The organism is Chitinophaga sp. CF418, assembly GCF_900142925.1.
Classification (GTDB): Bacteria; Bacteroidota; Bacteroidia; order Chitinophagales; family Chitinophagaceae; genus Chitinophaga.
In genome coordinates, this window is record NZ_FRCN01000008.1 from 173,015 (window position 1) to 288,357 (window position 115,343).

85 protein-coding genes and 2 pseudogenes (2 of these 87 running past the window's edge) are annotated in these 115,343 nt (G+C 45.1%); 25 read left to right on the top strand and 62 right to left on the bottom strand.

The window, feature by feature from the left end:
- The 3 genes in view from F3I09_RS18650 to F3I09_RS18660 are tightly spaced (at most 4 nt apart) and all read right to left on the bottom strand, a layout consistent with a single transcriptional unit that may run on beyond the window.
- Positions 1–396: the 5' end (the start) of an asparagine synthase-related protein gene (locus tag F3I09_RS18650; protein ID WP_149696551.1), read on the bottom strand. Its footprint begins 1,443 nt before the window's first position; only the first 396 of its 1,839 coding nucleotides appear in the window; its start codon is at positions 394–396; the stop codon falls past the left edge of the window.
- 4 nt (positions 397–400) lie between these two features.
- Complete coding sequence (locus F3I09_RS18655; protein WP_149696552.1) at positions 401–811, bottom strand: lasso peptide biosynthesis B2 protein; 411 nt, start codon at positions 809–811, stop codon at positions 401–403.
- The gene (locus tag F3I09_RS18660) at positions 811–1,707 is read right to left on the bottom strand and encodes a hypothetical protein (RefSeq protein WP_149696553.1); all 897 of its coding nucleotides are present in this window, start codon (positions 1,705–1,707) and stop codon (positions 811–813) included. The genes F3I09_RS18655 and F3I09_RS18660 overlap by 1 nt, the downstream gene beginning before the upstream one ends.
- A gap of 79 nt (positions 1,708–1,786) precedes the next feature.
- Here F3I09_RS18660 and F3I09_RS18665 point away from each other — a divergent pair, with 79 nt between their 5' ends.
- From F3I09_RS18665 to F3I09_RS18700, 8 genes are all read left to right on the top strand, one after another.
- Positions 1,787–2,086 carry a PqqD family peptide modification chaperone gene (locus tag F3I09_RS18665; RefSeq protein ID WP_149696554.1) on the top strand — a complete coding sequence of 100 codons (300 nt, stop codon included), beginning with the start codon at positions 1,787–1,789 and terminating at the stop codon, positions 2,084–2,086.
- Between the two features lie 3 nt (positions 2,087–2,089).
- Positions 2,090–3,202, top strand: a complete 1,113-nt coding sequence (locus F3I09_RS18670; RefSeq protein WP_149696555.1) for a nucleotidyltransferase family protein — start codon at positions 2,090–2,092, stop codon at positions 3,200–3,202.
- Positions 3,203–3,936: 734 nt separating this feature from the next.
- Positions 3,937–4,419, top strand: a complete 483-nt coding sequence (locus F3I09_RS18675; RefSeq protein ID WP_149696556.1) for a dual specificity protein phosphatase — start codon at positions 3,937–3,939, stop codon at positions 4,417–4,419.
- Between the two features lie 825 nt (positions 4,420–5,244).
- Positions 5,245–5,757, top strand: a complete 513-nt coding sequence (locus F3I09_RS18680) for a DUF4402 domain-containing protein (RefSeq protein ID WP_149696557.1) — start codon at positions 5,245–5,247, stop codon at positions 5,755–5,757.
- Between the two features lie 85 nt (positions 5,758–5,842).
- Positions 5,843–6,670, top strand: coding sequence for a molecular chaperone (locus F3I09_RS18685; RefSeq protein WP_149696558.1), 828 nt, complete (start codon positions 5,843–5,845; stop codon positions 6,668–6,670).
- 57 nt (positions 6,671–6,727) lie between these two features.
- Entirely contained in the window at positions 6,728–14,683 is a 7,956-nt protein-coding gene (locus tag F3I09_RS18690; protein ID WP_149696559.1) for a hypothetical protein, read from the top strand.
- A gap of 7 nt (positions 14,684–14,690) precedes the next feature.
- A complete protein-coding gene (locus F3I09_RS18695) occupies positions 14,691–15,206 on the top strand; it encodes a DUF4402 domain-containing protein (RefSeq protein WP_149696560.1) in 516 nt (171 codons plus the stop codon).
- Positions 15,207–15,212: 6 nt separating this feature from the next.
- Positions 15,213–17,858 carry a hypothetical protein gene (locus tag F3I09_RS18700; protein WP_149696561.1) on the top strand — a complete coding sequence of 882 codons (2,646 nt, stop codon included), beginning with the start codon at positions 15,213–15,215 and terminating at the stop codon, positions 17,856–17,858.
- A gap of 3 nt (positions 17,859–17,861) precedes the next feature.
- Here the strand turns inward: F3I09_RS18700 and rhaM are convergent, their stop codons facing one another.
- From rhaM to F3I09_RS18760, 12 genes are all read right to left on the bottom strand, one after another.
- On the bottom strand, positions 17,862–18,173 hold the full coding sequence (gene rhaM / locus F3I09_RS18705; protein ID WP_149696562.1) for an L-rhamnose mutarotase: 312 nt from the start codon (positions 18,171–18,173) through the stop codon (positions 17,862–17,864).
- A gap of 25 nt (positions 18,174–18,198) precedes the next feature.
- Positions 18,199–18,792 carry an LUD domain-containing protein gene (locus F3I09_RS18710; RefSeq protein WP_149696563.1) on the bottom strand — a complete coding sequence of 198 codons (594 nt, stop codon included), beginning with the start codon at positions 18,790–18,792 and terminating at the stop codon, positions 18,199–18,201.
- A gap of 143 nt (positions 18,793–18,935) precedes the next feature.
- Positions 18,936–20,312, bottom strand: a complete 1,377-nt coding sequence (locus F3I09_RS18715) for a lactate utilization protein B (protein WP_149696564.1) — start codon at positions 20,310–20,312, stop codon at positions 18,936–18,938.
- A gap of 77 nt (positions 20,313–20,389) precedes the next feature.
- Entirely contained in the window at positions 20,390–21,124 is a 735-nt protein-coding gene (locus tag F3I09_RS18720; protein WP_149696565.1) for a (Fe-S)-binding protein, read from the bottom strand.
- Between the two features lie 5 nt (positions 21,125–21,129).
- Positions 21,130–22,512 (bottom strand): FGGY-family carbohydrate kinase, encoded by a 1,383-nt coding sequence (locus F3I09_RS18725; protein ID WP_149696566.1) that lies wholly within the window; start codon positions 22,510–22,512, stop codon positions 21,130–21,132.
- 18 nt (positions 22,513–22,530) lie between these two features.
- A complete protein-coding gene (locus F3I09_RS18730) occupies positions 22,531–23,805 on the bottom strand; it encodes a TIM barrel protein (RefSeq protein ID WP_149696567.1) in 1,275 nt (424 codons plus the stop codon).
- A 202-nt stretch (positions 23,806–24,007) separates the two neighbouring features.
- On the bottom strand, positions 24,008–26,131 hold the full coding sequence (locus tag F3I09_RS18735) for a bifunctional aldolase/short-chain dehydrogenase (RefSeq protein ID WP_149696568.1): 2,124 nt from the start codon (positions 26,129–26,131) through the stop codon (positions 24,008–24,010).
- Positions 26,132–26,196: 65 nt separating this feature from the next.
- Positions 26,197–27,249, bottom strand: coding sequence for an L-rhamnose/proton symporter RhaT (gene rhaT / locus F3I09_RS18740; protein ID WP_149696569.1), 1,053 nt, complete (start codon positions 27,247–27,249; stop codon positions 26,197–26,199).
- A gap of 153 nt (positions 27,250–27,402) precedes the next feature.
- Entirely contained in the window at positions 27,403–28,005 is a 603-nt protein-coding gene (locus tag F3I09_RS18745) for a hypothetical protein (protein ID WP_149696570.1), read from the bottom strand.
- Between the two features lie 406 nt (positions 28,006–28,411).
- Positions 28,412–29,440, bottom strand: a complete 1,029-nt coding sequence (locus tag F3I09_RS18750; RefSeq protein WP_149696571.1) for an LLM class flavin-dependent oxidoreductase — start codon at positions 29,438–29,440, stop codon at positions 28,412–28,414.
- A 225-nt stretch (positions 29,441–29,665) separates the two neighbouring features.
- Positions 29,666–31,873, bottom strand: a complete 2,208-nt coding sequence (locus F3I09_RS18755; protein WP_149696572.1) for a helix-turn-helix domain-containing protein — start codon at positions 31,871–31,873, stop codon at positions 29,666–29,668.
- A gap of 54 nt (positions 31,874–31,927) precedes the next feature.
- On the bottom strand, positions 31,928–32,821 hold the full coding sequence (locus tag F3I09_RS18760; protein ID WP_149696573.1) for an S-adenosyl-l-methionine hydroxide adenosyltransferase family protein: 894 nt from the start codon (positions 32,819–32,821) through the stop codon (positions 31,928–31,930).
- 296 nt (positions 32,822–33,117) lie between these two features.
- Here F3I09_RS18760 and F3I09_RS34445 point away from each other — a divergent pair, with 296 nt between their 5' ends.
- Together F3I09_RS34445 and F3I09_RS18770 are read left to right on the top strand one after the other, a co-directional pair.
- Positions 33,118–33,279 (top strand): four-helix bundle copper-binding protein, encoded by a 162-nt coding sequence (locus F3I09_RS34445; RefSeq protein WP_223233300.1) that lies wholly within the window; start codon positions 33,118–33,120, stop codon positions 33,277–33,279.
- Entirely contained in the window at positions 33,279–33,821 is a 543-nt protein-coding gene (locus F3I09_RS18770) for an HD domain-containing protein (protein ID WP_149696575.1), read from the top strand. Before F3I09_RS34445 ends, F3I09_RS18770 begins: the two co-directional genes overlap by 1 nt.
- A gap of 90 nt (positions 33,822–33,911) precedes the next feature.
- On the opposite strand, the gene F3I09_RS18775 is transcribed toward F3I09_RS18770, so the two are convergent.
- The 8 genes from F3I09_RS18775 to F3I09_RS18810 form a co-directional block, all read right to left on the bottom strand.
- Positions 33,912–35,132: an ABC transporter permease gene (locus F3I09_RS18775; protein ID WP_149696576.1), complete on the bottom strand. Its 1,221-nt coding sequence runs from the start codon at positions 35,130–35,132 to the stop codon at positions 33,912–33,914.
- 2 nt (positions 35,133–35,134) lie between these two features.
- Positions 35,135–35,884 (bottom strand): ABC transporter ATP-binding protein, encoded by a 750-nt coding sequence (locus F3I09_RS18780; RefSeq protein WP_149696577.1) that lies wholly within the window; start codon positions 35,882–35,884, stop codon positions 35,135–35,137.
- Positions 35,881–37,134, bottom strand: a complete 1,254-nt coding sequence (locus tag F3I09_RS18785) for an efflux RND transporter periplasmic adaptor subunit (RefSeq protein WP_149696578.1) — start codon at positions 37,132–37,134, stop codon at positions 35,881–35,883. Before F3I09_RS18785 ends, F3I09_RS18780 begins: the two co-directional genes overlap by 4 nt.
- A gap of 17 nt (positions 37,135–37,151) precedes the next feature.
- Positions 37,152–38,459 (bottom strand): TolC family protein, encoded by a 1,308-nt coding sequence (locus F3I09_RS18790; protein WP_223233292.1) that lies wholly within the window; start codon positions 38,457–38,459, stop codon positions 37,152–37,154.
- A 302-nt stretch (positions 38,460–38,761) separates the two neighbouring features.
- Positions 38,762–39,214, bottom strand: a complete 453-nt coding sequence (locus tag F3I09_RS18795) for a hypothetical protein (protein ID WP_149696580.1) — start codon at positions 39,212–39,214, stop codon at positions 38,762–38,764.
- 12 nt (positions 39,215–39,226) lie between these two features.
- The gene (locus tag F3I09_RS18800) at positions 39,227–39,658 is read right to left on the bottom strand and encodes a helix-turn-helix transcriptional regulator (RefSeq protein ID WP_223233293.1); all 432 of its coding nucleotides are present in this window, start codon (positions 39,656–39,658) and stop codon (positions 39,227–39,229) included.
- Positions 39,651–40,100, bottom strand: a complete 450-nt coding sequence (locus F3I09_RS18805) for a hypothetical protein (protein WP_149696581.1) — start codon at positions 40,098–40,100, stop codon at positions 39,651–39,653. Before F3I09_RS18805 ends, F3I09_RS18800 begins: the two co-directional genes overlap by 8 nt.
- 358 nt (positions 40,101–40,458) lie before the next feature.
- Positions 40,459–42,438, bottom strand: a complete 1,980-nt coding sequence (locus F3I09_RS18810) for an alpha-L-arabinofuranosidase C-terminal domain-containing protein (protein WP_149696582.1) — start codon at positions 42,436–42,438, stop codon at positions 40,459–40,461.
- 517 nt (positions 42,439–42,955) lie between these two features.
- Between F3I09_RS18810 and F3I09_RS18815 the strand changes: the two genes are divergently transcribed.
- Positions 42,956–43,582 (top strand): hypothetical protein, encoded by a 627-nt coding sequence (locus F3I09_RS18815; protein WP_149696583.1) that lies wholly within the window; start codon positions 42,956–42,958, stop codon positions 43,580–43,582.
- A gap of 553 nt (positions 43,583–44,135) precedes the next feature.
- On the opposite strand, the gene F3I09_RS18820 is transcribed toward F3I09_RS18815, so the two are convergent.
- The 5 genes from F3I09_RS18820 to F3I09_RS18840 all read right to left on the bottom strand — a co-directional run bounded on the left by F3I09_RS18820 (position 44,136) and on the right by F3I09_RS18840 (position 48,399).
- Positions 44,136–44,678, bottom strand: coding sequence for a hypothetical protein (locus tag F3I09_RS18820; RefSeq protein WP_223233294.1), 543 nt, complete (start codon positions 44,676–44,678; stop codon positions 44,136–44,138).
- A gap of 69 nt (positions 44,679–44,747) precedes the next feature.
- On the bottom strand, positions 44,748–45,128 hold the full coding sequence (locus F3I09_RS18825) for a hypothetical protein (protein WP_149696584.1): 381 nt from the start codon (positions 45,126–45,128) through the stop codon (positions 44,748–44,750).
- Between the two features lie 145 nt (positions 45,129–45,273).
- Positions 45,274–45,483 carry a heavy-metal-associated domain-containing protein gene (locus F3I09_RS18830; RefSeq protein ID WP_149696585.1) on the bottom strand — a complete coding sequence of 70 codons (210 nt, stop codon included), beginning with the start codon at positions 45,481–45,483 and terminating at the stop codon, positions 45,274–45,276.
- Positions 45,484–45,495: 12 nt separating this feature from the next.
- Positions 45,496–47,742, bottom strand: a complete 2,247-nt coding sequence (locus tag F3I09_RS18835; RefSeq protein ID WP_149696586.1) for a heavy metal translocating P-type ATPase — start codon at positions 47,740–47,742, stop codon at positions 45,496–45,498.
- Positions 47,743–47,835: 93 nt separating this feature from the next.
- Entirely contained in the window at positions 47,836–48,399 is a 564-nt protein-coding gene (locus F3I09_RS18840; RefSeq protein ID WP_149696587.1) for an AraC family transcriptional regulator, read from the bottom strand.
- 109 nt (positions 48,400–48,508) lie between these two features.
- Between F3I09_RS18840 and F3I09_RS18845 the strand changes: the two genes are divergently transcribed.
- Both F3I09_RS18845 and F3I09_RS18850 read left to right on the top strand, forming a co-directional pair.
- The gene (locus tag F3I09_RS18845; RefSeq protein WP_149696588.1) at positions 48,509–54,190 is read left to right on the top strand and encodes an alpha-2-macroglobulin family protein; all 5,682 of its coding nucleotides are present in this window, start codon (positions 48,509–48,511) and stop codon (positions 54,188–54,190) included.
- An 11-nt stretch (positions 54,191–54,201) separates the two neighbouring features.
- On the top strand, positions 54,202–55,047 hold the full coding sequence (locus F3I09_RS18850) for a hypothetical protein (RefSeq protein ID WP_149696589.1): 846 nt from the start codon (positions 54,202–54,204) through the stop codon (positions 55,045–55,047).
- Here the strand turns inward: F3I09_RS18850 and F3I09_RS18855 are convergent.
- The 5 genes from F3I09_RS18855 to F3I09_RS18875 all read right to left on the bottom strand — a co-directional run bounded on the left by F3I09_RS18855 (position 55,044) and on the right by F3I09_RS18875 (position 63,104).
- Positions 55,044–57,776 carry a response regulator gene (locus tag F3I09_RS18855; RefSeq protein ID WP_149696590.1) on the bottom strand — a complete coding sequence of 911 codons (2,733 nt, stop codon included), beginning with the start codon at positions 57,774–57,776 and terminating at the stop codon, positions 55,044–55,046. The genes F3I09_RS18850 and F3I09_RS18855 overlap by 4 nt on opposite strands.
- Positions 57,777–58,075: 299 nt before the next feature.
- Complete coding sequence (locus F3I09_RS18860; protein ID WP_149696591.1) at positions 58,076–58,504, bottom strand: SRPBCC domain-containing protein; 429 nt, start codon at positions 58,502–58,504, stop codon at positions 58,076–58,078.
- A 157-nt stretch (positions 58,505–58,661) separates the two neighbouring features.
- Entirely contained in the window at positions 58,662–59,102 is a 441-nt protein-coding gene (locus F3I09_RS18865; RefSeq protein WP_149696592.1) for a GNAT family N-acetyltransferase, read from the bottom strand.
- 130 nt (positions 59,103–59,232) lie between these two features.
- Positions 59,233–60,594, bottom strand: coding sequence for an exosortase N (xrtN, locus tag F3I09_RS18870; RefSeq protein ID WP_149696593.1), 1,362 nt, complete (start codon positions 60,592–60,594; stop codon positions 59,233–59,235).
- On the bottom strand, positions 60,591–63,104 hold the full coding sequence (locus F3I09_RS18875) for an XrtN system VIT domain-containing protein (protein ID WP_188133866.1): 2,514 nt from the start codon (positions 63,102–63,104) through the stop codon (positions 60,591–60,593). The genes xrtN and F3I09_RS18875 overlap by 4 nt, the downstream gene beginning before the upstream one ends.
- 238 nt (positions 63,105–63,342) lie before the next feature.
- Between F3I09_RS18875 and F3I09_RS18880 the strand changes: the two genes are divergently transcribed.
- Genes F3I09_RS18880 through egtD form a run of 6 tightly spaced genes read left to right on the top strand, consistent with a single transcriptional unit; the run spans position 63,343 to position 69,788 of the window.
- Positions 63,343–63,624 (top strand): DUF427 domain-containing protein, encoded by a 282-nt coding sequence (locus tag F3I09_RS18880; protein WP_149696595.1) that lies wholly within the window; start codon positions 63,343–63,345, stop codon positions 63,622–63,624.
- 21 nt (positions 63,625–63,645) lie between these two features.
- Positions 63,646–65,025, top strand: coding sequence for a mercuric reductase (locus F3I09_RS18885; RefSeq protein ID WP_149696596.1), 1,380 nt, complete (start codon positions 63,646–63,648; stop codon positions 65,023–65,025).
- 48 nt (positions 65,026–65,073) lie between these two features.
- On the top strand, positions 65,074–66,060 hold the full coding sequence (locus F3I09_RS18890) for an ABC transporter ATP-binding protein (RefSeq protein WP_149696597.1): 987 nt from the start codon (positions 65,074–65,076) through the stop codon (positions 66,058–66,060).
- Positions 66,035–67,603, top strand: a complete 1,569-nt coding sequence (locus tag F3I09_RS18895) for an ABC transporter permease/substrate-binding protein (RefSeq protein WP_149696598.1) — start codon at positions 66,035–66,037, stop codon at positions 67,601–67,603. Before F3I09_RS18890 ends, F3I09_RS18895 begins: the two co-directional genes overlap by 26 nt.
- Before the next feature lie 10 nt (positions 67,604–67,613).
- Positions 67,614–68,765 (top strand): ergothioneine biosynthesis protein EgtB, encoded by a 1,152-nt coding sequence (gene egtB / locus F3I09_RS18900; protein ID WP_149696599.1) that lies wholly within the window; start codon positions 67,614–67,616, stop codon positions 68,763–68,765.
- 30 nt (positions 68,766–68,795) lie between these two features.
- Positions 68,796–69,788: an L-histidine N(alpha)-methyltransferase gene (egtD, locus tag F3I09_RS18905; RefSeq protein ID WP_149696600.1), complete on the top strand. Its 993-nt coding sequence runs from the start codon at positions 68,796–68,798 to the stop codon at positions 69,786–69,788.
- Between the two features lie 59 nt (positions 69,789–69,847).
- Here egtD and F3I09_RS18910 read toward each other — a convergent pair whose 3' ends face one another.
- The gene (locus F3I09_RS18910; protein ID WP_149696601.1) at positions 69,848–70,330 is read right to left on the bottom strand and encodes a DinB family protein; all 483 of its coding nucleotides are present in this window, start codon (positions 70,328–70,330) and stop codon (positions 69,848–69,850) included.
- Between the two features lie 84 nt (positions 70,331–70,414).
- On the opposite strand from F3I09_RS18910, the gene F3I09_RS18915 reads away from it, so the two are divergent.
- Together F3I09_RS18915 and fabF are read left to right on the top strand one after the other, a co-directional pair.
- On the top strand, positions 70,415–70,975 hold the full coding sequence (locus F3I09_RS18915; RefSeq protein ID WP_149696602.1) for a TetR/AcrR family transcriptional regulator: 561 nt from the start codon (positions 70,415–70,417) through the stop codon (positions 70,973–70,975).
- 113 nt (positions 70,976–71,088) lie between these two features.
- Complete coding sequence (gene fabF, locus F3I09_RS18920) at positions 71,089–72,342, top strand: beta-ketoacyl-ACP synthase II (protein WP_149696603.1); 1,254 nt, start codon at positions 71,089–71,091, stop codon at positions 72,340–72,342.
- Positions 72,343–72,398: 56 nt separating this feature from the next.
- Here the strand turns inward: fabF and F3I09_RS18925 are convergent, their stop codons facing one another.
- From F3I09_RS18925 to F3I09_RS18955, 7 genes are all read right to left on the bottom strand, one after another.
- Positions 72,399–72,626 (bottom strand): DUF3820 family protein, encoded by a 228-nt coding sequence (locus F3I09_RS18925; RefSeq protein WP_149696604.1) that lies wholly within the window; start codon positions 72,624–72,626, stop codon positions 72,399–72,401.
- 425 nt (positions 72,627–73,051) lie between these two features.
- Positions 73,052–74,275 (bottom strand): hypothetical protein, encoded by a 1,224-nt coding sequence (locus F3I09_RS18930; protein ID WP_149696605.1) that lies wholly within the window; start codon positions 74,273–74,275, stop codon positions 73,052–73,054.
- A gap of 142 nt (positions 74,276–74,417) precedes the next feature.
- Positions 74,418–75,095 (bottom strand): DUF3823 domain-containing protein, encoded by a 678-nt coding sequence (locus tag F3I09_RS18935; RefSeq protein ID WP_149696606.1) that lies wholly within the window; start codon positions 75,093–75,095, stop codon positions 74,418–74,420.
- Between the two features lie 18 nt (positions 75,096–75,113).
- Complete coding sequence (locus F3I09_RS18940; RefSeq protein ID WP_149696607.1) at positions 75,114–76,991, bottom strand: RagB/SusD family nutrient uptake outer membrane protein; 1,878 nt, start codon at positions 76,989–76,991, stop codon at positions 75,114–75,116.
- Between the two features lie 21 nt (positions 76,992–77,012).
- Positions 77,013–80,180 (bottom strand): TonB-dependent receptor, encoded by a 3,168-nt coding sequence (locus tag F3I09_RS18945; protein WP_149696608.1) that lies wholly within the window; start codon positions 80,178–80,180, stop codon positions 77,013–77,015.
- A gap of 358 nt (positions 80,181–80,538) precedes the next feature.
- Positions 80,539–80,961 carry a hypothetical protein gene (locus F3I09_RS18950; RefSeq protein WP_149696609.1) on the bottom strand — a complete coding sequence of 141 codons (423 nt, stop codon included), beginning with the start codon at positions 80,959–80,961 and terminating at the stop codon, positions 80,539–80,541.
- A gap of 16 nt (positions 80,962–80,977) precedes the next feature.
- Positions 80,978–81,391, bottom strand: coding sequence for a hypothetical protein (locus tag F3I09_RS18955; protein ID WP_149696610.1), 414 nt, complete (start codon positions 81,389–81,391; stop codon positions 80,978–80,980).
- Positions 81,392–81,724: 333 nt separating this feature from the next.
- Here F3I09_RS18955 and F3I09_RS18960 point away from each other — a divergent pair, with 333 nt between their 5' ends.
- On the top strand, positions 81,725–85,981 hold the full coding sequence (locus F3I09_RS18960) for a sugar-binding protein (protein WP_149696611.1): 4,257 nt from the start codon (positions 81,725–81,727) through the stop codon (positions 85,979–85,981).
- A gap of 163 nt (positions 85,982–86,144) precedes the next feature.
- Here F3I09_RS18960 and F3I09_RS18965 read toward each other — a convergent pair whose 3' ends face one another.
- Both F3I09_RS18965 and F3I09_RS18970 read right to left on the bottom strand, forming a co-directional pair.
- Entirely contained in the window at positions 86,145–86,537 is a 393-nt protein-coding gene (locus F3I09_RS18965; RefSeq protein ID WP_149696612.1) for a hypothetical protein, read from the bottom strand.
- A gap of 11 nt (positions 86,538–86,548) precedes the next feature.
- The gene (locus F3I09_RS18970; protein ID WP_149696613.1) at positions 86,549–86,902 is read right to left on the bottom strand and encodes a hypothetical protein; all 354 of its coding nucleotides are present in this window, start codon (positions 86,900–86,902) and stop codon (positions 86,549–86,551) included.
- 203 nt (positions 86,903–87,105) lie between these two features.
- On the opposite strand from F3I09_RS18970, the gene F3I09_RS18975 reads away from it, so the two are divergent.
- Complete coding sequence (locus tag F3I09_RS18975) at positions 87,106–88,002, top strand: LysR family transcriptional regulator (protein WP_149696614.1); 897 nt, start codon at positions 87,106–87,108, stop codon at positions 88,000–88,002.
- Positions 88,003–88,079: 77 nt separating this feature from the next.
- Positions 88,080–88,349, top strand: coding sequence for a hypothetical protein (locus tag F3I09_RS18980; RefSeq protein WP_149696615.1), 270 nt, complete (start codon positions 88,080–88,082; stop codon positions 88,347–88,349).
- Position 88,350: 1 nt separating this feature from the next.
- On the opposite strand, the gene F3I09_RS18985 is transcribed toward F3I09_RS18980, so the two are convergent.
- The 3 genes from F3I09_RS18985 to F3I09_RS18995 form a co-directional block, all read right to left on the bottom strand.
- A complete protein-coding gene (locus F3I09_RS18985) occupies positions 88,351–88,821 on the bottom strand; it encodes a hypothetical protein (RefSeq protein ID WP_149696616.1) in 471 nt (156 codons plus the stop codon).
- Between the two features lie 2 nt (positions 88,822–88,823).
- Positions 88,824–89,204 carry an SRPBCC domain-containing protein gene (locus F3I09_RS18990; RefSeq protein WP_149696617.1) on the bottom strand — a complete coding sequence of 127 codons (381 nt, stop codon included), beginning with the start codon at positions 89,202–89,204 and terminating at the stop codon, positions 88,824–88,826.
- A 311-nt stretch (positions 89,205–89,515) separates the two neighbouring features.
- Complete coding sequence (locus tag F3I09_RS18995; RefSeq protein WP_149696618.1) at positions 89,516–89,728, bottom strand: SymE family type I addiction module toxin; 213 nt, start codon at positions 89,726–89,728, stop codon at positions 89,516–89,518.
- A gap of 151 nt (positions 89,729–89,879) precedes the next feature.
- Here F3I09_RS18995 and F3I09_RS19000 point away from each other — a divergent pair, with 151 nt between their 5' ends.
- Complete coding sequence (locus tag F3I09_RS19000; RefSeq protein WP_149696619.1) at positions 89,880–90,227, top strand: helix-turn-helix domain-containing protein; 348 nt, start codon at positions 89,880–89,882, stop codon at positions 90,225–90,227.
- A 301-nt stretch (positions 90,228–90,528) separates the two neighbouring features.
- Here F3I09_RS19000 and F3I09_RS19005 read toward each other — a convergent pair whose 3' ends face one another.
- From F3I09_RS19005 to F3I09_RS19080, 16 genes and pseudogenes are all read right to left on the bottom strand, one after another.
- A complete protein-coding gene (locus F3I09_RS19005; protein ID WP_149696620.1) occupies positions 90,529–90,921 on the bottom strand; it encodes a hypothetical protein in 393 nt (130 codons plus the stop codon).
- A gap of 133 nt (positions 90,922–91,054) precedes the next feature.
- A pseudogene (locus F3I09_RS34450) lies at positions 91,055–91,921 on the bottom strand (hypothetical protein).
- 329 nt (positions 91,922–92,250) lie between these two features.
- Entirely contained in the window at positions 92,251–92,715 is a 465-nt protein-coding gene (locus tag F3I09_RS19020) for a hypothetical protein (protein WP_149696623.1), read from the bottom strand.
- Between the two features lie 78 nt (positions 92,716–92,793).
- On the bottom strand, positions 92,794–93,108 hold the full coding sequence (locus F3I09_RS19025; protein ID WP_149696624.1) for a hypothetical protein: 315 nt from the start codon (positions 93,106–93,108) through the stop codon (positions 92,794–92,796).
- Positions 93,109–93,111: 3 nt separating this feature from the next.
- Complete coding sequence (locus F3I09_RS19030) at positions 93,112–93,630, bottom strand: RHS repeat-associated core domain-containing protein (RefSeq protein WP_188133868.1); 519 nt, start codon at positions 93,628–93,630, stop codon at positions 93,112–93,114.
- Positions 93,631–94,487: 857 nt separating this feature from the next.
- Positions 94,488–95,105 (bottom strand): hypothetical protein, encoded by a 618-nt coding sequence (locus F3I09_RS19035; protein ID WP_223233295.1) that lies wholly within the window; start codon positions 95,103–95,105, stop codon positions 94,488–94,490.
- 108 nt (positions 95,106–95,213) lie between these two features.
- A pseudogene (locus F3I09_RS34795) lies at positions 95,214–95,426 on the bottom strand (RHS repeat-associated core domain-containing protein); the annotation flags it as partial.
- Positions 95,427–95,773: 347 nt separating this feature from the next.
- Entirely contained in the window at positions 95,774–95,980 is a 207-nt protein-coding gene (locus F3I09_RS19040; protein WP_149696626.1) for a hypothetical protein, read from the bottom strand.
- Positions 95,981–96,527: 547 nt separating this feature from the next.
- Positions 96,528–96,914: a hypothetical protein gene (locus F3I09_RS19045; protein ID WP_149696627.1), complete on the bottom strand. Its 387-nt coding sequence runs from the start codon at positions 96,912–96,914 to the stop codon at positions 96,528–96,530.
- A gap of 115 nt (positions 96,915–97,029) precedes the next feature.
- Positions 97,030–97,965, bottom strand: coding sequence for a hypothetical protein (locus tag F3I09_RS19050; RefSeq protein WP_149696628.1), 936 nt, complete (start codon positions 97,963–97,965; stop codon positions 97,030–97,032).
- A gap of 527 nt (positions 97,966–98,492) precedes the next feature.
- Complete coding sequence (locus F3I09_RS19055) at positions 98,493–99,014, bottom strand: hypothetical protein (RefSeq protein ID WP_149696629.1); 522 nt, start codon at positions 99,012–99,014, stop codon at positions 98,493–98,495.
- On the bottom strand, positions 98,986–99,885 hold the full coding sequence (locus tag F3I09_RS19060; protein ID WP_149696630.1) for a hypothetical protein: 900 nt from the start codon (positions 99,883–99,885) through the stop codon (positions 98,986–98,988). The genes F3I09_RS19055 and F3I09_RS19060 overlap by 29 nt, the downstream gene beginning before the upstream one ends.
- Before the next feature lie 554 nt (positions 99,886–100,439).
- Positions 100,440–100,985, bottom strand: coding sequence for a hypothetical protein (locus F3I09_RS19065; RefSeq protein WP_149696631.1), 546 nt, complete (start codon positions 100,983–100,985; stop codon positions 100,440–100,442).
- Positions 100,960–109,452 (bottom strand): RHS repeat-associated core domain-containing protein, encoded by an 8,493-nt coding sequence (locus tag F3I09_RS19070; RefSeq protein ID WP_149696632.1) that lies wholly within the window; start codon positions 109,450–109,452, stop codon positions 100,960–100,962. Before F3I09_RS19070 ends, F3I09_RS19065 begins: the two co-directional genes overlap by 26 nt.
- A gap of 28 nt (positions 109,453–109,480) precedes the next feature.
- Complete coding sequence (locus tag F3I09_RS19075; protein WP_149696633.1) at positions 109,481–110,266, bottom strand: hypothetical protein; 786 nt, start codon at positions 110,264–110,266, stop codon at positions 109,481–109,483.
- Positions 110,267–110,284: 18 nt separating this feature from the next.
- Positions 110,285–115,343, bottom strand: the 3' portion of a protein-coding gene (locus F3I09_RS19080; RefSeq protein WP_149696634.1) for a hypothetical protein. 2,366 nt of this gene lie beyond the right edge of the window; only the last 5,059 of its 7,425 coding nucleotides appear in the window; its start codon lies off the right edge, out of view; its stop codon occupies positions 110,285–110,287.

Below are 115,343 nucleotides of genomic sequence, written 5' to 3' on the forward strand. Positions count from 1 at the left end.
GGCAATCAACAGTTGCTGCCGTTGTTTATGCCAGATACAAAATACGAACTCACCTTCCAGGTGCTGTATACAATCATTCCCCCACTTGCGATAAGCATGCAATAACAACAGTTCGTCTGAGGTATCACTACTGACCCCGGTCTGTTCCAGCAGGTAAGCGCTGTTATCGAGCAGGACATCTGCAGCAATAATAACATCTTCCGAAATAAGTGGCATCATGCCAGTGTCAGGGGTTGCCAACATTTGCAAGCTGCTCTGGCCTATCAGTACATTGTTCTCATGCCATACATGCTGACCATCTATAGCCCTGTGTTGCATCGCCTGGCAAATCATTGCCCCGGTCGCATGGCTCACCGGCTGGCCCTTCTTATTTATTATACCAAATATGGCGCTCATCAGATCAGCTTTTAAAACGTGCTATAACAATGAATTGATCGGCCTCCTTTGCCCCCGTGATAATCACACCTTCGCTTTCCAGCCATGCATGGGCCTGCAGGTCGTCACCAACCTTATTGATGCCAAAGAAAACAATACCGGACATCTTCCTGTAAGTAAGCATGATCTTGCCAGCCAGTGCCTGCTCAAAACATCTCGCCCTCCAGGGAGAACAGGCGGCTGCTCTCCTGATGGCAGCTCTGATCCTTTCAGGACGGGGCGTTGTCCTGACATCTGCAGTACTACCGTCGGTAACGCTCTTACCCAGTAAGGGCGCTATTTTTCTGAAGGGCATAAAAATCAGCATACAGCGGGCGATAGCGATGCAGATCCAGGCTTCTATAAAGAGCAGCAGCGCTGAAAATTTTCTTCTCATTACAATATTGACGTTACTACATCTAATAATGAATCGGGCTCACACAACACCGGGCGTGACACCTGATGTACAGTGGCGCATTTTACCATTTTACTGATCACATCGAAACAAAGCGCACGCATAGCTGGCTGCCTGAACAATGTAGATTTATAGACATGTTGCACTACACCGGTAAACGCTTCGCTTCCATGCAACTGTTTATGACGTATCACATCAGTCTGCCCTGCATCCAGCAGGATGATCCTCTCAACAGGATAATGCTGTGTATCAAATGCGCCATGAAAGAAAAAACCATACTTCTCATACCCTGGCACGACAGGAAAGGAGCGGTCGTCCAGTTGTAAGGTTTGCAAAGAATGTTCCCATAATTTAATCATAGGATAAGAGGCAACTCCACTGATACGGTCATCGTCGGGCAATTCCTTTAAAACAGTAATATCGTCGCTGAAGATCCTGTACTGCCGCTTCTTCAGTCCTGCCAGTGTAGTGGATTTACCGGCGCCCGACTGTCCGGCAATAAGTGTCAGCCTGTCATTGACAACAACTGCCGATGTATGCAACGGCACCTGTCTCCTTTGTTGCAGGATGCCCGCAATAGCTGCGCCTAGTAAAAACAGGCGCACTACCCTGTCTTCCGTATTGGCCGGATGAGGACGAATGATAATCTGCTTGCCATCGGCAACATAATAAGCAGCAACATCCTCAACAGAAAAGATCAGCTCATGGTCGTTCACACGATAGGAAATACGGCCTATATCAAAGGCCGTATCCTCATCAATGACAGGTATTTCACCAAGGGCAATATTTACATCAGCATACTTAAAATCAAACGGCAACAACTCCGGGAATTCTATTACGGAAGTAATATGCAGGCCGAAGCCCCAATATTTATACATGGATAGCGAACTATTTCTGGTTGAATAATGTTACAATAGTTATAGTTATACACTCAAGTTATCACTAATGTTCAAACATATGTCAGAAAGTGTACAAATTTCCCTGTGCAGAGAGACAATCGTTCGCAGGAACGAACGGAATTTCCTGGTCAGTCGCATCGGAGAAGAAGTTGTGCTGATGGATATACATAATGGCCAGTACATAGGTCTCAATGCTATAGGCAGCGCCATTTGGGAGAAGCTGGAACAGCCCGTGCCTATTCATGAAGTTGTCAATGCCCTGACAGAAGAATATGCTGTCAGCATGCAATTATGCGAACATGAAACCCTTCTTTTTCTTGAAAAAATGATGCAGCATCAAATGCTCATCGTTCAATGATATATGCGCCAACCCGAGGTTACTATTCTGTTATTATGTTGCCGGGCATACCTGCAAACCAGCTCTATCTCCACGCTATGCACTTTTATATCCAGCCATTCCATCAACTGGCAAAGGGTATACAAGTTAAGTGCGCGTCACCGGATAAGACCGGTGACCTTTCACGTATTAAACAGGTTGAAGGGTATTGTACCACCGGAAGCTTTACAGCTGTTCAGAGCTTATTGCCATGAATTTTCCGTATTTGCTTTTGACAGAAAGAGGGTAACAGAATACATTGTCTCCCGCCTGCGACAGCATGGTATAACAGCACGGTTCTACAAAGGAATGGACTTTGCCCAGCTGGTATACGGCGATATCGGCATGCGGGAATTTACTGACATGGATATTATCATTCCGGAAGAACAGGTCTCGACAGTCGTGTCTGTTATGCAGGCTGAAGGATATGAGATGCACCAGGAAAAATATTTCAGCAGTTATCCTGATCATTTCAAATACCACATCAAAGAGGTGGTCTTCGGCAAACCTTGTGCGCGTGGCAAATGGTTAAGCTTTGAGTTTCATTACCGGCCTCCGGAAACGCTCACATCCGTTCAGTACCAGTTTAACGAGCTGCTGGGAAATGACTATCTATCAGGTATCCCATTTACGCAGGAAGATTATTACCGGCTGATGCTCGTAAACAATGGGGCAAGTGATTTCTATCCACATCTGCGTTCTTTACTGGATATGGCATTATTGTACCGCCGGGGCCCCTATAAAACGCCACCGGAGCTACAGGGATTTGAAGACCTGTGGATGCAATTAGCCGCTGACCTGCTGGGCATTCCGGCAGCCGCACCCCGCTCTGTACCCGGGAAGACTTATCAACTGCTGATGAAGCGGTTACTGGAAGAACCTCCCCCGGCGGAAAACAAGTTCCTGCAACTGGCGTTTATCAGGCTTACTTTCGTTAGCAGCCTGAAAGCCAAATATGCTATTTTCATACAATATCTGCGATTCCTGCTCAGGCCCAACGGGGAAGATGTAATGAGAATCAGGTTACCCTACTTCTTTCTCTATTACTTCACCAAGCCTTTCCGGCTCACCCTTGGTCTCTTCAGGAGATCAAGGTAAACCCCGCGTAACGGGTACGCAAGGTTGTACCGGACTTGCTATTATACCTGATTTGCATGATTTTCTTGTTGCCTTCCTATAGTTCACACTCGCTGAGGAGATGATACAGGTATGGTGCCAGGACAAATTCCCGGTTAAGTCTCGTCTTGATAACGCTTAGACAAGGTCTTAACAATGTTTCTCCTATGTCCAACTTACGTTCATCCTAGGTTCATGAACGTAAGATGAACGTAAGTTAGACATAGCAGAAACGAGGTTAAAGCGAAGCTTGTACGGAGAATAACCGAAGAATTGCCAAGAAAAAGTCAGACTGTCTTTATCCGGTCCTTAATATCAGATCATAAACTTAATTCATTTTAAATCAATTTATTGAACAGCATTATAAGAAGCCCAAAATGCGTATTCCCCGTATAGGTTTTCGTTGAGTTTCTGTTTAGCTTTGTGATGTGATCAGAAAGATACGGGCCGGTAAATATTCTTACCACACTCGTTGTGTTGTCCGGCATCCTTTGGAAAATCCGCGCCATCGGCGCGTCTGAATAAACATTGTATTTCGTTACTGAGGCAGGTATTTCCCCCTGTACCACTAAGCGGAATTACTCAAACAGATCTGTTACGGTATAGTATACACTCATGTATGGTAAGTGTAAGCAATGATGGCAGATATGGCAGGTAGCCTGAATTCGACCTGACGTCAGCCGGTTATTCTCAGGACTGTTAATTTGCAAAAAAACATGATACAGATTCATCCTAATCTCTTTGTTGGTAATACTGCTGATTGTGAATTGAATACTCCGGATGTGGCCGTCGTACATGCCTGTAAGGATCCTTGTCACAGGAGGGCAGTCGGTTATAAAGGAAATCTGCCGTCTACCCATCCCCATTACCTGGTGCATCAGGACAACAATCACCTATATCTGAATATGGTAGATATGGAAGATGAATTTGCCGCCCATTTTACCGATCCCATTATGCAGCAGGCCATGGCCTTTATTGAAAGGAATATAACTGAGAGACCCGTACTCGTCCATTGTAATCTGGGAATGTCGCGATCGCCTTCGATTGCCTTGCTATATATGGCACGTAGAGGCTTCATCGGGAATATGTCCTATAGCATAGCCAGAAACGATTTTAAGACGATCTATGCGCCCTATAACCCCGGAAATGGCATTGCCACCTACCTGAATAGAAATTGGGAGAAACTACTTACTTTCTGATTCTATTTTTCTTCAGAATGTCAAAAAATATTACCTTCGTTGTCAATAGCTATTAACGATCCCCAATTAACCATATTATTTCTTTTTTTGAATTTGCTATCATAGTCAATCGTAAGATCGGAATACACCTTTATCGCTCAATAACCAAACTGTTTCTATGTAATAAAAGCTGAGTCTTATTGTTCAAGTGATTTTTCAGTTAATTACTGTTTCCATATCCATGAATGAACTTTTCATGCGGTGAGAGTTATGCATTTTCCTTATCACAGGAAAGGAATCACAACAAATATCGAAGTACTATTACAGATCACCGGCATACCAATACCATGGCCATTATGGAGAACTGATCATCACGTTTTTTCCCTACACATGAACATTTAATCTTATTATCCGGCACCCTCCGGATAACAACTACCACTTATGATAAAAAATACGTGTGCTGTATTGCTACTGCTATTGGCAGGATGCTCAGCTTGTAAAAAAGAGAATATCCTTATCCGATATTCACAATGGGAAAACTTTAATAAGTGGAATTTGTTACTACTACATATAGCCCAATGCAGCGACACCCGGCTCCTATGATTCGGAAGTGCAGTATATGAAAGAATGGCTCACTAAAAGGATCAAATGGATGTACACTGAGATTAATAAGCTATAATAGCGTGCATAAGAACATATCCTACGAAGGACAACCTCCTTCCCAATAAGAATGCAATAAGTAGCCTGTACCCAGGAAGCATAGGTACATGGATCGACCGGACCTGCTCCAGACGGCATTCCCCGCTCTGTAAGGCTTTTTACCCTGACAATCTTAAAAAAAATAACATGAAAAAAACACCACTCTTATTCCTTGCCTCACTTACACTGGCTTGCTTTGCAACTGCTGCGAGTGCGCAGGAAACGGCAACTGCTACGGCAACAGCCACTATTGTAACCCCCATTAGCATTACCAAAGATGTTGACATGAACTTTGGGAATGTGGCCGTACGATCTTCTGCCGGAGGAACGGTAGTGCTGACACCAGCCGGCAACCGTTCAGCTACTGGTGGAGTGACTTTGCCTACTACTGCAACGGGAACCGTGACCGCCGCGTCCTTTACGGTAAACGGAACTTCCGGTTATACGTATGCCATTACGCTGCCGAGCTCAGTAACGATCACCAGTGGATCCAACACCATGACTGTTAATACCTTCACCAGCGACCCAAATGGCGCAGGTACATTGACAGGCGGTTCTGAAACATTGAACGTTGGTGCTACGCTGAATGTAACCGCCGCACAACCGGCAGGAACGTACGTATCAGCCACACCGTTTAATGTAACGGTCAACTACAACTAACGTACGCCCATTTTCCCAAAGGCCCTCCCGGTATTCAATACATAGCCGGGCTGGGGCTTGTTGGGCCCAATCATTAAGCTTGTTTATGCGCCATATCCATTATCTGATATTTATTACTATTTTATCTCCCCTCCTTTCATCCGCACAGGGCAATCTCCTGATCACCCCTATGAGGGTTGTTTTCGAGGGACAAAAGAAAGTACAGGAACTTAATCTTGCCAATACGGGCCATGATACGGCCCGGTATCTGATCTCTCTTATTGAAATCCGCATGAACAGCAATGGCACTTTCGAAAGGATTAGTGAACCGGATTCGGGACAATTTTTTGCAAGCAAATATCTGCGTTTCTTTCCCAGAAGCGTTACACTTGCCCCCGGCGAAGCGCAGCTGGTAAAAGTGCAGCTTACGAAAACAGGACAGTTGCAGGAAGGAGAATACCGCTCGCATATTTATTTCAGAGCAGTACCTGATATCAAGGCACAGGGAGACCCTCCCAAAAGCAGGGATTCTACCACCATTTCGGTAATCCTGACTCCCGTTTTTGGAATAAGCATCCCTGTCATCATCAGGATTGGCCCACCGGCATTAAAAGTAAGCCTGACGGATGTTACACTCGATACAAAGGAAAATGTCCCACCCCGTCTGAGCATGATATTACGCCGTACCGGCAATCAGTCAACATACGGCGATATCAACATCGACCACGTATCTGAGAAAGGCAAAATAACCACCGTAGGTACTGTAAAAGGGCTCGCCGTTTATACCCCGAATCCGTATAGGCAATTCAACATGGAACTCGAAAAGAAACCAGGCATTAATTACCACCATGGCAAACTAAGGATCACTTATACCGCACAGTCAAAAGGGACTGTGACCGATCCGCTGGCGCAGGCTGAGTTACAACTACATTGATCAGTCGCGGGTGTTTATACGGCATGAGATGCATGCCGTCAGATAATATTCAAACACATGAATACCAATAAACAATTTATACGTGTTTGTTTTGCGCTTCTTATCTTATTGTCATGCCTGCCTGTTGTCCTCTGGGCACAGACAAGTTGGAAAGGTACTGTCAGCATAGCATGGGACAATGCGGCTAACTGGACGGCCGGTATACCTACTGCTACTGTTGATGCTGTGATCGGAGACGCCTCGTTCACAGGCTCCTTTCAGCCGACCATCAGCGCCAGTGCCAGCTGTAATTCATTGACACTTGTAACGAGCGCCCAAAACCCGGTATTAACTCTTTCCAAAGGCCTGACGGTAGACGGTAACCTGACCATCAACTCCGGGTGTACGATTTCGCATAAAGGCGTTACCCTCACTGTAAAAGGCAACTGGACCAATAATGGCACTTATACCACTACCAACAATAACTCAAAAGTCATCATGGGGGGCACCACGCAAACAATCGGGGGCAGTGCTACCACTGCTTTCAGGCGGCTCACCATCGCAGCCGGCTCCACAGTGACCCAGAACGTTAACTTTTCCGTAGCGGGTATTTTTACGGTAACAGGCACTTTTATACCATCAGAAAGCACTACCCCGATAGTATCAGGGGCCGGTACAACCACTGTCAGCGCTACCGGTACACTGCGCGTAAATGCCAGCACTTTTGCTGGTAACTATACCATATCAGGTGCCTTCACATTCACCGCGGGCAGTACAGTTGATTACAGCGCGACGCTCATCAATCAGACCGTCCGTAATGACCTCACTTATTCCACCCTCAGGATCAGCGGGGCATTGGTGAAAACGCTGGGAGGTAACCTCAATGCACTCAACTCCAGTACCAGTGCAGCAGGAAGGATTAACGTAGCTGCAGGTACGCTGGACCTGTCCACTTTTACGGCCAATCGTGGTACGACGGTGGCCGGTGGAACATTTACAGTAGCTAATGGGGCTACCCTCAGGATAGGAGGAACGAATACATTCCCTGCCAACTATGCCACACATTCACTTTCTCTGACAAGCATCGTGGAATACAATGGTGCTGCCCAGACAGTGTTAGCAGAGACATATGGTAATCTTACCCTGTCCGGATCCAGTGGGGCCGTGGTGAAGACCATGCCTGGTACTGCGTTTACAGTGGCGGGTACCCTCACAAGTACAGTGGGGGCAGCTACCAGTGTGAGTTATACAGCAGCTTCCAATATACTGATCAGTGGTGGTGTTAATATCGGCGCCTCCACTACATTTAATGGCGGCAGTTTTACGCATGAGGTAGATGGTAACTGGGTGAACAATGGCACCTTCACCGGCGCCACCAGCACGGTCAATTTTGGAGGTCCCGGTTCATCTATCAGTGGTACGGGTACACACAATTTCAATAATATTGGATTTCTTGTTACCAATATCACGGCTGCCGCTACCAGTGCCCTTACAGTGTCAGGCAACCTTTCCACTTCCGGTCCGGGAACATTTACCCACCTGACTGGCGGTACGCTTACAATGACAGGAACATCCAAGACTATTACCGGAACAAACTTCATTTTTGATAATCTCACCATTTCCGGCAGTGTCAGCGTCAGTACCAGTATCATAGTAACGGGCAATTTTGCTGCTAGCGGCACCTTTAATGGTCTCGGAGGTACTGTTACCATGCAGGGAACCTCCAAGACCATTTCCGGCGCCGGAACGATCAGTTTCGGTACACTGATCATTGCCGGCACGGTAACCACAGCAGTGTCCTTCTCTGCTATCAATACGTCGCTTGACGTCAGTGGTTCCCTTACCGCTACCGCCGGTACTGTTACCTTTACAGGTACCAGTACATTAAACGGAACGGCGAACCTGTTCAATGTCACACTGAATGGAACATCCTTGCAACTGTCGGCTAACTCGGTACTGGGTATAGCCGGTACATTTACCGTTACCGCCGGTACATTGAATGTGACTTCCACGCCTCCCAATACGGTCAACTTCAACGGTACAGGTGCGCAGACCATCAATGCACTGACCTACGATAGACTACTATTATCGGGTGGAGGCACCAAAACGGCCGCAGGCGCCATTACTACCAACTATTTCACCATTTCCAGTGGTACTACATTTGCCGCGGGTTCCTCCACCCACACGGTACAGCAAGATTTTGTCAACAACGGCACTTTCACCGCCGGTAGCAGTACCGTATCATTTACCGGAACCAATGCATCCAGCATAACAGGTGCTACTACCTTCAATAATCTTACCCTGAATAAGAGCGTAATGACGACACACGTCGACATCAATAATGACGTTCAGGTGGGCACCATTAACATGACCAGTGGCACCATGAATACCGGTAGCAACACACTGACTATGACTGTGGACAGGAGCGGGAATGGTACCATATTGGGTAACGTTCGCAGATCACACACTTTCAGCCTGGGTGTTACCTATGCATTTGAAAGTCCTAACACTTCAATACTTTTTTCGGTGGCGGTACCACTTACCAGTTCTATCACTATTTCCGCTGTTGTGGCACCTGTCAGCGATTTCCCCCAGGGTGGTGCTATCAACCGGGGGTATACCGTCAGTGGCGTATCGTCTTTAGGACTTATCACCATACGATTACATTATGAGGATGCAGAACTGAATGGTAACAATGAATCCACCATGGGGCTATGGCTCAATAGCGGCAGCAGTTGGGGAGCTGTAGGAAAAACAACTAACAGCACCACTTCAAATTATGTAGAACTGGGTGGACAGGTTGCTGTCAATGGACGATGGACGATCTCAGACAATGCCAACGTTGTACGCTGGAACGGGTCTGCCAGCAGCGACTGGTCTACTGCCGCCAACTGGACATCTGTCCAGGGTACTCCTTCCCTTCCTCCTGGCGTCAATGACATCGTGGAGATCGGCACTGCCGCATTTACTAATCAACCTACCATCAATAATACCGCATCTGTGAAGGCCATACGATTCGGCAGCACACAGGCAGCCACCCTGACGCTTACAACAGGCGGCAGCCTCACTACACAAGGTAATATTAGCGGTGACTGGTCTGCCAATGCAACCCATACCATCAATACAGGTAGCCAGACACTGACAGTAAATGGCGACCTTGTACTGAGTGATGGGACTAGTGGTCATGTCATTAATCTGAATGCAGTTGCAAGCACCATAACTGTAGGAGGCTCACTGACAGAATCAGGAGGCGCCAACCTAACCTTCACCGGGGCAGGCACACTCAATATAGGCAGCAACTTTTCTTACACCAGTGGAACCTTTACAGCCGGCAGCAGCACCGTCACATACAACGGTACCGGTACACAAACAGTAGCAGGATTGACCTATAATCATCTCCAGATAAATAAGTCAGCCGGAGCCGCATCAATGAGTAACACAGGTACTGTAGCCGGCAATCTGAGTATTGCAGCAGGATCCTTTTCACTAAATGCTGCTATGACCGTAACCGGAAATGTCAATATATCCTCTGGTACTATATTAAACAGCGATGCTGTTACGTTGACGGCAGGCGGTAACTGGAGCAACAGCGGTACATTCAATGCGTCCGGCGGAACAGTCGTGCTCAATGGCTCTGGCGCCCAGACTATTTCAGCTACCACCTTCAATAACCTGACTATTTCCAAAACAGCCGGTACTGCCACACTTAGCGGCAACTGCCCCATCAACAGTAATCTTACAATCAGCAGTGGAACTGTCGATCTTTCCACATTCAGCGCCAGCAGATCATCAGGAGGTGGTACCTTTACACTCTCAGGTAGTGCTGCTTTACTCGTTGGCGGAGCAAATAATTTTCCTTCCGGATTTACTACATATACTGTCAGCAGTACCAGTACCGTCAATTACAATGGCACTGTAGCCCAGACAGTAGCTGGTATCCCTTATGGCCACCTCAGCTGCAGTAATGGCAGTACCAAGACACTGGCCGCCACCTGTACCGTAAATGGCGACCTCACCATAGGCAGTGGCGCTACATTCGATGGTGCTTCCTATACCATTAACCTTTACGGCAACTGGAGCAACAGTGGCACTTTCACTCCTACCAGCGGCACTGTAACACTGAATGGAACCAGTAAAACTATCAGCGGTACAACCACATTCAACAGGCTCACTGTATATGGCAGCTATGCTGTAAGTGGCAGCGATGTTACCTACAATGGCCTGCTTACTGTTGCCACCGGTGGCTCTTACGATGGTGGCAGTGGTAATGCCACAGTGAACGGCGATCTTACTAATAACGGCTCTTTAATCAGTAATGGAGTAACCACCTTTACGGGCACTTCAGTGCAGACTATACGTTTCATAAATGCTGTTGTTTCAAATTCAAGCGGTGTTATTAATTTCAACGGCACCATCCCGCCTATATTGAATTCAACCAGTACCCCAACTTATGCTACACTGAACATCAACAATACCGGAGGCGTCAGCGCCAGTGTGGGATGGAGGGTCATCATCGCATTCAACATCAGTAGCGGCGCCACTTTCAATGGTGGCGTCTCTACCCACAATATATTCGGATCATTTACCAATAATGGTACCGTGACCAGCAGCGGCAGCATGAACTTCACGCCAACAACAGCACAGACCATCCAGCTCACCGGAACGGGTTTTACAAGTACAGGTACTGTTACCTTCGGCGGCAGTGGCGCCATTACAGTAACAGGTACCCCAACTGCACTGAACAATGTCATTATCAGCAATACTGTCGGTGTAACACCATCTTCTAACTGGACAGTGAACGGTGATTTTGCCATATCAAACAGTGCAATATTCAATGCAGGCAGTTTTACCTACACAGCAGCGAAGAACGTCGAAAGTAATGGTACATTAAATGGAGGAACATCAACGTTCACTATGACAACAGCTGATGGAACGCTCACAGGTACCCCGAATACAACTTTCTATGACCTCACTATTACCGGAACAGTCGCTTCATTATCAGATTATCGTGTCAGTCATAACTTCACCAACAACGGCACCTATGACGGGACCATCGGTACGCTGATCATGACAGGCAGCCTGCCTTCACTCATTACAAGTTCAGCGTCATCATTCGCACTTTCCCAGGTAACCAACCAGAAAGATGCAGGCGTTACCACTTCTCTTGCCAAGGCGATCACTGCGGTGGATGATATTACCATTACCACCGGTATATTTGATGCGGCAGGTTTTGCTATTACTCCTTCCGGAGCCAGTTCATTAACCATTGAGGATAATGCAAAACTCGTTCTAAAGGGCACTCAGACACTACCTACATTCACTACTTACGCATTCGATACTTTAAGTACTGTTGAATACGCGGGTGGTACACAGGCTGTCTCCTCCGCTACATCATACGGCAACCTTGTCATATCCGCCTCAGGCAGTAAAACAGCTTCCGCCGTAGTGAAAATATTGAACGACTTTACATTGACCAATGGCACCTATGTACAAGGCAGTTTCACCGACACGATTGGCGGAAACTGGACCATGTCCAGTGGCACGTATACGAATACCGGCGCTACCGTTTACTTCAATGGTACCGGCACACAAACCATCTCTTCGACCGGAGCCTTTAATAATCTGACCGTGAATAAAACCGCCGGCATCGTTTCTCTGGGCACGGATATCACCGTGAGTGCCGTGCTGAATTTCGTGCTGAATAAAATTCACACTGGTACAGCTTTCGCCGTTATTCTACCATCTACAGGCTCTCTTACCGGCGCATCCCAGAGTACGGGATGGGTATCCGGAAGACTGCAGAAAGCAGTGGCTACCGGCAGTAACGTAACGAGAACCTACGAGGTAGGCGACGATCAGTATTATACACCAGCTACCGTCACCATGCCTGGTGTCACCACTGGTGGTAATCTGCTGACCAGCGTCACCGCAGCAGATCATCCGAATATCAGTAGTTCAGCCATAAGCTCTGCCAAAAGTGTGAATCGCTACTGGTCATTTACCAATACCGGTACCGTATTTACTACTTCATCCGTTACCCTCAACTGGAATGCAGCTGATGTAGATGCAGGATCTACTACCGCCAATTTCAAGGTCGGTAGTTATGATGGCAGTACCTGGACAACGCCCACTACCGCCAATCCGCTGGCCACTTCCATACAAACCACAGGCCTGACGAACATGAACGTTGCTTTAATAGCGGGTGAACTGGTCTCCAACAACACCTGGACAGGCGCTGTGAGCACTAACTGGTTTGCAACTGGCAACTGGTCTACCAACACTGTGCCCACCAACACGATGAATGTTACCATACCAACAGGCCTTGGCAATTACCCATCTATTGGTTCCGGCACTGCTACTACCTCCAATATCACCATACAAACAGGCGCATCTGTTACAGTAAGCGCTGCAACCCTGCAGATCTACGGTACTATCAGCAACAGCGGTACATTTACCGCCACTAACGGCACCGTAGAATTGGCCGGCGGTGCCGCGCAAACTATACCTGCAGGTACATTTGCCAGCAATACCATACTTAATCTTACTACCAATAATACCAGCGGCGTTACACTGTCAGGTACATTAAATGTGTCCGGCGTACTGAAAGCTACAACGGGAACCTTTGCGGCAGGCAATAATCTGACCCTGCTTTCTACAGCAACACGCACGGCCTTAATCGATGGTAGCGGCAGCGGTACAGTAACCGGCAATGTGACGATACAGCGTTACCGGTCTACAAGTTTTGGTTATGTCTATTTCAGCTCACCGTTCCAGGCAGCAACCGTGAACGAATTCTCCGATGACATCAATCTCAGCGCTACCTTCCCTACCTTCTACTATTATGTGGAGAACCGTACGTCTTCAGGATGGACATCATATACCGCTACTTCAGGCGTGCTCACACCCATGGTTGGATATGCGGGTAATCTTGGTACCGCTACATCTCCTGTAACAATAGACATGACAGGAGTTGTAAATAACGGGACTATCGTCTCTCCTACCCTGACAAATAACAATCGCACATATACGCTTGGCTTCAACCTGGTGGGCAATCCTTATCCGTCTCCGGTAGACTGGGATGCCAGCGGTGGATGGACACGTAATAACGTCGATAATGCTGTCTATTACTTCAATGCTGGCAGTACCAATCAATATACCGGCACTTACAGTTCCTACATCAACGGTGTATCCAGCGATGGCGTTGCCAGCAACATCATACCGGCAATGCAGGGCTTCTTTGTGCATGTTACCAATGGCAGCTTCCCGGTATCAGGTTCCCTCACGGCCAACAATACCGCGAGGGTAAATAACCTGACGCCCAACTTCCACAGGGAAAGGCCGCTGACGGAACCTTTATTGCGCCTCAGCGCCGGATTTACAGATGATGGATACAGTTCAGATATGGCGGTTCTCTACTTTGGCAGTAATAGCTCCAGGGATTTTGAGACAGAAACGGATGCCCTCAAACTCATGAATACAGATCTGACTGTCCCGAACCTGTATGTGCTGGCAGGCAGTCAGCGACTCTCTATAGCCGCCTGGCCGGATAATATAGACAGTACTGAAACCATCCCCCTGGGACTGACCACAGAACGGGATGGATATATCAGCTTCACCATGCCGGTAATGGAGCGCATCCCGGCAGGATGGCATTTTTATCTGTATGATAAGGAAGCCGATATCACCCACGATCTGCATAAGACAACACCTTACCGCCTGATGTTGCGGAAAGGCGCTTATGATAAGCGATTCTTCCTGGTATTCAAAGCTGATAAGGATGTTGTTCCAGGCAACACAGCTTTCTATCATGCATTCTATACAGGTAATAATCTCTATGGGCAGTTTGATAAGGTACCCGGTGAAAAATGTACTATCGCCGTCAGCAATATGGCAGGGCAGGTCATCTTCCGGAAAGATTTCAAAGGCAATGGACGCTACCTGCTGGGATCAAACTACAGTGGTGGCGTGTATCTCGTCACATTCCAGTCAGATAAAGACCTGATATCGAAGAAAGTGTTTATAAGCAATCAATGATCATTACATGCGATCAGCTCTCTCAAAATATTACTTCCTTTATATGGGCCTGCTGGCCTTGCTGCTCCATGTCACGACATCAGTGAAAGCTCAGGAGCCGCCGCCCCGGCCTATATCAGTATATGTGAATCCCGCACAGGGACTCATCTTTGGCGCCTTTTTCCAGGGAGCAACGGGTGGTACGGTAACAGTTTTTTCCGATGGCTCCCGCTCTGTGACAGGCAGTGTTGTACAGGCAAACCTTGGCTTTCCTTTCTCTCCGGCTATTTTCGAAGTAGATGCAAATCCGGGTACCCTGATTCAAATCCTGAACGGGCCGGACGTAACACTGACGGGTAGTAACGGCGGAACCATATCACTGCACATAGGTTCATCAAGCACAGGAAGCCCCTTCGTTGCAACCGCCACCTCTCCCGCCCGTACGCTGGTGCGCATCGGGGGTACACTCACCGTAGGACCGCCATTGGCGAATCCCTCCGGGAGCTACAGTGGTTTATTCTCAGTCACATTTATACAGGAATAACAATTGATGACAGGCTGTATCATACATATCACTCCTTTCCTCCGGTATTGCTGCAAAGCAGTCTGTATTTTACTGCTGGCCTGCTGCGTCAGTCCTGTTTTTGCAAAAGACGGGGACAAAGATGGTGATAATGATGAAGAGCCGAAATTTGATGAGACCTCTATCCTTGTCATACTACAGGGTGTAGGCGGTACGGAGATACCTGCGGTGGTGAAGGATGAAATAGCCTATCTGTCCATCACAGATGTATTTAATTTCCTGAAGATCCGCAACAACCTGTCTGAAAGCATGGATACCCTTTCAGGCTTCTATATCAGCCAGGATGCCACCTTCCTGATCGACAAAAAGAATAACAGGATACGTTTCCGGGACAAAGTATTTAACCTCGGGCCGGAAGATCTTGTGAAGATGGAAACAGGATTATACCTGCGTACAGACTATTTCAATAAAGTATTTGATCTGAGCTGCAAGTTCAATTTCCGTAGCCTTTCAGTGAACGTAATATCCAAAGCAGAGCTGCCTGCCATCAGGGAAATGCGGCAACAGGTCATTTATCGGAACCTAAATAAACTAAAAGGAAATATCGAAGCAGATACTACCATCGGCAGGAGCAAACAGTTGTTCAAATTCGGGATGGCCAATTGGTCAGTGGTATCTAACCAACGCCTGCAGAATGTCAGCGACTCCTGGTTCAACCTCACCATGGGCGGAACGCTGGCCGGCGGAGAGGCCACGGTATCATTGAACTATAATAACTTCGCAAAGCAGCAGTCAACTACTCATCCGGATAGTAATGTTGTCCGGCCATTCGATCAACGGCAGCAATATTACCGTTTACGATTCGTAAACAATGACAGGCCCTGGTTACGACAGATCATTGCAGGAAAAATATTTACCCCTACTATTGCGTCCCTGTTCGCTCCAATAGTAGGCGTACAGGTAAGCAATACACCTACTACACATCGCCGTGCCTATGGCTCTTATACCCTGAGTAATTTCACTGATCCCGGCTGGACGGTGGAACTCTATATCAACAATGCCCTGGTGGACTATACAGTAGCAGATGCTGCCGGCTTTTATACTTTCCAGGTACCGTTGATGTATGGCAATTCCCAGATAAGGCTCCGGTTCTATGGCCCCTGGGGAGAGGAACGTTTCCAGGAAGAAAATATCAATATTCCTTTTAACTTCCTGCCAACGGGCGAGCTTGAATATACTGCCAGCGCAGGTGTAGCGGAAGATACTATACATAGTAAACTGGGAAGGGTCCAGGTCAACTATGGCGTTTTGGGCATTCTTACTGTCGGTGCAGGTGTGGAATATCTTTCTTCAATCCGGGGGGCCAATACATTACCGTTTGTAAACGCTTCCATGCGTCTTCCGGCAAACTTATTATTCTCCGGAGAGTATGCACATGGTGTCAGGGCGAGAGGCATCCTTAGTTACCGGACACGTACAAACTTTCAGGCAGAGCTCAATTACACGAAATACAGCAGGGATCAGAAAGCCATTGTCTATAACTGGTTGGAAGAACGTAAAGCTGTTGTCTCCAAACCGTTCTTCAGAAAGAATTTTTCGCTATTCACAAGGCTTACAGTAGACCAGATCATATTACCTGGTTCCTACTATACAACCACAGAATGGATGCTGTCAGGCGCCCTCTATAAAGTGGGCACCAACCTTTCTACTTATGCAATTTTCATAAAGGATGAAAAACCTTTCGTATACAGTAATCTGGCGCTGACATTTCCGCTACCGGGCAAGATTATGCTGACGCCGCAGGCCCAGTATGACTACAACAGTAATCGCCTGATAGCGATGCGTTGTGAGGCAGGTAAGTATCTGTTCAAAAATGGTTATCTGAATGTCTCTTATGAGAAGAATTACCGGACTGGTATTACAAACTATGGTATCGGATTGCGGTATGACTTTTCATTTGCGCAGATCGGCTTTTCCGTTTGGAGGAATAACAATCTCACCACGCTTGTGGAATCCGCCCGCGGCAGTGTGATCTATGATGGAAAGGCAGGTTATACCGGTGTTAACAGCCGCAGCAGCGTTGGCTCCGGAGGCGTTGTATTTGTACCATTCCTCGATACTAACAACAATGAACGCTATGATGCGGGAGAGCCCCGGGTAGACGGACTACAACTGAAATATAATGGCGGAAGACTGATCCGTAGCCTGCGGGACACAAGCATAGCCATCCTTGACATGGAGCCCTATGCCCCCTATCTGTTTGAACTCGAGCCAACGGGCTTTGAAAGCGTTTCCTGGCGGATCAGGAAACCCATCATCCGGGTGCTCATTGAGCCTAACCAGCTGCGTAGAATTGACGTCCCTGTTAGCGTTCTGGGTGAGGTATCAGGCGTCGTGTACCTAAGAGAAGATTCTTTGCTGAAAGAACAAACCGGTATCAAGATCTGTATCTACAAGTCAGACAGCACCCTGGTAAAATGCCTCCTCACAGAAACTGACGGGTACTTCAATTATATGGGGCTGCCTCCGGGCGACTATGTCATCCAACCCGACCCGGCCCAGCTGAAGAAACTAAAATTAACAACCCTGCGCCCGGCCTATAACCTGCATATTAGCAGCCGGAGAGAAGGTGATGTGATCGATGATATCGAGTTTATACTGGAGAAGAAGTAATTATCAATCCATATGGAAAACCTTCGTTAGCGGCATTGTGATGGGAGAATGATCTTCATTCGTATCCATGATATCAGCCATATAGGCCCACCAGCGCTGTACAATCGGCAATTTTCCCAGATCCTGGGATGACTGTTCACCGTCCTGTTGCTGAACCGCAAACAGGATATTTGTCTCCTCATCCAGGAAGATGGTATAGTCGCTCACACCATTATCCTTCAACAGCTGTTTCAGCTCAGGCCAGATCTCATCATGGCGCTTACGGTACTCTTCTTTACAGCCCGGTTTCAGGCGCATTTTAAAGGCGATCTTCATAACGGGAATAGTGGGTTAAGATAGATTAAGACTTAGGTGTATAGAGAAAGACTGTCAGGCTTTTAGCGCCATGAGCGCCCAGTACCAGCGACTGTTCAATATCCGCCGTCTTGGAAGGGCCGGCAATAAAAACACCGAATCCGCCTTCCGGGCGGGCAATACGCTCCTCATACGCATCATGCATAGTCGGTAATATATCCTGTGAGGAAACAACAATAGCAAGGTGCTGGGTAATGAAAGGCAGCACTCTTTCCTTTATTTCAATATCAGTGATCCATATAGCGCCGTTCTCCGCCACACCAAATTGTCCCGGGATAATAGCCAGGTCAACATCCTCAAACTGGCGGCCATCGCCGGCTTCCCATTCAGTTAATGCACCAGGCCAATACTGCTCCTGTATAGCGACGATCTTCCGCGCATCCGGAAGATGTTCCGCCATGAGTGGCTGTATTTCTGTATATGAACTGATCCCGAAAACCTGTCCGCCGAGCGTTTCTACTACTTTTCTAAAGGCTGCAGGATCACCGGGACCCGTACGTCTGAATGCGTTCAGGTCAGGTAATGCCTGCTGTTCCGGTTGATTGTTTTTTATAGCGGCGAGAATGCTTTCGCGGGACATATGCGTTGTTTGATATTGTTGAAGCAACATGGTTGAGCATGTTGCTGGAAATATTTATATGATAGAATTGTTGTTATAAACACCGTTACCATCCCGCGCTACAAACACACAGCCCAGCGCGGCGGGCTGACCAAAAGTTGTTGCTATTGCTTCCTGTTCTTCTTGTACCAATCGGCAAATGACGCCTTCGGAGCTTCCGGCATTTCACGTTGTTTGAACCACGGGTTAAGACCATTGTTCACAACAGCAGGGAATGTTCTCATCACCCAACGGCCAACACCTCCGGCGGTTTTATATAACCCGGGTTTGGACAATACGATGTTCATGGCATGCATGCCCGCGGCTTTTGTCTTCTTTGTATATCCCTCCTGTGTAATGACCTGCCTCCATTTGTAGAGCTGCTGATGGATATCGATCTTCACCGGACATACATTGGAGCAGGAACCACACAAGGTAGACGCAAAGGGTAGGTCCGCATATTCTTTCATATCCAGGTTAGGAGCCAATATAGCGCCTATCGGTCCGGCAATAGCATTATGATAACTATGTCCACCACTACGGCGATATACAGGACAGGTATTCATACAAGCCCCGCAGCGGATACATTTCAATGAATTACGGAAGTCTTCACGCCCCAGCTGACGGCTGCGGCCATTATCTACCAGTACAATATGCAGCTGTTGTCCCTTTTTAGGAGCGCGGAAATGGCTGCTGTAAGTAGTAATAGGCTGACCGGTAGCACTTCTGGCCAGTAAGCGCAGGAAAACACCCAGATGTTTCCTTTGAGGAATGATCTTTTCAATACCCATACAGGCAATATGTACATCTGCCAGGTGAGCGCCCATATCAGCGTTCCCCTCATTTGTACAAACCACCATCTCCCCTGTCTCTGCCACAGCGAAGTTCACACCCGTAATGGCCACCCGCGACTGGATAAATTCAGCCCTCAGGTGCTGACGGGCAGCGGCAGTCAGGAACTTGGGATCTGCATTACCTGCAGGCGTACCGAGGTGTTCATGAAACAGGTCGCCTATCTCCTCTTTCTTTTTATGGATACAAGGCAATACAATATGACTTGGCGGTTCTTTCGCCAGCTGCACAATACGCTCACCCAGATCAGTATCGATCACTTCAATGCCATGTTCAGCGAGGTATGGATTCAAATGGCATTCTTCCGTGAGCATGGATTTACTCTTCACCATCCGTTTTACCCCCTGCTCCTGCAACAGCTGCAGCACGATCTTATTATGCTCCGCCGCATCAGCTGCCCAGTGTACAACCGCGCCATTGGCCTGTGCATTCCTTTCAAATTCCAGCAGGTAGTCATGCAGGTTGCCCAGCACGTTATGTTTGATACGTGAAGCGGCCTCTCTCAGATCTTCCCATTCCGGAATACTCCAGGCCATTTTATCCCTCTTCTGACGAACCCACCAGAGCGTCTCGTCATGCCAGTTCACTCGGGCCTCATCGGCGTTAAATTCTTCCGCGAGAACTGAATGTTCTTTATGTTGATGTTCCATACCTTAAAAATTGGAAGCCGGAATTGAGACGTAAAACGTCTTCCAGCTGCATAAGTAAACTCCCTGTTCCTGGTACCTTAAATTGAATTCAATATCTCAGCAATATGCAGCACCTTCACATTACTTTTCTGGCGACGCAGAATACCTTCCAGATGCATAAGGCAGCTGACATCATTTCCGGTAATATATTCAGCACCGTTATTGACGTGATCAGCAATACGATCTTTACCCATTTTCACAGAAACTGCTTCTTCAAAAACACAGAAAGTTCCCCCAAAACCACAGCATTCATCTGTCCGTTTCAATTCCACCAGTTCGAGCCCTTCCACCATCTGCAACAGCTGCTGAGGTTTGGAGAATGGAGCCGCTACCAGTTCACTCATCTGGGCAAGACCCAATCCACGCTGACCGTGGCAGCTCTGGTGTATACCTACTTTATGCGGGAATCTCGCTTTCAGATTATCTACTTTCAATACATCTGTCAGGAATTCCGCCAGCTCGTATATATGCTGACGGATGTGGGTGGCAGCCTGCTCTTTTCCGTCTACATGCAGATGGTCCTTGATATGCAGCACGCAACTGCCTGAAGGCCCTACGATATAGTCCAGATCCGCAAAATGATCTACAAAAAGTTCATTGCAACCATGGGTCAGGTGTTCAAATCCGGAGTTGGCCATGGGCTGGCCGCAACAGGTCTGTCCCTGTGGATATACCACATCACAACCCAGTTTCTCCAGTAGTGATAACGTGGCTATGCCTACCTGCGGATAAAACTGATCTATGTAACAGGGTATGAAGAGTCCTACTTTCATCTTTTTTAAATATAAATCGAGCCGTGGCTATAATGTCTCATCTCTACGAGATCGGCCGGTAAAGGCTGTGTATTCCAGTGGCGATGAATAGCGAGGGCAGCTCCTATGGCCGTAGCCTGTGCTACCGACGCAGCATAAACCTCCATCTGCGGGAAAGCTGCTGCCAGCAGGTGCATATATACGGTATTCCTGCTGAATCCACCATCCACGAAAATACGTTTTACCGGTGTACCATCTATTACCAGCGATGAAGAAAACTGCTGTTGTTCCATAATGTCCATCAGCAAACGGTGATAGGCAATTTCATAGCTGGTAAAGTCGTTCAATGACCTCTCTGCAAAACGGGACGCCTGCAACAAACTTTTCCCGGATACCGGTCCTTCCTGTTGCGGAGATGCCGCGAGCAACCTGGCAAATATAGCGGGGTCAAAGGCTACTTGCTGGTAGTAATTTACCGGTGTCTGATAATATTCTGCCAGCCTTTTCACCTGCTGCTCATGCTCATTGCCCGCAAAGAGCCTTGCGGCCTTCACAGGACGGTTTTCATAGGTCAGATAGCAAAGACAGTCAGAGGCCAGCTTCCTGGCCGTTAAAGGGCTGTTATTAAACGGATTAAGGGTAATACACCAGGTACCCGTAGATATGAGCGCAAAAGGCTCCGAGAAACTGGCCAGGTAAGGGATCAATGCAGCGGAGCTGTCATGCAGTCCTACACCCGCAATACAGGCATAGCCATCAATAGTTGCAGGCAATACGTGATTACCCGGGAAAACAGGAGGCAATTTCTCCGCCAGTCCTTCTCTCAATACCCAGTCGTGGTAGTTTTGCCGGGTAAAGTCCCACAACATCGTATGACAACCAATACTGGTAATATCAGATAGCAGCTGACCCGTCACCAGGAAACTGATATACTGGGGTAAATGCAGGGCATATTTCACCCTGTTGAAGAGAGCTGGCTGCAATTGTTTTAACCGGTAGAACTGCAGGCCTGCGTTCAGGCTGCCCAATGCAGGAGAGGCAGTCTCCTCACATAATTTTTCAGATCCGCCGGAGGCCTTGTGAAGGGCTTCCTCCATACCGGCAGGATAAGGTTTCAGATAATTATACAAAGGCGCCAGCACCTGTCCCTGCTCATCCAGGTAAACAAGGCTGGCGCCATAGGTACTAAAGTTAAATGCTGCAACAGTATAGCCAGGTAGCTGCAACAGTTCACGGAGACTGTTCTTCACCCAGCTTGTAAGCAGTTCAATATTTTCACAGGCGTCCCCATCTTCGTCAACTGTTTCGTCGAAACTGGCGCCTCTTTCCCATACGATCCGGTAATGCTCGTCGATCAGGAATATCTTCTTGTTTGTCTTACCAATGTCGAGTATTGCAATACAGCGCATCCGGTGAAAAATTAGAAATTATAATCCCGTCGCTACGGTTTTCAGACCTCTTTCCTTTATCAGCTGCTCTCTTACTTTGAATTGCCTGTAAAAGGCAACGGGCTGTAAAACACCTCCTGCCTGCAGGCGTGCCTGGGCTACCAGGGAACGGACATCTGTGCGGTAAGCATATTGCAGTATCTCCTGAGCAGCCACTGCATCATTGTTCTGCTGAGCGGCCTGCAGCGCCTTGGTATCTACCAGCAAAGCCTGTGCATAGGCAATCATAATTGCCTCCACAGATTGCAACAGGTCTTCTAACGGGTCCTTTACATTATGAGAAGCATCTATCATCCACCCCAGATCATTAGCGTGATTCATACCACGGGCATCCATGCCTTCCACCAGTTCATTAAAAATAAGAAACAGCTGATAGGGATTGATACTACCTACAGTGAGATCATCATCCCCGTATTTGGAATCATTGAAATGAAATCCCGCCAGTTTACCCTCCATTAACAGCAATGCCACGATCTGCTCGATGTTGGCATTAGGCAGATGATGCCCCAGGTCAACCAGGGTATAAGCCTTCGGCCCCAGTTTATTGGCAAAAAGCAATGACTGTCCCCAGTCGCCTATAGTGGTTGAATAGAAATTAGGTTCATACGCCTTGTACTCAATGTAAAGTTTCCAGGCATCAGGCAGGGCGGCATATACTTCCTGCAAGCTATCCAGCGTGCGTTTGAAAGCGCCTCTGAAGTTCAGCTGGCCCGGAAAGCAGGAGCCATCCGCCAGCCAGAGGCTAAGTGCGTCAGAACCCAGCTCCACGCCGTATTTGATCACCTCAATATTGTGCTCTATGGCCAGTTTCCGGACGCCTTTATCAGTATGATGCAGGGAACCGAATTTGTAGCTCAGCGCCTGATCGGGTTGGTCCTGGAAAGTATTGGAATTCACAGCATCAAAACGGATATCATGTTGTGCCGCCAGCGCCTTTATGTTAGCGGTATTCTCAGGAATATCCCAGGGGATATGCAGGGAGATGGCGCCACTGCTCCTGTTCAGCGCATGCAGGAGGCCTATGTCAGTGATCTTTTCCTCCAGGTTACGAGGCTCCCCTCCCCCGGAAAAACGGCCAAAACGGGTACCACCTGTCCCTAAAGCCCAGCTGGGAATGGCTACCTGGAAGTCCTGTAATTTCTGCAGAATATCTTCTACATGCGGGATCGTGCCTGCTATATATTCAAAGCTGCGCTCATGCGCCTGCCTATGGGAATCATTGAATTCAGCTATCTGGAATTTCTCAATATTCATAACAGGAAATTTGGGTCGTTAGTAAATTAGGAAAAGTTTTTCGTTACCGGCACACTGTCAACACATGCCGGCCTGGCCATGGCCAGGAGCATGTGTTGACTCAATGTAACTGGTATTTAACTGATGAAAGAATTTATCTATAAAAGTCAGGACAACACTCATCTATGTTGGTCAAATGACCGTTGGCATTTAACCGATGTACTTATCTCACAAAGGCAGCAGCAACACCTCCATCAACATTGATCACGTTACCGGTCGACTTGCTCAGCAATCCTCCCGTAACCGCAAAACACGCATTAGCAATGTCTTCCGGCAGGATCACCTGGTTCAGTAAGGTGCGTTTTGCATAATAAGCAGGCAGTTCTTCCACTGTAACGCCATAAGCCTTAGCACGGCCCGCAGCCCAGTCGCCCTCCCATATTTTGCTGTCAGCAATTACAGCATCCGGGTTTATGACATTTACACGAATGCCGTCTTTACCCAGTTCTGCCGCATTCAGACGGCTCAGGTGTAATTGTGCTGCCTTAGCAGAGCCATAACCTGCATTGTTCGGACCACTCATGAGGGCATTCTTGCTCACGATATTGATCACATCACCTCCCAGGTCCTGCTTGCGCATCACTTCCACACCCTGCTGAGTTACCAGGAACTGCCCTTTCACCAACACATCATACAACAAGTCCCAGTCTTTTTCTGTATGCGCCTCCAGTGGCTTGGAAATAGAAAGACCCGCGCAGTTGATCACCATATCCACACCTCCGAAAGCCAGGCTGGCCACATCATATGCTTCTTTTATGTCACTACTTTTTGTAACATCCAGGATAGCAGTTGCGAAAACGTCCTGACCATACTGTTTTGAGAATTCTTCCTTTGCTGACTGCAGACGGCTGGCATCATTATCATTGATGACCACACAAGCGCCTTCATCAGCAAATTTCTTTGCGATCGCTTTTCCGATACCTCCAGCGCTCCCCGTGATCAGTGCAATACGGCCGGATAATGCCTTCGGCTTAGGCATACGTTGCAGTTTTGCCTCTTCCAACAGCCAGTATTCTATATCAAAAGCCTCCTGACGCGGCAAAGCGGTATATTCAGAAATGGCCTCAGCGCCTTTCATCACATTGATAGCATTGGTATAGAACTCTGCAGCTACCCTGGCAGTCTGTTTATCCTTTGAGAAAGTGAACATACCAACACCAGGATACAATATCACCACCGGGTTGGGATCACGTAAAGCAGGACTGTTCGGATGACGGCAGTTATTGTAATAGTCAGTATACATCTGCCTGTAGGCCGCAAATAAAGGCTCCAATTGCTGTTTTACCGCAGCTGCATCATCCAGTGCAGCCTGGGGATCGAGCGGCAAAACCAGCGGACTTATCTTCGTGCGCAGGAAGTGGTCCGGACAACTGGTTCCCAGTGGCGCCAGTCTGTCAAGATCTTTGGAGTTGATGAACTCAAGCACCCGCGGATCATCTGTAAAATGCCCTACCATGCGGGTATGTGCAGAACACAATCCACGCAATACCGGCGCCAGTGCAGCCGCCTGCTTTCTGCGTACTTCGGGAGCCGCGGAAGTGATGCGTGCTCCACCGAAAACCGGTCCTTTCTTTCCATAATGCTCTTCAAGGTAAGCTGCACAACGCTCAATTACTTCCAGCGTATTCATATAGCTTTCATAAGCAGTATCGCCCCAGGTGAACAACCCATGAGAGCCAAGCATTATGCCTCTGATACCCGGATTATCACGCAGGCATTGTCTTAGTTGCAAACCAAGATCAAACCCCGGCCGCTGCCAAGGTACCCAGCCGATGGTACCACCAAAGAGCTCTTTTGTAATGCGCTCACCATCCTTCGCAGCAGCAATAGCAATGGCCGCATCAGGATGTAAATGGTCTATATGTTTGAATGGCAGGAAACCATGCAGTGGCGTATCAATAGAAGGAGCTTTGGAACTAAGGTCAAAAATGCAGTGATTGAAAAGTTCCACCATCTCATCTTCCTGTTCAATACCTTTGTAGATATTCTCCAGGCTGTGCAGTCGCTCCACATATAATGCCGCCAGACCGCTACGTTTCAATGTGCCCAGATCACCACCTGAACCTTTTACCCACATTACTTCCGTTTGTTTACCCGTCAGCGGATCTTTTGCCATCACCTTACAGGATGTGTTACCACCACCATAATTAGTGAGCCGTAGATCGGCGCCCAGCAGGTTAGAACGGTAGATCAGCAATGCTACCTCGTCGCCCGCCAATGCAGCGGCTTTCTGCTCGTCCCAGAGATAACTTACATGTTTGAAATTTGTTAAGGAAGAAACCGACATATGTTCTTTTTTAAATTTTTATAATGTTACAGGCACGGCACTATCACCAAGGCACCGATTCTATCCTAAAAAGAATTGCCGTAGCCGACCAATAGCACAGACGCCATAATCGTTGCTACACCAAGTATGATCGTCAGGAATGTTCGCCTACTTACTCCTTTCCATTCCCTCAACGTGATACCCCACAGACTTGAAATCATGATAATAAAGGCCATATGCAATATCCAGGAACTGGCCCCGTTACCCAGCTTACTCTCGCCCATACCATAGAAGAAGAACTGGAAGAACCAGGTGGTACCAGCTAAAGCAGCAAAGAAGTAATTGCCCGCCAGGGGTGTTTCTTTATTGACATAATCACCGAATGTTTTGTTCCGGATATTCAGCAACAAACACCAGAGCAGGTTGGTGGTAAGGCCACCCCAGAGTAATACGACGAAGATCACATTGTTCTGAAACAAGGGATTACTGCCCTGCTCCACTGCAATAGCGGCCATAGGCTTTCCTGCCTCTATACCAAAATTGAAGCAGGCACTCAGGATACCTGAGACTGTCGCTACTATCAGTCCTTTTTTCAGGTCGAATTCCTGTATACTTTGTTTCTTCTGATCTTCTGATAATTCACGTTCCTTCATCACACCCGCGGCCCCACAAATCGCGATACCCAACAGACAGACTACAACGCCACTAAGGACTAATAATCCCCCGGGGCTCTTTAGCATGGCTGAAAATGTATGTGTCGTATCGGAAGTGAACAGATCCCTGTAGATGGGAGGAATAAGAGAACCGAAGGCGGAGGTATATCCCAATGCTACTGACATCCCCAGCGACATTCCCAGGTAGCGCATGGCCAACCCGAACGTAAGGCCGCCAATACCCCACAATACACCCATAAAATATGTCCAGAAGATAGTAGCGCTATCTGTTTTACTGATGATGCTCAGGAAATCAGGCACCGTGATCCAGGCTGCAAGGAATGGTACTATTAACCAGGAAAAAAAGCCGCCCACTATCCAATAACTTTCCCAGGCCCAGTTCTTTACTTTTTTGAAAGGGATATAAAAACTGCCGGAAGCAAAGCCTCCTACGAAATGAAAAAAGATGCCTAAAATAGCTTGCATAATTGTGGAATTGTGTGTTAAATCGTGGAATCTTTCAAATTTAAATAAAGGCAGCGGGGCAACTGTCCTACACATTCCTATTGGGGCTAAAATTAAGAAAGGCTGACCTTACGTGAAGGCCAGCCTTATTCTCTCTGCATAAATATGTTAATATCAGTATGTTACTTTCACATCAGCAACAATATAGTCTGTCGTTATTGCCTTCACCTTAATGATACCTTTCTTGGCAAAACCATTCTGGAAGAATATTACCAGCGGCATATCGGATGAAGCAAAGCTTTCATTATCCGTAGTAATGGTCAGCTTTTTAAGAGTAGAGGCGTGGGTGATAGTATCGAAAGAATTAATGTTAAAGGTATCTGCAGGCACCAGGTTACGCACCAGCGTAGTCAGGGTACCGGGGATCTTCAGATCAAAACTTTCATCATTAGGGCTGGTAAAAAACATAGAGAAGGATCCAAAATTATTGAATGCCACATCTATATATTTACCCAGCGTATCAGGAATATCGCCATCTACGTATACTTTCCCTTTAAAAGAGGAGAAAACGCGACCATAGCTTTCATTTGCCGGCGTTAAGGAAAACTTCAGGTCTGTGAATGTAACGACGCTATCTGTTTTGTTGCCACCGGATCCGGATCCAGGTGTATTAGTGGTATCACCGGGATTGTTTGTTCCACCGCCAATACCTGCCTCTTTGGAGCAGGCAGTATAAGTCAGTGCTATGACTGCTATCAGCAGGAAGTATTTTCTCATAGGATAGGATCAGTTATTTCCAGCAAAAATATAAAAAAATATAATCAAGTGTATGCCGTAAAATAACTGTAACGCTAACACCCTGTTTTTCCGTTATTTCCGCAATTATACCCTGATACGATCACAGCTTTCTGACAGACAACACTTCGCAGTAATGTATCAATCAATAATTTATGAGATATGCTAAGGTACTGGTGTCAGTTATAGTTCCCTGAAAGACACATTTCCCGCCAGGTTGCCAATGAATGATTCATGAGATGTGCTAAGGTTCTATGCTGTCATAGTTTCCTGAAAGGCAACGCTTCCCGGTAACCTGTCAATCAATCATTTATAAGACCGGACACTACCTCGTGTGAATCAGCGTTTTCCGACGGGCACACTCCATAGTAAAATATCAATCAATAATCTATGAGATATTACGAGGCTCCAAATGGAATATCTCAGCCAGTAATTCATATGAGCGGAAACGGTCTTCTGCATGTTCTGCCATGGTAGCAGCAACAATCTCATCCACATCATAGTCATCCGCCAGTTTCAGCATACGCTGTTTCACCTGTTCAGGAGTCCCGGCAATCATACGGCCCCTGTTAGCCATTACACGTTGCCATTCCATATCTGAATATTCGTAATCCCGCACTTCTTCGTAGGAAGGAAATTCATCAAACTTTCCTTTCTCAAAACTTAACAGGCGGTAATCCATCATGGCCTGCAGTTCATCAGCCTTTTCCTGTGTATCAGCACAGAATACGAAGATCCCTACACTGGCGGCAGGTTCCTTCAGGAACTGGGAAGCTTTGAATTTTTCACGGTAGGTCTTTACGGCCTGTGGACCGCCCACTGGATAAATAAAATGTGCGAAAGATAATGCCCAGCCCTGACGTGCCGCCAGCAAGCCACTTTCTCCGCTGGAAGTCAGCATCCAAAGTTCAGGTGCGGTATCTATCTTAGGTATAGCCATCACTTTCTCATGTATAGTGCCGGTCTCCCTCGAATCGGACAGATAACCTTCCAGGTCATTGACCTGCTGTACAAAATCTCCTGGTTCAAAGGTATTGGACGGGTTCAACACATGAGCGGTCAGGCGATCGCCTCCAGGTGCCCGGCCTATACCCAGATCAATGCGTCCCGGATATAGCGCCTCCAGCAGTCGGAAGTTCTCAGCCACCTTCAGGGTGCTGTGATTAGGTAACATCACACCGCCTGATCCCAGGCGTATATGTTTGGTGACAGCTGCCAGGCGCGCAATTAATATTTCAGGTGATGCTCCCGCAAGTGAGCGGGTATTATGATGTTCTGAAAGCCAATATCGGGTGAAGCCCAGGCGGTCAGCCAGCTGCGCCAGCTTAACGCTTTCCTGTAGTGCCTCTACGGCGTTGCTGCCTCTGCGGATGGGGGACTGATCTAATACGCTGATTCTTAATTTCCTGTCGGCCATGAGTAATCCTTTTTAGAATGTTCGTTCCAAAATTACAAAAGAATTACGAAACTATCAGTATTCCGGCTTTTTCTTATTCCATTCCCTGCCACCCAGCTGTCTGTCCAATTCACATTTCTCCCAATTCAGTTTCCGGCCTTCTTTACTCCGTCCTCTTCCCCGGTAACAAAACTGCCCTATCTGACTTCCACTCAAAGTTTCCTCCGATTCAGTTCCTCGTCTCCCTTACTCCATTGTCTTCCGGTAATACGCCTGTACTGCCCTGATCTCCGCCCAGCTCACACTTTCTCCCAATCTCGCTTTGATAGGCGCTGAAGCTGTAGCGCCCAGCTCTTTCACCACTGGTAATATGGCGGCAATTTTCTTTTCATCCATAAAGCGGTTAAGCTGTAATTCATCGTTCGCCACACAATCTGCCAGGTGGCTCTCAACGGTGCTCACAGCCAAACCACGTTCCGCGGCAATCTCCTGCAACGTTTTACCAGCGAGGAATAACTCCAGTGTTCCTCTCCGGCTATCACCTGCCTCCCTGGTCTTTTTCACAGGCTTTTCCTTAGTCTTTTCTTCTTCCGCAGGCCTCCGTAAGGTTTCATAATCAGGTAATCCCTCATTAAACCTTACATTACCATAACTGGCATCCGCAAAGAGTTGTAAGCGGCTCCACAGAAAATGTTCCAGCCCTGACAACTGCAATACATATTTCTTTATCTTGGAAATATCTTTTACAATATCTCTTTCCCGTCGCACAGGTTGTATGAAGGATTCATATATCTCGTTGGTAAAATAGGCTACAGCTTTACCGACACGCTCGCTCAAAACAACAGTATTACCCGTTTGCAGCACTTCTTTCAGCAAGGGATCAAGTTGTTGCCTGAATTTCAATCCTACTTCGTGCAACTGAGCCGCCCGTTGCTGTAGGTTCCGGCTTAGGGTTACCGCACTTTCCATCCCAACCATCTTTTTATCACGCAACCATGCAGCATGTAAATGTAACTCGGCCAGGATCTTTTCAGCACTGAACAATTTCAACAACTGTTCTGCCCAGAACACCATCTTCTCCCCTTCCAGCAGCATTTCCAGTTCATCCTCCTTATGAAAGCGGGAAGAGAATGCCAGGACCTGTTCATCCGTACGGATCGCCCCCGGATGAATCCGCGAGTGTAACACCAATCCTTCCAGGGATGTACAACGGCTCAATGCCACATACACCTGGCCCGGTGCAAATGCGTTCCCTGCATCAATAATTGCCTTTTCAAAAGTAAGCCCCTGACTCTTATGTATAGTAATAGCCCATGCCAGACGGATAGGGTATTGTGTGAAACTGCCCATTTCTTCTTCATCGACAGTTCCTTCCAATTTATTCCAGGAATAGCGGATATTCCGCCAGGTTTCTTTCTCCAGCGCCAGCGTCTCCCCGCTGTTGGCAAGTGTCACGATGATCTTGCCGTCAGACATGATCTCCTTGACGGTAGCCAGTTTCCCGTTAAAATAACGACGGGGCTCTGCCACATCATTTTTGATGAACATCACCTGTGCTCCCCGTTTGATACGCAGGTCCATATCTGTCGGGAGTGCTTTGTCACTGAAATCACCCTTGATCTCCCCCGTGAATGTATGGATCCCTCCCGGCATGGCAGCCAGGCGGGCATTGTTGATTTCATCTGCCCGGCGGTTGTGAGTAGTAAGTACAATATACTGATCGCCTTCGCCGGTAAAATGCGGCAGGTAGCGTTGATTCAGGGTCTCCAGGTCGTCCCAGTCCAGTGTGCTGTTACGTACGCCATTCAGCAGGCTAATGAATGTCGCTTCATTTTGCCGGTAGATCTTGTTCAGCTCTATGAACAACGGTGGTGCCTGTTGCATCACTCTTGCATGAAAGAAGAACACACTTTCGTAACAGTCTTTCAGCAGCTGCCATTGTTCATCCGGCATAACTGGTGGCAGCTGGAAAAGATCCCCTATATACAATACCTGTACACCACCGAAAGGCAATAAAGGCTGGTTACGGAAATGCCGGAGAATAGCATCAATCGCGTCCAGTGTATCTGCACGTACCATGCTTACCTCGTCGATGATCAGCAGTTCCATTTCACGCAGCAGCTCTTTCTTATCGTGATTAAAGCGGATATTCCGGAACAGGGCATGTGCATCCGTTACACCGTTATCTACACCAAAAAGATGCGCTCCCGATGGCACATAAGGACCAAAAGGAAGCTGGAAAAACGAATGCATGGTCACTCCGCCTGCATTGATGGCAGCAACACCCGTCGGCGCCACCACAACGGTGTTCTTGGCTGTATGTTGTCTTATATATTTCAGGAAAGTGGTTTTTCCTGTACCGGCTTTACCGGTCAGGAAGATATGGCGGTTGGTATGATTAATATAGTCTGCCGCCAGATGAAACATCCTGTTGTTACTATCCGGTTGTGACATCTGAAAAATGTAAGATTAAAAAATGCAAACATCGAAATTAGATAAAAATCAGCATTATTTGCTGATCGTTACACTCCATTCCGGCCCGCTTTTCACATGATGGGCAGTAGCGAAATCGCCCATATTTACTGCAAATGACAGATTGAGTAGACTATTCAGGTAGGCCAGTTCCTTTCCTTCGGGAACAGCGGCAAATGTGTTAACAAATGGCATGACTCCACTGTATACCTGTTCACTTCCTTTGTAAATGTTTACCTTCAGCAAATCGCCCGGTTGTATATGCAGCTTACCAAAAGTCTCCTGATCGATATTCGTCCAGATATTACCATATTGCACGTCCAGTACCGGAATATTCCCCTTTACGGTATTATTGGCAAATACCGGCGCCTGAAAAGCTATCGTCACCACGGAATCAGCCAATTTGGGCCCTACCTGCTGGAATGTGATCTTGCCGGCAGCCAGTTTACCCGCAGTATAAGCATAGACATCCCTGCCGTGGAAAGTATAAGATGCGCCGGAATTCTTCCTCCGGTTCACCGCTTCATTGATCTCTCTGATCTCCTCGATACCCATTTGCCTTGCCACAAGGGTAAGCGTGCCATTGTCGGGCGTTACAAAATAATGCCCCGTTTTTGTTTTCAGGACCACTGATTTCCGGTCAGAGCCTACACCAGGGTCTACTACAGAGACGAACACGGTACCCGCCGGCCAGTAAGGAGCCGTTTGCTGCAGGCGGTAAGCGGCCTCCCAGATGTTATATGCAGGTATTTCGTGCGTCAGATCGAACATCGGTATATTGGAAGACAAGCTATATACTACGCCTTTCATTTCAGCTACCGCTCCGTCTTTTAGTCCGAAGTCCGTTTGAAAAACCAATGCATGCCGCCGCTGTGCAAAAGCGGAAAAGCAGATGAAGATCAAACAATGGAAAAGGAATGTATGTTTCATCTATGCAAATTAGCAAATTCTTCCACAATATCTGCTGAGTATGCCTGTTCAAATTTGTACGGTATTTGAAAGAATGTCTCTGAGTATCTCTTATTATTTAACCACCAATACTTAAGCACATGAACGGTTATCATTTTTATAAGGATTGTATTGACAATTGTTTGCGCTGCGCCGCTGTTTGTAATCATTGTGCATCCGCCTGCACACAGGAGAAAGATGTCACTATGATGGCCCGCTGTATCAGGTTGGATATGGAATGCGCGGCCACCTGTTATGCGACAGCGCAATTAATGAGTATGGGAAGCAGCTATGCAATACAGCTATGTTCCGTCTGCGTCGATATCTGTGAGGCCTGTGCAGCTGAATGTGGTAAACACAGCAACAATGAACACTGCCGGGAATGTGCGGAGATCTGTAAACAATGTGCTGATGCCTGCAGAAAAATGCTTGTGTCTTAATGAACATTCTTGCTGATATTGAAGAATTTGCCCGGCAGGCCCATGGAGACCAGCAACGGAAATTTGTGGATGAGCCTTATATCCAGCATCCTATCAGGGTCATGCAGTTATGCAGGGAATATACCATGAACCTCACGGTATTATCAGCTGCCTTGCTACACGATGTATTGGAAGATACCACTGTAACAAAAGATAAACTCTTCAACTATCTGCAGGATGTTATGAAACAGGAAGACGCTCAAAAGACGCTGGCTCTCACCGTAGAGTTAACCGACGTCTACGTTAAAAGGAATTATCCCAAATGGAACAGACGAAAACGTAAATATGCCGAAGCGGTCAGAATGAGTAAAGTAAGCGCCGCTGCACAAACCATTAAGTATGCTGATATCATTGACAACAGTCTTGATATCAGCAATTCCTCTTCTGACTTTAAACCCACGTTTCTGCATGAATGCCGGACCTTGCTGGAGGTGATGGATAAAGGCAATCCTGAACTCCGGAAAAGAGCCATCGCGACGGTCAATAGCTTTCTGGAAAAATGAAACGAAAGGCATCAATGATAGTTCCCTGCCAGGCAATTATAAAAGTCGTACCTAAATACGAGGTGCATGATATACATGTCCGGCGTTCCCTTATTCATATCGCAACGCTTCTATAGGATCCAGGCGGGAGGCTTTTTGCGCCGGATAATATCCGAAGAAGACACCTGTCAGCGCACATACCATAAAAGACAAGACAATAGAAGACTCCGACACCAGTGTAGGCCAGTTCAGGAAATAGGTAATAAGCTTTGCTGAGGTAATTCCCAGCACCACCCCTATCAGCCCGCCGGTAATACTGATCATAATTGCCTCTATCAGGAACTGCATCAGTATATCAATACCCCTTGCTCCGATGGACATACGCAGTCCAATTTCCCGTGTACGTTCTGTAACAGATACATACATGATATTCATGATACCGATTCCTCCGATAATAAGCGAAATACCGGCAATAGCCGTCAGTAGTATTGTCAGCAGATTACTGGTGGAACTCAATGTATTGATCAGTTCCGCCATTGTCCTTACCTGGAAGTCATTTTCATCAGCATCCCTCAGGCGGTGGGTTTTCCGCAGGATGGTTTCAATTTCCTTCGTGGCGGCATCTGTAGCAGCTTCGCTTACTGCAGAAACGTAGAGTGTACGGAAATAAATGGTGGCCAGAATACGCTTCTGTACCGTAGTGTAAGGCGCCAGGATCACATCATCCTGGTCCTGGCCGAAGGAACTCTGCCCCTTCGCTGCCAGTACTCCTATCACCTGGAAAGGAATATTATTAAAACGGATGATCTTCCCTACCGGGCTCTCTCCATTGGGAAAGAGGTTGCTGACTACTGTCTGCCCCAACAGACACACCTTGGCGGAAGCCCTTACATCCTCGTCTGTAAAGGCAATGCCATCCTGTAAGGTCCACTTCCGGATATCCAGATAAGCGGGGCTCACCCCCTGTATACTGGTGGGCCAGTTAAACGCGCCGCTGATAGACTGGCCTGTGGAGGTAGCTGCCGGTGAGATAGCGCTGATATTAAGTGCTTGCTTCTGTATAGCCTTTACATCTTCAATGGTCAAGGTTTGCACACTGGCCCCTTCCAATCTGGCACCTCCGGTCACGTTACTCGCAGGCAGGATAGTGATCATGTTGGACCCCATACTGGAAAGCTGCGACTGGATACTCTCCTTGGAACCCTGCCCGATAGCCACCATGGCAATAACTGCTGCTACCCCGATGATGATACCCAGCATGGTGAGAAAAGCCCTCAGTTTATTCCGCTGTAAGGCTTTCAATGCAATCCGTATGAGGTTCAGAATATTCATAATCAATAATCATCTGCCGGCGGTAATGAGGCCAGCGCTTCTTTTGCCGAACGTATATTTTCATTGACAGTATCCTTTACCACCTTTCCATCACGCAACATCACCGTACGGCCGCTGAAGGCTGCTATATCCGGCTCGTGGGTAACGAATACGATCGTTTTTCCCTGTTCTCTATTCAACTCCTGCATCAGCGCCATGATCTCGTAAGAAGTACGTGTATCCAGGTTACCGGTCGCTTCATCTGCCAGTATCATCACTGGTTCATTAACCAGGGCGCGGGCAATGGCCACACGTTGTTGCTGCCCCCCTGATAGCTGGTTGGGCATATGGTCTAGCCTGTCTCCCAGCTTCACTGCATCCAGCGAGTGTTTAGCTTTCTGCCTGCGTTGTTGATGAGTGATCTCCATATTATACAGCAAGGGCAGCTCCACGTTCTCCAGGGCAGAAGTACGGGGTAACAGGTTATAGGCCTGGAATACAAAACCGATCTTCCTGTTACGTAAACGCGCCAACTCATTACGGGACAACTGTCCTATATTGGCCCCATCCAGCAGATAGCTTCCGTCCGTAGGTTTATCCAGGCACCCCAATATGTTCAGCAGGGTTGTCTTACCAGAGCCACTGCTACCCATAATGGTGACAAATTCACCTGCCGACACGTCAAAGGAAACACCCTTCAGGGCACGTACTATCTCTGTGCCCATACGGAATTCCCGTTTGATGTTCTGTATTTCGAGGATCTTTTTGCTCATCTTCTTCTTCTTTGCGGCATGAAAGGACTGGCCTGCCCGCCACTACCCGCAGCCTTCTTGTCAGTTACTTCCTGCATTCCTGTTATTACATCTTCATCCGGAGACAGACCTGATAATACTTCTGCCCGGGTATTGTCATTCAGGCCGATCTCCACTTTTTTCTGCAGCAGTGTATCCCCTCTTTTCACCCATACATAGTTCAAGGCCTCCGCCATTTTCCCCTTATCAGGGTTCATGCGCCTGGTAGTATCCCTGCCGCCACCGGTGACGGGCATTGCCCTTTTATGACGTTCTGCAGCCGGCGGTGCTATAGCGATGAGTATAAATTTCTTCGACAATGCTGAATCAGGCCTGAACATCAGCGCTTTCGCGGGAATGAGCATCACATGGTTCTTTTCAGCAGTGTAAATGGTGACGGTTGCGGTCATGCCCGGCTTTAGCTTCATATCCTCATTAGATGCACTGATCATTGTGGTATATGTCACCACGTTGGCCGACACTGAAGGTTTCAAACGGATCTCCTGCACCTTTCCCGCAAATTCCTGATCCAGGTATGCATCCACCGTAAATGACACCCGTTGGCTGTCCTGTACATTTCCTATATCTGCTTCATCCACGTTTGCCTGTACCTGCATTTTGGTAATATCCTTCGCCAGCACAAAAAATGTAGGAGTATTGAAACTGGCTGCCACAGTTTGCCCTACGCTGACGCTTCTGTTCAGTACAACACCATCTATAGGAGAATAGATATCTGCAAAAAACAGGTTCCGCTGAGCCGTCTTCAGCGATGCCTGTGCGCTTTCAACGCTGGCAACTGCAGCCTTATTCAGGTAGTTCGCATTATCATAATCAGCCCTGCTGATAGCGCCAACCTTATAAAGCTGTTCCTGCCGCCTGAACTGGGCTTCCTGGTACACCTGCTGACTTTGTGCATTTGCCAGCAGTCCTTTGTTACGGTCCACCTCTGCCTGTAGCAAGACCTTATCCAATTCCGCCAGCAATTCTCCTTTTTTTACTTTTGAATTGAAATCTGCATAAATGTATTTCAGTATTCCGGAGACCTGTGTACCTACCGCCACAGTATCCACGGGTTGTACCGTACCCGTTGCTGTTACACTGGTGGAAATATGCCCATAAACGGGCTTCTCTGTGCTGATCACCACAGGATTATCCCTCTTATGTAAAAAGAAGTACCAGACTGCCACCAGTGCCAATAGCACCAATATTATTATTACAATCTTCCTGTTCATCCTTTGTTATTTTTATACTATAATTTAACAGGTACTCCCCTGTAGAAATCATATATCCTCACGTATAAAGCCGCGCTGTATTTAGCCTGGATGTATGCCTGCATGGACTGTACATAGAGGTTCTTCTGCTGTAATACTTCAACGGTATTGGCGGCGCCGATCTTTAACTGTTCATTTGCAATACGGTAACTTTCCTGCGTAAAACGAAGCTGTTCTACGGCCGCATCATACTGCCCTTGCGCATTCAGCACATTAATATATGCCCGTTCTACTTCCTGTGAGAGATTGATGCGGGTATTCTGTAATGTCAGTTCCGCCTGTTCCACACCGATCTTTGCTTTTTCTTCATTTACACGGTTAGCCCTGCGACTGAAAATAGGAACAGATAAGGTCAGCCCTACCTGCTGATAAAAATTATTGTCCATCTGCTTCAGGAAGCTATTATAGTCCCCCTGTGCATAACTGGTGCCTATCCCCGCGCCAGCCGTTAGTGCAGGCAGATAGCCGGCCCTCGCCTTCCTCACATCCAATTCAGCCACCTGTACTCCCAGCTCACTGCTTTTCACTTCCGGACGGGTAGCCAATGCTGTTTTCTCTGCTTCCAGCAATGGAGTGAGCAGGGCATAGCCCATTAAAGTATCCGGTTCCACAATTTCAAAATGTGCCTCCGTGGGCAATTGCAACAACTGTTTTAATACCAGCACATTTTGCCGGTGGGTATTCTGCGCCGTTACCAATGTATATTTATCATTGGCCAGCTGGGCCTGTAATTGTATAAGGTCTTTCAATGCTACTGAACCAACATTGTAAAATTGCTGCTGTTGCTGTACCTGGGCTTCTGATGTAGCCACTACATCCTTTACATATACGATATTCTCTTTAGCCAGCAGAATGTTCAGGTATGCCTGGGTGATCTGAAGTGTTATATCATTCTCCGCTGTGGCCAGGTCCAGGCCTGCCGCCTTTACCAGCAGGTCTTTCTGCTGGATATCGTTCCTCAGGTAACCGCCATTATATAATGTCACGGAGGAATTAAGTGAAGTGTTTCCCGATACCCTGAGGCGCGACCGGAAGTTGCCGGTAGTAGTATCTCTTTCTTTAGCATTTGTTAAAGAAGGTGAAACATTCCCTGCAAGATTGGGCAGTACAGCCGATTTTGATAACAGCAGGTCCTGTTCACTACTAAGACGGCTTAGCCGGTAACTGTTGAGGGTAACATTATTGGCCTTTGCATAGTCCAGGCAGGCCTGCAAGTCCCACTTCACAGGCAATTGCCCGGGTAGAGCTGTAGTATCCTGTGCATGTAAGGGAATTATCCTCAACATGAGTATCAAAAAAAGAAACCGATGTATGAATCTGTTGACCATATACTTACTTTTCTGGTAACCCGGCCACTGATAAAGACTAAAAAGTATGCCATAGCAGGCATAGCAGGATTAAAGATGCCTTAAAATCCACCGATGGTTATTTCTGCCCGATGATCAGGCATAAAAACAAAAGCATTATAAATAATCGGAATAGCATAAACTTTCCGGGTGTTACAAACCTCAATAATATGTAAGTAGAAGACTGTCCTGGATATTCAATACTTTATTGGAATTAACTACACCCTGTAACCTCGTATGCTTTACCCTTTACCCTTTCTCTCTTTTTCCCCCTTTTCTCTCTTTATATCTGCCGAATCTATTACTGGCAGTACCACTTTTCCAATCAGATCATTTTTTGCCCTTTCAGATAGCAGTCCTCTTGTAGTATTGTAAGAGATATTAATCAGAAAATCTTCCAGATCCTTATCAACATCTGATTGCTTCTTTCCTACCCTGACCTTTTCCCATTCATTCATGGCCGAAAACACGGTTACGGTTTCGATATAACCTATTGGTATTATATGCGAACTTCCGGAAACCTTCACATACACTTCCGCTTTCATTACAACAGCAATGTTTTTCTGTGCGGCATTCACGCTTACAGCTGCCAATACTCTCATTTCCCCACTATAAGTTTTCTTTTCTTCCAGCGGGTTATAAGCCTTATACGTTCTTATTTCAAGGGTTTCAATCGCGATGTTGTATCTGGGCATATCCGACAAATACTAGTTCCTGTTTAAATTAAGTGGCACTGTTGCCTTCCTGTCTCCAATCTCCTTATATAATGACCATTGCTGCGAACTATCAGATGATCCAACAGCAGGCTTCAGCGACCTTATAGCGATCACTGTGGCATCTGCATTCGCCAGACGGCCCTTTGCCGGCTTTACCACACGGTCTTTAGGTATGTAAATTAACTTTGCCCCCAACGCCATGTTGATCTTGGCGATGGTTTCAAAAGTAAAATTGTGGGTGCCGCGCATCCACTTGCTGATTTCGGATTCTGACTTGCCAAGAGCCTGCGCCAGCTCTTTATGGCTCATTCCTTTTTCTTCTAGGATGGCATGGATACGGTCTGCCACATCAAGACTCATGGCGGCTCTTTCCATACCATACGCTGGTAATGCGTTTAACGCATCTTCAAAAATCTTACTCATAACAATCTCCTATTTTAAAATGTAAATTTCCTTCAAGTTGCCTGTTAACTATTCTAAGCTCTCCCTCCATCATCCTTTCTGTAATATGCCGGCTTAATGCATTCATGAATTCAAAATGAAACAGGCAATCCTCACTTTGCTGCACTTTCTGCGTTGTCTTCACACCGCCATTCCCCAATATTACAATACCGGTATTAACCCTGCTGCAATAAAGCCTCACATTCCCAGACCTGTACGGCGGAGGTAATGCTTCTGCTGCTTTTTCATGTCTGAAATAATGTTCTTCTGCGCCCGTACACTTTCCCATATGTTTTACTACAAACATGATATTCTCATAATCATCTTTATAGGCAGGGCTGCTATTGAATCTGGTTACAAACTTTTCTACTTCACAAAGATCATCTCCCTCAATATGGAATGAATAATATGTGATCTTATTCATCCTCATTATCCGCTTTAACTTGCCCTTATAACACTTCACTTTAAAGTTAAGTTGAAGTTAACAAATAACGTTGGGTCTATTCAAAAAAAACCAACATTTTTTTCCCGTAACTCTTTGAAGGCATAAAATTATGACCTGAAAGAAACCGCTTTACGCTTTGCATTCGTAAAGAAGATTTAATTCTAATGTTATCAAAAGTGACTGCCAGAACTGGCTTAAAGTGGGGATAAGATCAACAACCAATAAAACTTACACCAAGGTACATCTTCTTTTCAGGTCTCCAAATTTTTTTTCCACCTTCAACAAAAAAAAACGCATACACGAAAATGTATGCGTTCTTGCTGATCTGAATAGATCCTTACCTGTAAGGTATTGTAATAACATTTAAAGAATTTCCTGCTACCAGCACATCCACATTACTCTTGCCACCTTTCAGCTGTTGTTCTACCGGCTTTACTGCTGAGGGATTATCCAGCGTATTGAAATCACCTTTATTTTTTGCTGTCAGCACCTGTTGCAGGGCCGCATCTTTAGTAGTAACAGCGCCATCCAGCGCCAGCTTATAATTCACTGCTTTACCAGAAGCATTTACAATCTTCAGCAGTATCTTATGTGTCTGCTGGTCAATCGTGGCACTGGCATAAACACTGTCCTGCCCCGTCAGAGGCTGATCATTCAATGTAGCAGGGATCGTATGTGTGCCTTTGTTATTTGCAAAAAGCTGTTGTACATAATAATTAGGCGTACCCACTGAGCGCAGGTTATCAAACCATATCAGGTCAGGGCGCCATTGCCAGGCTTCCACATGCGCCAACAGAGGCGCATAAGAGCACATCTGTACTACATCCGCATTCCTTTCCAGGCCAGTCATAAAAGCCGCTTCAGCCAACGCGCTTTCCCATGTATTACGTGTCTCCCCATTTTCGCTGTCATTTTCCTTTGCCACCCTTATATGAGCGGCATACTCGCCTGCGAAGATCTTGGGCCCGTTCCTGTCATATTTATCATAACGGGTGGTATTCTTCAGGAACCATTCCGGCGGCATATAGTAGTGCTCATCTACAAGGTCTGCTTTCGATGTCCGTAACTTTGACCACAGGTATTCAAACTGCTTTCCTCCGGAAAAAGGGCCAACACTGGATACCAGTTTTATTTCAGGATGTTTTGTTTTCAGTTCCTGCTCAAAACGCTGATACCTGGCTACATACTGACTGTCCCATTGCTCGTTTCCTACACCGATCATCTGAAGATTAAAGGGCTTAGGATGCCCCATTTCTGCCCTTAACTGTCCCCACCTGGTATCAGTGCCGCCATTGGCAAATTCGATGAGATCAAGCGCATCCTGTATATATGTAGCAACATCTTCATCTGCAGCTATCTCACCCGTATTAAACTGACAGGCCATGCCACAATTGAGAATAGGCAGCGGCGATGCTCCTATATCTTCGGAGAGCAGAAAATATTCATAAAAGCCCAGGCCATAACTCTGGAAGTAGTCGCCCGGTGCACGGTAGGCAAATTCAGTATTCCAGCGATTGACGATCAGGGTGCGGTCTTCCACTTTTCCCACAGTCTTTTTCCATTGATAGCGGTTGGCCAGATCACGCCCTTCAACAATACATCCGCCGGGAAAACGTACAAACCCCGGATGCAGATCTGCCAGCTTCTGTACAAGATCATTCCTTAATCCGCCGGGACGCTGTTTCCAGGTATCCTCAGGAAATAATGAGATCATATCGATATCCAGGCTGCCATTGCCGGAAAACTGCAACTGTAATCCACCTTTGGCAACTGTACGCGATGCCGTTACTGAGGCTGTATACTTCTTCCATTCCTTCCCCGTTGATGGAACGGCAACTTCTCCAATATGCTCTCCTTTCTCATCCAGCAATGCAAGTTTTATTACGGGACTGCCTGTGGTGTTGCCAGCCCAGAAAGAAAGATCATAACGCAGGTCCTTTTTAAGACCCATCCCCCTGAATCCTTCATTAAACAAGCCGTAAGTGCTATCGCCGGCCTGCACTGTTACATGTGCATACCGTGGATTAGCTGCGTGTTCATTTCCGCGGTTGACGATCAGTATCCTGCCCGCGCCCGCTTTTCCCGTCTCCTTCCAGCCCATCAGTGGGTCCGTGAATTCAAAAGAGCGATTCTTTACCAGCTCTGCATAGATTCCTCCATCAGCTGAAAAATTAATATCCTCAAAAAAGATCCCCCACATAGTAGGCTGTACTGCTGCCTGTGGTTTGTTCACTTTCAACGTAATTGTCTGCGCAGAAGATATGCCTCCCGTCAGCGACAGCAATCCTGCTGCAATAAGATTTACTATTGTTCTCATAAAGGGAATTGACACAACAATATACATCCAAAAATCAATATCCAAAACATTTACAGATACTTTTTGTGTTAAAGTGACATTTAATCATCAACAGCAGGAAATGTACAAAATTCATTATTTAATATACCCTCAACTAACAAATGCAGCGTTTGCACATAAAGATCAGTTGAACAGTAGCACAATATTTATCTTATATCATTCGCCCAGCGCAACAGCATGCGCTCATTCATTATTCTTCATGTGACAATCGAAATGTGAAAGCGTATACCCGGAATTGTTACCCGCGGTCTACAAGTTGCCATCGCGCGCTCCTTACTCTTCTCAGTAAGGTTTAATCATTTCTCAAAAACTACTCAAAAAAGAAAAAGTTCACAATACAATGAAAATCAATTATTTAAAAAGAAATAAAATCGTTTTAACATTTCCTTAGAGTATTCTCGCAAGGTTTTCGCAGAATCGTATCCAACCATCTTTTATTGAGATCTTTTATTTTTTAACCAGTTAAAATTGAAAAACCATGAAAAAGCAATTATTGAGATTTGGCCTCATGGCTGGCCTGGGAGCATTCGCACTGACGCAGACTAATGCAGTAAACGCAATGACAACTAAAGCGGACACCGCAAATTTTGCCTTGGACACTGCAAGTTTCGTCAGAGATACGGCAAACTTTGCTCCAGACACCGCTAATTTCGCAATGGATACAGCCAACTTCGCAATGGACACGGCTAATTTCAAAGCAGACACCGCCAATTTCTCACTGGACACAGCTGCTTTTACAAGAGACACTGCTAACTTCAAATCTGACACAGCAGCCTTTGTAAGAGACACAGCTGCCTTCGGCAAGGACACTGCCAGCTTCAGCTATGCAAAAGACACTGCATTCTTCAAAGACACAGCCAACTTTGCTTTCAAAGCAGATACTGTAGCTTTTAAAGGTGCAGACACTGCCGCTGTTAAAGCTGACACGGCTACCATGAAGGACACAGCCAGTTTCGTAGCGAGACTGGATACTGCCACCGCAGTAACTGACACTGCCGCTGCAAAAAGCGACACAGCAGTAGCAAAGAAAGATACTGCTGCCAAAACTCCGGTTGACACTTCCGCAGCACGGAAGTCAAAAGCGGTGAAAGTGAACAAAAAGTAATTACAGGTCTAAAATGAAAAGAGGCCGTCTCAACACATGAGGCGGTCTTTTTCATTTTACAGATATTCCTGATACCTGCCAGCTTCCTGCTATAATGCCTGTCCAACATGGCCGATATTATCTCCGTTACCGGCGAAATAAGGAGCATAAATAAGCAATAGATCCATTTCATGTTGATTGATTTTGAGGGTTTGTTAATTCATCCGCCACACCTTAACCTGACGCACACTGCAATGTTAGGAAAGAATCCCACACGGTTTTAAACAATGTATACGAAAGCCTCTTATCTCAGCATAAGAGCCTTTAATCGCGTAATAAAGGCTGTTTATGCAACCTGACGTACTTTGAACATCGCCGTTCAGAACAGGTTCAGATGAGCATATGAGTTGGATCTTCCTCCGTCCTTCTTCCGTTTTTTAACAGAGGAAAAACGGAGGAAGAACGGAGGAAGATCCTGGTCATATGCAAGTTTGATGAACGACAGTACCAATAAAAACGAAAAAGCCGCCTCAACAACTTGAGACGGCTTTATATAATAAAAAATTCTAATCGACTAGAAGTTGTAACCAGCTTTCAGGCCAAAGAAACCACGGTTATCGTTCTTAAACCACACTTCGTATTTTGCTTCCACATCCAGTCCAAGGAAACGAATACCCAGGCCCGGAGCGAAAATAGCCGCAGTACCTTTGTAATTGTCTCCATCCCCACCTACAAAAGTGGCAGTACCACCTTCAGCTTTCACGTACAGAAGAGGAAAGCCGAATTTGTACTTCAGACCAACCCTCACCGGTAACGCTTTCAGGGATTCTGCCTTCGCAGAAAGCTCAGCGCCACCTCCGCTAAGGTAGGTGTAGGTTTTACCCGGAAAATACATGAAACCAGCGGAACCGGTCACGCCAAATCCTGCAATCAGCTTGATGTCGGCATTCAGGCCTCCACCAAAACCCGTGTTATGAGTGTCCTTAAAATCCCCAACCGGGGTACCGGCTTCAACATACGGACCAATGCTGAATCCTTTCAATTGAGCTTTGGCTGTATTGCCAAACATGCAGGTGGCGGCAATAAACAAGCCTGCGGTGTACAAGGTCTTTAACATAGAGGATATTTTAAAATTTCCACAAATGTAAGTAATTCACATTAAATCAAACGAATGGAGTAAAGGGGGTTATTTTGGACGGACCTTGTAAACGGAATCCATACGCAGACTATCAGCTGGTACGGCCTTTTTTGCATCAGTTTTAGCCGGCATACCGACTTTAACACCTCCCGTCTCTGCAGGGGGAGCTGCATTGGGTTCTCCCGTAGGATATCCCATCTTCGCCATTTCTTTACGGGTCTTTTTATCGAAAAGATATTGAGGTTTCTTCTCACTGCGCAAGCCTTCCTCGAAACGGTATTCAGCGCCCCCTCTCGGAGCGGGGTCATAACCACGATCATCCCCACGGGTGATTCTGCAGCTGCTCAGGGTCAAAATGCCTGCCAGCATAAAATAACCTGATATTAGGCTGGCAGGCTGTTTAAATTCTTTCCAGGTGAAGTTTAACATATGCCTGGGTTTACTGTCCGGTTTAATAACGTCATTATCAAGCAATTATTATACCGCTCGTCTATTAGCCATGAATTGCTGATAAAGGGACAAAAAACGGGCTGGTCATAGCCAGCCCGATAAAACACTAAAAAACTATCCCTGACTATAACTTCTCAGCCTTATAGCCGGCTTTTTGTACTGCCTGGATAATTTCTTCTGCAGCGACCTTGTCTGCGGATATTGTCAGTACCTTATCCGGTGCAGCTGTATCCACTTTCCACGCATTTTCACCTGCTACTTCGTTCAGGTACGGTGTTACTGTAGCAATACATCCACTGCACTTAATATTTGTCTTAAATTGTTGCGTTTCCATACTTATGTGTTATTAAATTTTTGACCATTTTAATCTTAGACTGTTACTCACCACAGACACAGAGCTCAATGCCATAGCAGCTCCGGCTATCATAGGATTCAGCAGGAATCCGTTCACCGGGAATAACACGCCTGCTGCCAGCGGAATACCAATCACGTTGTAAATAAACGCCCAGAAGAGATTCTGCCTTATCGTGAAGACTGTTTTGCGTGACAGGCGCAGCGCCTTGGGTATAGTATTCAGATCCGAGGTGATCAGCGTCATTTTAGCAACATCCATCGCTATATCTGATCCTTTTCCCATAGCTATGCTGACATCAGCCTGAGCCAGCGCATGACTGTCATTTATGCCATCTCCTACCATGGCTACTACCCTACCATCCCGTTGCAGCTCCTGAACAAATGCAGCCTTCTCTGAGGGCAATACGCCTGCTTTGTAGTGACGGACACCTACCTGTCTGGCTACAGCCTCCGCTGTATGTTCGTTGTCGCCAGTCAGCATGTACACGGCTATTCCGCTATTCTGCAAAGACCTGATCGCTGAAGCCGATGTTGGTTTGATCTCGTCTTCAATTGCGATAATTCCCAGCAATTGGCCATTGGCGGCAAATGATATAACAGTTCTGGCAACGGCCTCCCATTTGCTGATCATACGCAGTACAGCATCTTCAGCCCGTATACCATTATCAGTCATCAATGTGGTATTGCCTGCCAGGTACAATGTTTTATTATAAACAGCCTGTATTCCCTTACCCGTAATACTTTCTATCTTTTCCAGCTTCCCAACCGCAAGTGGTGTGATGCCTTTTTGCTGCAATTCCTTTACAATCGCTGCTGCCAGCGGATGCTCGGATTGCATTTCCATCGTCAGCAGTATTCGTTGCAGTTCATTCAGGTCTTTATCTCCAGGCAGGAAATAGCTGTCAGTCACAACAGGCTTTCCTTCTGTAATAGTGCCTGTTTTATCAAGGATGATGGCATTTACTTTATGTGCCAGCTCCAGGCTTTCAGCATCCCTGATCAGGATGTTGTTCTCCGCTCCTTTTCCAACTCCCACCATGATAGCGGTCGGTGTAGCCAATCCAAGGGCACAGGGACAGGCAATCACCAGTACGGTTACTGCGGATAACAACCCATGTGTAAAGGCGTTCTCTCCTCCTGCCAGCATCCACACTGCAAAAGTGAGCAAGGAAATACCTATTACTACAGGAACAAATATGCCTGCAATTCTATCAACCAGTTGCTGTACAGGCGCCTTACTACCCTGCGCTTCTTTTACCATGCGGATGATCTGGGCCAATACAGTATCTCCTCCTACTTTCTCTGCGCGGGAATGGAAACTGCCTTTCTGGTTGATTGTACCTGCAAATACAGGTGCTCCCGTTTCTTTCAGCGCCGGCACCGGCTCTCCGGTGATCATACTTTCATCTACCCAGGAAGAACCACTCTCTACGCGTCCATCCACAGGAATACGCGCGCCCGGTTTTATTACAATAATATCTCCCACCTGCACCTCACTAAGAGGTACTTCTTTTGTATGTATACCATCTGATGCTACCACGATAGCAGTAGCAGGCTGCAAGCCCATTAATTTTTTCAGTGCAGCCGATGTATTTGATTTTGCTTTTTCCTCCAGCAGCCGGCCCAATGAGATGAAAGCCACTACTACAGCAGCTGCCTCAAAATATACATGCGCATGCAATCCGCGCGCATGCCAGTACCCGGGAAATAAAGTATTAAATACGCTGAATATCCATGCAATACCGGTACTTAACGCGACAAGCGTATCCATATTGGCTTTGCGATGTGTTGCCTGTTTCCAGGCATTGATAAAGAATTGTCTTCCGAAGTAAAAAATAACAGGCGTAGATAGTGCCATCATGATCCAGTTGGCGTAAGGCATATCCATGAGGAACATACCGACCACAACGACAGGTGCCGATAGTAACAGCGAAGCAATTGTTCGTTTTTTCAATGCCCTGTAATGATCCAGCTGTGCCTGTTCCTGTACCTGTTCGCGGTTGTGCTCATCTATTACAAGATCATAACCAATGCTACGGATCACATTTCGCAATGCTACTGGCGTAACACTGTCCCGGTTGTATGCTACACGGGCTGTCTGATCAGCATAATTAACGGACGCCTCTTCCACACCTGGCGTAGATTGCAGCATGGTGGCCACGCTGACGGCACAGGATGCACAGGTCATCTCTAATACGGGAAAGGTTTCTTTTATTATATGTCCGGTTGTTGTAGCCATGTCCAATCTTTTCACAAAGCTACTACCGTCATCAAAAAAGGTTGTTATACAATGATGGGGAATATGTATAAAATTATGGCAGGTACTCTACCCTCATACTTTGTCAAGCGGCTTCCGGTTATTCTCTTTTAATTGCCTGTAACCTGTTGGCGTAAGTCCTGTAACCTTTTTAAACTGCTGCGACAAGTGCTGTACACTGCTATAGCCAAGACTGTCAGCTATTTCACTGAGGTTCATCTCATCATACTGCAGCAGCTCCTTCACGCGTTCAATGCGTTGCAGGATCACATATTTTTCAATGGTAAGGCCTTCCGTAGAAGAAAACAGGGTGGAAAGATAATGATAATCAACCTGTAAAGCTTCCTGTAAATAAACAGACAACTTTGTATTGAGTGTTTCATTTTCGTTGCCATGGATCAGGCGGATGACAGTGGTCTTCAGTTTCTCCACCAATGTAGTTTTCTTATCATCCAGCAGTTCGAAACCCAGGGTATGTAATTGTTTTCCAAGGGCCTCCAGCTTTTCAGGAGCAGGCGCTTTCACCAATTCGACATCTCCCAGGTCTATTTTTGAGTAAGGGATATCCAGTTTCTCCAGCTCTTGCTGCACCACGAGGATGCAGCGGTTACAAACCATATTTTTTATAAACAGATGCATTGATCGGAAATTGAAGAGGCAAAGTTACGTGATAAAATGAACTTATTTATATTTCCCATATCTTCGGGAAAGGGACTATATCCGATATCATATTTTAATCTCTCTACCTTTGAACAAGATAGCATTATTGCTGCTCCTGTTATCATACTTTGGAGCAAACGCGCAGCATCCGTTATCCCAGGGACGCCGTTCCAGTTTCTACGAGTACCTTTATGAACTCAGTAACGAGGAAACATTACAGATCTACAAAGATGGCGCACGCAAGATCAATACTACTTTCCTGCATACATTAAGGGATTCCTTTCCTCATGATAAAGGAGTGCCAGATCATCTCCCGCCAGGCAATTACCTGAGAGTATTTGCAGAAAATGATCAGCTGCAGACTGTATTCATGTATATACCTAATATATATGCGAAGATCAGTGGCAACAATCACGATCTCTTTGTAATTCTACATGACGCAAAAGGTAATCTCATAAAAGACGCAGAAGTGAAGTTACGGGAAAGAACACTTCACTACGAAACCGAAGCTGGTTCCTGGTGGCTTGACAAATATAGCAATGCCGATCTGTTAAAAGTATATTATAAAGGCATGCTGAACTGCATACCTTTACAACAAAGCTATAATTACCGCAGAAAACACAAGCTGCAGCAATTTGCAAGGAAATTAAACTTTGTAAACGCGATACGTATTGCCCGCTACCGGAAACATAACAGCGGCCGGAACCCGTATGAAAACCGGTACACCGGCTATATCGTCTTCAGCAAACCTATCTATAAACCGGGCGACACGCTAAGGTTTAAAGCATATATCACTGATAAAAAAGGCAAACCGGTGAACCGGCCGCTATTGGTAAGATTATCCGATAGATATTTTGATGTCGATACCATTCTTACAACGCTTAGCCCTTATACACCTGGTGGATATAACTATGAAGCGGTACTAGCAACGGGATTGGATATCGATCTGGATGAGAGATACGATATAAGCATGGAAACACCGGACAGCCGTAAATATGACCTTAACAATTATGATGGCGACCTTGATGATGAGGAATATGCAGCCAAACGAAAAGTATTGATAAGGGGTCAATTCAAATTTGAAGAATACGAATTAAATGCCTTACATTTTACTGCCAGGACGGATAAACAGTCATATACAAACCGGGAAAACACGACAATATATCTGCAGGCAAAGGATGAAAATGACCTGCCTGTTATGGACGGACATATTCAACTGTTCGTTACAAAGCCAATAGTAATAAAATACCATGCCACAGACATGTTCATTCCTGATACGCTATGGAGCTATACAGGCCCCATGGATGCATTAGGAGAAACAAAAATCATAGTACCAGACAGTGTATTTCCAAGGGCCGACCTGCACTATCAGGTAGACTGTATCTTTACAAACAGTAATAATGAGCGGCAGACCGAAACACTAAGCCTGGAATACCACTGTAATAGAGGCAGCATTTCCTTCAATTTGCAGGGAGATAGCCTGTATATCACTCCTGACAAAGAATTTAGAACGGATAATAAAGTTTACATCTATGGTGTAAATAATAACGATACAATTGAGACTTATCTCAGCAGATTACCAGTCGCCATCAAGGTTAATCCATTCGTGTCAGCCTACCGGGCAGAAAGTGAAAATGCGGAAGGTTCCTACACATTAAAGAATAGCTATGATCTTCTTGACACTGAGGTATCCTGGCGTCATGATACCGCTGTGGTAAATGTGAAGAATCCACACAAGTTATCTTTTTGGTATACTATTCTTGACGATGGAAAGACTGCACAACACGGATACAACAACACATTAACCTGGGCAGCATCTACACGGGATAAAAAGCAATGTGAATTGCATCTCAGTTATATCTGGGGAAACCAGCTTAACAGTATCCCTATCTATCTTATTACGCCCAAGGGTAACCTTAACGTATCTGTCGACGAACCGGGGATTATCTATCCGGGACAACGCACAAAGATCACTGTAAGTGTAAAAGACAAGTACCAGAAGCCAGTTGCAAATGCAGACGTAACCGCCTATGCATATACAAGCAAGTTTAGCGACGAGGCCAGTCCCTGGGTTCCGTCATTTGCAGCACCATACAGAACAGGGCCTGACTACCACGAGCTGAAGCACCTGCAACTACGAAATGCAACACGGGCGTTACCATTTGAATGGCAGCAATACGGCAAGAGAATGGGACTTGACAGCATGCTATACTTCCTGTTCACGCATCCATCTCCTGTATTCCTGCATACTGAGCCTGCCTGGGATTGGACAACACAGATAGCCGCATTTGTATTCGCACGTGGAAGTATACAGCCGGTACATATTTTATATGTGGATGGATTACCCGTCTATTGCAGTATAGCAGATCCTATGCAGCATTACAGTATCAGCGTACCGGCCGGCAGGCATACAATAAGTATGCGTACACAATACCAAAGGATCACGCTGGACACAACCATAGCAGCCGGTGTAAAAACTTTCATCAGCATTGACAGCGCCATTCATCAGGATAATGTAATTGTCGAAAAGATGCCGATGAAACTTACTCCCCTGGAAATCGCGAATCTGGACAAATACATGATCCGGCTGCAGAATAACTTTGGCAGCTACCCAACTTATATCAAACAAGAGGGGCATATATTCCGTTTGAATAATATTGTCAGCAACAACAAGAACTCTGGCTGGCAATATATTGTGGGACCGTTAACCGGCGCCAATGCATCTCTGGTATTGAAAGATAATTTTACGCAAAACTTTACACCTGAACCAGGCTATGTTTTCGAGATCAGTAAAGGACTCATCAAACAAAAACAGACAGGGCTCATTCACTATTACGATCTTCACTCCTACAATACGGATACCAGTCTGTCAGCACAGGCCTTAACTGAGACAATCATTGATAGCCTCCTAAAGCTCAGACAAGATGATAACCTCAGAAATGAAGACATTGTCCGTCCCTTCCAGGAGAAAGAGTCCCATAAAAGCCGTCTTATGGTCCGCTTCGTAACCCCGGACCTGAACCCTGCGACAGATGTACTACGCTTTTTGTTCTTCAGATACGATGATCCTTCTTTTACAAGATCATTCAAAGGACACACAACAGAATTTCAATCCCTGGATACCGGCTATTACAGGCTATTGGTACTGCTGACAGGAAGCCGGCATTTTATAAAAGACAGTGTTCTGTTAAAGGATAATCATCTTCATTATTATGTGTTGGATACCTTGAACATTCTACCTAATGACAGTCTGATTAATAACCTGGAGAAAAGAATGCGGCAATTGGTCGACCCATGGTTTACAATCCAGGTCGCACCTGCTTACGAAAGAGAAATAGGTGAAAGCTTTAATAAAACAGCTATAAACAGGGCTCACCTCACCAGGGTTATTGGTGGAATAGTAGTGGATTCAAAGGGCGAGCCTCTTCCCGGAGCACCTATTGTGCTAAGAGGTACCCAATCTGGTACCGTGACAAATGAACACGGCAAATTCTCTCTCCCCGTTACAACCAAAGGTACATTGCGCATAATGTATGTAGGATACGAGACGGTAGAACAAGTGTTAAACCAAGATGATTTTTATAAAATCACTATGACCGAAAACACCGCGAAGTTAGAGGAAGTGGTTGTAACCGCAATCGGTATCAAAAGGGCGAAAAAGGCCCTGGGATATACAGTGAGTGTCATCACTGCAGATCAACTCGAAGCTACAGGCAACGCCAACATTGCCTCGGCACTGGCTGGCAAGGCCGCCGGTGTAAAAATAACCGGCGGAAATTTTGCACTTTCTGACACGCCAATCACGGACAGTATCAACATCCCGACAACAGCTGCCACCGAAGAAATGGATCAACAGCTGCCATCTACTCCCGCCAACAGCCTCCGGACAAACTTCCGGGATGATGCCTTCTGGCAACCGAGGCTTAGAACGGATGCAAATGGCAAAGCATCTTTCGATGTTACCTTTCCGGATGATATTACCAACTGGAAAACCTATGCCATTGCCATGACAGATAAACGGCAATCCGGCATACGGCAAACATTTATACGTTCCTTCAAGTCTCTCAGCGGGAACCTGGGAATACCAGCCTTCACTATAGAGGGGGACTCTGTAAGTGTTATCACCAAGGCCCTGAACTATACGCAGGACAACATTACGGCAACACATACTTTCAGTATGAATGACAGCGTATACAAAACCCGCACCAACAGCTTTAAAACCGCTTTCATTGATACTGTATCAGTACTTATACCGGAAGCAACTGAAACAGATAGCATCAGCTTTAAATACGAAGTTAATAAGGAGGGATACCTTGACGGGGAACAACGTAAAATTCCTGTTGAGAAAAGAGGCTCATCTGAAACAAGCGGCATGTTTGCCGCCCTTTACGATGATACAACTTTTGTATATACACCTCCCCGGAATGAACCTGTGCTGGTACGTGCAGAATCAGCCTTACTTCCTGTGTTAATGGACGAGATCACACACCTGCAGCAATATAAGTATCTCTGCAGCGAGCAATTGGCTTCTAAACTAAAAGCCTATTTGCTGGAAAAGAAAGTGTGTACATATCTGAAAAAGGATTTTAAGAAAGAAAAGGACATCAACAATATTCTCAAGCGGCTCAATGACAAGAAAATAAACGGCCTCTGGGGATGGTGGGAAAATTCCCCGGTATCACTATGGATCTCACGTCATGTAATAGAAGCGCTCCTGATGGCGGAGGAACAGGGATATAAAACAAATTTCAACAAACAGGTCGCCATTGACTATTTCGTCTATGAATTAAACAGCGGCAAGGAAAGAGACAGCATAGGCTGCATGCAGTTATTGGCCAACCTTGGTGCAAAGATCAACTACCGCGCATATACTGATCATTTCATAGACCAGTCAGGCAAAAACGGTTATGACACTATCAGACTGGCCGTTTTACAAAGGTCTACCGGTCAGCCGCTGTACTTCACTCCTATTCTATCCCGTGAAAAGAATACCACATTTGGCAATGCTTACTGGGGAACAGAAAGCTATGATCTCTTTGACAACAGCATACAGCAAACATTGCAGGTGTACAAACTGTTACGCCAGGCAGGAGGTTATGAGAGATTACTCCAAAAGATACGGGGCTATTTCCTGGAACAACGTAAAGACGGACACTGGCGGAATACATATGAATCGTCGCTCATCCTCGAAACGATCCTCCCTGATATACTGGAAGATGAATCAAAGGCGCCGGTTTCGCTGAGCATAAACGGGACATCCGTCACCCAGTTCCCCTTTACAGATACACTGACACAGGCAGGAAAGATTAGCCTCAGCAAACAGGGAAAACGGCCAGTATACTTCACTGCCTATCAGCAGTACTTCAACAGGCAGCCGGAAAAGATCTCCGGGCTGTTTACTGTATCGTCCGTTTTCAGCGCGAACGATGCTGTACAGCAGGATTTAAAAGCAGGTGTTCCCGTAACTTTAAAAGTAGAGGTAACGGCGCAAAAAAATGCTGACTATGTACTGGTTGAAATACCTATTCCTGCAGGCTGCTCTTATAATAGTAAATCGCAATCATGGGCCAGCCGTGAAGTGCACAGGGAACATTTCAAGGATAGGGTGAGCATTTTCTGCAGCCAGCTGGAGGCAGGTAAACACACTTTTTATGTTTCCTTATTGCCCCGCTATTCCGGACGTTACTATCTGAATCCTGCCAGGGCAGAAATGCAATATTTCCCCATATTTATGGGAAGGGAGGCTTTGAAAAAAGTTAATATTCGCTAATTTTAACGATCATGAAACACTATTCATACTTCTTATTAGCGCTAGCCCTTGCCGGTTGCGTGGAAAACAAACAACAGGAACAACAGGCCGACAGCACGGTTCAGACAGTGGAGAAAAACAATGAACCGGCGCCGGCGCCGGCCACACCGGCAACATCGGAGGCCGCACCAGAAAATATCATCAGGGAAAGGGCGCAGGGCACTGTCACGCTTCTGGATTCCGTTAATGGCCATCCTATGGTACAGGTCAATGACAACGTGCAACTGGAAGCGGGCATCCCCAGGAAAGGCTGGGCATCGACACTGGTTACTACAGAACTCAGTGATGCGCAGACAGAAGGTCAGTTGTTGAAAAAGGGCTCACCTATTATTGCTAATGGGAAAACAGTAGGAAAAGTACTGGAAGATGTGGTGATCGAGATGACATTCAAAAATGATAAGGGCGTTAATACGGGCGTATTTCATGCTGCTGTACAACAAAGCAAGCTAAAAACAGGTACTGTGATTGAAACGGTCCTCGCTAATTATCTAAAAGAACATACCAGCAGAACATTGTCCGATATGCAGTCCTTTATCAAACAGTTCCAACTGGAGCCGCTCGATAACAACAAGCCTTATATAGAATATTACAACTACGAAAGCGCTGCGGATGATCCGTCTCCCGGCTACCGTACGGTATTGGTATTCCACCAGGATAAACTGATCGGCGTAGTAGATTCCAGAACATTACAATTGGCCGGGGCTAAACACTACCAGCTTGACAGGGATTATCACGGTTATTTCTTTGCAGATACAGATGAGAAGCTCAGGAAAGAGTATATCACTAAATTTAACCAGTTTGTGAATGCAGCAGACTAATTCCCCATCTTCGCTATTTGTTCCTCCATTAATCGTATTACGAGCGCGGATTCTTCCTGCATAGATTCAATCAGAAAACCGAATTCGGGTTCGCGTTTCACCGTCAGCGTATCCAACTGGTCGGCTATACGGGCCAGCTTGGCCAGGCCAATGATCTGTGAGGTACCCCTTATCTTATGCCCGATACGGTTGATCTTACGGATATCTACAGCAGCTGCAGCTGATTGAAGTTCAACGACGGACAACTTCAGTTCCTCTATGGTCAGTTTTAATAATTGATTCAGTACTGATCTATCCTCTCCCACCAGGTAGGCTTCCAGTATACCCATATCAAAATGCGTATCTTTTGCTTCCTGTTCAGTAGTAAGGGTACCAGGACCGTCTTCAATAACGACTGTCAGCCATTTACGGAATAAGTGTAACAGTTTTTGCTGCACCAGCGGTTTGCCTATGAAGTCATTCATACCAGCTTCTATGCACTTTTCCCTTTCACCTTTCAGGTTGCCTGCCGTCAATGCAATAATGGGTATACGCTGACCACCGGTCATTTCGCGGATCTTTCTGGTGGCCTCATATCCGTTCATTACCGGCATCTGCACATCCATCAGTATCAGGTCGGGAATCTTTCCGCGGCAGATCCGAACAGCCTCAATACCATCCTGGGCCTCATAGATGCGGGCATCATGCGCGATCCTTTTTACGACAGTAGTGGCCAGCAGCATGTTCACCGGATTGTCTTCGACAATGAGAATATTCAGCCTGCCACCGATCCATTGTTCTTCTTTTTCCTGTTTATGACGCTTTGCTCTCTTTTCTTTTCTGATCAGCATGGAAAGGCTGTTGTACAGCTCATTGATCTTGATCGGCTTCACCATCCGCAAGCCGATATCCAGCTGATCGCAGACCTTAATGATCCTTTCATCATCAGCAGAGCTATGCAGGAGGATCACTCCCTGCTCTCCCGGTAACCTCCCGAAATGATGCCTGATCTTTTTCACCGTCTCCAGTCCATCCATATAAGGCATATGGTAATCCATAAGAATAACATCATAACGATCGCCCCTGGCCAGGGTGTCCAGTGCTTCAAATCCGCTACGGGCTTCCGTACAGGCAATGTCTTTCAGCGACAGCATTTCCTTAAGGATCGTGCGGTTATTATCATTGTCATCCACGATCAGCACCTGCCGGATCTTTTCAAGGCTTTCCCATTTATCCGCGGGAGCTTCAGCAGTAGCCAGGTCTATGTCAAAATAGAAGGTACTGCCTTCGTTTATATTGCTCTTTATCTGCAAATGACTACCCATCAGGGCCAGCAGTTTATTGGAGATGGTAAGCCCCAGGCCTGTGCCGCCGTATCTCTTTGTAGTGGAAGCGTCTTCCTGGCGGAAGGCCTCAAAGATCTTGTATTGTTTTTCCGGTTTGATACCAATGCCCGTGTCTCTTACTTCAAACCTGATCCTGGCCTTTCCGTCCTCCTTCATTCCGAGAGGGGTCACTTTTAATTCGATCTCACCATTGCTGGTAAATTTCACGGCATTTCCCAGGAGGTTGATCAGGATCTGCTTCAGGCGTACTTCGTCGAACCAGGCAAAGCGGGGCAGGTTGGTAGCAACATTAAGCAGCATTTCCAGTCCCTTGTGTTGAGCCTGATAACTTATAATATCACTCACCTGACTGCTGAACTCATAAAGGTCATATTTGTCAATATCGAGTTCCAGCTTGCCGGATTCTATCTTGGAGAAGTCAAGGATGTCATTGATGATGCTTAAGAGTGCGTTCGCCGACTGGTTAACGATAGAGAGGTATTGATGCTGAGTCTCGTTGAGATCTGTTTTCAGTACCAGTTCAGTAAAACCTATCACCCCGTTCAAAGGGGTACGGATCTCGTGGCTCATATTGGCCAGGAATTCCGACTTGGCCAGACTGGCCTGCTCTGCCTGTTGCTTCGCTGCCGCCAGACTGACTTTCTGGGAGATCAGCTCCCGTTCTGTTTCTTTGGCTACGGAGATATCCTGGAAGGTACCGTATAGCCTTTTACATTTGCCGTTCTCAAATTCAGCGTTACCGATGGCTCTCACCCATCGTTCCTTTCCCATAGCAGTAACAATCTGCAATTCGAGGTCCCAGGGCTGTCCTGTTTCAATGATCTCTTTAAGAGCGGCAGTGATCTTTCTGCGGCTCTCCCCTTCTTTATAAAATCCTACTGCGGCTGATAAGGTAGGGTTAAAGTCAGGCGGCACTTCATGGATTTCTTTTGTAATGTCAGACCAGAACATCTCCTTATTGACAAGGTCAGCCTCCCAGCCGCCTATACGTGACAACTGACTTGTGCGTTCCAGTATTTCCCTGGTACGCTTCAGATCTTTTTCCAGTTCGAAGAAAGCGCGAAAGTCACGTTCGCTGTTCTGCAGTGCTTCCTGGCGGTTATGATCGATGATTTCTGCGGTAACTTCGCCGGCAATGATTTGCATCAGCTTTTGCTGCCGGGCGTCAAGATGCCTGGGTGCTTTATCTAATAGCGATAAAGTACCGAGCAGTTCTCCTGAAGAGGATACCAGATCGTAGGTAATGTGGAAAGCAGCCTCCCTGGCAGTAATAGGAACGCCCGATGCAACGACAACGGATTGCTGTTGATCATCGATGATAGAGATCGTTGCCACCTGTACATTGCAAATAAGAGAGGCTAATTCAGTCTGTCTATTCAGTTTCTCCTGTAGTATTGCATTCAAACACTAAAGCTTTTCACTGTGGATGAATTATATGCTATTCACTTCTTTCCTGTTCTGGTGTAAAAGCCTGTTAATGTGGTGTTATGAAGATACGTAAATTTCCGTCTATGTGAGTAAACGAAGAAAGATCCCACTTTCGTGGCAGCTCTTCCGCTGATACGTTGATGACGTATTGAAGGGGCTGTTTAATACATTCCGGCGGCTGATTAATATATCAGCCAGCAGGGATAAATAAAATACGGGACGAAGGATATGTGATGATACACCCTTCGTCCCGCACAAGGTTATATTATGAGTTTTTATGCTTTCTCTACAAATTCTTTCAGCAAAGTACCTATCAGTTCTGTCCAACCCATTGCAAAATTTTCTTTCGCGAAGCTTGGGATGGCAGGGAAAGTTTCAAGTCCCGCATGCGTCAGCTTTACACGTGTTTTATCGCCTTCCGGAAACAGTTCGAACGTTACAAATGAATTCCCCTCGTAGCCATCATAGCGCCAGCTATAAGTAAGTTTATGGTCTGGGTCCACTTCGGTAACCTTACAAAGGTGCAGGAACTGTTGTCCCTCCGGATCGCCACCTGTAAACTGAAATTCGGCTCCCACCTCTGCCTTAAATGCAGGGATATCGAAATACCATTGTTTCATCTGGTCCTTATTGGTAATGGCGTCCCAGACCTTTTTCACCGGCGCATTATAAGTTCTTTCGATTACAAATGGTTCGCTTTTCATAATCCAAATGATTTTGAATGTTAAAGGGAATAGGCTATTATATAACCGATCGGTTACAAATATAAAGGAAACCTTTTGGTTACAGAAATTATTTTATGCTTTCGGGTGTTTACGCAATATTGGTACCAGGCATGCCTGCCGGGAACAGGGTACGGGTCTATAGCTCTTTGATCATCTTAAAATGCGGGATACCTACCTCTGTGAACTGGTCGCCCACGGTAGTGTAACCATTTTTCAGGTAGAAATTGACCGCTTCCAGGCGGGCATTCAGCTCGATACGGGAAAATCCCCTCTCCCGGGCCACCTCCTCACTAAACTGCACCATTTGGGTACCGGCATTGATCCCCCTGGCGGTTTCGGCAACGGCCACCTGCCGCATCTTGATATATCCCTGGCCGGGTGTCAGGATAAGGGTCCCGATCAGTTCCTGGTCACGAAACAGACCAATATGAATATCGTTCACTTCCCTGCTCAGGTCTTCATTCAGCAGGTCCATGCCGAGGGGCTTGCGAAGTATCTCATTTCTCAGTTGGATTTCCTGGTCATAGTCGGGTCCGGGACAGGCGATTATTCGTGCGACGAGCTTTTCTGTGTACATATTTTGTATTTATATCAGATCTCCGCAAAATTAAATCTATCAGCGGAAGAAACAGGAATTTGTCATCAATATGCGCAGTAGCGCATATATAACAAAGCAGGACTATCATCCAAATTAATATTATTTCATATTACAAGTAAACTGACAAACATCTTTTATTCAGTATTTCACATACTGCCATCCGGAGCTCATGTTCCGAACCAGCCGTAACATTGACCAGAGAATAGGGATGCGCTCCGAGGAGCACATCCCATCGCCATTGTAACTGGCTGCTTGTTGATACTAACCCATTGTCATACCACCATGCTGTATACAGCTTATCTTTTTCCTGTTGCAGCAGTGCGGTATATATGGTATGTCCCCCTACGAGTTTCTCCTCCACTTTGTAAAACTCATATCCGCTGCCTTTCCAGCAGATCATGGGATTATGATCTGTATAGTAGCTGGCCGGAATATGTTTGATATATACCAGCAATGTATCGTTCTTTAAGCTGATAATATTGCCTGGTAGTGATTGTACTACATACCCCGGCATGGCTGGTACATGTGATAAGACCTGATGCCCTACTTCTCTTGGCTTATTGACGATGAATACTATCAGCAGGACCGCGGGCAACAACATATTGAGCAGGAATAGCTTTACAGCCGAACGAAGCACATAACGCTTTCTGTGTACCTGTAACGGTTTACCATACTTACGCACCATCCACTGTGTCAGGAGCAACAGCGGTACAATCACATAAAGTATCAGGCACATGATACCGGTTACATCATGCATTACCGTACCAGGCATAATATTGAGCCATACAAGGAATATGATACGTAAAAGATTGGACGCTACGTTCAGCAGTATCACCCCGGCCAACAGTGACAATACCCACCATATGTCCAGTACTTTTTTATATTGTTGTTGATAAAAACCCATGAGGATCATTCCACACAAGGATGCTGTCACCATCATCTGTAAGCCCATACAGGCAGGATCTACAGAGAATTCATTACCATTACAGGTGATCATATTTCCCTGTACGCTTACCTCCTGCCCTGTTATACGGATGGCGCTTCCGGCCCAACCAGTCAACGCCAGGCGTATAGGGAAACTGAATATATTCACGGCATATTCAAACAAGGGAGTCATCATCACCAATACTAATACCGGCAGAAAATTCATACGCCCGTAAAAGGTTTCAATCATGAACAGGCAGCCACACAAACAGGAGATACACAAGAATGTTTTGGCCGGCACCAGCAGATATAACAGCAGGAACACCAGTGCTATAAAAAAGTAACGCGTACTTCCCCGCTCGCTGGTATTGAATGATGCGGTGAAAAACAATGCTGCTATGCCCAGGATGGCTCCTGTAGCATCCCATACCAGGTAACCATGCAGGCCTACGAATAAAACAATTCCATAACAAGCAATCGCTATCAGCGGCCAACATCTGCCAGCACGTAATACACCTGCTATCAGTGAAAAGATCCCCTTGTTCATATTTTAGCGGTACGTTTGAATAACACAGGCCTGAATTTCAAATACACGATCAATAACAGTCCGATCACAATCAAAGCCCATTCATGTGGTTCGGGTACGGCGCCCTTACCTGCCAGGGAGGCATTTCCAAGGCTATTGTTACTATCCCTGATATTAAAACGTTCGTAGTCTTCATTCTTTTCCAGTACCACCAGACTGGATAATGGCGTTACGATATAAGATTCCGACGCTTCTGCTACCAGTGTATCACTCTCATCCCCACCAGTCAACAGGCGTGGCCCCATCGCATGCATGATATGATTATAGGCGAACAGGCGCTGCAGATGATCAGGGGCTGTAGAAACTTCCGTACCGGGGGTTTCATTGATTGTCATACCTGCAGATTCGACCACGATGCGCTGGTCTGTTTCCATACTGGCCGGGAAACGGTGGTCATCCAGCAATCCTTTCAGGGCTGTGATATCTCCCTGATCATAGCGAAAAGTCCGGCATTCCTTTAGTGTACGCAGATAAGGTGAGAGCTCCCCTCCCAGGTTGTACAACATAATATGCTGGCCACCCGCAAGCCATTCTTTTAATGCATCCATGAAGCGGGCATTTTCCAGATCGTCAACTGAGGGAGAATTGACAACTCCTTTGGTAATGACAATTGCGTTAGCTGGTTGAGCTACCTCAAAAAACGGGAACAGGCTGAATCTGCTTTCAGCAGCCTGTTCAAACAAGTCGGATCTGTTCTGATCTGTTACCTGCTCCATCATCTCGTCAACATATACCCAGACGCGTTTGTATTTCAGTAATGAGAGCACACTGTTATATTCCTGTTTACTCCAGGCGCTATTGATATCCAGGTAAACATCTGAGACATCGGCGGCAGCCATCTCTTTTCTATATGGGGCTACTGAAAACACTTTACCATTGGCGCTGAAAAGTTGATGCGCCAGTCCTTCGTCTTTAAAAGAGACCTGCCAGTCAGCCCTGTAAGGACCAGAAGCCGTCAGGCGACCGTCCTTCCCTTTACTGAAGATCCCTGATCGCTGAAGATCAGCAGGCGGCGTTTCAAATGAGATATCTACATCTTCACCGGTGCTACCTGTAGAGGGACCATCAAAATAAATATTGCGGTATATCAGCGCGCCATGTTCCAGGGATAGTGGCGCTGTAATGCCCAGTTTGAACTGACGTTCTTCGTTATTCATCACGGGAAATACTCTTACGGTCACTGTATTCCCTTCCTGCCAGTGTACAACTGAAGGATCACGGTTTTCCACTCCTACAATGGTTTTATATGCACTGTCTGCTTTTGCTTTCGTAGTGAGGATACCCTTTTCTTCCCTGCCATTAATCCAGAGAGACAATGATGACACAACAGCGCCTTCAGGGAGATGAAAGATGTAAATAGCCTCCTGACGATTTGTCCATTTTGTGATAAGGCTGTTCTTTACACTCACTGTTTTTTCAGTATACGCCATTCTTAAACGCGGCCAGATACGGGCTGAAGTCTGCACATGCGTTGTCTGCAGGTCATCTCCGGACCATAGGCGCTCCTCTGCTTCGTAGCGGGAATCGTACAAGTATTTCAGGATATGGATACGTTCCTCACCAGTCATCCCGCTGGTACCACCCAGTGTTGATGCGATCATGACAAGCGGATCATGCTTCCGTGCCTCGTTCCAGTTAAGTGAAGAACCGAAATTGAAAAAGCTCCTATCCCATCCGTCCACTGTAGTGTACACCATTTCTGCCTTGAGGACTTTCTCCGTAACGGGATTGGGCGTGATATGCGCGGCAACGTGCAACCAGGCGGGCAAATAAGTGCCCCGGACCTGATTGTTCCAACGACTATATTCCTTGTTCATCTGCACTACATTCATCCTCCAGAGTATTGTATATACCAGTACGATCAGTACCGTTATACCAATACCTGACCAGAAGGCCAGTTTATATGGACGTCTTTTGGCATAGCTGCGACGGAATAAGCGGATCGTATATAAAAAGAACAGGAGGGGAACCAGCACATGCAGGGATATCCCAAAGAAAAAGAAAAGCAGCAGTCCAAACCCCGTAAAGGGTAAAATGTAAATAGTCATGTACAGAAAACAACAGAGAGACAATCCTAACAGGAAGAACATGACCATACGCACAGGCACGGGCACAACACGGATGAAGGCAAAAGCAATATAGTTAACAGAACAAAGGATGATCGTTACAGCGAACCAGGGCGCCGAGACCTCAAAGACAGGGATATTGCGGTTTAAGGCATATGCACCGACCAGGAACATCAACAGGAAAAGAAAAAAAGGATGTAGCCCTTCCCTGCCTCGCCTTAGACGGCCGCTGAACCACAGCGTCAGAAAGTAGCCTGCTGTAATGGCATGGTTCAGAAAGAACCAGGTTAACCTATCTTCAACTGACAGCAGTTCAGGAATGAGGAATATGATCAGTGTAACAGCGAGGAGAATTAATCCTGTGCGATAGATCATATCATTAAGACGCTTTCTTATAATTTTCAAAGGTATAGCTTGTTTATTCATAAAATAAAGCACTTTGTACTACAAAGAATATAAGGATAAAAAAACAGGCTGTAGCCCGTTTAGCGATTTAACATATACTTTGAAACACAAAGTAAGTAAAAGAAAATGATTCGCACAAATTCCATTTCAAAAAAAAGTACTATCTTCTGACATCGCGACATACCTACCCGGGTATAATATTTGGTCTTGCACCTATAACACTTTAAACGACAACACGATGAAAGCAATTTGGCAGAATGAGGTCATTGCGGAAAGCGATAATACTGTGGTAGTCGAGAACAATCATTACTTTCCTCCATCATCAGTGAAAACGACCCTGCTGAGTCCCTCTAAGACACATACTTTCTGCCCCTGGAAAGGAGAAGCTTCTTACTATGATGTCAACATTCACGGCAAGATAAACAGAGATGCCGCCTGGTATTATCCTGATCCAAAACAGGCGGCAGAGAATATCAAAGGCTATATTGCCTTCTGGAAAGGAGTAGAAGTAGTAAAATAGAAAACCTGTAAACGCTCAGCTATGAGAAAATTTGATGCAATTGTCATTGGCTCCGGCCAGGGTGGTGTTCCGTTGGCAAAAAAGCTGGCCAAAGCCGGCTGGCAAACTGCCATCGTAGAGAAAAGATGGATTGGAGGAACCTGTATCAATGATGGCTGTACTCCCACCAAATCAATGATCGCCTGTGGGGCTGCAGCCCATATCATTGCCAACAGCCAGGAATGGGGCATTACCGTCAGCGACTACAAAGTAGATCTGGAGAAGATCGTTGCCAGGAAAAATCAGGTAGTGCAATCCTTCCGGGAGGGCGCTACTAAAGGCATGGAAAAGACGCAGGGACTGTCAATTATTTACGGTGAAGCAGTGTTCAGCGGTAATAAGACATTGTCAGTGAAAATCAAAGACGGACAGGAAGAGATCGCTGCTGATCATATATTCATCAATACAGGTACCTTACCCAGCATCCCTCCTATTCCCGGTCTTGATACCGTCAACTATCTTACCAATACGACCATCATGGAATTAACCAAGCTGCCTACACATCTTATAGTGCTGGGCAGTGGTTATGTAGGGCTGGAATTTGGCCAGTTGTTCCGCAGACTGGGCTGTCAGGTAACTATCATTGACAAAAACAAACAATTGCTGCAACATGAAGATGAGGATGTTGCCGTAGCTGTAAAGAAGGTCATGGAAACTTCAGGGGTTACTATGTATAGCAGCGCCAATATTCAGAAGTTAGAACAGACCGGCGACGTGATAAGATTACAACTTACGGCCAATGGGGAAACGCATGCCCTTACCGGCTCTCACCTGCTGGTGGCAACAGGTCGTACTCCCCAGTCAAAGTCACTACAGCCGGAAAAAACAGGACTTGTCCTCGATGAAAAAGGATACATAGCTGTAAATGATAAACTTGAAACGAATGTTCCGGGGATCTATGCGCTGGGGGATGTAAAAGGAGGTCCTGCGTTCACACATATTTCCTACAATGATCATCTGGTGCTTTACAAGAACCTTATCCATATGGAAAACATTTCCATCAAGGACAGGCCTATTCCCTATTGTATGTTCACCGACCCTCAGCTGGGACGTGTAGGGCTTACAGAAAAAGAGGCAAAAGAGGCTGGTTACAAGATAAAGGTGGCCTGTCTTGATATGACCAGAGTAGCGAGAGCAATTGAAACAGGCAATACACAGGGATTTATGAAAGCTGTTATAGATTCAAATACGGATAAATTACTGGGAGTTGCTATCTTGGGGCCGGAAGGCGGAGAAGTGATGTCGGCGTTACAGATGGCCATGCTGGGAGGGCTGACTGTCACACAGTTAAAAGAAATGATCTTTGCGCATCCATTATATGCAGAATCAATCAACAATTTATTTATGACACTGGATAAATAGCCAGTTCCGCAACAAATTGCGGATTAAAATCCTCAATGAATCCCAACCATGATAAAACTTGAACATGTCAACAAATCCTTCCATAACGGCAAACCGGCTGTCAGGGATGTCTCCTTCGAAGTGAACACGGGGGAAACACTGGTATTGCTTGGCACGAGCGGTAGTGGAAAGACTACGACACTGCGCATGATCAACCGGCTGATTGCGCCTGATAGTGGACAGATCCTTGTGAATGGAGAACCGGTAAATACACAGCAAATTGAATCACTACGACGGAATATCGGGTATGTGCTGCAGGAGAATGGCCTGTTTCCTCACTATACAGTAGCTGAAAACATCGGTATCGTCCCCACTTTACTCAAATGGGATAAAAAACGTATAGAAGAGCGGACACATTCTCTCATGGAAAAGCTGCGTTTATCTGTCGCAGATCATTATCATGCGTATCCGCAGCAACTGAGTGGCGGACAACAGCAAAGAGTCGGGCTGGCCAGGGCGCTGGCAGCTGATCCGCTGGTATTGCTAATGGACGAACCGTTCGGGGCGCTCGACCCCGTAACAAGGGTCAGTGTCAGAAAGGAATTCAGATCACTGGATGAGATCCATAACAAAACAGTGATCATGGTAACACATGATGTGCCGGAAGCATTTGAACTGGGCAACCGCATCTGCCTGATGGACCAGGGAGTTATACAGCAAACCGGTACACCAACAGAACTCCTTTTCAATCCGGTAAATGATTTTGTCAGCAACTTTTTTCATGAGCAACGCTTTTGGCTGGAGTTGAATGCACTCCGGCTAACAGATATTAAGCCCTGGCTCGGCAATACTATACCCGGAGAAAATCATGCGCCTGTCCTGAAGGGGGGAAACTCCTGCTGGGAAGCGCTTGAGCAGATGACTACGCTATCTGCTCCTGTCAACATCGCATTTGAAGACAAGCTCGTTCGCATTGACACCAGCGAATTGATGCACGCCTTTAGACAATACAAGCAAACTGTCAACGGACATGGAAGATCAACCAGGCTTTCCTGAATTTGTGCAGCAACAGGCCGGCAAACTGCTGGAGCAAACGTTGCAACATATCGGGCTTACATTTATTTCTCTTTTAATTGCAGTGGTCATAGGCGTGCCGCTGGGCATTCTTATTACCCGGCGGAAAAAACTGGCGGGCATTGTACTCGGCATTGCCGGCGTGTTGCAGACCATTCCGAGCATTGCCTTATTAGGGTTTATGATACCCTTGTTAGGTATAGGGGCCAAGCCGGCAATTATGGCGTTATTCCTGTACGCTTTATTGCCTATTATCAGGAATACTTATACCGGCATTCTTCAGGTCGATCCTGTTGTGATAGATGCAGCTACAGGAATGGGGATGAGTAAAAGACAGCTGCTTTACAAGGTGCAACTGCCACTGGCTATGCCCGTATTGCTGGCAGGTATCAGAACAGCGACCGTTATTAATGTGGGGGTGGCAACCCTGGCAGCATATATAGCAGCCGGCGGATTGGGAGAATTCATTTTTGGCGGAATTGCCCTTAATAATACCAATATGATACTTGCAGGTGCCATTCCGGCAGCTTTACTGGCCATCATCTTCGACTGGGCGGTAGCCCGCCTGCAGAAACTAAGGATGCAGAAGGTCAAAACGGCACTCTACCTCCTACCCTTTCTGTTGTTGATCCTGTCATCTTTCTACCTCTTGCCGGCGGCCTATGGAACCAGTCTGGTAGCGGGATTCACGCCAGAATTCATGGGGCGGAAAGACGGTAATCTGGGGCTAAAACAGGTATATGGACTGAAGATGCGTACTGTCGTAATTAGTGACATGATCATGTACAAAGCGGCCTATGAAAAGACCCTGGATGTCATCAGTGGCAGTACGACAGATGGCAGGGTAAAGGCTTTTGATCTTCAGTCACTTACGGACGACAAACATATTTTTCCGCCGTATTATGCAGCGCCGATCGTACGTCAGGAGACGCTCGATAAGTACCCGGAACTGGCTCCTGCGCTGAATAAACTATCTGGTATAATTAATGATAGTGTAATGACTGAGCTGAACTACAGGGTCGATTACCTGAAACAGGATCCGGCTGTTGTGGCCAGTGATTTTTTAAAAGCTAAAGGTTTATTACAGGCAGCGAAACATGGTACTAAAGGACCTGTCGTAATAGGCGCCAAGATATTCGGAGACGGATATATCCTTGCCAATATGTACAAATTGCTGGTGAACGGGTATACAGAACTGGAAGCTATTACTAAAACTGGACTGGGAGGCACCAAAATATGCTTTGATGCACTTACTAATGGTCAGATAGATCTTTATCCGGAATACTCCGGCACCGGTTTACTGGTCATCCTGAAGGCAGACAAATCTGTCGTTGATACATTGGTCAGCGACAAGCAAAAAGTATATGACTATGTTTCGAGGGAATTTATGCAACGGTACCACATCAGATGGCTGCCTCCTATCGGGTTCAATAATACATATGCATTGATGATGCGCAGGCAACAGGCTGCAGATCTGCATATTACCTCTATATCAGACTTAAAGGAATATTTACTGCATCACTAACCACCAGTATATGCAATTGAAAAATGATTTTAATACCGTGCGGAAAAGATCCATGCATATCTGCGCACCCTTGAAAACGGAAGACTATGTAGTGCAGCCGGTCGTGGATGTTAGTCCGCCGAAATGGCACCTCGGACACACCACCTGGTTCTTCGAAACATTTCTTTTAAAACCACACTTTCCCGGTTATAAAGAATTTGATCCAAACTACAATTTCGTATTCAACAGCTATTACGAAACAGTGGGCGCCCGCGTGATCCGTACAGACAGGGGCAACTTAAGCCGCCCTGCTGTTGAAGACATCATGCGTTACCGTGAACATGTGGACAAAGCCATGCAGTCTTTCCTGGACACAGCGCTGACCGATGAAATACGTGCACTGGTCGTATTGGGGCTGAACCATGAGGAACAGCACCAGGAGTTATTGTATACGGATATCAAATACATACTGGGGCACAATCCCCTAATGCCGGCATACTCCGATACAGCAGTTACCAGCTTTACAGCGCCTGCTACAACGCAGCCTTTCCTCCAAATGCCGGCAGGACTATATGAGATTGGTTATAAAGGGGACGGTTTCTGTTTTGATAATGAGTTGGGCAGGCATACCGTGTACCTGCAGGATTATCAGATCAGTACAAAGCTTGTCACCAATGCGGAATACCTGGAATTCATGGAAGCAGGCGGCTACAGTGATTTCCGTCACTGGCATGCGGAAGGCTGGGATTGGGTGAAAAGGGAGCAGGCGAAAGCGCCATTATACTGGCATTTTGTAGATGGCCAATGGAAACATTATACCTGGCAGGGATTGCAACCTGTAGCTGGTGATGATCCGTTGTGTCATATCAGTTATTATGAAGCTACTGCTTATGCTTCATGGAAGGGCATGCGTCTTCCTACTGAATTTGAATGGGAAGCTGCAGCGCCGCAATTGTCATGGGGGCAACGCTGGGAATGGACAGAGAGTGCTTACCTTCCTTATCCGGGCTTTGCCAAAGCGCCGGGAGCGATCGGTGAATACAACGGTAAATTCATGGTCAGCCAGATGGTGCTGCGTGGAGGCTCTGAAGTAACGCCGCCTAATCACAGCCGTCTTACCTATCGCAATTTCTTCCATCCTTCCCTGAGATGGCAGTTTACTGGTATCAGACTGGCGAAATAAACTTATTCTTATTACACTAATAATTACATTATGGCCACCACCTCTGTAATGCATACGGTATTAGTTCCATTAAAACAGGATCAACGGGAGATCTTCTCCCAGGATGTGATCCGCGGGCTCAGCGCAAAAAACAAACACCTGGACTCCAAGTATTTCTATGATGCTGAGGGCGACCGCCTTTTCCAGGAGATCATGCGTTGCCATGAATACTATCTGACCAATTGCGAAATGGAAATATTGCGGGAGCAGTCTGCCGCGATCAGTCAGACGATACTCTCTCATACCAGTCATTTCGACGTGGTGGAGCTGGGCGCCGGGGATGCTACAAAATCCATTCACCTGTTGAAGGAGTTACTGAAGACTGGACAGGATTTTACATATTACCCGGTGGATATTTCCGGTAATGTGATCACTCAGCTGGAGCACTCACTACCACAGCAGTTGCCGGCCCTCAAAGTACATGGACTACATGGGGAGTATTTCGACATGTTACAGCAGGCAGGTATATTATCACGGAAGACAAAAGTAGCCTTGTGTATGGGTGGTAATATCGGCAACTTCACACCAACTGAGGCGAGGAAGTTTTGTCGTCAATTACGCAACTATCTGCAGCCGGGCGATTTGGTGATCATTGGTTTCGATTTGAAAAAACATCCGCAGATCATTCTGGATGCTTATAATGACGCAGCTGGTTTTACGAGGGATTTTAACCTTAATCTGCTGAAACGCATTAACCGGGAATTGGGGGGCAATTTTGATATCAGCAAGTTTGATCATTATGCCAGTTATGATCCCGGCACAGGGGCTTGTAAAAGCCATCTTGTCAGCCTGGAAGAACAGGATGTAAAGATCAGCGGTCAGACATTTCATTTCGGATTGCACGAGCCTGTATATATGGAGATATCGCAGAAGTATGATCTGGAATCCATAGAGCAGATGGCGACACAGTCAGGCTTTGAAACTGTAGCTGATTTCTTTGACAGTCGCAGATGGTTTGCCGACTGTATGTGGTTGTGCATTTAATGCCAGAGAAAAATATGAGGCTGCCCGTTGGTATTTCAACCAGGGGCAGCTTCTCTTTTTTATTTCCAGGCGCCCAATAGTCTTCTCAACACAATAATTTCACCGGTGTGATAGCTTGTATGATCTGCAATCAGCAATGCTTCACGTAGCAGGTGCTGTCCGTCGCCATGTGCAAAAGGCGCGTATAGGTCAGCATCAGGATCTTTTAACAAATCGATAAATTCTTTCAGGTCATTTTTGATCTGCGCCAGGCATTTTTTCCAGGCAGCGTCATTGGCAGGCACTGTTTCTTCGGGCCAGTATCCTTCCGGCCATGATGGCGACTCGTGTTTAGCGTTGCGGGAGAATTCCAGTATATCCCATTGTGTTATCCGGATATGTTCTACTAATTGCCAGATGCTATATGGCATCCCTTCCGGCACTACACCTCTCAGTTCAGCAGGCAGACCTTTTACAGCGTCATCGAAAGTAGCGTGTGCATGCCCGCCAATTAGTAATTGTTCCAGTGTCTTTACGAGTTCTTTATTGTGTGTTGTAGCCATGCTTCCAATTTATGACTTATTGCTCAATAAGAATGCCAGGGCGAATAATTTGCATACTTACTTACAAGTAAGTAATTTTGCACTATGCAGGATACTAAAGAAAGAATTGTTTCGCTGGCGGACCAGCTGATTAAGACCAGGGGGTATAATGCCTTTAGCTATAAGGATATATCTGATCCTCTGGAAATAAAGAATGCTGCCATCCACTACCATTTTCCTACTAAAACTGATCTGGGCGTGGCGGTGATAGAGGTTGAGCTGCAACATTTTATAGCGAGTACAGGCAGGCTGGTGACGCAGCCGGAGGATAAACAGTTAAAGTTCCTGTTTGAGACGTTTAGTAAAAAGCATAAGGAGGGGTTGGTGTGTCTGATGGGGTCATTATCACCTGATTATGAGACCCTACCGGAACCTTTGCAGGAAAAGATTACAGATTTGTCGGCGGCTATTTTGAAATGGACTGGCGCCTGTCTCGAAAAGGGGCGTGAGAAAGGGTTGTTCCGGTTTGAGGGGGATGCGTATGATCGGGCGCTGCTGGTGATAAGTAATCTTCTGGCATCATTACTGTTGAGCAGGGTAATGGGGAATAAGGTGTTTGGCAGGATTACGAATCAGTTGTTGAGGGATTTAGGTGCGGGGAAGTGATTGTTGGGGAACGTAGGAGGATGAGTAGTAACAGCTGCAAGCATCCCACGGGAAAAGACAACAAAAGTTAAAATCAAGTTATAATCAACGAGCAAATAAAATAAATAAGATACATGCAAACATTAAAAAGAGCAGTCATTACCGGATTGGGCGCACTGACGCCGATTGGTAATAATGTGGCTGATTTCTGGAACAACCTGGTAGCAGGAAAGAGCGGAGCTGCGCGTATTACAAAGTTCAATCCCGACCCTTTCAGAACGCAGTTTGCCTGTGAACTAAAGGACTATGACCCGGCAAAATTGCTGGACCGGAATGATATACGCAAAACAGATCCATTTACACAATACGCACTGATTGCAGCACAACAGGCAGTTACTGATTCAGGGCTGGATTTCTCCAAAATGGATCCGTTTGACAGTGGCGTCATCTGGGGTTCCGGTCAGGGTGGTATGCTGACCTTTGAGGAACAGGTAAAGGAATACACTTTGGGTAATTATGTGCCACGCTTCAACCCTTACTTTGTGCCTAAACTTATCGCCAATATGGCTTCGGGAATGATCTCTATCAGGTTCGGCCTGATGGGTATCAACTATACTACTGTTTCTGCCTGCTCTACCTCCAATACTGCCATTATGGACGCACTAAACTACATCCGTCTGGGTAAGGCAAAAGTGATCATTACAGGAGGTTCTGAAGCGCCCATTACGGAGGCTTCTGTGGGAGGATTCTGCGCCATGAAAGCGATGTCGACCAGGAATGATGATCCTGCTACTGCTTCCAGACCCTTTGATACAGATAGGGATGGTTTTGTGATGGGAGAAGGAGCGGCTGCACTGGTGCTGGAAGAATATGAACATGCTGTGGCCAGAGGCGCACATATTTATGCGGAAGTGGTGGGCGCTGCTATGACTGCTGATGCCTATCATATGACTGCTACACATCCAGAAGGATTGGGCGCCCTACAGGCGATGAAAAGGGCATTGGAAGATGCGGAACTCACTCCGCAGGATGTCGACTATCTGAATGCACATGCAACTTCTACTCCGGTGGGAGATCTGAGTGAGCTGGCTGCTATCAGGTCACTGTTTGGAGAAGCACCGCAACATCTGTCTATCAGTGCAACTAAATCTATGACCGGCCATCTGCTGGGCGCAGCAGGTGCTATTGAAGCCATTGCGTCCGTATTGAGTATCAATAATGGCATCGTTCCTCCTACTATCAATACTACCAATCCTGATCCGGCTATTCCTGCCGGTTTACAGATTGTGATGGGCAATGCACTGCAAAAGAAAGTGAGTGTGGCGATGAGCAATACTTTCGGGTTTGGCGGCCATAATGGTATTGTAGTGTTCAAGGAAGTGAAGTGATCTGTGTAAATGATTTGTGAGAGTGATAGGTCCCGTAACTATTTTCTGACCATTAACTATTTCCCTTTTAGGGGAGTGAGCAGCCCCGTAAGGCCGTTCAGTTTTATTTCATACAGCGTAGCCAGCAACATCCCCAGCTTGCCTTCCGGAAACCCTTTACGCTGAAACCATTCCAGATAAGAAACCGGCAGGTCGCATAGTAAGACATCCTTGTATTTGCCGTATGGCATTTTCATTGTTACCAACTGATTGAATATTTCCCTGTCCGGTTGTGCAAATTCCATTATAGATTGATTTTAAGTCGGATTCATCACAAATATAGGATGAGAAATATTGTGTGATAGAAAAAATTTAACATTTTTTTGGGATCTTTAAATCCATATGAGATCTTCTTACGTAAGTACCATCATTATATAGAATTATTCTATATCTGTGCTTGTAGAACAGCATTCATTTTGGGGGACAATTTTTTGAGCTAATACTTTGAATACTTTTTGAATTTATGTTGAATTTCCTTGTAACGAGGTTAATCTTGTTATGCGTTTCCCTATACTTTATAGATAAAGAATTTTTTCGTTTTGCAGTTTTGTAAACTTTTTGATTAAACATCCCCCCAGAAGAGTGGTTATTTCAGAAATCCGGTTACAGCCCATCCGTGGCTGTAACCTTTTTTTATGTTTCATATTTTCATTCGAGTATAATCAGCGTATCATAACCACCCCCGCTCTTTCCAGGAGCTGATCATTTTTCCAGGTACACCACATTCCCGCAGCACATCTTCAAAATCTTCCATTTCCATTCCCCAATCAACGGCATATGCTGCAAACTCTTCTCCCACGGGTAGCCTGCCGAATAATTTTTCTGAGGTAAGAATATGCGCTACTTTACGCAGCAGTACACTCCCCATTTCCCATTTCTCTTCTTTGCTGATGATCTGCATCAGTTGTGTGAAGGGACGCTCAAATCTCTCAGATGCAATGTCAAGATATGCATGATCCAGCTCAGTGGCCAGAAAGATGAGATCAAAAATATCTTCGTCAGGATGTTGTTTCGAAATCATCTTTGTGAAAGCTACTGAACGGGGTGACAGTAAAGGAATATACACGTCTGCGTAATGATAATTCAGCTCCAGCAGGGATAAGGGCGTTTCTACCTGATGCGCTTCCAGTGCATCCGCTATGGCGATTGCCATGTTTTCGGCAACGGTAGCCATTAAGGTCTGTATGTTCAGTTTTTCTTCAGGGCGTGCGTAAGACAATTTACTTGCACCGGATGCATAGACAGTTCTGATCTCATCCAGAATGCCGTTGCTGTTATATTTGTAGATGTTTTCGTATTCAGATTCACCTGCGCCGGGTGTAATGCTCAGACAATAGCCCTTTTCAATACGTCCGGCAGATAGCTCATATCTTTCGATGTTACAAAATAGTGAATGCTCGTGGTCCATGATGCTGGCTATTTTCTCATCTGCGTTCATGTCCGCGTATGCATCTCCCTCTCCTCTACCGATGACAAGTAAAGATTGATAAGCCACTTTCTGTCCGTTCTCATCGTACTGGATCCTTTTGATACAGGATGGTATTTTTGTACCCTTGTTATACTCCACAAACTCGATCCATTCCTTACCATAGGAATAGTAACCTTCCCAGAATACATTGTTGGCAGCATGACCATAGGAAGTATAACAAGGTAATCCGTTGGCAGAGAATCCATAAAAATGATAATCGTTGATCTCCCTGACTGCTGCTACTGGAAATAATTTTTCTTCGGGCTGCAGGAAAGCGGGTGTGCCATAGTCTTCTAAGTTATAGCGGAAGCCTGGGATATATTTTTCGGTGGTGACGTTGGTTTTATATTCCTGTAAGCGATCAAACTCTTGAAATGCCTGTTTCCATCGGGATAGTAGGTTCTGCTTCAGTATTTCCAGGTACATTCTTCTACATTTTGAATAAAAATAATGTTTTAAACGAAAAGATGCTACTTGCTTTGTTCAATTGGTTTACAGGATATTATAAAGCCCGCCAAAAAGAGTAAACCTCTCTGGCGGGCTTTACAGGAGTGATTATGAGTCCTATCTATTCAATCTTAATCGGTTGTGTATAGATCAGCTCTCCTACACCTGCTGTTTTAACGCCTATACGGGCGAAAAAAAACGGTTCTCCCGATAAAGTGGCGGGAATGTCCACATTGATCGTAACAGGGGCTGTAATGTCTCCGATTGCCCCGGCGCTTAGCGATGCAGCTTTGAGGTTATTGACGGCATCTACAATATTCGTTTTACCCAGGTACAGCGTTGCCGACTCCAGTGGCTGAGACGCATTGACCCTTTCTATTGAGAATGTGGCAGTTACTTTAGTTCCGCTTTTACCGGCCGTGGCATTTTTGATGATGAAATAAGGCTGCACCGGCACTTCTACGGTCGTACCGCCATTTACGGTAATGTCAATAGAGTCTGTATTATTCACCCAGGGGCCATTGCCAGGCAGCCGTACCAGTTTGTAATTGCCGTCAAACAATGAGGCAGAGAAGGTACCGTCCTGCGCTACATACACGGGGATCTTTGTAAACAACTGAAAACCATGTTGCCAGAGTTCCAGCTGGACGCCATTGGAGCGGACGCCCACAGCCTCTTTATTGTAGATCACCTTACCGGAAAGGATGGATGTTGGCTTTTCATAGTTATCCTTTTTACATCCTGTTATCAGCATGCCTAGCGCCATAGCAATGAAAGAGGATGATACTATTTTGTTCATATCGTACATGTTAACAGGTTACTGAAAAGGGTTCTTGACGATCTTCGGATTGTTGTTCAGCACCGCCTGGTTGATAGCGGTATAATAGTTTCCCAGCTGGAAGAAGCGGGGCGTTCTGAAACGCGGGGCGACCATTTTCACGAAGACGTATTTTCCGTCGCGGGCAGCATCACCAGGGCGTATTACGCGATAAGGATACAAAGCGTAGATCATCGCATTGGGATTGGAAGCATCTCCGTTCCAGATCTTGTCTGCTATACGCCAGCGTTTCAGGTCCCATACACGGTGATCTTCAAATGCCAGTTCTACCCTGCGTTCATTCCGTATCCTGTCTATTGTCAGCGATGAAAGACTGTTGGCACCAAAGCCTGCTCTCTCACGCAGCGCATTGATATAAAGCAATGCATCTCCCGTCTGTCCCAGTTCGAAGGCTGCTTCCGCAGCATTCAGATATATTTCTCCCAGTCGGAACCAAACCCACCATACATCACTTTGAATACCCCTGGTGCTTGTTTTATCGTTAGGGTCTATATACTTCCTGAGATAAAATCCTGTATTTGACACTTCCTGTATAGAGCGGTGGGGACCTGACGAACCAGTCAGCAATTTACCGTCGCTGTAGGTTGTACCGAGGTCGCTTCCTTCGATCACATCATATGCATTACGGGCGCTGTTCCACACCAGCACACCTGCCTGTATGGCTACCGGCAGGCTTTTGAAAGAAGTACCGGGATAGATGATGGTGCCATACAAACGTCCATCTTTATTGGCAAAGATATCCGACAGCTTATCGTAGTAGATATAGTCGCTGTTATCAGGCGTGCGTGTTCTCAGCGCACCATCTGAACCATCTTTATATTCAAAACTTTCCACCAGGTTCAGGGATGGTACTACAGATGAAGAGCCCAGGTTGTCTTCCCTGATACCGCGGGCGATATTATCGTATGAAAACCAGTGTTTGCGGGTGGGCAACAGGTAGTCTTTCACAAAGATCACTTCACGGTTGGAGGCTTTTTTTGTAACGGCCTCGAAGAAGTTCTCACCGGGATCAGGGTTGTTCCTGTACAGTGAGTAGGGCCCGCTGTTGATGATCTCTTTGGAGGCATCGAGCGCCTTTTGATAGTAGCTATTCGCCATACTGCCGGGTATACCAACCTCACCACCTGGCGTTGTAATAGGTACCGGCATAAGGCTGTTGTATTTTGCGAGTGAACCTGCGTACAGCATAGCGCGACTCTTCAAAGCCAGGGCTGTATATTTGTTGGCACGGGTGGTGCTACCGGCATTCCCCAGCTGGTCTTTGACGGCATCTATTTCAGCTGCAATGAAGTCATAAACTTCTGATTCTTTTGCGCGGGCCTGCTGCAGGTCTGCTACGTTTCCGGAATAGTCGTAAATGAGCTGTTTGGTGACCAGTGGCACACCTCCCATTCTCTTTACCAGGTTGAAGTAATTGAGTGCGCGCAGAAAACGTAATTCTGAGGAATATTGTTTCTTGGCCTCCTCCGAGAGGCTCACACCGTATTTCTCAATATTTTCCAGCGCCAGGTTAATATCACGGATATAGGTATAGTTCCATAAATACCACCTGTTAAAGGCATAGGAGCCGATGTTATTGCGACCATCTTCATTGGATTGTCCACTCCACATGGCTTCATCATAATCGGCCATGTTACGCCACTGGAACAATCGTCCGTCGGCACCATCGTTTACATCACCCAGTCCTGTTTCTGCCGGGATCCTGTCGTAGAAATTCGCGAGTAAGGCCACTATCTGTTTAGGGTCATTCCATACCTGTTCGTCAGATAGAATAGTACGTGGCTCCCTGTCCAGCCAGTCTTTCATACAGCCTGTCAGCAACAGGGTCAGGAGGGAAAGCGTATATAATCGTTTCATATAATAAGCATTAAGGAAGTCTTAGAAGGATACATTAAAACCAAAGTTGTACAGGCGTTGCTGCGGGTATACCAATCCGTTGGTAGAGCTGATCTCAGGGTCAATTTCATATTCCTTCACGTTATCGAAAGAGAACAGGTTTGTGCCGTTGACATATACATGCAAAGCAGAGAGGCCAACACGTTTAATCAGATCGCGGGAGAAGTTGTAACCCAGTTCCAGGTTCTTCAACCTGATATAACGCACATTGGTGATCCAGAAATCGTTTACAGCATAGTTCACATGCGAGGTATTATCTTTCCTGATAGCGGGATATTTACCGCCGATCCACCTGCTGCCAGGATTGTAAGGGTCTTCTCTGTGCCAGCGGTCCGTCAGCATATAGGCGGGAGAAGAGCCATTATTCTGGAAAGGATAACGCAGTTCCCAGTCGCGCAGATATGACTGCATAGTAGCGCCGGCAAAGTCGAATCGTAATGTGAAGCCTTTCCATGCAACACTACCGTTAATGCCAAAGCTCACATAAGGTTGCGCGCCCTGTGCGTAACCAATGGGACGCTGGTCGAGGCCGTTGATGATCTTATCACCGTTCACGTCTTCATACCGGAAATCGCCCGGCAGTTCTGTGCGGTTCCCCCTGCCATCATTATCGATATCATAGGTTTTTATCTGCTCTTCCGACTCAAAGCGGCCCACTACATGATAGCCCCAGGTAACGTTTGCCCATCGATTTTCAATGGAGCTGCGGTATTGATCCCAGGCATTACCGAAACGGGGCTTGTAGGTACTCCTCGACCTCAGTCTTGCATAAGTGGCATTTACCGCCAGTGAATAATTCACTTCACCTGACTGCCCGGTATAAGTTACCATTCCTTCAATACCGCGTGTGGCATCTGCATTCAGGTTAGCGTTGGGCAATGAATAACCCACTTCACTGGGCAGCAATACATCATAACGGGCGGCGGGCAGACCGGAACGGCGGCGTTCAAATACATCGAACTGACCGCTGATACGATTGTTCCAGACTGTGAAATCTACACCTGCGTTGATAGACCTGTTCTTTACCCATGAGAGCTCAGTTACCGGTAATCCGCGGGGCCTTAAACCGATTACATAACTGCCGTTCATAACAGCGCCTCCCTGGTTGAAATTGTATCCTGAGAGATAGCTGAATGCGTTGGGCGGGTTACCATCTGAAAAGCCTATTTCACTTCCTGTTTCTCCGTAAGAGGCCCTTAATTTCAGGTCGTTCAGTGCATTCCCGAAACGGCCTTTCAGCCAGGGTTCTTCAGAGATCCTCCAACCCAGGGAGACACCGGGAAAGAAGCCCCATCGCTTGCCACGGGCGTAGAGGTAAGAACCATCATAGCGTCCCAGTACTTCCAGGAGATATTTTGACTTATAGTCGTAGTTGATCCTGCCGATATAACCAGCCCTTGCTTCCAGCGACCATTCATCTGACAGGTAGTCCTGTTCCACCAGGTACTGTGTAGGTACGTAGTTATTTGTAGGGATGGTGTGTACTACGTAATAGGAGTTGTCGTAGTCAGACAATTCATATGCGCCTACTGCGGAGATATTATGATCGCCGAATTTCCTGGCAAAGCTCATCTGGAACTGTGCATAACGGGAGATGACGTTCCTCTTGTGTCTTTCCCTCCAGGGATTCTGATTGCCGAAGCCGGGTTCAGTGTAATAGCTGTCTGTGGTAGCGTTGTACTTGTACGCGTTCCAGGTATATTCGAAACCGTCAAATTCTTCATTGAGGAAATTGTACGAGTAGATACCTTTTATACTTAGTCCGAAAGGCAGATCGTATTGTGCATTGAGATTGACGTTCATACCTCTCCACCATTCGTCTACATAGCCGGTGACATCATCCCTGTAGGTGACAGGATTTACATTCACGTTGTGTGTCTGGTTGATGTACTTCGGATTATCATTAGCATATGGGCTTTCTGTAGGCCACATACTGAAGATGCTCAGGAAGGGGTTGAAGTAGTCGTCCAGTCCGGGTACGCCCACATTGTGTCTCTTTTCCAGTCTGGCGCTGATCTGTGTACCTACTTTCAGCCCTTTGGCCAGGCTGCTTTCCAGGTTCGCCTGCAGGTTGGTACGTTCAAAGCTGTAATCTTTGATCACGGCATCCTGTTTCAGGCGGCTGACAGACATGTAATAGCTGGAGCGTTGTGAGCCGCCGGAGGCGTTGGCGCTAACGTAGTACTGCGGCACATTGGGACGGAGTACTTCTTTGTAATAGTCGTAGCTCTTGTACCCTTTCTCTGTACCGGCTTCCCACTTTGCCAATTCTCCAGGTTTATAGAGTAAGGAGGGGTCGCGTCCCAGGTTTTGTTCTGATTCCAGCAGGGCGCGTACGTATTGTCCGGCGTTAGCAGGATGAGGATAACGGGTGAAATTCTGGAAGCCGTAGTAACCTGAAAGGTTGATGTTGGGTTGCTCATTCTTCCGGCCTTTCTTTGTCGTGACCAGTACCACGCCATTACCGGCTCTCAATCCGTAGATAGAGGCAGAAGCATCTTTCAGAATGGTGATATTCTCGATATCGTCCAGTCCGAGGTTATTGAAGATGTCCTGTCCTGAGCCGGTGGTGAAACCGAATCCGGTTGTCGCGGTACTACCGGTATAAGGTATACCATCAATTACGAAGAGTGGGCTACCGAGGTTACGGATCTGGATATTAGTTCCGTTCCCTGGTCGCGAGTCAGTAGCGCGGGCCGTTATACCGGGCATTTTCCCCACTAAAGCAGCGGAGGTGGTAGTTGCCGGCGTTCTTACCAGGTCGGCCGATTTCACCGTACTGACGGCCCCTGTTACGGATGCCTTTCTTTGGGTACCGTAACCTACTACGATGATGTCTGTGAGATTACTGGCTTGTGAGGTTACTGTCACCAGTAATTTTGTTTGATTGCCGAGCAGGACTTCTTTCGGCTGGAAGCCTACGATGCTGACGTAAATTGTTGTGCCGGGCGTGGCTTGAATGGTGAATGAACCGTCGTTCTTTGTTACAACTCCTTTGTTACTGTTCCTTACTACGACGGTGGCTCCGGGGATTGGGACGCCTGTTGAATCTGTTACTGTACCAGAATAAGTGACTGGGTTAGCCTGCTGCGCAAACCCATAGGTATGGGCAAAGAGCAGCAGCGCTAAGAAAGCGTAAAGCGTTTTCATAACGATGGGTTTTAATTGGGTTTCGGAGATTTGTTTACTACACTAGAGGTCCGGACCGGTCAGTACTCCCGGTGTTTTTCATGCTAACAGTGAAATTCATTATGAATATAGTATAATTGTCATTATTACAGTTATTTTTCCTTTTGTTTTTTTGAAGTGATGTGGGGGATTATTGGCTATGCTTGTTTTATCGTGGGAGAAAATTTTATGTACTCTTTCAGCAAAGAGTAGTTGATATGGATCCTGGTGTTGCTTTGGATACACCCGTTTATTGACGCTAAGTAGCTGCGGTTTCAGTATGGGATGGCGGTCGGCGCCGACCGCCATCCTACCTGAAACCACAGCACGACGTTTTACCTCAAACGCGGGCTGCAGTTTTCAAATCATTGAATGCCAGGATAAATTTCCTAAAGTCATCTTCAGTAAATCCATATGTGGCATATACCTGGTGAATGCACTTTGTGCCTTCAAATACATTTAAAATAGCATCTTTAGGCTTACCTGTAGAGCCAGAGTAGATAATTTCCAGCGAAATATTATCCAGTGGACGGCTTAGTGTACGCTCGATGAAATATTTACTCCATTTCAGCGTGATCCCAGCTTCGTTAACTGCTACTGAAGATACGTCCGGCTTAGCCAACCCCAGGATCCCTACCAAACCTCCAATCAGAAGGCTGCTAGCCTGAATGTATCCAAGACGAACCAGTACAATCAGGATTATAAACGATATGAACGTAAGCAGCATGGCTCTCCTGTTGGAAAACCGGGATTTAATCTCCATTGCAAGAATTTAACTATTAAACAGTTGTCTTTTTCCGATTGAAACGCTCAATGAAAACGGCAAGCTCCGCCACGTCATGATCTATCCGGTGAAGGACCTTACCTTCCTTTATAATATACATCGAATAAAATCCCTTTCTCCTGCCAACCGGAGGGATATGATAAAGCTGTAACTCCACTTCCTTAATGCTAAAGATGGTTGTCCTTTTCGAGAAGAAATTCATACTCTTCAGAACCAGTTGTTCATCTACAATATCAATTGAAAGAATAATGCGGTAAAATATATAGGGCAGTAGCATTGGAGCGGAAAGGATCAATATAGCATACCAGTTTATGCTTCCCATCCAGGCACCTACTAATATCCCGATGATGATCCCCAACAGGATCATATAAAAGGTATTATAATGACTTCGGGCGGTACGGAGTTCCATAGATATTATTTCATAAGTCGCCGCTAAAGTAAACAAAATAATCTGGTCAAAATCCCGTTTTAAGGCGTCGCCATCTCAGGCTCAGTACTGCAGAATCGTCTCAAAATAACCTATATCAATTAAGACAACCATATATCTACAGTGAATTAATTCTGAAACCATTAGAAGCAAACCAACCTTCTGTGAGCACCGTATTTTCTATATTTTCTCCGTACTACTTGCCCATTTCAGCCGACTTCACGTCCTTTGATATTACCACGGATGAAAAACATTACCACGTTGTTGACACTGAGAGGTCCTGGGATAAACTCATGTCTTTAAATACCTACCATAATGAGAAAACCCGTTTCTTTTCCCTCGAAAGCGCGGTATCGCGCCTCCATTACGCAGGCTGGTCCTGCCCGGTCCAAGTACCTCAGGAAAGTTCCTGGCTGGTACCAGCTCACTCTTTTTATGCTGTTACTGATACAGAGTATGGCTTCATTTGCACAAAGCGACGGATTACCCCGCGGTGCATACCAGTTGCCCTACACCCGTTATGAATCAGAGAATGCTACGCTCGATGGCGGCGCAGCGTTACAGCAATCTCCCCAGTTTATTCAGACTGACATTGCATCGGAGGCGTCTGACCAGAAGTATGTAAGCCTCGGCAGCAACAATGCCAGCGTTGAATGGACACTGACGCAGGCGGCCCAGGGCGTGACGCTTCGTTTTACCCTGCCCGATGATAATACCGGCGCAGGAAGAAGTGGTGCACTCGGTCTGTATGTGAACGGTACAAAGGTGCGAGACATCAACCTCTCCTCCTACTGGGCTTACCAGTATTTCCCTGCGGCAGATCCGGTACAGACGCCCGGAGGCAAGACCTTTATGCGTTTTGATGAAGTGCATTTCCGGCTGGATAATCCGCTGAATGCGGGTGATAAACTCAGCATCCGGAAAGACAATGGAGACGCTATTACCTATGGCGTTGACTTCATTGAGCTGGAGCCTGTTCCTGGGGCATTACCTCAGCCAGCCAATTATCTTTCAGTGACAGATTATGGCGCTGTGGCCAATGACCAGACAGACGATTTTGCCGCCTTTAATGCATGTATCGCTGCTGCGTCGGCACAGGGAAAACATGTGTATATTCCGGCCGGTCGTTTTATGTTGAGTGATAAGCTACCCCTGAATGTCAGCAATATGAAGATCCAGGGCGCCGGTATCTGGTACACGGAAGTGTATTTCTCGACCGACAAACAATTCTATGGCGGCATTATGGGACGTGCCAGCAATGTAGAGATCTCCCATTTTACACTCAGCACCATCAATAACGACCGTCTGAAATATGATGAGCCGAATCCAAGGCTGCCGGGTGAGATGTACAAGACCTATAAAGGCTTTATGGGTACTTATGGTACCGGTTCCCGGATACATGACATCTGGGTGGAACACTTTGAGTGTGGCTTCTGGATAGCAGGTTACGATCCTCCGTATCCGATCGATATTACCAGGGACCTGGTTATTTCCAAATGCCGCATCAGGAATAACTATGCAGATGGCGTGAACTTCTGTCAGGGTACTTCCGGTTCTGTAGTTGAGCAAAGTAGCGTGAGAAATAACGGCGATGATGGTCTGGCGGTATGGCCGGCTAATGTGGCTGGCAACAATGAGACCTGCCGCAATAACATTTTCAGGTACAATACGATTGAGAATAACTGGCGTGCGGGTAGTATTGCGCTCTTTGGAGGTACAGGGCATGAGATCCATCATAACTACATCAAAGACGGTGTTGGTGGCTCTGCCATCCGTTTTACAAATGACTTCCCCGGATTTACGTTTGAATATCCCGGAGATGTTATCAAAGTGTATGAAAACACTATGACGGGTTGCGGTACCAGTTATGATCTTTGGAATCAGAAGAGAGGCGCTATTGAGTTTTATGCAGGCGGTAGTGGCATCTTCAATATGCAGTTCGACAACAATACTATTCTTCGTTCTCAACGCGATGGTATTCAGATATATGGGAATAATCTTCATCATCTGGTATTCAACAACACCACTATTGATGGTACAGGATTGGATCCTGTTGTACGTGATGTTCCTGCAGACGTATATGGAGGTTTCGGATTGTATGTGCAGGCTGGCTCTCAGACGGCGACATTCAATAATCTGACAGTTACCAACGCGGAATCAGGTGCATATATCAACCGGAATACTAATTTCCAGCTCATCATACAGAACATCAATATTCCGGTATCGGGTGTTACGATAAAGCCGGCGAATGATACAACGCTTACCGAAGGTCAAACCCTGCAACTGACAGCTGATATTATACCGGTAGATGCGACCAATAAGAACGTGACCTGGAGCAGTTCCAATCCATCTGTAGCGTCTGTGGATGCCACGGGTAAAGTGACTGCCCTGGGATTTGGTACGGCTAATATTACCGTGACTACTGCCAGCGGCAATTTTACTGCTACCAGGAAGGTAAGCATCCTGCCGGGAGTAAATGTAATTGCAACAATTCCTAATGCTTCCGAGAATGGAACGGCTGGCAGGTTTACTGTCAGCACTTCTTCCCTGTCACAGAGCATCAGTGTAAAATATACTGTTACCGGTACGGCCAGTGCCAGCGATTATACGGCCAGTCCTGCGTTGAGTGGTACTATTACCCTGACGCCGGCGCAGCCTTCTGCTACAATCAATATCACACCGGTTAATGATGCGATATTTGAAGGTCCGGAGACAGTGCGTTTAACCTTACAGAAAGATGCATCCTATAATCTGGGAGGTGATACCGTTGCAGTGATCACTATTGCAGATAATGATAATCCGCCTTGTGTATCACCAGTGATAGCACAGGTATCAGGCACTCCTCCGGTGATCGATGCAACTATTGATGGCGCCTGGGCGATTGCTCCTGTGAGGAATATCAGCAATGTTGTACTGGGTAGTCTTCCGTCTGATTATGCAGGCAAATGGAGAGCGATGTATGACAATAATAATCTTTACCTGTTGGTAGAGGTGAATGATGGTACAAAGATCTCTGATTCCGGTGGCAACTGGTGGGAAGATGATGTGGTGGAAATATTCATCGATGGCGATAATAGTAAAGGGGCTACGTATGACGGAGCGAATGATTTTCAACTGGGCTTCCGCTGGAATGATAATACGGTGCATACGGGAGGTAACTCTGCGACCAGGACGACTGGTATTAACTTCAGCCAGTATGCTACGGCGACCGGTTATAATCTTGAAGTAGCTATTCCATGGACGACTATTGGTACTACTGCTTCGCTGGGTAAACCATTAGGGCTGGATGTGCAGATAGATGATGATGACAATAATGGTACACGTGATGCACAAATTGCATCATTTGCAACGAATACGACAGCGTTCTCAAATCCGTCTGTATTTGGTACTGTTTACCTGACAACCTGCAGTGGTACTCCTAATCAGCCTCCTGTAGCGAATGCAGGTGCAGATGTTACACTGGCAGCCAATACCACTACTGTGACCTTACAGGGTACAGGGTCTGATCCGGAGGGTAATGCGGTTACTTATAGCTGGACAAAAGTGAGCGGTCCTGCGGTAACTATCAGCAACAGTGCGATCGCCAATCCGGTAGTTTCCGGGCTAAGCAATGGCAGCACTTATGTATTCCAGCTGACGGTGAGCGATGGCAGTCTGACGGCTAGTGACCAGGTACAGGTTACAGTGGGTACTGTCACTGATCCTAATCAGCCGGGCACCATACAAGCACGTCCGGCAGCAGGTACGATTACGGTAAATGGCAGTCTGAATGAAAGCAGCTGGAACCTATCACAGACCATCAGTAAAGTGACGACAGGTTCTCCGAATAACACCGCTACTTTCGGCGTGCTCTGGGATGCCAATAACCTCTACATTGGCGTGAAGGTGCTGGATGGAGCCTTGTATTCAGACTCACCCGATTCGTGGGATAATGATGCAGTGGAAATATTCATCGACGCGAATAATAACAAGCTGAGTGTGTTTGATGGAAACGACAACCAGTTCATCAAGGCATATAATAGCAGTTCATTGTTTAGTAAGGTAGCTGTTACAGGCGTACAACATGCGTATGCTGCCATCACAGGAGGTTATACCGTTGAGATCAGCATTCCATGGTCGCAGCTGGGCATTACGCCATCAGCGGGTGTATCCTTTGGTTTTGATGCTGGTTATGATGATGATGATAATGGAGGAACGCGTGATGGTCAGGCGGTATGGTTCGGCAACCTGTACAACTATGAGAACACATCAGGTTATGGCACTGTGATACTGGCCAATGCGACTGCGGCAGCAACTACGACAGCTGTTACACATGGCGCTGTTATTACGGAGAAAGCACCTGAGATCCGTATCCTGCCTAATCCGGCGACAGACGGACAGGCAAAGATTATGATCTCCAATCATAGTGGTAAAGGGTATGTATTTGTGTATGATCTGAATGGCAACCAGGTATATACAGCCAAAGTACAGGCGGAAGTGCGGCTGAATCTTCCGCAGTTACCTAAAGGAGTATATGTGGTGAAGTATGTATCAGGAGAGAAAGTGATCACGAAGAAATTGTTGATACAGTAAGATCGCCATCGCTAAAAGAAGAACGCCTGCTTCGGGAACGGAGCGGGCGTTTCTGTGTATGTATCGATATATGCTGAAGGTGCAGGCCTTTTGCCATAGCACCTGGAGCTGGAGGTGTAAACAATAGAGAAGACCGGTATAGGGATATGGGACAGCCCATTGTTTATCCTTCTATTTTTGGAACAGACGCGAGTAACAGGGATTTGGCTTTCGCTTTTCTCCTTCCACGGAAGAACAGGTAGAGGTTAAAGAACAGCATTACTCCCAGGTAGATGCAGAAGCCGCCGATCTTGGCGCTCAGGATCTCCATCAAACTTTGCTGATTGCTGACAGCATATGATATTTCCATTACCCAGAAGGCGAATCCCAGGTTGAGCAGGTAGAAGCCTGTCTCAAACAACTTATTGGTAGCAGTAGCGATATCTGTTTTACCATGGAATATATCCAGCATAAACACTTTACTGTTTTTAAACAGTGTGTGCGCCACATACCATGTCAGGATGATCACAATGGGCAGATAGATCAGGTAAGCGATGAAGTTAAGAGACGATTGCATACAACAGTGTTTTAAGGGTGAAGAATTGATTTATTACGTTTACTGATGAGATAGATCACCAGCATGTTGAAGTAGTGCATGGTGGCCAGCGTGAGCACTATCTTTCCGGTCATGACCGTTATAGATGATAACAGCTCCGTCCAGCTGAGAATTGTATCCCAGGTACTGATCATCAGTGCAGCATAACCCAGATTTACCAGGTAGTAACCGACTAGTAATATGCGGTTAATTGCATCTGTAAGGGATACGTCGTTCTTTAGCAGGTCCAGGATAAATATTCGTCCGTTACGGTAAAAAATAAAACCCACGCGCACAGTTATCAGGTAGGTGATGAAGAGATAAATGATGTAAGCGAGTGTGTTCATACCGGGTACATTTTAGGTGACTGGCAGAAGGTTGCTTTTGTGATACAAACCTAGGTATTAATATTCGAACTTTCAAAATATTCTGAAAGTTTCAGTTTAAATATAAATGCAACTAATTGATATTGTGGTAAATATTTTTTGTGGGATGGTGCTTGTTGGAGCAATTAGCTATTTTAAATACCTTGGCCGTAAATACAACGGTTATGTTATCGACCCGACATCTGGTATTTATGGAGGTAGCCCGGGAGAAAAGCTTTTCCAGGGCCAGCGAGGTATTATTCATCTCCCAGCCTGCGGTAAGCGGGCATATCAAGAGTCTGGAGGAGCAATATCAGACTAAGCTATTCGAGCGGAAGGGGCTGCATATAGAGCTGACAGAGGCGGGTCAATTACTGTATAAAAGGCTGCTGACGGTGAAGATGATACAGCAGGAGACGGAATTTGACATATCCGTCATGAAGGACAAGCTTCAGGCAAGCGGGGTGCTCAACCTTGGCGCCAGTACGACGGCGGCTTTGTATATACTTCCCCGGGTGATGTCGGCCTTCAACCTGGAATATCCCCGGGTGGAGATCTCTCTGCTGAACAGGAACAGTGAGATCGTATTGGACGCCCTGATAAACAAAGAGATCAATATCGGGGTGACGGAAGAGAAGGGCAAACTGAGCAATGTGACCTATCTGCCATTCCTGAAAGACCAGATTGTAGCTGTTTGCAGCCACAACAATCCGCTGGTAAAGAAAAAGGAATATCCGCTCCGGGAGATCCTGAATATGCCCCTGGCCATACGTGAGCGCGGTAGCGGTACCCTGGAGGCTATTAAACAGGGGCTAAAGAAAAGCAAGATCAATCTGGACGATCTGAAAATTAATGCACGCCTGGGGGGAACCGAGGCACTGAAGAACTTCCTGGTAGAATCCGGTTGTGTGGGATTTCTTTCTACCCGGTCTATCGTAAAGGAGCTGCAACTGGGGGAACTTGCCGTCCTCAACTTTGAAGGACTGCGTATTGAGCGTAGTTTTTACTTCATCCAACGAAAGGGTGAGACCAGCGAACTGAATAAGCGATTTATCAAATTAGCGAAGTCTATTTATAACTAAATCTTATGGATCATAAGATTTCTATATAGCTTTCATTATAGCCTAAGGCATACATTTGTCTTTCAAATGAGTGCTTTATGAATATCCTTTTTTATTACGAAGAATTGTATAATACGACTACTGAAAGATTGAAAGAACTTGCCGGTATCTCTATACAACACAAGAATAATCTGCTGAAACAAATGAAGGAACATACGCCTTCTTTCCTGACTACCAGCACTGCTGATATTGATCTGCTGGCGAAAAAAGTAGTCGCTTCCCTGGGTGCGGTTTTATGTCCCGAAGCTGCTGCTGAATATGCCGGTGTTAGTAAATTAACTGAAATGGATATGGCTGAAGGAGAATAAACTACAGCCGCTCCAGCTGTCGTTTATAGTCATACTGTAGGTCCTCGTGCTGTAGTGAAATAGACTTCTCAATCTTTTTCACCTGCTGTATATAAAGTTTGGTCAGAGCAACGCTCTCCCCTACTTTAATGCCTGCTTTTTTTATCTTCGTACAGTAATAGAGTAATAATTCTACTTCGGCTTGTTTTGAGCCGGTGTATTTGATATGCTTGTTCGTAGCGCGTAATATCTTCCGGAGATGCTTCTTGACAAAATAGATGTTCTGCCTGGGAGATTCGGCAAAGGCGGCATCCATCTCTTCTTTTACTGCTTCTATGTACGCTTGAAGATCGTGTGATTCAAAGAGCAGGTAGTTGAGCAGTTCCTTGTTTTCCTTTTTGAACTTAGCCAGACGCAGGCATAATTCCACCAGCTGGGCTGGTGGGACTTCCTGTAGTTCTTTTTTTAATTCGGCGATAGAGGCGGCTTTCATGGCTATTCGGTATAGAAGTCGATTAAAGCGCCGAAGTAAGAGTTAGCCCATCCTTCTACGATGTCGTCGTAGGCTTCGTCGGGGATGTTCGTGTGCCGTAATTCCACGTCTGTGCCTTTTTTGTTCGGGTGAAGGATGATGGTGACGATGGAAGGTTCTTCCTGTTCGCCGAAGTACCATTCCTGGACGATCTTTTTGTCTTCTTCGAATTCCAGGTTCATGCCCACGATGCTTTCCTCCCATAGGGAGAATTCGGTGCCGGGTTCAGTGGACATTTCGGCGGGTTCACCAGACCAGAGCTGGATGGTGCTTGGATTGGTGAGTGCTTTATATAAGTCTTCCGGAGGTGCCGGGATGATGAAATGTTTTTTGTAATCTTTCATGTGAGTATTTAGGGGGCAAAGCTAGGGAAATATTTGATAAGTGAATTTAGCCATGAATATGCTATTGATAAGGGGGGATTTAGTTAATTCGCGTCGATTCGATATTGCTCATCTTAGATAACAAAGTACAGTGTGCATTATACGAAAATGAGCTCGTAAGCGGTTATGCAAAATATTTATTGGCTTTTTCAGCTATCAACTTTCAGATACAATTATACCCAATCATTTCAATTATGCAATCGCAGGTGCCTATCCGGGATTAACAACATAGGAAAGCACCTGCGATAACGTTGGCTGTTGCTTAATGGCTGTTATTTCCCATCCCACGCCTTTTTGATAATCAGCTTCTCTTTACTTACTATGATGTCAATCGGGTCTCCTACATTAAAGCCTGCTTCTTCCAGCCACAGGCCCCTTACGTTCAGCCAGGGAATACTACGTCCTCCATTCCAGTGATTACTTAATGTGCGATACTGCCCATGCAGTTTACCGCGACGGATTGCTTTAGATATTCTTAATGCCATAAAAAATATTTTTGTATCTAATACAATACTAAAATACTCAATTCAAGTTAATTGACAAAACTTTTGAGATTTTCTTGTAGCTTTTAAGTAACATATATTTGGGTATTCCGCTGTACTATACGGCATTATAGTACCTAAAACGATTTAAAATATGGTTACTTTCGGTAAAAGAGTTAGAGAATGCAGAGAAGCTAAAAACCTCTCACAGCAAGAATTGGCGAAGCTGATGACAACTTCTTATACCGTCATTGGTAAGTATGAACGTGATGAGATGATTCCCTCAATTGAAGTGGCTAAAAAACTGGCCAGGCTCTTGGATACAACAGTGGGATATTTATTGGGAGAGGCTTCTGATAGTGATATCTTTAAAGATCCAGTTATGCTGCAACGTTTCAATGAGATCAGTACACTTCCTGAGGAAGACAAACACTGTATATTGTATACGATTGATGCGCTTCTTCAAAATGTTAGAACTAAAAAAGCTTTTGCGAATAAATAGAAAATCTCCGACATAGAAAAAGAGTACCGTTTATTCTCTGCTTGATGCTTTCCTTGCTAAGTATTGCTTACTTCATTTAAAATCTTTAACAAACTTCTCATAAGAATTAAGTTTCAAAAAATCTCCTCTTTTTATCTTGGATTTGAGCCAGTTTTTTCCCTCCATCTTAATATTTTGAAGGACCCTAAAATGATAAAGCGACTGAATGAGATTAACGAACTACCTGACAAGATAAAGAGTGTGTTTACTCCCTACTGGATACTTTCCTTGCCAAATCTAAACTTCAAGCAATACTTAATCATTATGGATTATCTCTTTTGCTTCTGACTAACAAAATATTTGAGCTATCACCAGTGTTAAAAAGGAAAACTGAATCATTTTTATAGCCAATCACTTCTCGTTCCCTATCTCGGATCCAAATTTTTGAGCCATCATTAGTAATCCTCCATGTATCATTTACCACCAGATCATCTTGAAAAAATTTCCGCCTCTCAACACCATTATAGTATAGGTAGTAGTAACAGACACCCTTTTTTTCAAACTTATAACAATAAATCGCTTTCCCATTAGATTCCACAATATCCCAATACTTTCCCGATACTAATATATTTCCTAGACGGGTACCTTTGTTTCGATTACAAGAACCCAATAGTAGTAAATATATTATTCCAATTATCCAAATTTTAACATTCATGCACTTGAAGTTTTCAATTTAATTTATTGCTGATATCATTTTATTTTTCCTGCACAATGTATATCTATAATTAGATGCCTCTTATTAAAAACTCTTACTTTTAGCTCAACAAGACTTATTTGTTCCTATTATATCAATGGGGTGAAGTTTTTGGCTCCATTTTCCCTTCCCCTACCTTTTTCCCATTTCTATAGATTTGAAAACTGTAGGAGGAAGATTTTGGTGCAGAAACATCTACTTTCAGCACATGCCCAGATTTCCCGTTCTTGTTAAAATCATCTACAATACTCTCTATACCAGGGCCAAAGCCATTAATTCCCTCTTGGTCGTAGTAGTTAAGTACAAATTGGGCAAACGATGCAATCCATCCAAGTTGATATCTTTCAGGAACTTTAGCAAATGTTGGATCCTTCATTTGATTTAGATAAACATTAGTATGCAAAAGAAAGCTTTCCGCAACGTTCTTAATATTATCCTTTTTATGCAGGTCCTCATGTATCAATGCAGATTTCATAACGTTGAAATCTCCAAGGGGCTCTGGAATTTTAAGCTTATTCTTGTTAACAAAAATATCCATCCCCTAAGTAAAAGCTAACACACCATCTGATCCTGCATTTTTCCCCATATCTCCCCGATCTTTTAAACCTACTATCCCTTTACCCGTTTCAAGATTTTGCCCTCCTTTCCTTTGAAAGTCAATTCCTACTTCTTTCGCATAGTGGCCGACTATATTAGCGACTGCTTGCCGGTTTTCCACCGATTTCAAACTTAATTGTGTCAACAAAACATTTCCTTCCGAAGTTTGAACATAAATATGGGAAGTTTTTGTTTTCGTACTGTTAATTAACTGTCCTTTACTGTTGAAGTAATCATCAACTCCTAGCGGATCCACCTTATTGATAGGATCATTGCTAAATGTCACATAATCACCTTGCCATGGTTTAATGACAGGGTCTATATTCCATCTCCTTCCTATCCTTGGGTCATACTCCCAGAACATCGCGGTATAACCATTTCCCTCTCCATTTATCTCCTCGGATTTCTCCTGCCCATTAAACCCATAACGGTAGCCGCCTACGCACTTTCCTCCGACACGCACCCTGCCCTGCACACTTTTTTACTCAAAGAGCTGTCGTAAATATAGTTTCTCTTTTTTATCCCTCTATAAAATTGACTAAGTCGCTGAATGTCCAACCTCATTAAAACCAAATTACAATTAACTCATTAAAAATACAGCCCGATCAATCGACCGAGCTGTTACTATTCTCACTATCAACTCAATACATTCTTGCCAACGAAAATGGTAGCCTTTACATTTAACATGTAACTCTACAAAACTTTTAACGCATCGTTGAGCTGCGAAATCAAACCGTTCTTTAATAAAATAGTGTCGTTTCCATCACTGTCGAATTCTTCATCATCTAAATCCAAAAAAGTATCCTTCGATGGATATTTTTGAAACCCCGAATATTTTGTAGTACATCCAGAACCAAGGGAAATCTCATTAAGTGACATTTTCTGAACTTTTAAAGCTCCAATATATTGATCTGAAAAATCATATGGCAAATAAACGATTTGATTAACTTCCATCTGCTCAATTGTTGCCATCCAACTTGCAATCATTAGTTTTAAACATTTTTCAACTTTATCCGGACCTTCCTGATCAGGCATAAAAAATGGATCTATACACAAATAATAGGAATCCACTTCTGAAGAAAAACCGATATCAGAAATATTTACAGAAATATCGTAATGCTGTTCTTCCTTTTTTGAATTAAATATGACTTCAAACATAAAAGTAAAAATTATTTTACTGGGAATGCCGTAACCATGTCTGATTGGTATTTTTTTCAATTACAATTTGTACCTTATTTAATGCCGCTTCCGAGCCTTTTTTCCACCCTCGTAACCAAGAGCCCATCCCATATCAACGATGTAAATCGTACGCCCGTCAACAAGATCAACACTTTTTGCGACCTTAGACCCTCCGGCTTTTGCCAATGTCCATGCTTCATCTAGGAATTCTACAACTGTTTCCTTTGCTCTCAATTTGAAAACTCCGTGATAGCCTTTTTTTAGATCATTAGCAAAATGCGCCACAAAATGACTAAATCTATTACCATGCTTGCTTCCTTGTCTAAGAATTAAACCGGATGATAAGTAAAACGCATTGTCAGACAGTTTCATTGCCTATTTAGCCCACTTAACACCGGTTGACGCCATGCCAAAAAAAGGAATTGCAGCTGCCATACTAAAAGCAGCGTTATCAAAATTTCCCTCTGCTGTATATAAGGCGCTATTAAGCAAATCAGGGACTTCACCAACCACCGGAACCATTCCTACCAAGTCAAGTCCACCATGTATCCCGTCTTTGTAGTTTTTATAAATGGCTTTGCTTATAACTACAGTAGCTCCCATACGGGGATTCTTGGCACCGATTTCCTCAGCGTCCACAGTCGTGGTAATGGCCTTAGCAAAACCAGCCTGGTTTATCAAGGAAGCACTAAAAAACTCTAGTCCATCTAAATCGATTCCATCAATCGGCCTGTTACTCGCAAATTGGTACGATGTCAGCTCAGGATATTTACGACTTAACGGATCGATACTCAAAAACTTCCCCAACCTCGGATCATACACACGCATCCCATAATCCCGCTGACTTCCCTCTCCTATGATTTCGTTGTCGTTCTCCTTCCCATTAAAACCCATAACTAGTCCATCTAGCCAACCGAGCATCATATAGAATCCACCCGCTTGTCTGAAATAATAGCCAACACCATACCCATGTGGTTGATCAATTCATAGACTTTCTTGCCCTTTGCAGACCAACTTGTTGCAATTAATTCGCTTGGCTCCCCCACACAGGGTGACCATACTTTATTAATAAATACCGCTACCAATTCAGGCAGCCGCATTTATTAATAAGGTATGATCGTTATGTTTACACAACTTTCTCAATATTTCGCCAATTAACCTATTCATATCAATAAACTTCGTACTCTAATACCTTTAAGATACAATAAGAGTCGATTTTTCGTTTCGAATGTGAATAACAACAACGATAGTTCTGCAATTTAGGTACCAGTACGTTCGTCTTCCCAATATTCACATAGGTAAACTTAGCATAAATTTTTTTATACATTAATATCTTTTCATTATCAAATATGATCGTTCTTAAATAATTCGAATCAGTCGCATTTATCATGTAATTTAACTTCTTCAACATTGATATCACCGAGTTGTCATCACTATATTTGATATCCACATTCATTTCAATGCTGTCGCGCTTAGAACGCGAACATAAGTAGAAAAAAACTCCACAATCATACAACGCTATTGGATTTTGATAACAAAGAGAATCAAATTTAATAATCAGCGAAGTTTGTTCTATTTGATCTCTCGCATGCGCGACTAACGGAACATTAGCTTCATACATAAAGATACCGGAAATCGTATCAATAGAGTAGCCCTCTTCCATCTCTGCTTTCTTATCCGTTTGCCCGAATAAACTGCCTTATCCAAATATCAACAATAGTATCATAATTACTCTAATCATATTATGCTTATTAAATTTTACCATGTGTACCTCCGATCATATCCTTAGTAGGAGATGGACCTCGCTCTAGCCTTCCTCTATCTTTAACTGCTTTCTCCAGGAGCTCTTTCGTTTCAGTTTCTGTGGGAGTAATCATACCATGAGTAACACCTCCTATAGATTGCACATTAGTAGCCGGGTATATTGCATTTCCATTTTTATATGGTAGATGCCCTTTACCCAGCGAATTATGAAAACCTACTTCATGCGCCAATAGCTCTTCATAGCTTTCGGCCATATATTGCGTGTTGCCTGGCGCAAATAGAAAGAAACCTGGATTAATCCAAACATTAGTGTTGTCATTCTCATAGTCTGATCCAGCGAAAGCATTGGGTCCAGAAAACATATTAACATACCCAGTACGTACTGTTGAATATGACACACCATATGCATGTTCCGCACTCGCTTCAGGCACGTATCCCAGACTGAAATTATATTTCACCTGGAGTTCATAACCAATCCCTTTCTTAAAGTCCGCTTCTGTAATAAATTGAAAACACTTACTTGCTTCTGGAATATCTTTAGAGTATAATGTAACATTTCCGTTACTAAATACCCTACCAAAGTCAGAATTACTGAGTCTTTGCATCTGTGGAAGGATTCCCGCCTGTACTATATCGACATGTCTAACCAACTCAATTGTATATGTCCTTGGTATGGATGACCGGGTCATTACGGCTTTCTCCATTCCATCAAGATCTACGCTCCTTATCACATCATTCTCCGCAAAGGCATAAGTACCATTCCAAGGATAACTCTTCGTCAACGGATCCACACTCAAAAATCTCCCCAACCTCGGATCATACACCCGCATCCCATAATCCTGTTGATTCCCCTCACCTTCCACCTCATTATCATTCTCCTTCCCATTAAACCCATAGCGATATCTTCCTGCGCACTTTACCGATATACACCCCGCCTAGCTAACAACCCTACCCGAAAAACTGACTATCACGGATAGCCCCTTTTATATATTCTTCAGCTCAAAGAAAGCGTTACATCTCGGCAAATAATCCACTGGGCGCTCTAACAAAGCCTATACAATTTCCTTAGTAATTTTCTTGTCCTCTTCAAATTGACGGTTCCCCACCCACTTTCATCCCCTGTGCCGAGTTCAGAACTAGACCTTGTATCGCGGTTATATGAATAATGTTTTCGCTTCATAAGGTAAATTCGGTTCCAGTTTTTTGGGTATTTCGGTAGGCTCACCGGTCCAAAGTTGGGTGGTAATGGGCTTGTGAGTGCGTTGCAGTATATTTAATAGGGAACCGCCGGTAAAGCCTCAATTTCATCATCATTCATTTCTCTAACCTTTTGTACAAAGTCAACAGCTCGTTGAAATGCACGCTTAAACTGCTTTAAATCTGACTCGGTAGATTCTACTAAAAAGGTTTTACCATCTGTCTTAGGTCCTTCAAAAACCCGAAGAAAAAAATGGTTTTTGCGATTTGGTAAATCAAACATATCTCCAAACCAAGACAAAGATATCACAAAGACATAATCTCTGATATAATATTCCCCCCCCAACATCACTTGTCAAAAGAAGAAACTGATCCTCCAATAACACATCTTCGTCTAAAGGAAAGTCAGCATATATCTTACCGTCAAATATTTCGGTTCCAAAATATTGCATGATTTAACATTTATATCTCTTAAATAACGCCCAATTAATTAAACTCCGCACTCCACTTTTATCAACTATTATGTACGATGCCGATATCAGGACGGAGGGTATTCCATCTCCTTCCTGTCCTTGGGTCATACTCCCAGAACATCGCGGTATAACCATTTCCTTTCCCATTTATCTCCTCGGATTTCTCCTTCCCATTAAACCCATAGCGATAACCACCCAAACTCCACTTCCTGCCTGGTTACGACAGCCCTCTACATTATTTTATTCAAAGATCTACCCCGAAGATATAGTTTTTAGCTAGCCTTTACCTTAATAAAGCCGGACCCAATTCTTGGGCTGGTTTCAGATCTTATTAAGACTCCTTTCTTATATACGATTTCACTTCTCTGGCGAGTTAAAATATTTCGTAAAGGGATCCCGCCCTTTTTTTTCACAGGGCGCAAGAGACTGAGCAGCCCAGCCTGTATGTCGAAAAATCGCATTCCTACATTCCAAACTATCTAATACACGGGCAAATAACACGTAATCCGTATTATCATTCAAAGGAGTAATAGTTACTATCACATTCTTCTTCCCCGAAATCCCTTTCAAATCCTTCCTGTTAATAGCAAGATAGTTGACCTTCAAAAGACTTAAGGAATCTAATTCGGCTTGCCGAACCATATATAAAATATCAGAGATACGCATTTTCACCAAAGCACCTGCATGATGCTTTCTAAAAAGACACGAGCTCCTTCCCTTTGAGATAACCTCTCCCAGATCCATTCGCACGACGTATGTATCCAATAATTTTAAATCATAAAAAGGTCTTTTCTCTTGCGCTACTGCCTTGTGGAATAGTAAGAATAAGCAACTCAGGCAAGTAAGATAAATCTTACTACTAAGGATTCTTTTTAGGAAGCGGATAACCAAAGTATTTATCATCTTTTACTCTTTCCGTTTTTGTATTGTCAAATATAAAATCAGTCATTTCCGGATAGCTTGGACTTAGGTTTACTTTAACGCTTCCTTGCGGAGTATCCAGGATATAACCGACGACACCAAATTTCAAGTAATTTATTCTTTGTACATCGGACGCCGCAATAGTCTTTAAATAACCTAATTGTGTTGGCACTTCATATGTTTCCCAATAATCGTTCTTAATAGGAAGTGAATTGGCGACAAAAAGTTTTGCTTCAACCTCAAGCCGCAAACCTGCACCAGCTACCCATCCTTTATCTCCTTTTAGAAACGGAAACTTCCCGTCCAGAAATTGTTCCGCGTGCTTTGTTTCTTCAAATAGAATTCCTGCAACCGGGTCTTTTGTTCCATATGCCTTCCCTGGATTCCCTATTGTAAGCGTGATATTTTTACCATCAAAAGAGGTTGTACCGGTTTTCGCATTTTGATCATATTTGTATATAAAATTGTCCACAGAACTATTTATCTTATCATACATCTTTGCAAACTCCGCGTTATAGTCCTTGTTAAGCACTTCCTTTCCTTTTTTCAGTACCGTCTTACTTGCATATTTTTGCACCATATCCCGCGAAAAATTATCCGCATACAATGCTGTATCTCCCAACGGATCCCTCATTTTGAGAGGACTGTTATTAAAGCATCCATATACACTTATATTAATGACTGGCTTAGGGTCCATATTCCACCTCCTACCTATTCTCGGATCATACTCCCAAAACTGCGCAGTATAGCTATTTCCCTCGCCTTTGATCTCATCTGACTTCTCTTGCCCATTAAACCCATAGCGATAGCCGCCTGTACAACAAAACGGCATAAAAGGCCCCACGACCGATTTTGCGCTAAAAAAACTCAACAAAATATAGTCTCTTTTCTCATTTATATAAACAATAGGAAAAAAGAAAGACAGCTGGACGATTTACGCCAGCTGCCTCAAAATTTCATATAGCGCAAATCCACCAAACTCTAAGTAATCAAGCTCTTTAGACAAAGAGCTAAAAAACATTTAGAGGGCGCTGTCATGGATCTATAATATGGTACTGGCTATTGAGATGAACTGGTCCTCCTATATATAGATCATGTTTTTTAGAATAGTATGACATTCCTCTCCCAATGTCTCCCTCTATCACTTTACAAGAAATATCAAGATATTTTTTCCTAAATAAATCTTCAAAGACCTGATATTTCGGGTCGGACCTCTTTAATTCACGGTTTTTAGCTATCGTATTAAATATCTTAATAAAAGTGATGGTAGTACTTAAATCTAAGGAATCAGAATTTTCCATTATAATAATGCCCCTTTGGACAATAAAATCAAACTCTAACTTTCCGATTTCATTTTTCCTTTTGTTATCTTGAGTTTCGCAATAACTGTTCACCCATTATCTATTTGCGTCTCTTCAGCTTATAATGCTTATTATATAATTGTTCAAATTCAAGAAACAAAAAAACGATATTTTTGTCACAGTCAATTATACAATCTCTACTATTGAAAACTGTAGATCCGTGAGGAATTATCTGCGAATAATGTTCACCTTTTTTAATAATAAGCATATCAAAATAATGACGCGTCTGTTTGCTGGATATTATATAATAATCCCTATCGTACACTTGAAACGTGTCTAGCATAGGCATTGTTGTTTTAACCTTATATGACTTTGCGCCCCCTCCTTTAATGCCATACTCTATGTAATAATCAGTTGTATCTTTGAACAATTTAAAAAAAGAGCTCACACCACCCGAAACACCTGCCAACATAATAAAAAAATTGTTATCCTTAGTAATATAGTCAGTATCTAAATAGGATATTCTTAAACCAGAGCTATCAACGTGAACTCTGCAATCTTGAGCAGCGCCCTTTTCTATTTTTAAAATAAAACTAACGAGAACCAATACCAAGTACTTCATATAAATCAATGTTCTTTTGGAAATATTTCGGGTCATACTTTTTAAACAAATCATAATCAGAACCTATTACGGAAGATTTTTGAAGTCCTTTTTTGGGATCGTATTTTATCTCCAGTTTGAAACCAGGTGAATAATATCGTCGTAGTTGAATGTCAGAATAGCTACTTTTCTTCAATTCACTTCTAACAACATTTTCAATAAATAAAGCTCCCAATTCAGAAGTTTCATGTCTTCTTTGGTGTGAAACATTGTAATCATTCCATGCGGAATAATCCTTCTGGCTAAAAACATTAGAATTCAAGGTACCAAACGGAGGATCCAAATTATAAAGTTCTCTTATTTTATGACCAGTTTCATGTGCAATTAATCCCAGTATTGCATATTTTTTAGGTTCTTCTCCATTGGCAAGAGTATTAATTTTGTAATGGACACCGATTCGTATCTCATTCCCACCTTCTGGAGTCTTGCCGCCATCTTCGTTAGTTGCAGTGTAATAATATGTTTCCTTTCTACCATCTAAATCATTATAAATCTTAGCAAATGAGCTAGAATTCCTTCTTAGTTCCCCAATTCCATTTTTCATCTGTTTAAATTCCTCCTTTGTGACGCCATTCTCTCGCCTTAACTTCACTTTATCTCCTAAAGGATCAATCCACAAGATGGGACCATTCAGAAATGTCGCATAAGAACTAACTGACACTTCTGGTTTAGGATCAACGTTCCACCTCCTACCCATCCTCGGATCGTACTCCCAATACTCTGCAGTATAACTATTTCCCTCTCCCTTTACCTCGTTTGACTTCTCTTGCCCATTAAACCCATACCTATAACCTTTAAAGAAACGTAAAGCAGTTGGCAGGAAACATCCCACCAACTGCTCACATCCATATGGGATGTCAATTTCTGTTATCTATTTCACAGTTATTCATTCTCTCAGCCCCCCTTATCAACAAAATAGATTCCTCAACTTCCAATACTGAGGCTAATGATTGTCAAACAAGACTATAAACCGAGAATATACTCATTATCTAATTTCCTACTCTTATCTTTGTTTGTTTCCTTCTCTTTTTGTTGTCATCATCATACCAAACCGGTGCGGTAGAGACAATACTTTCATCTATCAATACATCATAATTTCCAGAATGCTTATAAAGGAGCTTATTCTCACTATTCTCGACAAGCCAAAATCTTTCTCGTAATAAATACGACTTGAGACCAACTACATAAAGATCTAATTGGCCTGATTCAACCGGAACATTGTTTATGGTTCCCCATCTCAAATAGAAAAACTTTTCAACCCCTATATAAAATATTGTATCGCTTGATGTCAAACCAGTCACAATTCTTTTCTGGCTTCCATTTTCCAGTCAAAATATCTATAAAGGCAACGTTTCTTCGCTGCCTTCATAAACACTGCTGATTTATCTAATTTTCACTACCGTCTTCATGACTAATTTTAGCTATACTATCAATAGCAAATTTTATTTTACTTAATTGCCATGAGGTAAACAAAGAGCTATCATTCCAGTAATTCTCTTGAATAGAAAACGCTACGTCTAAGTCAACATTTTTCATAAACAGACTTGACGCCTTATATAACTTATAGACTGCTGCAGTATTCTTCCGTACCAAAATCTTTCTTTCTGAAGAATAATTCTTGAAAACGCGGTCTTCGATTTCCATATTTCCATAATAAAACTTAGAGATAGAGCCTAACCAAGCCAACCTTGAATAATAATCATTATTACTAACAAGTGTATCATCTAAAGCATCTATCCAACGAGCAACAGTTATGCTATCCTTTGTTTTCCAAGCCATCTTTATTTCCTGGTAACTATAAAGTGTATTTTCTACTTTCTGGGGCTTTGATTTCTGTAACTTTGATTTCTGACTACAGGAGGAAATAAAAGCAGATATGACAAAAAACGCACACATATAAACTGCCTTATTTTTTTGTTCTATTTTTCGCATCTTCATTTTTATTTTGAGCACTATTCCCTTTTTTTGTTGTCACATGCTTATCAAATTCATGGAAATTCCATTTTTTAGGTTGTATAAGATCGCTCCAATACACCACTTTCAAATAGACGAAGCTATAGCTTTTCTCTAGGGGCTTTGCTGCTGGTTCATTACCCTGTATTGTTGTTAAATTATCCTTGTCATCATCAAAATCAAAACGACTGTCTCCAACTCTGGTAAGAGTCTGGCTATGTCCGCTGCCATTACGATGATCCCATGCTAGAAGATCTCCAGACATTAGATCCTTCCATTCTTTGTTCTCGGTCAAAAAGTCATTACGAAATAAGTCGAGAGAACCATAAAAAGATTCTATCTGCTTTGAAAAGGCCAACCAATCACCCTCTTTAAAATTAATCCTCTTAACATCTCCATTTCCGTCCTTGTAGTTAAAACCATAATTATCATTCGATATGGTTGGATCTGCAGGTGTCTTATAGTCCTTGAAATACACGGGAAGTTTATACTTATAAGCAAAAGTAACCATTGCTCTAATTGATAAATCGGCACAATCAAACTTCTCATTACCTTCCTTGTAAGTTTTTAGAATACCACCGACTTCTTGTCGCCACAATGTTTGATAAGTCATGCCCTTTATATATTTGCTTCCCATCCTTTTAATTAATGCCTCGTCTGTAATAACTTCCGTCCATCTATGCTTCGTTTTCCATTCCCCGCCATCTAAGTCAACACCATCTATAACCCTATTTTCAGCGTATGCATAAGTACTATTCCATGGATAAGATTTAAATAAAGGATCCACACTCAAAAACTTCCCCAACCTCGGGTCATACACCCTCATCCCATAATCCTGCTGATTCCCCTCTCCCTTCACCTCATTATCATTCTCCTTCCCATTAAACCCATAGCGATAACTCCCCAAGCTCCACTTCCTATCCGGCTGCAACATCCCAAAAGGATAATAATCCTGCGCACTCAATACCTCCGCCTCATAATGATCTACCGCTCCTCCACTTACCGAATCCACCACCTTATCTGAAATAGTCGCCAGTACGTTACCCAGATGATTAGTCAACTCATACTGCTTCCTTCCCTTTTTCAGCCAGTTTGTATCGCTGGCAGTTGATGTTACATCAGTTGCATCAATATCAGAAGTCCAGACACCTAAACGGCTGCTACCATACAAATGCTGTTCTTTCCAATACGTCTGATTACCACCGTCTTTATTTCCATAAACAGCCAGTACGTTGCCTTGTGCATCGCGTACATACCAGGTCTTATCTGCAACAGCTCCTTTCGTATATTGCTTGTATACACGATTACCTGACGGATCATATGCATATTCCAAAGAACTACCATCAGCTTTACCAATCTGTCTGATCTTCCCATACAGGGTCCACCTAACAGAGTCTATTTGCCCCTGCATGTCAGAGATCAAATTACCAATGTTGTCGTAAAGATAATTATTCGCCTGTTGATTTTTCAAATCCTCTGTATAACTGGCGTTGTCAACGGCATCAATCACCTGTGATAACTTATTATTCAACAAGTTACCGGCCGCATCGCGGGAATACACATAACTCAGCTGGTCCATGGTTAAACCTCTGCCGCTGCTACCATTACGCAAATAGCTGAGAATGTTACCATTACCATCATAAGTTATTGCTTCCTTAAACTGATCCCCGGCTGTTGTTGCACTCCAATCAGTTGCTCCGACCGTCAATGAATGCTGACGCATGCCCTTGAGACGATTCAACTGGTCGTACCGATAACTATACCCCACAGGTGTTTGCTCCGCTACCCGTTTAAGCGCCAGCGTGCTACGGCTGATATTGCCGTTAAAAAGGTCTCTACCGGCTTCTGTAGGTACTCCCACCGTCCAGGTCAGTGGGAAGGCTTTTGCCTGATCACTTATTTCCTTATAGTCACCTGCAAAATATTCAAGGGAATATGCATACGCATCCCTGGCGGTATTACTACGCCATGTATGCTGCACACCGTCCCCTCCTATTTCATCTTGCGGCGATAAATAGTTACCATTCACCCCTTTCAGCCAACCTTGTAGAGTATACGCATAGTCAATTCCCTGCACAAGTTGCTCATTACCAAGTTCTGTCCTGGCTAATGGACCATGCAGGTAATAACGATAAGCAGCATCTGTATGAGGTGTCTCAATCTCCCATCCATTTGAAGAAACGGTGTTAACACCTGTAAAGGCTTTTGTGAGACGATTTTCAGCGTCATACTCATAACCATACAGGAACTGATCCTTCTTACCACCCTGATATCTCACCTTGTTAACCTTTCCACTCACGAGATCATACTGATAGTCAATCTGTTTGGTATCAAGATCAGCCATCTGTTGCCATAAAGTCTTCACATTGCCTATCTGGTCATAACTATAATACGTAGCCTGCTGCGGATTTCCATTCTCATCTTCTGCATAAGTAACGGCGCTTACCCTTTTTCTCAGGTTATCCTGGGCAGTTGCGATGGCATCGGCTGTCTGTGACTTAGGAGCATCATAATAAGTCCTGGTAACCTGTTGCCTTGGATTTGTTCCAAATGCAGCCAGGGCGTCGGTGGAAAGGAATGGCACTGTAACCGGAAGGGTGGCATTTGTTTCACCAACCTCTTTAATACGTCCCTGTGCATCATAGTTAGTGTAGCTGTAACGGGAACTCCAACCTCCTCCTAAAGGATTAAGTTGCTCCGCGTTTTGTGAAGCCACCATTCTACCCAGCATATCATACCAGAAATGACTGGTACCTCCGTCAGGAGTATTCTGCGCTTCAATCCCATTTAGTGACTGATATGCATAAGAAGTTGTCAAGGTATGTTTCGGGAAAACAGCTACGTATTGTGTTTCAGTAGTAGACCCATCCACAGTCCAATAGCTTCCGGCCGCCGGGATACCAAAACGCGTCCAGAACAGCTTGGCACTGTCCAATGCCGTAGCATAAGACGGACTAAAGCCCATGCAGGCATCGTCAGCGTTTGCTGATATTTCCTTCGCACTCAGCTTACGACTGAAAAAGCGTACCTGCTTTAGCAAGGTAAGATTCTTCGGATAAGTAATACCCGCGCCACCTGACCGTATCTCCCATGGACAAGCGCCAGTTGGCTCTACATTTACACGAGGACAGGATTTACCGTTTACATATATTTCCCGGCTATTTTTCTTAAGCCCATCACCCTGAATCACTACATGTGTCCATGGAGTCAAGGGCAAAATACCTGTCAGGTCAGCAGTTGTATGTGCTGACAACACGACGTCTGTTTCCCCTCCTGTAAGCGGCGTAATTGTATACACATCAAAATTCAGATACTTGCCGCTGATACACAGGTTAAACATATACTTGTTCCCGCTGGTTGTCGCAATCACCTGTCCTCCGGATCTGCTCTGATTGAACATCCACATCTCAAGTGACGCGTCTCCGGTACGATCAAAGACAGTTGTAAACTGCTGCAATGCAGTAGCCTCAGGTGTATTTGTAGTCGGACCACCATAAGTACAAACGGCGCTTCCCTTCCTGCGCACCGCAGCAATCTGCGCAAACAGGGAATCATCCAGCGGATGTACGCCTTCCGGCGGAACAGTTCTGACTAAATTCCCCGCCTGATCATAATAATAGAGTGTATAATGGTACGTCTGCTGAGAGGAAGTCAGCGACAACTTAGGTTTATTAGCACTGCAATAAGCGATATATTCAGCGCGGAAAAGACGTTTTACCTCTTCAATATATTCCTTATAAGCTACATGCCCTGCTGTAACCGCATCATCGATTCCCTGCATCATACATTCATAATTATCCGGCTTAACGCTGGCATACGAAGGATGATTACATAACAACATTGAAAAAGAAGAATTCTTCGCTACTGTATCTCCATATTCTTTATATTCTGCATAAGACAGGGTAAAACCAAAGCGACCGTTGAGATAGTTGGCGAACATTACCTCGTAGTTCGGGTGATCGACTATCAGGCTATCGCCCATGATGGCGACAAATGCCATTACCGCATCGGTATACTCACTTGCGGAAATACAACCCTTCGCGCCCTTTTCCATGAAAACAGGCAACTTCACAGGCTGCTGAAGCAGGTAACGACAGTTAGTACATCCTTTCTGCAGGAACTGCAACTCATCTCTTGTAATATTCATAGCCTCTCCATACTTCTTCGTCAGATATACATAGAAGGAGTCTCCTGTTTGAGCAGCATTGTATTCGGCAGTCAATGTTGCAAGACGATCACATATTGAAGCATTAGTAGCCTCAATCACTTTTTCAACAGGCTGAGGCTGGACATCATACGGATAAGGCGCATCGATCAGATATGGATTGTAATCCATATTGTAAAAACCCAAAACTCCTTTCAGCACATCTGCGAAAGACTTGTAACCTTCTGCAGTAGCGTTACCAGCTGAACTTGCACCATTGATATGGTCTGCGTCTCCACCCAACTTGCAGACCTCAATCAATTTAGCTCGCACGGTACTTTTCTTACTCACATATTTGATGCTGTCTAAAAGGCCTGACAATGCGCCCATCCATACGTCTGCCTGCGCCTCGCAATTCTGGTTAATCATAGCCACCATTGCATCATTAACTATTCCTTTCAACGCCGTTGTGTCTGTGGTAATCGGCGGAGTAGCGTAGCTGATATTGGTTATACGCGAAGTTTTATATGCGTATGCCTGATTACAACCAGTTCCGGGATTCGGAGAATCACCATAACAGGTATCAATTCCAAATATCCAATTATTAATTTGTCCATGTTGTATTATTAGGAATGGATGGCGGTCATAATCATGATCAATTTGGATAGGATAGTAAGTATCCGGATCATTGGGATCCCACCATACCCTTGCCCTTATCGCGGCGCCAACAGGAGGAATATGCCCCGTATATGTGTACTCTACCTTAGAGTCACTACCGTTATATCCATAGGTAACCCGGGCAAATTTATCCTCCCTGGCATCAACAGCACAACTAAAAGCAGTATCCTCCGCAGCAGTACCACAATTAGTTGAGGCTATACGTAATGCACTTAAAGGGATTTTTTTATTGACGCAAAACGCTGTAACAGTCTGCCCTGCATACAGTGGTACCTGAGTTGATCCAATGATCAGATTTTTGTACTCATCGGGGTAATAAATATTAATAGTAAGGTTTTGCGCCAGTGGCGCCCCCAAATATGTTATTTTACACCTATAACCAACGGTTCCTGGACAATCTCCATCCGTTCCAAGTACAAAAGTCGAAGCATCAGGACAATTTATCACCGGATACGCCGAAGCCTTACCCACAGTACATGCAGCGCCACAATACGCCGGCGTATTTCTCAGTAACTGATAATATTTATCTTTCAGTTCCAGATATTTCTCCCTATACAGAACCCATTCCCTGTCAGGGATACGACAATCCTCCTTAGGCACACAATCAGACCAATTATCTGCCTCCCTAACAGGATCATTGTTGACATTTGTAGTCCCTGTATAGTCCGCACAATAAAGCATATAATCTACAAACTTCGACAGACTTCCTACAGGCGTACCGTCACTTTTAGCACCGGCAACATTCTTCGAATAATTTGTCAGATCGTCAATAAAGGCTGACAAGAACGGACGACCCTTTTCTCCATTCTTAAAGAACAGATCATGATCCACTAGCCAACTAATACTATCCCTGCTATAAACTGCGCCACTTGCGTTTGCAGGTATGTCTGAAACTGTTTTTGCCAACGTACGTATCTGTTCGTCCCATTGCAGGTAGCTAGCATTCTCCCGGCAGAATCGCAACGCACAGTACTCCGGATGATATTCAACAAAAGAGGAAGCCCAATCACTTTTCCAATATTTTGCCAATAATTGCAATGTAAATGCACTGTCATAAGGTGAGGTGATCGTCCCATCTTCCAGTTCAAACTGCTCCTGGATATAACGTAAGGAGTCTTTCGGCAGCGGTTTAAACACCTGCCTCCAGTTAAGGTTCAATACGTTAATAGTAGGTTCTACCGCGTTAAATGAATCATCGAAAAGTGCATATTGCCCTCCGGGACTTACATCTCTCTCCATGATATTTTCGAGATCCGTACAAGGAGTAGATGTTGCACAGGTAGCCCTTAATACAGCACACTGGCTGGACAAGGATGCGTATAACTTGTTAATCCACGCCGTAATGGTCGAATCATTGGCTGCAACGTTAACGCTATCAGCCACTAAACGTTCCTTTATACGTTGACTGAAGTCCGTTAACTCACCTAATGACTCCTTACAGGTGGCACAATCATTGAAGCAGGAAAGAAAATCTTTATTCAATAAGGCATCACTAACAAATGCCCATTCCTTCTTCAGGTTTGTATTTTTCTCAACATAATTACGCGCATAGGAAGTTACCGCTGCTTCAGGTATACCTAATTCAAAAGTGATAAAGTATTCCCCAACCTCCATAGTGGTATCAATCTCTATAGAATTGAACACCTCTTCATCACAGCTTCCCGCCATACTTCCAATTTTAATTGGCGCGGCACTCCTATAGATCTCATTTCCGCAATTGTCGGAAATATGGATATTTCCTTCATAGTAACAATTGCTACAAATGTTCACGTTATTTTCAGCATACTTGCTTATAAGCTGCTGTATGTCCAATGTGAGCTTTACACTGTTGTGGGGAACAGCATTCATATAAGTGGCGGTAGCCGAAATCTTCATCTTTGAAGGATCAAAGGAAAATTCACGGTTCATTACCACAGTAGTCGTTGGAACGGCAACAGGTTTGGATGGTAGTGCATCAACGTTACCAAGTGTATCTCCAGCCAATGCCGTGGCAACTGTCTTACCGGCAGCATCCTGGTAACTAATGCTTATCTGACCATTACCATCAATAGTCATATTCTTCAGGTAATGGCTGGCGTATCCTACATCATTCCCAAACAGCCTGTCCAGTTCCCACTGCTCCGGTTTACCATAGAAATAACGTGTAGCTTTACTAACTGCTGCAGGTCCTGGCTGAAACAATTTACCAACGCCTCCCTGCACACTTACACGTCCTGTATTATCTCCTGTATATCTTGTTACTGCTAAAGGATATCCCTCTGCATCAGGAATGTATTTATTCTCAGGCCTGGATGCATCATCCTTAAATTCATTCAGCGGTGAATAATATCTGGCGGCGCCCTTCCCGTTAGATAGAGGGGCTGGTGTACTTATGCAATTACCTCCGCTACCATAAACGTCATTAAAATTATATTTTCCAGTGGCCGAAGGGTGCATTTCAGGATAATACCTCAGAACGGAGGCAGCAGTAGGAGCTGGAAGAATGCTCGCTAACGGACGCCCAAACTCATCATATATTGTCTCCTGTACTACCGCTGTTTTGTCGCTGTTATTTACAGTAACCGTTTGCCTGTTCCGTAAGCTTCCATCGAAATAACTAACTACCTCTTTCTTTTTCCCATCTTCCGCATATACCGCGTTGTATTGCCAGTTGAGATTATCCTGATGCCAGGGATTCTCTGCTAAATCAATGACACCCGGTTTAGTCACTCCATTCTCCTGGATCTGATACTGCCAGGGCCCTTCCTGGCGAAAACCATTATCCTGATATTGCACCAGACGCATGCGGACTAACAAAAATCTCGAATTGTGCACCAGGGAAATGTCAAATAGCTCCTTCTGCACAGTAGCACGACTGGCATTATTCCTGAACATTTTCTTCAGGTCATCTACTGTGATACCCGTTGACAAGCTATCCAGCTTCCGTCCATTGTCTGATTCATCATCAATGAACGTCCACTCCACATCATACTCCTCTACCCCGGTGATCGTATTCCAGGAAAGTGATACAGCATGTGGATCTATAGGTGCGCCTTCCGGTACCACCGACTGCTGCCGGGATACTACCGGAATTAGCGGAGTATTCTGGTCTAAATCATATGAACGCTCCACTGCCACCTGAGTTATAAGACGGAAAGCGGCAGGAAGAGGTGCACCCAACTCGGCACTAGTTATATCATTTACTGTGATCCTTACCTTATGTCCATTCATAAACCGGTGAGAAGCTGCATCCTGGTAAGCAACACCAGCTGTTGGATCAAAGCTGATCGTCAGCTTTACGTGATCATCAACAGAAGGATCTACCTGGTCTGGTAGAGACCAATATTCTACTTTCAGATCTATTTCACACTTAAAGGCTTTAGGCAATACAACCCCTAAATCACGATACAGACCAAAGGTGATAATATTGCTTACAGTCTTGTTATGGATCTTCTGCCAATCGTATGCACTGTTGAGGAACTTTTCATCCTTTAGTGTCAGTACATCTCCCTTTTTTATCGTACCCTGTAATTGGTTCTGATAAGTCTCAACAGCATTGAAGGCTTTTGCCTGCAGCACTCCGCAAAGCAACCAGGCAGCCATGATTACCTTCACCATTAATATTTTAGCGTAAACAGCACGCATATGCATTTTCAACATTAAGAGGTTAACACTAGTCTTTAATCAATTCATATCCTTTCAATCGCCTTGAAGGCGCCAGCTCTCCATTATTCATCGTCACATAACGCTCCATCCGCAAAAGGTCCTGCCTCACCTCTCCAGGTTCAAAACTGCGGACAGTCACTTTCAATAATCTATCCTTCGACAAATCTTCCATCTCCATTGGATTTGACATACGCATTACTGCGCGCCGGATGACGCCCGCACTATCAAAAGAAACACGGTATTCGCGACAGCTGGCATGTCTGTTATTGACCAGCGAAATTTGCGTAAGCGGACCGTCTGCAGTACGTGTTACATTGTATGTTTCCCTCGACAAAAAGGTTGCTTCCATATCAGCAGACATTCTAACCGGATTTACCACTTCTTTCGGTTCAGACACGTATATCTTCTTCATATCATGTGCGACAACGATATAGGCGTCAGTCAATGATACCATTTCATTATCACCAAACTGGTAATATCCCTGATTGCCTTGCCGGGTGTAACAGAAATCACCCTGTATGTTATTACTCTCGTCTCCCAGGTCCTGCGCATCCATTGTTCCTGCAATAGTAATGTAGGTAACAGTATCCATCGCATGCAACAGCTTTGTCAGCTCGCTGATGATAGCCTTCTGTTGTTTGTCATTTTCACTGATCACAATCCTCTTCTCCTTTTTGGGAAGCCTGGGGCCAAACCATTCCCGGAAACCGGGAATAGTAGCAAATGCACCTGAGGCAATCAGTAACACACCCACAGGTATAAGGATCTTTATATATTTAGCACTTAATTTCATGGTATAGCAATATTTTCACTAGTTAGCTTTACGATAAGCAGAACGGTTTTCTTTAATTGTCATAATACCTCTTTCGGTTTCTTTCTTCACACGGATCAATGTACCCTCGTCATCATACTCGTAGAAAGTGGCATAGTTATTCTCGTCCATCTCTGCCATTACCCGCTGCGTCTTGTCGTCATATGTGAAGGTTTTCAACTGTCCGTCATATGGGAATATCCTGATATCATCTATTTTCACGCCATTACCAGTCAATACAACCGTTATCTCTTCCAATTGATTACCTAAGGTCCACGCCGGGATATCCAATGTACCTTCTACCAGTTTCCAGCCCTCTACAACAGCTTTCTTTTTCAGCGTTGTAACATCGTGGTTATTCACCTTCAATGTAATGCCAGTACCAGTGCCCGATGGATCACTATCTTTCACCCAGGCAGAGAAAATATACTTATTGCCTGTCACCGGGTTGAATCCTCTTAATCCGAGCCAGCCGTCCGTTCTCTGATAATATTCACCTTTTGTGTTATTAGCGATGTAAATACCCGGTGTATGTTCATTCCTGAAAACATTAGCCTTCAGTTCGATATCCCCATTCAACTTTAAGCTATAGTTACCGCTATGTGCATCCTGATCATCCAGTTTATCTGCATAACCATCTCCCAGCACATTCCTGATGTTGAAATTGTCTGGTTCGCATGGTCTTACACCCACACATTGATCATTGAACTTATAATCATCAAAACCGTCATAAAATATTTCCCGCTGGCGCATATTTGAACCCACTGCCACCGGCAGGCTGGATTTATATCCATAACGCGCCGCGCTGTAACGATTCAATGCGTCTTTGTTCTCAAGATCCTGGGAATATTTATCATACATCGTCATTGTATTTGATGTTACCCACTCAATGTTCGTTGCTATACTCCAGCCATTATTGTATACCCAGAATGCATAGAACTTCTCATAATAACCATTCCTGCGAAGGCCTGCACTACCGGTAGTATTAGTAACCAGATCCTGACCTGAGCGACTTGTAAGCCATGCCATCTGTCTATATGGCAGCCAGTTACCCAGATATCCGTAGAGATATGGGTTGATCGCACTATTAATAGGAATCGCCGGACAGCCTAAATTGCCTGAACACAGGTCCATCGCACCCGGAGGACAGGAGAAACGGCGTTTCACAATCTCTCCGGAGGTATTCTTCACATATGTATCTCTTGGCTTGCCGTCAAGCATTGTTTCGGTGGAGAATATTTTATTAACATCTGACTCAGCAGCAGCATTCACAAGCTGAGTAAGTGTGTTGTTATATACTTCCACTCCAACTGCATGATCGCCTTCTTTATTCATCGCCTCTATTGTCAGCGTATGGCGTCCTGCGCTTAAATAAACAGGATATACTTTCCAGTCGAGATAAGGCTCATTGTCCCCATTCCATTTCATCAGCACCTCTTTGATAAGTACGCCGTCAATCAACACTCTCACCTGATTATCTGCTCCCATACCGAGATAATAAGTCTTGCTTTCAGGTACGTTCAGACAGTTATTAACCCCTATCCATTGATTATCATAGGACGACTGCAGCCATATGCCCGTTTTGTTCAGGCGACCGCAGTATCCGGAGCTTACAGCAACCATAGCCAACCTGGATGTAGTTGCAGCAGTATCTGCCGGGGTCAGAGAAGCATCCGTTTTTTCGGAAGATGCTATGCGGGCAAAGCTGCTGCCAGTTGATGTTCCGCAACTTCCTCCAAAGCCCCAGAATGAATTCGCCACCCTCGTTCCTTCATTTCCATTTGCATCATGAAATATGGCGCCTTGTTTCGTATAAACGTCTAGTTCATTGCCTTCTGCTATTGTCAACCCAACATCTGTATCTTCTGCTGCGCCAATCGGTATACATGATTGTCCGTCAGGGCTTTTTGTATATCCCTCAGGACATGATCCTTTCTCCCTTGAGCCACAATCCGGATAACCATTCATTATGCTGATTTCTTCACCATCAGGGCATATATAGTTACCATTTACCCGTTTGCCGTTGTCATCCAGTTCATACAGGTACACGTTAGGATCACCCTTTAATCTGGCCGTTGAAAATATAATTGAAGGATCAATTGCCTCCTTAACACCAGTATTCAGGGTACTCATATCAGCGGTGTATATTTCCGCTCCAACCGTGCGTCCGTCATCCGCCCAGGCTTCAACACGAATATTATGTTTGCCCGCTGATAAATGGTACCTTACCAATGCCCATATTTCATAGCTTTCCACGCGAATGTCTTCCGACCAGGCAACTTTTACTCCATCGATAAGAATTCTTATTTTCTTAGTACCGGCGATACCAACAAATACATCCTTTTCCGATTGCAGGGTCAGCAATTTCTCTGCTCCCCACCAGCGGCTATCGGGCAATCCCTGCAACCAGATACCAACGCTATCCAGCTTTGAGTGCCAATAAGCAGCACCACTTGTGCCTATATTCTGCGTATTATTAAACTCATAGAAGTGTGCCCCCTGTTTACCATAGTCCGGCGAAGAGCCTCCCGGCCGGATAGTGTCTGTAAAGGCGCTATTGACCATACCCGGTTTATAACATATACCATCTTCACGCTCTTCATAGCCTTCAGGACAGCTTTTGTAATTACAATCCGTTGCCTGTCCCCAGGCCTCATCATACAAAACAGCAGTGGCATTTAAGACCTTATATCCTGAGAGGTCCTCATTACTTAAAAACTTCAGCTTATTATTAACAATAGGGTTCTCGAGACTTGTAATGGCAGTAGCAGGCGCAGATAGCAAATTGCGATACCCTGACCGGCAAATTTTTACCAGTCCATTCTGTGCACGGGCCAATCTACCTGTTCTCTCAATCAGGCGAAGAGACTTCACTCCATTTCCATCGGTAGAATTAATCACCCAGGTATGGTATCCTGTGTTGACATTTATCAGCTCATCTCCCGCTGTCAGGTATGGTCTGAATTCAGCCATTGGAATGCCATTATCATCAGTATCAAAATTTGTGAATGCTGTCCCCAGGGTTTTATACGCCATACCCATCTGGCTATACATCCAGTAAGCAGGGACATTCACGGTATAAACAGGATCATCAAATTCGTTCGCTGACTGGGTTAAAACAGGCTCTCCGGAATATTTATCATAGACCAAATAGGATGCTGTACTCGTGGAGCCATTTATCCGCTTCACCACCTTACTGATCAATCCATAGTATTGAACCGTCTTCAGTACAGCTGATGAACGGAATAAACGGTAGTCATCATTCTGCGCCCAGGGGAAATGTGGTAGAGGCAGCGGGAAACCATAAAAAGGGATCACATCCACCCCGAGGTTAATACTCTTTCCTTTATTCTTCATTTCCGACTGACGCATATCTGTGATCATATCGATCTCCCGGCCGATGGTCTGACCTTTCGTGATCGTGCCTGTATTGTCGACTACGTCCACTATATTCTTAAGCCTTTGTGTACCTCCGGATTCTTCTGCATTATAGAAATACTCAGAGGACGAAATTTCCTGACCAGATTGATTAAACACTCTTTCCGCCTTCTCCTTTCCATGCATATCATTCAGGAAAACCACATATCCCTGAGACATACTCTGCTCATAAATGGAATTACCTCCAAAAAATGAAGACCAGGATTTGGGTTTATGCAGATACTTCTGTATTCCGGTTTGTTGTACGAATACAGGAAATTCTTTCGCTGTATAAAACTCGTAGCTAAGCCATCCGGTTTTATTTTGCTGGTCAGCGTTTCCTCCTGCTCCAAGATTACGAACCCTTACCTCCCGGTATCCAACAACCGGCGCCGGATATAAGGACTCCGCCAATGGTTCCTCCAGATAGAAGAAGTTGTCCAATGCCCATTTTACCTTCTGGGTATATTTAATCGGCTGGCGCATCGGATTTTCATCTCCTCCCACGACAGGTTCATAAGAGGCAACACCACTACTGATCACAGCATCACCTCTCCATGTTGTGTATTCATACTCCTGACCATAAAGTGCCTGATTCTCCCCACTTACCATGCTGTTCCACTCATCTGACATCGTTATTTTCTTTACTCTAAGGCCTCCCCCTAATTTCCTTCCGTTCAGTTTCACAATACGTGCAAAACTCTTATTTAGCTTTACTTTACTTGCAAACTTCTTCCGCAAAGCCTTTTTATTGAAGTTTTCTCTCAGCTCAGAGAGATTGGAAGTAGCATTAGCAATTGCTGTTACGATAGCAGTAACCGGTTTATCATCAGTGACACGGCTCTTATATCCGGGATAAGCATATCTTGGATACTCCAATCTCATCCTTTGCCATGCCGCGCTGGCAAATGGAATAACCTTCACCCCTCCTTCCGTGTCATCCTCAAATGTTACTTTGGCTATTCCATTACTTACTTTTGCATCCTTTATCTTTCCATAACAGGGGATAAAATCATATTTCGAATCACTGGTTGACGAAACTTCATCTGTGACATTTACAAACAGTTTGCAATAGAGATAATCTTCTCCATTAAGGCATTTATCCTGGAATTCCTGTTTATCTGTTGTACTAAACTGCTTATCGTCGATCTTAATATCAAAAGTCTTTGCCTTTAGCAGATTATCAGTCTGGATTCCATCCTCATCGTACATTGCCTGTATTGCACTCATATCCATCGCCTTCCTATCCTGTACATAAGCATAATCGTCTGACTCATACTTGACTTCAATGACGCCTCCTGTAGGTAGTGCAATTTTACTCAGTTGCCACATGCCTGCATTCGCTGCTGCATCAGTGCTATCATGTGCGCTATAAGGGTATTCATCACTTCTTAAATCGCCAAAACCATCCTTATTGTTTGTCCCCACCGGTTTAAGCATACCCCAGCGGTCTGTTGACAGATACGCATAGTTTTGTCCCTCATTATATGTAAACACATATTGATGGTGTTTCCCTTTATCCGAACTGCCATATTTGAAATAGACTCTTTCCAGGGTCAATTTTCCATTCTTTCCCGAGTTAGGTACACCAGGACATAAGTCGTAGTTATAGCAAAACACGACTGTCTTAATTGGCGTGGTC

Bases quoted from the DNA above. Each gene is read 5' to 3' on its own strand.
- F3I09_RS18655 (WP_149696552.1), bottom strand. From the start codon at position 811: ATGAGAAGAAAATTTTCAGCGCTGCTGCTCTTTATAGAAGCCTGGATC.
- F3I09_RS18660 (WP_149696553.1), bottom strand. From the start codon at position 1,707: ATGTATAAATATTGGGGCTTCGGCCTGCATATTACTTCCGTAATAGAA.
- F3I09_RS18665 (WP_149696554.1), top strand. From the start codon at position 1,787: ATGTCAGAAAGTGTACAAATTTCCCTGTGCAGAGAGACAATCGTTCGC.
- F3I09_RS18670 (WP_149696555.1), top strand. From the start codon at position 2,090: ATGCGCCAACCCGAGGTTACTATTCTGTTATTATGTTGCCGGGCATAC.
- F3I09_RS18675 (WP_149696556.1), top strand. From the start codon at position 3,937: ATGATACAGATTCATCCTAATCTCTTTGTTGGTAATACTGCTGATTGT.
- F3I09_RS18680 (WP_149696557.1), top strand. From the start codon at position 5,245: ATGAAAAAAACACCACTCTTATTCCTTGCCTCACTTACACTGGCTTGC.
- F3I09_RS18685 (WP_149696558.1), top strand. From the start codon at position 5,843: ATGCGCCATATCCATTATCTGATATTTATTACTATTTTATCTCCCCTC.
- F3I09_RS18690 (WP_149696559.1), top strand. From the start codon at position 6,728: ATGAATACCAATAAACAATTTATACGTGTTTGTTTTGCGCTTCTTATC.
- F3I09_RS18695 (WP_149696560.1), top strand. From the start codon at position 14,691: ATGCGATCAGCTCTCTCAAAATATTACTTCCTTTATATGGGCCTGCTG.
- F3I09_RS18700 (WP_149696561.1), top strand. From the start codon at position 15,213: ATGACAGGCTGTATCATACATATCACTCCTTTCCTCCGGTATTGCTGC.
- rhaM (WP_149696562.1), bottom strand. From the start codon at position 18,173: ATGAAGATCGCCTTTAAAATGCGCCTGAAACCGGGCTGTAAAGAAGAG.
- F3I09_RS18710 (WP_149696563.1), bottom strand. From the start codon at position 18,792: ATGTCCCGCGAAAGCATTCTCGCCGCTATAAAAAACAATCAACCGGAA.
- F3I09_RS18715 (WP_149696564.1), bottom strand. From the start codon at position 20,312: ATGGAACATCAACATAAAGAACATTCAGTTCTCGCGGAAGAATTTAAC.
- F3I09_RS18720 (WP_149696565.1), bottom strand. From the start codon at position 21,124: ATGAAAGTAGGACTCTTCATACCCTGTTACATAGATCAGTTTTATCCG.
- F3I09_RS18725 (WP_149696566.1), bottom strand. From the start codon at position 22,512: ATGCGCTGTATTGCAATACTCGACATTGGTAAGACAAACAAGAAGATA.
- F3I09_RS18730 (WP_149696567.1), bottom strand. From the start codon at position 23,805: ATGAATATTGAGAAATTCCAGATAGCTGAATTCAATGATTCCCATAGG.
- F3I09_RS18735 (WP_149696568.1), bottom strand. From the start codon at position 26,131: ATGTCGGTTTCTTCCTTAACAAATTTCAAACATGTAAGTTATCTCTGG.
- rhaT (WP_149696569.1), bottom strand. From the start codon at position 27,249: ATGCAAGCTATTTTAGGCATCTTTTTTCATTTCGTAGGAGGCTTTGCT.
- F3I09_RS18745 (WP_149696570.1), bottom strand. From the start codon at position 28,005: ATGAGAAAATACTTCCTGCTGATAGCAGTCATAGCACTGACTTATACT.
- F3I09_RS18750 (WP_149696571.1), bottom strand. From the start codon at position 29,440: ATGGCCGACAGGAAATTAAGAATCAGCGTATTAGATCAGTCCCCCATC.
- F3I09_RS18755 (WP_149696572.1), bottom strand. From the start codon at position 31,873: ATGTCACAACCGGATAGTAACAACAGGATGTTTCATCTGGCGGCAGAC.
- F3I09_RS18760 (WP_149696573.1), bottom strand. From the start codon at position 32,821: ATGAAACATACATTCCTTTTCCATTGTTTGATCTTCATCTGCTTTTCC.
- F3I09_RS34445 (WP_223233300.1), top strand. From the start codon at position 33,118: ATGGGAAGCAGCTATGCAATACAGCTATGTTCCGTCTGCGTCGATATC.
- F3I09_RS18770 (WP_149696575.1), top strand. From the start codon at position 33,279: ATGAACATTCTTGCTGATATTGAAGAATTTGCCCGGCAGGCCCATGGA.
- F3I09_RS18775 (WP_149696576.1), bottom strand. From the start codon at position 35,132: ATGAATATTCTGAACCTCATACGGATTGCATTGAAAGCCTTACAGCGG.
- F3I09_RS18780 (WP_149696577.1), bottom strand. From the start codon at position 35,884: ATGAGCAAAAAGATCCTCGAAATACAGAACATCAAACGGGAATTCCGT.
- F3I09_RS18785 (WP_149696578.1), bottom strand. From the start codon at position 37,134: ATGAACAGGAAGATTGTAATAATAATATTGGTGCTATTGGCACTGGTG.
- F3I09_RS18790 (WP_223233292.1), bottom strand. From the start codon at position 38,459: ATGTTGAGGATAATTCCCTTACATGCACAGGATACTACAGCTCTACCC.
- F3I09_RS18795 (WP_149696580.1), bottom strand. From the start codon at position 39,214: ATGCCCAGATACAACATCGCGATTGAAACCCTTGAAATAAGAACGTAT.
- F3I09_RS18800 (WP_223233293.1), bottom strand. From the start codon at position 39,658: ATGAGTAAGATTTTTGAAGATGCGTTAAACGCATTACCAGCGTATGGT.
- F3I09_RS18805 (WP_149696581.1), bottom strand. From the start codon at position 40,100: ATGAATAAGATCACATATTATTCATTCCATATTGAGGGAGATGATCTT.
- F3I09_RS18810 (WP_149696582.1), bottom strand. From the start codon at position 42,438: ATGAGAACAATAGTAAATCTTATTGCAGCAGGATTGCTGTCGCTGACG.
- F3I09_RS18815 (WP_149696583.1), top strand. From the start codon at position 42,956: ATGAAAAAGCAATTATTGAGATTTGGCCTCATGGCTGGCCTGGGAGCA.
- F3I09_RS18820 (WP_223233294.1), bottom strand. From the start codon at position 44,678: ATGTTAAAGACCTTGTACACCGCAGGCTTGTTTATTGCCGCCACCTGC.
- F3I09_RS18825 (WP_149696584.1), bottom strand. From the start codon at position 45,128: ATGTTAAACTTCACCTGGAAAGAATTTAAACAGCCTGCCAGCCTAATA.
- F3I09_RS18830 (WP_149696585.1), bottom strand. From the start codon at position 45,483: ATGGAAACGCAACAATTTAAGACAAATATTAAGTGCAGTGGATGTATT.
- F3I09_RS18835 (WP_149696586.1), bottom strand. From the start codon at position 47,742: ATGGCTACAACAACCGGACATATAATAAAAGAAACCTTTCCCGTATTA.
- F3I09_RS18840 (WP_149696587.1), bottom strand. From the start codon at position 48,399: ATGCATCTGTTTATAAAAAATATGGTTTGTAACCGCTGCATCCTCGTG.
- F3I09_RS18850 (WP_149696589.1), top strand. From the start codon at position 54,202: ATGAAACACTATTCATACTTCTTATTAGCGCTAGCCCTTGCCGGTTGC.
- F3I09_RS18860 (WP_149696591.1), bottom strand. From the start codon at position 58,504: ATGAAAAGCGAACCATTTGTAATCGAAAGAACTTATAATGCGCCGGTG.
- F3I09_RS18865 (WP_149696592.1), bottom strand. From the start codon at position 59,102: ATGTACACAGAAAAGCTCGTCGCACGAATAATCGCCTGTCCCGGACCC.
- xrtN (WP_149696593.1), bottom strand. From the start codon at position 60,594: ATGAACAAGGGGATCTTTTCACTGATAGCAGGTGTATTACGTGCTGGC.
- F3I09_RS18880 (WP_149696595.1), top strand. From the start codon at position 63,343: ATGAAAGCAATTTGGCAGAATGAGGTCATTGCGGAAAGCGATAATACT.
- F3I09_RS18885 (WP_149696596.1), top strand. From the start codon at position 63,646: ATGAGAAAATTTGATGCAATTGTCATTGGCTCCGGCCAGGGTGGTGTT.
- F3I09_RS18890 (WP_149696597.1), top strand. From the start codon at position 65,074: ATGATAAAACTTGAACATGTCAACAAATCCTTCCATAACGGCAAACCG.
- F3I09_RS18895 (WP_149696598.1), top strand. From the start codon at position 66,035: ATGGAAGATCAACCAGGCTTTCCTGAATTTGTGCAGCAACAGGCCGGC.
- egtB (WP_149696599.1), top strand. From the start codon at position 67,614: ATGCAATTGAAAAATGATTTTAATACCGTGCGGAAAAGATCCATGCAT.
- egtD (WP_149696600.1), top strand. From the start codon at position 68,796: ATGGCCACCACCTCTGTAATGCATACGGTATTAGTTCCATTAAAACAG.
- F3I09_RS18910 (WP_149696601.1), bottom strand. From the start codon at position 70,330: ATGGCTACAACACACAATAAAGAACTCGTAAAGACACTGGAACAATTA.
- F3I09_RS18915 (WP_149696602.1), top strand. From the start codon at position 70,415: ATGCAGGATACTAAAGAAAGAATTGTTTCGCTGGCGGACCAGCTGATT.
- fabF (WP_149696603.1), top strand. From the start codon at position 71,089: ATGCAAACATTAAAAAGAGCAGTCATTACCGGATTGGGCGCACTGACG.
- F3I09_RS18925 (WP_149696604.1), bottom strand. From the start codon at position 72,626: ATGGAATTTGCACAACCGGACAGGGAAATATTCAATCAGTTGGTAACA.
- F3I09_RS18930 (WP_149696605.1), bottom strand. From the start codon at position 74,275: ATGTACCTGGAAATACTGAAGCAGAACCTACTATCCCGATGGAAACAG.
- F3I09_RS18935 (WP_149696606.1), bottom strand. From the start codon at position 75,095: ATGAACAAAATAGTATCATCCTCTTTCATTGCTATGGCGCTAGGCATG.
- F3I09_RS18940 (WP_149696607.1), bottom strand. From the start codon at position 76,991: ATGAAACGATTATATACGCTTTCCCTCCTGACCCTGTTGCTGACAGGC.
- F3I09_RS18945 (WP_149696608.1), bottom strand. From the start codon at position 80,180: ATGAAAACGCTTTACGCTTTCTTAGCGCTGCTGCTCTTTGCCCATACC.
- F3I09_RS18950 (WP_149696609.1), bottom strand. From the start codon at position 80,961: ATGGAGATTAAATCCCGGTTTTCCAACAGGAGAGCCATGCTGCTTACG.
- F3I09_RS18955 (WP_149696610.1), bottom strand. From the start codon at position 81,391: ATGGAACTCCGTACCGCCCGAAGTCATTATAATACCTTTTATATGATC.
- F3I09_RS18960 (WP_149696611.1), top strand. From the start codon at position 81,725: ATGAGAAAACCCGTTTCTTTTCCCTCGAAAGCGCGGTATCGCGCCTCC.
- F3I09_RS18965 (WP_149696612.1), bottom strand. From the start codon at position 86,537: ATGCAATCGTCTCTTAACTTCATCGCTTACCTGATCTATCTGCCCATT.
- F3I09_RS18970 (WP_149696613.1), bottom strand. From the start codon at position 86,902: ATGAACACACTCGCTTACATCATTTATCTCTTCATCACCTACCTGATA.
- F3I09_RS18975 (WP_149696614.1), top strand. From the start codon at position 87,106: ATGTTATCGACCCGACATCTGGTATTTATGGAGGTAGCCCGGGAGAAA.
- F3I09_RS18980 (WP_149696615.1), top strand. From the start codon at position 88,080: ATGAATATCCTTTTTTATTACGAAGAATTGTATAATACGACTACTGAA.
- F3I09_RS18985 (WP_149696616.1), bottom strand. From the start codon at position 88,821: ATGAAAGCCGCCTCTATCGCCGAATTAAAAAAAGAACTACAGGAAGTC.
- F3I09_RS18990 (WP_149696617.1), bottom strand. From the start codon at position 89,204: ATGAAAGATTACAAAAAACATTTCATCATCCCGGCACCTCCGGAAGAC.
- F3I09_RS18995 (WP_149696618.1), bottom strand. From the start codon at position 89,728: ATGGCATTAAGAATATCTAAAGCAATCCGTCGCGGTAAACTGCATGGG.
- F3I09_RS19000 (WP_149696619.1), top strand. From the start codon at position 89,880: ATGGTTACTTTCGGTAAAAGAGTTAGAGAATGCAGAGAAGCTAAAAAC.
- F3I09_RS19005 (WP_149696620.1), bottom strand. From the start codon at position 90,921: ATGAATGTTAAAATTTGGATAATTGGAATAATATATTTACTACTATTG.
- F3I09_RS19020 (WP_149696623.1), bottom strand. From the start codon at position 92,715: ATGTTTGAAGTCATATTTAATTCAAAAAAGGAAGAACAGCATTACGAT.
- F3I09_RS19025 (WP_149696624.1), bottom strand. From the start codon at position 93,108: ATGAAACTGTCTGACAATGCGTTTTACTTATCATCCGGTTTAATTCTT.
- F3I09_RS19030 (WP_188133868.1), bottom strand. From the start codon at position 93,630: ATGGGTTTTAATGGGAAGGAGAACGACAACGAAATCATAGGAGAGGGA.
- F3I09_RS19035 (WP_223233295.1), bottom strand. From the start codon at position 95,105: ATGCAAAGACTCAGTAATTCTGACTTTGGTAGGGTATTTAGTAACGGA.
- F3I09_RS19040 (WP_149696626.1), bottom strand. From the start codon at position 95,980: ATGTTTGATTTACCAAATCGCAAAAACCATTTTTTTCTTCGGGTTTTT.
- F3I09_RS19045 (WP_149696627.1), bottom strand. From the start codon at position 96,914: ATGGATCTGGGAGAGGTTATCTCAAAGGGAAGGAGCTCGTGTCTTTTT.
- F3I09_RS19055 (WP_149696629.1), bottom strand. From the start codon at position 99,014: ATGAAGTACTTGGTATTGGTTCTCGTTAGTTTTATTTTAAAAATAGAA.
- F3I09_RS19065 (WP_149696631.1), bottom strand. From the start codon at position 100,985: ATGCGAAAAATAGAACAAAAAAATAAGGCAGTTTATATGTGTGCGTTT.
- F3I09_RS19070 (WP_149696632.1), bottom strand. From the start codon at position 109,452: ATGCGTGCTGTTTACGCTAAAATATTAATGGTGAAGGTAATCATGGCT.
- F3I09_RS19075 (WP_149696633.1), bottom strand. From the start codon at position 110,266: ATGAAATTAAGTGCTAAATATATAAAGATCCTTATACCTGTGGGTGTG.